This is a genomic window from Collimonas humicola (assembly GCF_018304945.1).
In the GTDB taxonomy this organism is placed as follows: Bacteria; Pseudomonadota; Gammaproteobacteria; order Burkholderiales; family Burkholderiaceae_D; genus Collimonas; species Collimonas humicola.
This window is the reverse complement of sequence record NZ_JAGQEE010000001.1, coordinates 1-115,343: the sequence shown is the minus strand read 5'-3', so window position 1 is coordinate 115,343 and position 115,343 is coordinate 1. Positions and strand designations below refer to the sequence as shown.

The 115,343-nt window shown below is 58.5% G+C and carries 109 protein-coding genes, 2 tRNA genes and 1 pseudogene (1 of these 112 running past the window's edge); 28 read left to right on the top strand and 84 right to left on the bottom strand.

Annotated elements, in window-relative coordinates; translation table 11 throughout:
- On the bottom strand, positions 1–573 hold the 5' portion of the coding sequence (locus KHU30_RS25615) for a YadA-like family protein (RefSeq protein WP_407928030.1). It extends 3,336 nt beyond the left edge of the window; 573 of the gene's 3,909 nt are visible here — the first part of the coding sequence; the start codon lies at positions 571–573; its stop codon lies beyond the left edge, outside the window.
- A 288-nt stretch (positions 574–861) separates the two neighbouring features.
- Positions 862–981: pseudogene (locus KHU30_RS25610) on the bottom strand (ESPR domain-containing protein); the annotation flags it as partial.
- Positions 982–1,715: 734 nt separating this feature from the next.
- Here KHU30_RS25610 and KHU30_RS00550 point away from each other — a divergent pair.
- Positions 1,716–2,819 carry an AraC family transcriptional regulator gene (locus KHU30_RS00550; RefSeq protein ID WP_211440716.1) on the top strand — a complete coding sequence of 368 codons (1,104 nt, stop codon included), beginning with the start codon at positions 1,716–1,718 and terminating at the stop codon, positions 2,817–2,819.
- Positions 2,820–2,836: 17 nt separating this feature from the next.
- Complete coding sequence (locus KHU30_RS00545) at positions 2,837–3,865, top strand: AraC family transcriptional regulator (RefSeq protein ID WP_211440715.1); 1,029 nt, start codon at positions 2,837–2,839, stop codon at positions 3,863–3,865.
- Positions 3,866–4,131: 266 nt separating this feature from the next.
- Here KHU30_RS00545 and KHU30_RS00540 read toward each other — a convergent pair whose 3' ends face one another.
- Complete coding sequence (locus tag KHU30_RS00540; protein WP_211440714.1) at positions 4,132–4,866, bottom strand: response regulator transcription factor; 735 nt, start codon at positions 4,864–4,866, stop codon at positions 4,132–4,134.
- Between the two features lie 203 nt (positions 4,867–5,069).
- On the opposite strand from KHU30_RS00540, the gene KHU30_RS00535 reads away from it, so the two are divergent.
- Entirely contained in the window at positions 5,070–6,260 is a 1,191-nt protein-coding gene (locus tag KHU30_RS00535) for a class I SAM-dependent methyltransferase (protein ID WP_211440713.1), read from the top strand.
- Between the two features lie 193 nt (positions 6,261–6,453).
- On the opposite strand, the gene KHU30_RS00530 is transcribed toward KHU30_RS00535, so the two are convergent.
- The 3 genes from KHU30_RS00530 to KHU30_RS00520 form a co-directional block, all read right to left on the bottom strand.
- Complete coding sequence (locus tag KHU30_RS00530) at positions 6,454–7,836, bottom strand: winged helix-turn-helix domain-containing protein (RefSeq protein ID WP_211440712.1); 1,383 nt, start codon at positions 7,834–7,836, stop codon at positions 6,454–6,456.
- 294 nt (positions 7,837–8,130) lie between these two features.
- A complete protein-coding gene (locus KHU30_RS00525; protein WP_211440711.1) occupies positions 8,131–8,511 on the bottom strand; it encodes a hypothetical protein in 381 nt (126 codons plus the stop codon).
- 174 nt (positions 8,512–8,685) lie between these two features.
- Positions 8,686–9,549: an SDR family oxidoreductase gene (locus KHU30_RS00520; RefSeq protein ID WP_211440710.1), complete on the bottom strand. Its 864-nt coding sequence runs from the start codon at positions 9,547–9,549 to the stop codon at positions 8,686–8,688.
- A gap of 89 nt (positions 9,550–9,638) precedes the next feature.
- Between KHU30_RS00520 and KHU30_RS00515 the strand changes: the two genes are divergently transcribed.
- Entirely contained in the window at positions 9,639–10,049 is a 411-nt protein-coding gene (locus tag KHU30_RS00515; protein WP_211440709.1) for a winged helix-turn-helix transcriptional regulator, read from the top strand.
- A 467-nt stretch (positions 10,050–10,516) separates the two neighbouring features.
- Here the strand turns inward: KHU30_RS00515 and KHU30_RS00510 are convergent, their stop codons facing one another.
- From KHU30_RS00510 to KHU30_RS00490, 5 genes are all read right to left on the bottom strand, one after another.
- Positions 10,517–11,179, bottom strand: a complete 663-nt coding sequence (locus KHU30_RS00510) for a DUF799 domain-containing protein (RefSeq protein WP_211440708.1) — start codon at positions 11,177–11,179, stop codon at positions 10,517–10,519.
- Between the two features lies 1 nt (position 11,180).
- The gene (locus tag KHU30_RS00505; RefSeq protein ID WP_211440707.1) at positions 11,181–11,549 is read right to left on the bottom strand and encodes a DUF4810 domain-containing protein; all 369 of its coding nucleotides are present in this window, start codon (positions 11,547–11,549) and stop codon (positions 11,181–11,183) included.
- 25 nt (positions 11,550–11,574) lie between these two features.
- Complete coding sequence (locus KHU30_RS00500; RefSeq protein WP_211440706.1) at positions 11,575–12,252, bottom strand: CsgG/HfaB family protein; 678 nt, start codon at positions 12,250–12,252, stop codon at positions 11,575–11,577.
- Between the two features lie 67 nt (positions 12,253–12,319).
- On the bottom strand, positions 12,320–13,213 hold the full coding sequence (locus KHU30_RS00495; protein ID WP_211440705.1) for a hypothetical protein: 894 nt from the start codon (positions 13,211–13,213) through the stop codon (positions 12,320–12,322).
- Positions 13,214–13,722: 509 nt separating this feature from the next.
- A complete protein-coding gene (locus KHU30_RS00490) occupies positions 13,723–13,905 on the bottom strand; it encodes a hypothetical protein (protein ID WP_211440704.1) in 183 nt (60 codons plus the stop codon).
- A gap of 557 nt (positions 13,906–14,462) precedes the next feature.
- Here KHU30_RS00490 and KHU30_RS00485 point away from each other — a divergent pair.
- Entirely contained in the window at positions 14,463–14,741 is a 279-nt protein-coding gene (locus tag KHU30_RS00485; RefSeq protein ID WP_211440703.1) for a hypothetical protein, read from the top strand.
- 739 nt (positions 14,742–15,480) lie between these two features.
- Positions 15,481–15,906 carry a hypothetical protein gene (locus KHU30_RS00480; RefSeq protein ID WP_211440702.1) on the top strand — a complete coding sequence of 142 codons (426 nt, stop codon included), beginning with the start codon at positions 15,481–15,483 and terminating at the stop codon, positions 15,904–15,906.
- Here the strand turns inward: KHU30_RS00480 and KHU30_RS25435 are convergent.
- On the bottom strand, positions 15,872–16,078 hold the full coding sequence (locus KHU30_RS25435) for a phage virion morphogenesis protein (protein ID WP_329956624.1): 207 nt from the start codon (positions 16,076–16,078) through the stop codon (positions 15,872–15,874). The two genes, KHU30_RS00480 and KHU30_RS25435, sit on opposite strands and share 35 nt — an antisense overlap.
- Positions 16,079–16,372: 294 nt before the next feature.
- On the opposite strand from KHU30_RS25435, the gene KHU30_RS00470 reads away from it, so the two are divergent.
- Both KHU30_RS00470 and KHU30_RS00465 read left to right on the top strand, forming a co-directional pair.
- On the top strand, positions 16,373–16,789 hold the full coding sequence (locus KHU30_RS00470) for a hypothetical protein (protein WP_211440700.1): 417 nt from the start codon (positions 16,373–16,375) through the stop codon (positions 16,787–16,789).
- 335 nt (positions 16,790–17,124) lie between these two features.
- On the top strand, positions 17,125–19,407 hold the full coding sequence (locus KHU30_RS00465) for a patatin-like phospholipase family protein (RefSeq protein ID WP_211442137.1): 2,283 nt from the start codon (positions 17,125–17,127) through the stop codon (positions 19,405–19,407).
- 639 nt (positions 19,408–20,046) lie between these two features.
- Here the strand turns inward: KHU30_RS00465 and KHU30_RS00460 are convergent.
- From KHU30_RS00460 to KHU30_RS00425, 8 genes are all read right to left on the bottom strand, one after another.
- On the bottom strand, positions 20,047–20,478 hold the full coding sequence (locus tag KHU30_RS00460) for a transposase (RefSeq protein WP_211440699.1): 432 nt from the start codon (positions 20,476–20,478) through the stop codon (positions 20,047–20,049).
- Between the two features lie 141 nt (positions 20,479–20,619).
- Positions 20,620–20,856 carry a hypothetical protein gene (locus KHU30_RS00455; protein WP_211440698.1) on the bottom strand — a complete coding sequence of 79 codons (237 nt, stop codon included), beginning with the start codon at positions 20,854–20,856 and terminating at the stop codon, positions 20,620–20,622.
- Positions 20,857–21,681: 825 nt separating this feature from the next.
- Positions 21,682–21,756 (bottom strand) — tRNA-Val (locus KHU30_RS00450).
- A gap of 92 nt (positions 21,757–21,848) precedes the next feature.
- Positions 21,849–24,116 carry a RelA/SpoT family protein gene (locus KHU30_RS00445; RefSeq protein ID WP_211440697.1) on the bottom strand — a complete coding sequence of 756 codons (2,268 nt, stop codon included), beginning with the start codon at positions 24,114–24,116 and terminating at the stop codon, positions 21,849–21,851.
- Between the two features lie 10 nt (positions 24,117–24,126).
- Positions 24,127–24,477, bottom strand: a complete 351-nt coding sequence (locus KHU30_RS00440; RefSeq protein ID WP_098497937.1) for a RidA family protein — start codon at positions 24,475–24,477, stop codon at positions 24,127–24,129.
- 33 nt (positions 24,478–24,510) lie between these two features.
- A complete protein-coding gene (locus KHU30_RS00435) occupies positions 24,511–25,377 on the bottom strand; it encodes an alpha/beta fold hydrolase (RefSeq protein ID WP_211440696.1) in 867 nt (288 codons plus the stop codon).
- Between the two features lie 223 nt (positions 25,378–25,600).
- Positions 25,601–26,254, bottom strand: a complete 654-nt coding sequence (locus tag KHU30_RS00430) for a 3-oxoacid CoA-transferase subunit B (protein WP_211440695.1) — start codon at positions 26,252–26,254, stop codon at positions 25,601–25,603.
- A 32-nt stretch (positions 26,255–26,286) separates the two neighbouring features.
- The gene (locus tag KHU30_RS00425; protein WP_211440694.1) at positions 26,287–26,988 is read right to left on the bottom strand and encodes a CoA transferase subunit A; all 702 of its coding nucleotides are present in this window, start codon (positions 26,986–26,988) and stop codon (positions 26,287–26,289) included.
- A gap of 115 nt (positions 26,989–27,103) precedes the next feature.
- Between KHU30_RS00425 and KHU30_RS00420 the strand changes: the two genes are divergently transcribed.
- A complete protein-coding gene (locus tag KHU30_RS00420) occupies positions 27,104–27,679 on the top strand; it encodes a LuxR C-terminal-related transcriptional regulator (RefSeq protein WP_407928007.1) in 576 nt (191 codons plus the stop codon).
- Positions 27,680–27,686: 7 nt separating this feature from the next.
- Here the strand turns inward: KHU30_RS00420 and KHU30_RS00415 are convergent, their stop codons facing one another.
- Positions 27,687–28,106, bottom strand: coding sequence for an acyl-CoA thioesterase (locus KHU30_RS00415; protein WP_211440692.1), 420 nt, complete (start codon positions 28,104–28,106; stop codon positions 27,687–27,689).
- Between the two features lie 180 nt (positions 28,107–28,286).
- Between KHU30_RS00415 and KHU30_RS00410 the strand changes: the two genes are divergently transcribed.
- Entirely contained in the window at positions 28,287–29,978 is a 1,692-nt protein-coding gene (locus KHU30_RS00410; protein ID WP_211440691.1) for an electron transfer flavoprotein-ubiquinone oxidoreductase, read from the top strand.
- An 87-nt stretch (positions 29,979–30,065) separates the two neighbouring features.
- A complete protein-coding gene (locus KHU30_RS00405) occupies positions 30,066–30,875 on the top strand; it encodes a metallophosphoesterase (RefSeq protein WP_230427136.1) in 810 nt (269 codons plus the stop codon).
- Between the two features lie 86 nt (positions 30,876–30,961).
- Here the strand turns inward: KHU30_RS00405 and KHU30_RS00400 are convergent, their stop codons facing one another.
- The 36 genes from KHU30_RS00400 to KHU30_RS00225 form a co-directional block, all read right to left on the bottom strand.
- A complete protein-coding gene (locus KHU30_RS00400; RefSeq protein ID WP_211440689.1) occupies positions 30,962–31,519 on the bottom strand; it encodes an NUDIX domain-containing protein in 558 nt (185 codons plus the stop codon).
- 129 nt (positions 31,520–31,648) lie between these two features.
- The gene (locus tag KHU30_RS00395; RefSeq protein WP_211440688.1) at positions 31,649–31,963 is read right to left on the bottom strand and encodes a DUF2818 family protein; all 315 of its coding nucleotides are present in this window, start codon (positions 31,961–31,963) and stop codon (positions 31,649–31,651) included.
- Between the two features lie 4 nt (positions 31,964–31,967).
- Positions 31,968–33,473, bottom strand: coding sequence for an NADH-quinone oxidoreductase subunit NuoN (gene nuoN, locus KHU30_RS00390; protein ID WP_211440687.1), 1,506 nt, complete (start codon positions 33,471–33,473; stop codon positions 31,968–31,970).
- A 33-nt stretch (positions 33,474–33,506) separates the two neighbouring features.
- Positions 33,507–34,994 (bottom strand): NADH-quinone oxidoreductase subunit M, encoded by a 1,488-nt coding sequence (locus tag KHU30_RS00385; protein WP_211440686.1) that lies wholly within the window; start codon positions 34,992–34,994, stop codon positions 33,507–33,509.
- Positions 34,995–35,043: 49 nt separating this feature from the next.
- Positions 35,044–37,101, bottom strand: coding sequence for an NADH-quinone oxidoreductase subunit L (nuoL, locus tag KHU30_RS00380; RefSeq protein WP_211440685.1), 2,058 nt, complete (start codon positions 37,099–37,101; stop codon positions 35,044–35,046).
- Between the two features lie 83 nt (positions 37,102–37,184).
- The gene (gene nuoK / locus KHU30_RS00375; protein WP_098497950.1) at positions 37,185–37,493 is read right to left on the bottom strand and encodes an NADH-quinone oxidoreductase subunit NuoK; all 309 of its coding nucleotides are present in this window, start codon (positions 37,491–37,493) and stop codon (positions 37,185–37,187) included.
- 12 nt (positions 37,494–37,505) lie between these two features.
- On the bottom strand, positions 37,506–38,171 hold the full coding sequence (locus tag KHU30_RS00370) for an NADH-quinone oxidoreductase subunit J (protein WP_211440684.1): 666 nt from the start codon (positions 38,169–38,171) through the stop codon (positions 37,506–37,508).
- A gap of 55 nt (positions 38,172–38,226) precedes the next feature.
- Complete coding sequence (nuoI, locus tag KHU30_RS00365) at positions 38,227–38,715, bottom strand: NADH-quinone oxidoreductase subunit NuoI (RefSeq protein WP_014005585.1); 489 nt, start codon at positions 38,713–38,715, stop codon at positions 38,227–38,229.
- A 17-nt stretch (positions 38,716–38,732) separates the two neighbouring features.
- Complete coding sequence (nuoH, locus tag KHU30_RS00360) at positions 38,733–39,800, bottom strand: NADH-quinone oxidoreductase subunit NuoH (protein WP_211442136.1); 1,068 nt, start codon at positions 39,798–39,800, stop codon at positions 38,733–38,735.
- On the bottom strand, positions 39,800–42,154 hold the full coding sequence (gene nuoG / locus KHU30_RS00355) for an NADH-quinone oxidoreductase subunit NuoG (protein WP_211440683.1): 2,355 nt from the start codon (positions 42,152–42,154) through the stop codon (positions 39,800–39,802). The genes nuoH and nuoG overlap by 1 nt, the downstream gene beginning before the upstream one ends.
- Positions 42,155–42,202: 48 nt before the next feature.
- The gene (gene nuoF / locus KHU30_RS00350; RefSeq protein WP_211440682.1) at positions 42,203–43,498 is read right to left on the bottom strand and encodes an NADH-quinone oxidoreductase subunit NuoF; all 1,296 of its coding nucleotides are present in this window, start codon (positions 43,496–43,498) and stop codon (positions 42,203–42,205) included.
- On the bottom strand, positions 43,495–43,986 hold the full coding sequence (nuoE, locus tag KHU30_RS00345; RefSeq protein ID WP_092414423.1) for an NADH-quinone oxidoreductase subunit NuoE: 492 nt from the start codon (positions 43,984–43,986) through the stop codon (positions 43,495–43,497). Before nuoE ends, nuoF begins: the two co-directional genes overlap by 4 nt.
- 194 nt (positions 43,987–44,180) lie before the next feature.
- A complete protein-coding gene (locus tag KHU30_RS00340; protein ID WP_211440681.1) occupies positions 44,181–45,434 on the bottom strand; it encodes an NADH-quinone oxidoreductase subunit D in 1,254 nt (417 codons plus the stop codon).
- Positions 45,434–46,030 carry an NADH-quinone oxidoreductase subunit C gene (locus tag KHU30_RS00335; protein ID WP_211440680.1) on the bottom strand — a complete coding sequence of 199 codons (597 nt, stop codon included), beginning with the start codon at positions 46,028–46,030 and terminating at the stop codon, positions 45,434–45,436. Before KHU30_RS00335 ends, KHU30_RS00340 begins: the two co-directional genes overlap by 1 nt.
- A 9-nt stretch (positions 46,031–46,039) precedes the next feature.
- Entirely contained in the window at positions 46,040–46,516 is a 477-nt protein-coding gene (locus KHU30_RS00330; protein WP_211440679.1) for a NuoB/complex I 20 kDa subunit family protein, read from the bottom strand.
- A gap of 3 nt (positions 46,517–46,519) precedes the next feature.
- On the bottom strand, positions 46,520–46,879 hold the full coding sequence (locus tag KHU30_RS00325; RefSeq protein WP_061946053.1) for an NADH-quinone oxidoreductase subunit A: 360 nt from the start codon (positions 46,877–46,879) through the stop codon (positions 46,520–46,522).
- 146 nt (positions 46,880–47,025) lie between these two features.
- Positions 47,026–47,110, bottom strand: a tRNA-Leu gene (locus KHU30_RS00320).
- Between the two features lie 151 nt (positions 47,111–47,261).
- On the bottom strand, positions 47,262–47,690 hold the full coding sequence (gene secG, locus KHU30_RS00315; protein ID WP_211440678.1) for a preprotein translocase subunit SecG: 429 nt from the start codon (positions 47,688–47,690) through the stop codon (positions 47,262–47,264).
- Between the two features lie 61 nt (positions 47,691–47,751).
- Positions 47,752–48,501 carry a triose-phosphate isomerase gene (tpiA, locus tag KHU30_RS00310; protein ID WP_211440677.1) on the bottom strand — a complete coding sequence of 250 codons (750 nt, stop codon included), beginning with the start codon at positions 48,499–48,501 and terminating at the stop codon, positions 47,752–47,754.
- 171 nt (positions 48,502–48,672) lie between these two features.
- A complete protein-coding gene (locus KHU30_RS00305; RefSeq protein ID WP_211440676.1) occupies positions 48,673–49,659 on the bottom strand; it encodes a threo-3-hydroxy-L-aspartate ammonia-lyase in 987 nt (328 codons plus the stop codon).
- Positions 49,660–49,704: 45 nt separating this feature from the next.
- Complete coding sequence (gene yaaA, locus KHU30_RS00300) at positions 49,705–50,481, bottom strand: peroxide stress protein YaaA (protein WP_211440675.1); 777 nt, start codon at positions 50,479–50,481, stop codon at positions 49,705–49,707.
- Positions 50,482–50,555: 74 nt separating this feature from the next.
- Positions 50,556–50,810 (bottom strand): transcriptional regulator, encoded by a 255-nt coding sequence (locus tag KHU30_RS00295; protein ID WP_407928005.1) that lies wholly within the window; start codon positions 50,808–50,810, stop codon positions 50,556–50,558.
- A gap of 123 nt (positions 50,811–50,933) precedes the next feature.
- Positions 50,934–51,443, bottom strand: coding sequence for a GNAT family N-acetyltransferase (locus tag KHU30_RS00290; protein WP_211440674.1), 510 nt, complete (start codon positions 51,441–51,443; stop codon positions 50,934–50,936).
- A gap of 74 nt (positions 51,444–51,517) precedes the next feature.
- The gene (locus tag KHU30_RS00285) at positions 51,518–52,375 is read right to left on the bottom strand and encodes a metal-dependent hydrolase (RefSeq protein ID WP_211440673.1); all 858 of its coding nucleotides are present in this window, start codon (positions 52,373–52,375) and stop codon (positions 51,518–51,520) included.
- An 87-nt stretch (positions 52,376–52,462) separates the two neighbouring features.
- On the bottom strand, positions 52,463–53,764 hold the full coding sequence (locus KHU30_RS00280) for a hypothetical protein (protein ID WP_211440672.1): 1,302 nt from the start codon (positions 53,762–53,764) through the stop codon (positions 52,463–52,465).
- Entirely contained in the window at positions 53,761–54,924 is a 1,164-nt protein-coding gene (locus KHU30_RS00275) for an alkane 1-monooxygenase (RefSeq protein WP_211440671.1), read from the bottom strand. The genes KHU30_RS00280 and KHU30_RS00275 overlap by 4 nt, the downstream gene beginning before the upstream one ends.
- A gap of 22 nt (positions 54,925–54,946) precedes the next feature.
- Positions 54,947–55,276 (bottom strand): hypothetical protein, encoded by a 330-nt coding sequence (locus tag KHU30_RS00270; protein WP_211440670.1) that lies wholly within the window; start codon positions 55,274–55,276, stop codon positions 54,947–54,949.
- The gene (locus tag KHU30_RS00265; RefSeq protein WP_211440669.1) at positions 55,260–56,111 is read right to left on the bottom strand and encodes a metal-dependent hydrolase; all 852 of its coding nucleotides are present in this window, start codon (positions 56,109–56,111) and stop codon (positions 55,260–55,262) included. Before KHU30_RS00265 ends, KHU30_RS00270 begins: the two co-directional genes overlap by 17 nt.
- 77 nt (positions 56,112–56,188) lie before the next feature.
- Positions 56,189–57,085, bottom strand: a complete 897-nt coding sequence (locus tag KHU30_RS00260) for an acyl-CoA desaturase (RefSeq protein WP_211440668.1) — start codon at positions 57,083–57,085, stop codon at positions 56,189–56,191.
- A gap of 110 nt (positions 57,086–57,195) precedes the next feature.
- Complete coding sequence (locus KHU30_RS00255) at positions 57,196–59,268, bottom strand: oxidoreductase (protein WP_211440667.1); 2,073 nt, start codon at positions 59,266–59,268, stop codon at positions 57,196–57,198.
- Positions 59,261–60,031: a 3-oxoacyl-ACP reductase FabG gene (gene fabG / locus KHU30_RS00250; protein WP_211440666.1), complete on the bottom strand. Its 771-nt coding sequence runs from the start codon at positions 60,029–60,031 to the stop codon at positions 59,261–59,263. Before fabG ends, KHU30_RS00255 begins: the two co-directional genes overlap by 8 nt.
- Before the next feature lie 95 nt (positions 60,032–60,126).
- A complete protein-coding gene (locus KHU30_RS00245) occupies positions 60,127–61,326 on the bottom strand; it encodes a beta-ketoacyl synthase N-terminal-like domain-containing protein (RefSeq protein WP_211440665.1) in 1,200 nt (399 codons plus the stop codon).
- Positions 61,327–62,559 (bottom strand): beta-ketoacyl-[acyl-carrier-protein] synthase family protein, encoded by a 1,233-nt coding sequence (locus tag KHU30_RS00240; RefSeq protein ID WP_211440664.1) that lies wholly within the window; start codon positions 62,557–62,559, stop codon positions 61,327–61,329.
- 39 nt (positions 62,560–62,598) lie between these two features.
- Positions 62,599–63,030: a 3-hydroxyacyl-ACP dehydratase FabZ family protein gene (locus KHU30_RS00235; RefSeq protein WP_211440663.1), complete on the bottom strand. Its 432-nt coding sequence runs from the start codon at positions 63,028–63,030 to the stop codon at positions 62,599–62,601.
- Positions 63,030–63,359, bottom strand: a complete 330-nt coding sequence (locus KHU30_RS25310; RefSeq protein ID WP_211440662.1) for a phosphopantetheine-binding protein — start codon at positions 63,357–63,359, stop codon at positions 63,030–63,032. Before KHU30_RS25310 ends, KHU30_RS00235 begins: the two co-directional genes overlap by 1 nt.
- Positions 63,360–63,391: 32 nt before the next feature.
- Positions 63,392–64,546, bottom strand: a complete 1,155-nt coding sequence (locus KHU30_RS00225; protein WP_211440661.1) for an SDR family oxidoreductase — start codon at positions 64,544–64,546, stop codon at positions 63,392–63,394.
- Between the two features lie 355 nt (positions 64,547–64,901).
- Here KHU30_RS00225 and KHU30_RS00220 point away from each other — a divergent pair, with 355 nt between their 5' ends.
- The 4 genes from KHU30_RS00220 to KHU30_RS00205 all read left to right on the top strand — a co-directional run bounded on the left by KHU30_RS00220 (position 64,902) and on the right by KHU30_RS00205 (position 68,367).
- Positions 64,902–65,798, top strand: coding sequence for a DJ-1/PfpI family protein (locus KHU30_RS00220; RefSeq protein WP_211440660.1), 897 nt, complete (start codon positions 64,902–64,904; stop codon positions 65,796–65,798).
- 30 nt (positions 65,799–65,828) lie between these two features.
- A complete protein-coding gene (locus tag KHU30_RS00215) occupies positions 65,829–66,323 on the top strand; it encodes a putative toxin-antitoxin system toxin component, PIN family (protein WP_211440659.1) in 495 nt (164 codons plus the stop codon).
- Between the two features lie 109 nt (positions 66,324–66,432).
- The gene (locus KHU30_RS00210) at positions 66,433–67,623 is read left to right on the top strand and encodes a pyridoxal phosphate-dependent aminotransferase (protein WP_211440658.1); all 1,191 of its coding nucleotides are present in this window, start codon (positions 66,433–66,435) and stop codon (positions 67,621–67,623) included.
- 51 nt (positions 67,624–67,674) lie between these two features.
- Positions 67,675–68,367 carry a glutathione binding-like protein gene (locus tag KHU30_RS00205; protein WP_211440657.1) on the top strand — a complete coding sequence of 231 codons (693 nt, stop codon included), beginning with the start codon at positions 67,675–67,677 and terminating at the stop codon, positions 68,365–68,367.
- Positions 68,368–68,515: 148 nt separating this feature from the next.
- On the opposite strand, the gene greB is transcribed toward KHU30_RS00205, so the two are convergent.
- Entirely contained in the window at positions 68,516–69,070 is a 555-nt protein-coding gene (gene greB / locus KHU30_RS00200) for a transcription elongation factor GreB (RefSeq protein ID WP_211442134.1), read from the bottom strand.
- Between the two features lie 128 nt (positions 69,071–69,198).
- Here greB and KHU30_RS00195 point away from each other — a divergent pair, with 128 nt between their 5' ends.
- Complete coding sequence (locus tag KHU30_RS00195) at positions 69,199–70,134, top strand: methylglyoxal synthase (protein ID WP_211440656.1); 936 nt, start codon at positions 69,199–69,201, stop codon at positions 70,132–70,134.
- A gap of 27 nt (positions 70,135–70,161) precedes the next feature.
- Here KHU30_RS00195 and KHU30_RS00190 read toward each other — a convergent pair whose 3' ends face one another.
- The 8 genes from KHU30_RS00190 to KHU30_RS00155 all read right to left on the bottom strand — a co-directional run bounded on the left by KHU30_RS00190 (position 70,162) and on the right by KHU30_RS00155 (position 80,993).
- Complete coding sequence (locus KHU30_RS00190) at positions 70,162–71,187, bottom strand: fimbrial protein (RefSeq protein ID WP_211440655.1); 1,026 nt, start codon at positions 71,185–71,187, stop codon at positions 70,162–70,164.
- A gap of 65 nt (positions 71,188–71,252) precedes the next feature.
- Positions 71,253–72,254: a fimbrial protein gene (locus KHU30_RS00185; RefSeq protein ID WP_211440654.1), complete on the bottom strand. Its 1,002-nt coding sequence runs from the start codon at positions 72,252–72,254 to the stop codon at positions 71,253–71,255.
- Positions 72,255–72,256: 2 nt separating this feature from the next.
- A complete protein-coding gene (locus KHU30_RS00180) occupies positions 72,257–74,827 on the bottom strand; it encodes a fimbria/pilus outer membrane usher protein (RefSeq protein WP_211440653.1) in 2,571 nt (856 codons plus the stop codon).
- Between the two features lie 90 nt (positions 74,828–74,917).
- Positions 74,918–75,688 (bottom strand): fimbrial biogenesis chaperone, encoded by a 771-nt coding sequence (locus tag KHU30_RS00175; RefSeq protein ID WP_211440652.1) that lies wholly within the window; start codon positions 75,686–75,688, stop codon positions 74,918–74,920.
- Positions 75,689–75,927: 239 nt separating this feature from the next.
- Positions 75,928–76,467, bottom strand: coding sequence for a fimbrial protein (locus tag KHU30_RS00170; RefSeq protein ID WP_098497974.1), 540 nt, complete (start codon positions 76,465–76,467; stop codon positions 75,928–75,930).
- 432 nt (positions 76,468–76,899) lie between these two features.
- Positions 76,900–77,493, bottom strand: coding sequence for a nicotinamide riboside transporter PnuC (gene pnuC, locus KHU30_RS00165; RefSeq protein WP_211440651.1), 594 nt, complete (start codon positions 77,491–77,493; stop codon positions 76,900–76,902).
- The gene (locus KHU30_RS00160; RefSeq protein WP_211440650.1) at positions 77,493–78,704 is read right to left on the bottom strand and encodes a phosphotransferase enzyme family protein; all 1,212 of its coding nucleotides are present in this window, start codon (positions 78,702–78,704) and stop codon (positions 77,493–77,495) included. Before KHU30_RS00160 ends, pnuC begins: the two co-directional genes overlap by 1 nt.
- An 18-nt stretch (positions 78,705–78,722) precedes the next feature.
- Positions 78,723–80,993 carry a TonB-dependent siderophore receptor gene (locus tag KHU30_RS00155; protein ID WP_211440649.1) on the bottom strand — a complete coding sequence of 757 codons (2,271 nt, stop codon included), beginning with the start codon at positions 80,991–80,993 and terminating at the stop codon, positions 78,723–78,725.
- 437 nt (positions 80,994–81,430) lie between these two features.
- Between KHU30_RS00155 and msrB the strand changes: the two genes are divergently transcribed.
- Positions 81,431–81,919 (top strand): peptide-methionine (R)-S-oxide reductase MsrB, encoded by a 489-nt coding sequence (gene msrB, locus KHU30_RS00150; RefSeq protein WP_211440648.1) that lies wholly within the window; start codon positions 81,431–81,433, stop codon positions 81,917–81,919.
- Between the two features lie 31 nt (positions 81,920–81,950).
- Here the strand turns inward: msrB and KHU30_RS00145 are convergent, their stop codons facing one another.
- The 5 genes from KHU30_RS00145 to KHU30_RS00125 all read right to left on the bottom strand — a co-directional run bounded on the left by KHU30_RS00145 (position 81,951) and on the right by KHU30_RS00125 (position 86,226).
- Positions 81,951–82,859, bottom strand: coding sequence for a 23S rRNA (adenine(2030)-N(6))-methyltransferase RlmJ (locus KHU30_RS00145; RefSeq protein ID WP_211440647.1), 909 nt, complete (start codon positions 82,857–82,859; stop codon positions 81,951–81,953).
- 248 nt (positions 82,860–83,107) lie between these two features.
- Positions 83,108–83,638, bottom strand: coding sequence for a hypothetical protein (locus tag KHU30_RS00140; protein WP_211440646.1), 531 nt, complete (start codon positions 83,636–83,638; stop codon positions 83,108–83,110).
- Positions 83,638–83,892: a GlsB/YeaQ/YmgE family stress response membrane protein gene (locus KHU30_RS00135; RefSeq protein ID WP_211440645.1), complete on the bottom strand. Its 255-nt coding sequence runs from the start codon at positions 83,890–83,892 to the stop codon at positions 83,638–83,640. Before KHU30_RS00135 ends, KHU30_RS00140 begins: the two co-directional genes overlap by 1 nt.
- Before the next feature lie 155 nt (positions 83,893–84,047).
- A complete protein-coding gene (locus KHU30_RS00130) occupies positions 84,048–85,811 on the bottom strand; it encodes a ClcB-like voltage-gated chloride channel protein (RefSeq protein ID WP_211440644.1) in 1,764 nt (587 codons plus the stop codon).
- Between the two features lie 40 nt (positions 85,812–85,851).
- Positions 85,852–86,226 (bottom strand): winged helix-turn-helix domain-containing protein, encoded by a 375-nt coding sequence (locus KHU30_RS00125; RefSeq protein ID WP_211440643.1) that lies wholly within the window; start codon positions 86,224–86,226, stop codon positions 85,852–85,854.
- Positions 86,227–86,394: 168 nt separating this feature from the next.
- On the opposite strand from KHU30_RS00125, the gene modA reads away from it, so the two are divergent.
- From modA to KHU30_RS00110, 3 genes are all read left to right on the top strand, one after another.
- Positions 86,395–87,156 (top strand): molybdate ABC transporter substrate-binding protein, encoded by a 762-nt coding sequence (gene modA, locus KHU30_RS00120; RefSeq protein ID WP_211440642.1) that lies wholly within the window; start codon positions 86,395–86,397, stop codon positions 87,154–87,156.
- Between the two features lie 94 nt (positions 87,157–87,250).
- Positions 87,251–87,928: a molybdate ABC transporter permease subunit gene (modB, locus tag KHU30_RS00115; RefSeq protein ID WP_211440641.1), complete on the top strand. Its 678-nt coding sequence runs from the start codon at positions 87,251–87,253 to the stop codon at positions 87,926–87,928.
- Positions 87,929–87,938: 10 nt separating this feature from the next.
- Positions 87,939–88,613: an ABC transporter ATP-binding protein gene (locus KHU30_RS00110; protein WP_211440640.1), complete on the top strand. Its 675-nt coding sequence runs from the start codon at positions 87,939–87,941 to the stop codon at positions 88,611–88,613.
- Positions 88,614–88,705: 92 nt separating this feature from the next.
- On the opposite strand, the gene KHU30_RS00105 is transcribed toward KHU30_RS00110, so the two are convergent.
- From KHU30_RS00105 to KHU30_RS00080, 6 genes are all read right to left on the bottom strand, one after another.
- Positions 88,706–89,794, bottom strand: coding sequence for a porin (locus KHU30_RS00105; RefSeq protein WP_211440639.1), 1,089 nt, complete (start codon positions 89,792–89,794; stop codon positions 88,706–88,708).
- 228 nt (positions 89,795–90,022) lie between these two features.
- A complete protein-coding gene (hppD, locus tag KHU30_RS00100) occupies positions 90,023–91,099 on the bottom strand; it encodes a 4-hydroxyphenylpyruvate dioxygenase (RefSeq protein WP_211440638.1) in 1,077 nt (358 codons plus the stop codon).
- Between the two features lie 48 nt (positions 91,100–91,147).
- Positions 91,148–92,410 carry a Glu/Leu/Phe/Val dehydrogenase gene (locus KHU30_RS00095; RefSeq protein ID WP_211440637.1) on the bottom strand — a complete coding sequence of 421 codons (1,263 nt, stop codon included), beginning with the start codon at positions 92,408–92,410 and terminating at the stop codon, positions 91,148–91,150.
- Positions 92,411–92,462: 52 nt separating this feature from the next.
- The gene (locus KHU30_RS00090) at positions 92,463–93,257 is read right to left on the bottom strand and encodes an ABC transporter ATP-binding protein (protein ID WP_211440636.1); all 795 of its coding nucleotides are present in this window, start codon (positions 93,255–93,257) and stop codon (positions 92,463–92,465) included.
- Entirely contained in the window at positions 93,257–94,207 is a 951-nt protein-coding gene (locus KHU30_RS00085; protein ID WP_211440635.1) for an ABC transporter permease, read from the bottom strand. The genes KHU30_RS00090 and KHU30_RS00085 overlap by 1 nt, the downstream gene beginning before the upstream one ends.
- A gap of 157 nt (positions 94,208–94,364) precedes the next feature.
- Entirely contained in the window at positions 94,365–95,336 is a 972-nt protein-coding gene (locus KHU30_RS00080; protein ID WP_211440634.1) for an ABC transporter substrate-binding protein, read from the bottom strand.
- Between the two features lie 214 nt (positions 95,337–95,550).
- On the opposite strand from KHU30_RS00080, the gene KHU30_RS00075 reads away from it, so the two are divergent.
- On the top strand, positions 95,551–96,027 hold the full coding sequence (locus KHU30_RS00075) for an Lrp/AsnC family transcriptional regulator (RefSeq protein WP_211440633.1): 477 nt from the start codon (positions 95,551–95,553) through the stop codon (positions 96,025–96,027).
- An 80-nt stretch (positions 96,028–96,107) separates the two neighbouring features.
- On the opposite strand, the gene KHU30_RS00070 is transcribed toward KHU30_RS00075, so the two are convergent.
- Positions 96,108–97,031, bottom strand: a complete 924-nt coding sequence (locus KHU30_RS00070; protein ID WP_211440632.1) for a LysR family transcriptional regulator — start codon at positions 97,029–97,031, stop codon at positions 96,108–96,110.
- 191 nt (positions 97,032–97,222) lie between these two features.
- On the opposite strand from KHU30_RS00070, the gene KHU30_RS00065 reads away from it, so the two are divergent.
- From KHU30_RS00065 to KHU30_RS00055, 3 genes are all read left to right on the top strand, one after another.
- Positions 97,223–97,645, top strand: a complete 423-nt coding sequence (locus tag KHU30_RS00065) for a VOC family protein (protein WP_211440631.1) — start codon at positions 97,223–97,225, stop codon at positions 97,643–97,645.
- A gap of 201 nt (positions 97,646–97,846) precedes the next feature.
- Positions 97,847–98,545 (top strand): glutamine amidotransferase, encoded by a 699-nt coding sequence (locus KHU30_RS00060; RefSeq protein WP_211442133.1) that lies wholly within the window; start codon positions 97,847–97,849, stop codon positions 98,543–98,545.
- Between the two features lie 353 nt (positions 98,546–98,898).
- The gene (locus KHU30_RS00055; RefSeq protein WP_211440630.1) at positions 98,899–99,915 is read left to right on the top strand and encodes a homoserine dehydrogenase; all 1,017 of its coding nucleotides are present in this window, start codon (positions 98,899–98,901) and stop codon (positions 99,913–99,915) included.
- A gap of 225 nt (positions 99,916–100,140) precedes the next feature.
- Here KHU30_RS00055 and aceA read toward each other — a convergent pair whose 3' ends face one another.
- From aceA to KHU30_RS00040, 3 genes are all read right to left on the bottom strand, one after another.
- On the bottom strand, positions 100,141–101,436 hold the full coding sequence (gene aceA, locus KHU30_RS00050; RefSeq protein WP_038490502.1) for an isocitrate lyase: 1,296 nt from the start codon (positions 101,434–101,436) through the stop codon (positions 100,141–100,143).
- 323 nt (positions 101,437–101,759) lie between these two features.
- Positions 101,760–104,138 carry a TonB-dependent receptor gene (locus KHU30_RS00045; protein ID WP_211440629.1) on the bottom strand — a complete coding sequence of 793 codons (2,379 nt, stop codon included), beginning with the start codon at positions 104,136–104,138 and terminating at the stop codon, positions 101,760–101,762.
- A 133-nt stretch (positions 104,139–104,271) separates the two neighbouring features.
- The gene (locus tag KHU30_RS00040; protein WP_211440628.1) at positions 104,272–104,607 is read right to left on the bottom strand and encodes a hypothetical protein; all 336 of its coding nucleotides are present in this window, start codon (positions 104,605–104,607) and stop codon (positions 104,272–104,274) included.
- Between the two features lie 359 nt (positions 104,608–104,966).
- On the opposite strand from KHU30_RS00040, the gene KHU30_RS00035 reads away from it, so the two are divergent.
- Entirely contained in the window at positions 104,967–106,148 is a 1,182-nt protein-coding gene (locus KHU30_RS00035) for an efflux RND transporter periplasmic adaptor subunit (protein ID WP_211440627.1), read from the top strand.
- A gap of 15 nt (positions 106,149–106,163) precedes the next feature.
- Entirely contained in the window at positions 106,164–109,292 is a 3,129-nt protein-coding gene (locus tag KHU30_RS00030; protein ID WP_211440626.1) for an efflux RND transporter permease subunit, read from the top strand.
- 104 nt (positions 109,293–109,396) lie between these two features.
- Here KHU30_RS00030 and KHU30_RS00025 read toward each other — a convergent pair whose 3' ends face one another.
- A complete protein-coding gene (locus KHU30_RS00025; protein ID WP_211440625.1) occupies positions 109,397–110,353 on the bottom strand; it encodes a lipase secretion chaperone in 957 nt (318 codons plus the stop codon).
- Between the two features lie 8 nt (positions 110,354–110,361).
- Positions 110,362–111,339 (bottom strand): lipase family alpha/beta hydrolase, encoded by a 978-nt coding sequence (locus KHU30_RS00020; protein WP_211440624.1) that lies wholly within the window; start codon positions 111,337–111,339, stop codon positions 110,362–110,364.
- Between the two features lie 196 nt (positions 111,340–111,535).
- Here KHU30_RS00020 and KHU30_RS00015 point away from each other — a divergent pair, with 196 nt between their 5' ends.
- Both KHU30_RS00015 and KHU30_RS00010 read left to right on the top strand, forming a co-directional pair.
- On the top strand, positions 111,536–112,066 hold the full coding sequence (locus KHU30_RS00015; protein WP_211440623.1) for a PaaI family thioesterase: 531 nt from the start codon (positions 111,536–111,538) through the stop codon (positions 112,064–112,066).
- Between the two features lie 370 nt (positions 112,067–112,436).
- The gene (locus tag KHU30_RS00010; protein ID WP_211440622.1) at positions 112,437–113,891 is read left to right on the top strand and encodes a condensation domain-containing protein; all 1,455 of its coding nucleotides are present in this window, start codon (positions 112,437–112,439) and stop codon (positions 113,889–113,891) included.
- Between the two features lie 58 nt (positions 113,892–113,949).
- Here the strand turns inward: KHU30_RS00010 and KHU30_RS00005 are convergent.
- The coding region (locus KHU30_RS00005; RefSeq protein ID WP_230427134.1) for a thioesterase domain-containing protein at positions 113,950–115,343 on the bottom strand (1,394 nt) is incomplete at its 5' end.

The following is a 115,343-nucleotide window of genomic DNA, read 5'->3' as shown; positions in this document are numbered from 1 at the left end:
GTTGGTCGTGCTCAGCCCCGTCGAGGTCGAAGTCGACAACGACGACACGTTACTACTGGTTGTACTCAGACCGGAATACAATTCGGAACCGTTGATTGCATCAGTTGATGTCGCCGTTATCTGCCCCGCCGCCACATTTGTGATTTGCCGCTCACTGCCTGTCGCTCCAACGCTGACGACGCCTGCGGTGGCCGGCGTTGTACCGGCAAAACCGCTGTAGGTTACCCCTCCCACGCTAGCTGTCGTAGTATTCACTCCGGCTGCAACAACGCTTGCACCAGAACCTAGTGCGACACTGTTTGCAATCGAACTCGTAGCATTTGCACCGATGGCCATAGAATTCGTATTAGACGCGGCTGCGTTATTACCGATAGCTAAAGATGAGGAACCACTTGCAGACGTACCGCCCATCCCAACTGCAATCGAATCTGTGCCAGTGGCTGTGCCGGTCGCCAAACTGGTGTTCGCCACAAAGTAAGGAATCGTAAAAGCACCGGTGACCGTCAGATTATTGATCGTCGCATTCTGGAGATGCGCGGCTGTATTCACATACAATGTCCCGCCGATCGTCATGTTGGTAACATTGGACGTACCGTTGTTAGCGTATGCAAGAATTCTATTAGTTTGAGTAGATGCGTCAGTGTGACCACAAATAACACTCGATCCGTAATAACTCAAAGATGTAGAAGTGTCATCTGTGGTTCCACTATTGCCGTAGCCGCTGGCCGCCCCATAAGTTTGGTACTGGGTATCGCTACAAGCGGTACCATTGCCAACGGCAGTGAAGATCCCACCCACATAGGATTGGGCAGCGTACACTTCACTGCCAAACGCCATTCCAAATACGGCAACGGTGACCAGACTCCCCACCACCGTTGCCTTGTGTTCACTCCTTCCTTTGCCGTGATTTTTTGCCTGCTCCCCAACTACGCACCATTGCCCGGAAGCTTTGCTCCAAATAACTCTAAAGATTTTGTTCACGTTTTCACCGCTTTCTAATTGAAGTTGTTTTGTAATTCAGCTAAACGTATTCATTGGTACGTGTTGACATAGGGAGAGCATCAGTTAAATCAAACCGTGTTTTCCTGAGAAAATTTTCTATTTCATTTTCCAACTGATATTTTTCACGTACGTAGCTTTGATTAGCCGGACTCAATGCAAGTTATATCGATATCAAAGATGCATTTTTTCTTAATGGCTCGGAAATTGATCAATAAGGATTTCAAGCCTTGGCAAATGGAAAGGCACGAACACCTTTAAATTTGACTAGAAATGACATCGACTTACGAGTCGGATAGTAGGCGGGAGCAAAACGGGAAATATTGGCAGTAATGGACAATCAATTAGCATTTATGGCCACTAGCTTCCTGCTTGAAAAATTTTTCTGGCTTCCCGCAGTCGATAGATGAAGAGCGATGACTCTCGACGATCACCGAAAACTCAGGAAAAATTTATAAATAATGTCAACTGAAGGATGGAACTCATAGAGGAAATGGCGAAAATTAAGCCAGCGAATTATTTTCGAAACAATCGTTTATATCATTTCATAAAACACACTTATATTCCCGAAGGGAAACATTGGTACTCGCCAAAATCAATCGTAAACAATTGTCAAATTCGGCGAAAAGTAATTGCCTATGAGAAATTTGTTGTATTTTCAATGCGAAAATGAGCGACGATTTGATCGGTACTGATCGCGTCATATAATCCAAATCATGGGAACAACTGAATTAAATACATTTGCGCAGGGCTTTGTATCCAGTGCCTATATGCGTGTGCTTTTTGAGTATTTAAAAAATCAGGGAATTGATGCCTCAAAGCTATTAAATGAGCCGGCACCGGACGAGGTCGACCGAGTTCTAGTTCGCTACCCGCTGCAACGCTGGGTCTCTCACTTGCAATGTGCCGCAGCTCACCTGGGAGACCCCCTATTAGGATTGCACATGGGGAAAACAGTTACGCCGGGGCATTTTGGAGTCATTGGCTACATATTCGCGTCGTGCCCCACTCTTGGCGCATCGCTGTTGCGTCTGCAAGCATACGAGCGCCTTGTGCAGGAGATAGATCAACATCCCATGGAAGCTCCTATTTTTGACGGAAGCGATCTTGTGCTTAAATGGCCTGGGGGAAGTTCCGGGGGACATGGGCGACTGAACCATGAATTTGGCATTGCTACATTTCTGCAATTTTCCAAGTCCATATCCAGTCAGGATGTCAAACTAAAGCAAGTGTGTTTTATTAATCCCGAGCCGTCATCCCTAAATGCCTATAGGGATTTTTTTAATTGTGAAGTGCTTTTTAATCAAGTCGCAACTAGCGTGCGCGTACCACTGCATTCGTTGACTGTTCCCGTAAAGAAGCCAGAGCCCATATTGATAGCTCTGTTAGAGAAGCAAGCAAATGAATTCCTAAATCAGCTACCTACAGCGAACGAGTTCGTGATGTCAGTTCGACATTGCATAACAAGCTTAATTCATGAAGGCGAACCTGAGTTGGACGGTGTCGCGAGTAGACTGAACATAACGCCAAGAACATTACGCCGCCGCCTTGACCAATACGACACGAGTTTCCGAGAGCTGCTTGATGCAATTCGTCAGCACTTGGCACAACAATACTTACTAGATCCGACATTGCAACTGTCTGACGTTGCTCAGTTACTTGGCTATTCCGAGCAAAGCACATTTCAACGTGCTTTTTTGCGCTGGACAGGGTCAACGCCAAACGTATATCGACGAAGTATCCAATGCCAATTTGTCGATTTGCATCCAAAATTGACCCACTTTGGAACTGAACCCCTCGGGCTGAGCCAAGATTTATAGCTTCTTATAATCTAATCATGGAAGCAGTTAAATTAAATATATATGCACAGGGCTTTGTATCCAGCGCTTTTATGCGTGTGCTTTTTGAGTATTTAAAAAATCAGGGAGTTGATGCGTCAAAGCTATTAAATGAGCCAGCGCCTAGCGAGATCGATCGCACTCTATTTCGTTACCCAATGGAGCGCTGGATCTCCCATATGGGATGTGCTGCAGCACACCTGGGAGATCCCCTTCTGGGCTTGCACATGGGGGCAACGATTACACCCGCCCATTTTGGAGTCGTTGGATACATATTCGCGTCGTGTCCAAATCTTGGCGCATCGCTGCAACGTCTGCAGGCATACGAACGTCTTGTGATCGAAGAGAACCAGTACCCCATGGAAGCGGCTGTTGATGGAAGCGATATTGTGCTTAAATGGCCGCCAGGAGTAATTTCTGGGGAACAGAGATGGCGTGAGTTTGGTATTGCAGCACTTCACCAATTTTCCAAGTCCATATCTAGTCAAGATATAGAATGGAAGGAAGTGTGTTTTATCAGCGCGGAGCCGCTTTGTCCAGATGCCTATAGGGACTTCTTTGGATGTGATGTACTTTTTAATCAAGTCGCAACCACCGTACGCGCACCATTGTATTCGATGGCATTCTCCTTAAAGAAACCAGAACCTATATTGGTCACTCTATTAGAGAAGCAAGCAAATGAACTTCTGGATCAACTACCGAAAGCAAACGAATTCGTAATGTCGGTTCGACGTTACATCACAAACCAGATTCATGAAGGCGAGCCAGAGCTGGATAACGTCGCGAGCAAACTTAATATAACGCCTAGAACATTGCGTCGCTATTTGGACCAATACGATACTAGTTTCCGAGCGCTGCTTGAAGAAATTCGTCAGCAATTGGCGAAACAGTATTTGCTAGATCCAACATTGCAACTGTCTGACGTCGCTCAATTACTTGGCTATTCCGAGCAAAGCACATTTCAACGCGCATTTTTGCGCTGGACGGGATTAACGCCCAATACGTATAAACGAAATATTCAATCTTGAATAATAAAATTGCGTTATTTTTCGTCAATCCATTGCAGTGATTTCCACGCCAGCGGCACATAATTCCTGGAGCTGGTATTTTTTTCGAGTTGCGCTAAAAGCTCGTAAAAACACTGTCCCTTTCGGCTCAGGTACAACGCGTGACAGGGGAAATGCATCTGAATAAATCGCTGCTGGAGTTCACAAAAACAAACGAAGAAAGTGCCAATAAGGCGATAGATATTGTGATTGGCGTAGGGCTCGTACTTGGCGACTGCCCTCGTCCTTCATCTTGTCCTTGGGCTAGATGTGATCTGCTTGGATTTGTTGGGCAGCGTATTGAGCCGCTCTAATCGATAACCGTAGCAATAAACCGGCGCAAGACGGTAGCCATTTTCCGGCCGCAATTCCAGCTTGCTGCGAACGCGACAAATATGGGTGTCCAGCGTCCGAGAAGGAATCTCAATATCTCGCGCCCATATTGCCTCGATAATATAGCTTCGCGAGAGTGCTCGCCCCATGTTCTGAAAAAGTAATAATGCAAGGGAAAAATCCTTTGACGTAGTCTCAATCTTCTTTCCCGCCAAAGTCAGACAGCCAGAGTTCGTATCGAATAAATAGTCGTTAAACGCAATCTGCCCGGTTGCTTGATGATGCGGATAGGCTCGGCGCAGCAATGCTCGGACACGCGCCAGCAACTCACTGTGCTGAATTGGATTATGTATATAGTCGTCGGCACCAGCGTCAAGAATTTCAACTAAGCTACTTTCACCTGAACAACTCGAGACAAACAGAACTGGAATGGTCTTAGATAATTTTCTTCGTACCCAATCCAATATTTGGGATCCGCTAAGATCGGGCATATGCCAATTCAAAATCAGCATATCGTAACTCTCGCGCCTTAACTCCTTCAATATCTCATTACAGTTTTGGAATGGAGTGCAGATCAGACCGGTAGCGCGAAGCGCCTGGCAAATTAAATCTGTGTATTCTGGTTCGTCCTCAAGGATGGCGATTTTCATGTTTAGAATTTCCTTATGGAACAGTTTATAAAGAGCATCTATCACCTTAGATCCGCATGCACATTTACTCTAGGACATAATGTAAATTTGTCTAGCAAAATAATTAAGTAATTGGCAATTTATGCAACATCCCTGAGATTGATGTGCTTCTATTCAGCCCTTGTACCTCGCAAACCGTATGATCACGAGATAGGAGTTATGTTATGGCTGCCAGTGAAAACATGCGCGAAACCAGTACCGGTATTGGATCTGATTATGAGCAGTTGCCGTTTTTCGGTGCGGACGATCAATCGGATCCGATGCTCAAGCCAGTAACGATAGCGAGCTGTTCCATTGCGTATGGTGGTCAGGGTCGGTGTGCGCGAACACTCGACCTCGGCTGTGGAAGCGGCGCACTTCTGGAGCGAATTGGCCAGTGTTGCGAATCGGCCGAGTTAGTAGGAATCGACATCTCGTTCACTGCTTGCACGGAGGCACGTCGACGACTTGAATTGTTTGGCAATCGAGTTCAGATCATTTGTGCCGATCTGCTCGAGCTTGATCCAGCATCACTCGGTCAATTTGACATGATCTATGCAGTTGGCCTGGCGTACTGTGTCCCGTTAGCAGTTGCCGATCGCGTCTACGCCTTCATCCGGAGCTGTCTGAAGCCCGGTGGCGTCGTGGTGATAGGTCATTACACCGGATCGCGAGCAATAGCGGAGGAATCACTATTCGCGATGGTCCGAGAGAAAGTCCCATGCGATCTACCACCACACGAAGCAATCCACCAGGCGCGCCTGGTGCTGTCGGAGCTCGAGGCACGTTACCAATCAAACGCAACATCCAATATTGAAAAATATGCGTTCGAACTCGCGATGGGCCGTCACGCGGTGCTGATCTATCACGAAATCCTGAACCCTAACTGGCGGCCGCTGAAAACTGCATATCTGGAGCAGGTGCTTGCTCCTGCAGGAATAGGATTCGCATGCTCTCTTGCTCCAGAACTTATTCAGTCGGCGGCGACATCGACTGCACGAATCGCCGCTACTGAAGTACACGACGACCTTGGCGGCGGCCACAGATATTCACTATTCGTCAGATGGCAAGATCGCCAACGCCCCGACTTGTGGTCCCCTTCCCTGCAGTGGCAAACGTTCCTGTCGCCTGCGCCAACAGCTGAGGCGCCGAACAGGTATAAGCATCCAGATGTAAAGACCGGATTCGACCTCAACAATGAGATCACTCGATGCTTCGCTGAAGTAACGCGCGTTGCCCCAACTTCTCTTCTGACAATTCGTGAACTCGTGAATTTAAGCCAAATTGATCGTGAAACACTCACGAGCGATGTATTGAAATTGATTGGGTATGGGGCGATCAGACCATCTCTTCGCGCTGACACGCAAACAACATAAGTAACTCAGAAAATTCGGGCAGCAGGTCAAATAGCAGCTTTGCTTCACAAGCTTGGCCGAGAGCCAGGATCCGTTCATCAGCGACGATCTTGGCAACGTTGGGTAGATTCCAAATTGAGCCGTACGGATCTCGAGGGAGCAGGTCAATAATAATTGAACCATAGGAAATTCCATACTTAAGCTGCGACTAAGTTTATTTTTTGGGAATACGGGAAAATACTTTCTCATGCACCCAAGGATAGTCTGGGTGTTGTTGCAACTCAGAGCATTCTGGAAAACTGAGTGTCAGAGGCAAGATGCCAAATCCGGTTTCAGCCGCGGCCTTCACTTCCTTCATCGCCTCGTCAAGCATTCCCATGGCAATTAAAGCCGGCAGATATATCGCGCCGATGCTGCTATGTTTTTCGATGATTTCCAACGCTCCTGCACGATCACCACACCGCGCAAGTATGTATGCTACGACCCTCGGCTCGTTGGCGTGCGTGTAGCGGCTTTTTTGTACAAAATGACGCGCGGCATGACCGATCTCCGGTTGCGGATCCACCCAAGCTAGCGTGTAGAGTAGAGTCATATAAGACGAAGGACTATTTGGATGAGATGAGTACGCGCTTCGTGCTTGAGCAAGTACTTCAGCCGGATTTATATTTGCGCAAGCATAGGCGCGTGCTAATGCGACGGCCATATGTGGCGAGAATGGGTTGAGTTGAATGGCTGTACGGAAAGCGCTGATGGCTTCGGACGGGGAATTACTGATCAATAAATGAAAACCATAGCAATAATAGGCGACATCATCGTCAGGAGATATTTGCAATGCTTGCTCGTGCATGCCCCTAACCTCATCAAAATGCCACTTGCAATCGAGGAGATAGCCCATCTGCGATTGCAGGCCTTGCAGACACGGCTCGGCATCTTGAACGATTTTTAGTTGGTCAAGAGCGTCCTCGATTTGTGAGCGCTGTATATTCCCGTCAAAAATAGCTCTGTCGGCCACATATTGGGCGAGCAGCAGTTTGGCCACCATATATTCGGGAGCCTTGGCGATGACATTTTTGAGTATCGATTCAGCCTGGGAAAAGGCATCCAGAGAACGACGGTCAAGTAATTGCCGGGCGTGGATGCAAGCCTCGACTAATGCGGCATGGGGCTTTGCCGCATCGGATTTGTGGGAGGAATGATTCATCGCCGGCACAACCGATAATCGCTGTACCTTACCCGACAAGATCGTCAGACGATAGCCCTGGCCATAAAAGGCATCAATCTCCACCACGCCAAGATTGGAGAGAGCCCGGCGCAGTTGCGTAATGCAGCGGGCCAAACTTTCATCCGACATGCGCCCAGCCCAGACATTTTTTGAAAAATCTTCCTTTGAAACGACTTTCGGCCATGCATTGAGCAACAAACGAAAGGCCCCGCGTTCCTTTGGGGGCAAAAAGAGAAGTGAATTTTTGTAAGAAACAAAACCATCCCGGTCTATATCGAACCCCGCAGAGACTGGATCCATATCGGCAAATGCGCCTGATGAGTTATGCATTTCAGCGATCCCAAAAAAACATACGTTTTTTGCAATCAACGACAATCAAATTTGCATCACTTATATTTTGTCGGCTATTCAATTGTAGTAGTTTCGACTTGATCGGACATTCCCCATGTTTGACGTGTGCAGTTGTCAGGTCAAGTTTGAGTCGTTCCAAATAATGGATAGCGACTATCGCCCGTTGCCGCTTTTGCACGGAAATCGGCAATCGTCGAACGGCGCTCTACAAACCGCTTGGCCTTACACCCGGCTCGCAGGCAAGTTCCACCCAAAAAAATGTGCAGCGAATGACCGGAATTGGTCGACCACAACCAACTTGCCAGCTTTCCTAATAGATTACCCTCGGCCGGGATCAGATTTCACGTTCATCAGAACGTTTGCGGTGAACGCTGCCAGGCCAATAGTAACGCAGCCTGCAGAGATGGATACGATGGGAACAGCAGCTGCATGACCGGTAAGCACCAAGCCGAGACCGAGCATGAAAAATGGCAGACCGATGTTGTGCAACCAAAAATGAATTCGCGCGAGGAGCGTCAATGCTGCCGCCGGGTAAAGATGATAAATCAAACCCGCAAGCGCGAGCGAAGCCCAGCCAAGCAAAGCGAGATGTGCATGGACTGGAGCCAAAACGAAGTTGTCGGTCGCCCCCATATAGCCGCCAAGTAACGCGCCGGCGAATAGATAGATCACCGCGATCTTGAGAAATCGAATACCCATTGAAACCTCCTGTGAAAACAAACAACTATCGTTAGCGGTGTCAGCTAAATCAATCAATTGATCAGCGACCAAGCCTCGACGCTGCAGAGGCTTGGCGCAACCAACAGCTCAGCACAATGCTGACGCGTCACCTTGCTTGACAACGCCTTGATTTGGCGACAATGTCGCCAACAATTATCTATGTGTTAGTTCCGCTGCGATCGTCTCAGCCATCGGCGTTGTTGGTCGGCCGATCAATGCACTGAGCTGGCGCTTATCGTCGAAAAGGCCACCTTGCGAAGCGCCACTGTCAGAATCTGCGAGCAGATCCGCGACTGGTTCGGGCAGACCAAAGCCCACGAGCGCCGATTTGTATTCCTCACGCGGCAGGTTCATGTAGTTGACCGTCTTGCCGGACTGCCGCGAGATTTCGGCCGCGAACTCCGACAAGGTATAGGCAGTATCCCCTGCCAGTTCGTAGACCCGTCCGGCTTGATCGGGAAACGTCATCGCCAATGCAGCCGCGGCGGCATAGTCAGCCCGCGAAGCCGAAGCAATTCGTCCGTCGCCAGCGCTACCCATCAGCACACCGTGAGCCAGCGCCGTTGAAATTGAAATCGTGTAATTTTCGGTGTACCAACCATTGCGCAACACAACGAACGGGATGGCTGAAGCTTTAAGCATCGCCTCGGTTTGAACGTGGTCAGCCGCCAACCCCAACGGAGATGTGCTGGCGTGTAGAACGCTCGTGTATCCGATCAGCTTGACTTCACAATCAACCGCCGCGTCAATCACGGCGCGGTGGTGAGAGGCGCGCTGTCCGGACTCGAGCTCGCTCGACGATATCAGCAGTAGCTTATCCGCGCCAGCAAGCGCTGTCCTAAGCGACGCTGGCTGCGTGTAATCAGCCTGACGGACTTGAACGCCTAGAATCGATAGATCGGCCGCCTTCGCAGGATCGCGAACTACAGCGACGATGCTTGACGCGGGTTCCGTGCGTAAAAGGTTTTCAATGACCAGACGACCGAGCTGCCCTGTGGCCCCTGTAACAACTATCATGACAAATTCCTTGGTTTGGTTGAGTAAGGCACCTACAATAATGTATTAGCTTACTTTCCGTAAGTACGCACCGATAGGTTAGTGTAGAGATGGCCACGCAAAACAAACTGATCGCATCTGAGTCCTTTTCCGCACAAGTCAAACGCCTGGGGCTCCCATCGACTGAATGCCCATGTCGTGAGATGCTTAAAGACGTCACGAGTCCTTGGGGCATATTGCTGCTTATCGTACTGATGGGCGAAGTTCGACGTTTCAGCGAGCTGCGCAGAATGGTCGGTGGGGTGAGCGAAAAAATGTTATCGCAAACCTTGAGGCGCCTGGAAGCACACGGGTTGGTTCATCGGAAGTCTTATGGGACCGTACCGCCCCACGTGGAATATTCCTTGACTCCACGAGGAAGAATTCTGGGAGAGAGAGTTGAAGCGTTGGCCGATTGCATCGATACCATGCTTCCCGACAGTTTAGATGTACGGCGCCCCCCTTCGCCAAAACTCGTCTAAGTAATTAACGGATAGCTGACATCAGGGAGCCTTATTGGAATCCAACCTTGAAATTACCAGGCATACGCCGTCGGCGCCTGTATTGCACCAGGGCGGCATATGCAAAGGTGGGATTGATGGCGGGCGCGCGACCTGCATACATGGCGGCACAGCTTGGGCATATGGGGCGATCAGACCATCTCTTCGCGCTGACACGCAAACAACATAAGTAATTCAGAAAAATTCGGGCAGTAGGTTAGGAGCTTCAGGAATCGAGCCTATGCCTTGAGGACGACCTTCAAATGCGGAACTGGCCTTTCGGTCACTGCATTTTGCGCTGCCTCGACAGGTTTCATGGCGGCGATAATAGAGCCATCGCCAACGAGGAAATACAGGAGTTTTCCTGTTCAAAAAATAAAAAGCCCGCTCACCGTTTGGAGCGGGCATTGGCCATCTAATTAAACTTCCACTTTGTCAATTAGGTTAGATCAGTCGGTGCCGTATCTCGGTGAGTGCGGGCCATACAGTATGCCATTTGGTTGATGGGCAGACAGCAAGCGTTGACTAGTTACTCCGGCAATAACATGGCTTTTATCAGAAAGATTGTTTGCAATTTGATTTACCGCCGCAGTAACCAGCATACCTATCAACCCGCCACCACTATTTCTTCCTTCATTACTCGACGCGCTAGCCGTCCCGGACCATAGCGTTCCACCTGTTTTTAGGTCTACAAGCTTGGCATCGGCAGTCACGACCACGGCGCTGCTGAGAACCGCATAAATTGAACCGTACTTGCTAACGGTCACATACAACGCCGCATCGGCTCCGAAGATCTCATTTAGCTTGGCTGGCGCTATCGCTTGAATATCTGTGGCGTTAGTCATGCCATTTTGCTTGAGCGTTTCATCAACCAACGCGACCGGCAATACATAATAACCAGCCTCACCCAAAGGGTACGTCATTTGCGACAACATGCCATATGTCGCATTGACGTCAGGAGAGGTATTCACTGGCGGTAAAACCAGAATTGATTTAGGACGGCTTTGTTTGAACGCCGTATAGTCAACAACATGCTTAGCGCGTGTCGCACAACCAGCGGCAAGAAGGAGCAAAGATAAACAAAGAAGCGATCTAGAAATTTTCTTTAGCATATTATTTCTCTTGTTTTTTTGATTTTTTCGTCAGGAAATCCATGTAAGTGGATGACTCCGGGAACAGAGTTTTCTCAGTCTCGAATTCCTGTATTACTTGATCGTTTTTTCCAATGCTCGCATATAGCATCCCAAGATGAGCATGATACCCAGGAGGAGCCATATTTCCCGTCGCCCGGATTTTCTGTAAATCCTGTTCGAGTGCACTGATTTGTTCCTCCACGCCTTTTTGACCTTTGAAGTACTCGTATACCTGTGGCTGATAGCTCTCCCATTGATAGAGCTGCTTTGGCGCTGTATGACAACCGGTAAGCGCAATGCAACTCAATAGCGTCAATGCGCCAATATTCCCTAGCTCTAGCTTCTTCATGTTCGCTCGCCCCTCTTAGTTATTCTTATTTTCCAGGTTGCCAAGCGCCCGAATCAATAGCAGACACCAGATTGTTAATTGCTTCCCGCATCGCCAAATCAAGTACTTTTCCGTTCAGCGTGGAATCGTAATTGGCCGTACCGCCGAAACCGATGATCTCGCGATTGGATAGGTTATATTCGCCGGCCCCTTGGGTGGAAAACACCACTTCGGACGTCTTGACATTGACAATATTCAAACTCACCTTTGCATAGGCGGTCTGGATTTTTCCACGCCCCAGAATGCCGAACAGCTGTTGGTCGCCAACTTCCTTGCGACCGAACTCGGTAACATCGCCAGTCACAACATAATCAGCACCCTTAAGGCTCTGAGCTTGTTTTTGGATTGCCGCTTCCTGTTTCATCTCTTCCATATTGTCCCGGTCCAAAACATTGAAACGGTTAGTTTGTTGAAGATGACTGATCAGAATAGTCTTGGCTTGCCCACCAAGACGATCCACACCGTCAGAAAAGATACCGCGCATATAGCTGGAACGATTATCGAACTTGCCAACCGCAATTTGAGTGCGCGCGCCAGTGTATGGTTTGCCAGCGCTTTCCACTTTTTGCACTGGCAGAGAATTTGATGTTTCGGTCGCACAGCCTCCGAAAGTGCACAACAATGCGGCCATAGCCAACACTGGAATTGTTCTAGTTTTTTCCATGAGTTAATCCCAAAAAACAAAATTTTTATCGAGAAAATATTCAATAATTTTGCAGAGTGATGCAAATTTATTGCTTATTTAGCTGCCCCACTAAAGTCCCTGTATTGCCATCTGATTTAAGCAAGAACGGAATCGAACGTATGTAGCCATTATTCCCAATCAACGGCACAAACGTAATTCCTGTATTCCCTGTAAACCGAAGTCCAGCGGGAATCTGACATGCATTGGTATTACCTGCGGCGGCGGTCAAAATCATTTGATAGAGATTTTTGCTGGTGCCTGGCGATGCGAGTAACAACGTACCGCTGACATTGCAGTTTAAAAACGTACCAGTAAAAGTCCCATCGCTCCCAATCACCAACGAATCACCTGATTTCGACCACGTTCCTCCCACGCTGCTTTGATTTACGGAAAGTGCGTTGGCCGGATCGTAGGTCCAGGAAAAATTGTTAGGGTTAGCGGATGCCGTCATATAGCTACCCGCAAAGGTTTGCTTAGCAGTGTATGTGCCACTGCCAGAAGTTGTGGGACTGAACAAAAAGTTTGATGTCTCAAGACCGGATATGAGAGACCAGCCGGAAGAAGTCGTGGAAATCACTCCGAACAGATGTTTTGGCACTGCGGACGAGTTTATGTTTATTGCAGACAGATTATTCTGCGAATCAATGAAACCAATTTCAGGGAAGAAGCTACTGGCATTACTCCAGATACCCTCAACCCCATTTCCCACAGCAGCAGTTGAGCCTGGTTGGGGACTAGCGAGACTAGGCAACGCTTCTCCAATAACAGGCTTCGGCGGTGGCGTAGTTGCGGGCGGCGGTGAGGTAGCAGGTGTCGTTACGGCAGTAGGAGGCGTATTAGTCGCAGGTGGCGTATTTGTCGCAGCGTTGTCACTTCCTCCCCCACCACCGCAAGCTGCTAGCGTAAACAATGTAATTGTTAGTGCAAATTTTGTTTTCATAATCTGGTAATTGAATTATTTTTAAAGTAGGGCTAATTTCTAAATGGGGATTGACCATCTAAAAATCGTCGCATGGACTAACCAGATTCAGCAAAGGAAATACCTGAAATCCAAGGAGCCCTTTGTTCCATTTTTATGCGCTCTATGGCAGCCCGACTCTAACCAAAAACAAATTGTTAATGATTGTCATGTCATTCAAAATGGCTGGATTTTGCAATTGTTTTCTTTTCCGTTAGACAATTCATTGAGCGAGGTTGTGCCATAACAACGCCCTGCTTTGCCGTAACTTCAAAAGCGCAGGTTGAAGCCGTCGAGGAAACAGACTAGATCGCGCGACTTTCACCAATAACTTAGCTGTGCCGAGAAAATTGCACCTTAGGCTGTGGCAAACGCATCCTCCGCAACCCGTCGCGTCGCATCTAGTTCGCAATAACGGGAGTCATAGTCAGCAGATACTATGTAGTGCGCGTTCTCCAGAAAGGCCGCGCAGACTGGATCCCCCTCTTCTTTCATTTTGTCTTGGGCTCGATGTGATACCTGCCTTTCTCATCGAAGAAATAGGGAAACTTGGACGCCTGGTCTAGCAGGTCTTGGACTTGCCGATTGGAGAACGTGATGCGGGCATCCTTGACAGCCTCGGCGGCCAGCACAGAGCACTGGGCACGCAGATTGAAGAAGCGATCGTCGCTCACGCCCGCGGCTTCGTCGACAATGATCAGCTACGCCCAGCGGTGCTTACCGGCGATGCCAACCGACTGTCCTTTAGCGAGCGCGACGCGCTCCACAAACCACTGCTCCTCGAAGCTAGGCCCTATGCAATATTGTTTAGAGCCGCAACCATGCACTACAAATCAATGCGCGATCGGTAGTGCTAAAACCAGGTAAAGACCTGGCCGAATAGTGATATGCCGGCCCATTTTTGCGACCTTGTCAGTCAATCCCTCTTGGCACACGCGGACAATCCGTACCGCATCTCCAAAGAAGCCGCCCGGTTAAGCACATCTGATTTGCAATCGCGAATTGCCACGACACAAACTGCCTCGATATTTACGGGGGCTAGTTGGGGTGAGTCAGACGTAAAATTCTCGGGCGGAGCTATGAAACCAGATAGGCCCTTTCGCTAGGCTTTTTCTGCATGACGCATTCCCGATAAGGATTGGTCTCACCCTTGCGTTCCCGACAGATCCAAGTAATGTCGTTGACCATGATTTTTATAGGATTCGGCTTATCTATCGCCCGGAGATAAGTATTGGCCACCTTGATCGCCTATGGACATGCGTGCTTTTTCGGCTGCGTCGTTTTTATCTCGACGCCAAGTCCGTCCTTGATCGCCTATGGACATGCGTGCTTTTTCGGCTGCGTCGTTTTTATCTCGACGCCAAGTCCGTTCGAGGCCGATCCGCAACTGATAGTGATAGATCGGGGTTGGGCGTTCGCTGTCGTCGCAACGGAAAACGCGATGCCTGCGATGCCGATTCTAATAAGAAGAAAGAAAAAATCAGTGCTTCGCATCAGCGTCAACTTCTGAGCAGATTGACCGTGGACTATTCATTTTTTTGTTTCCAGTTAAAACTTGGTAAAGAAAATTCTGATTAAGTAAAGATATGCCCGAACTAGAATACGGATCTACGGCGCATGCCGTCAGCAGCCCCAGAACAAGCGCAGCGCTCGCAAATTTGATTGTCACAATTTCTTCAAAAAAAATGCCCGTAACCTTTCGGTTACAGGCACGTTAAAGTCCATCAGGGATTAGGAGACTTACTGTCATGATGAATGACGAAGCAAATATAAAGCGAAATCAATGCAACAATATTAAGATACCATTAAGACAACGTTAGAATCGCATTAAGGCAGTAATGGATAGCTACCATCGTCCGTTGCCGCTTTCACGCGAAATTTCGCAATCATCGACCGGCGCTCTACAAACTGCTTGGCCTTACACGCGGCGTCGCCGGCGCCCCCCCCCCTGCGCTCACCAGGATTGAACCGGCCGGGCATCGTTCTGAAACGTCTCATTCTCGCGGCACATCTTGTCGTACGCTTCCTGCAGCTGGCTGATTCGCGGGTCAAGCTATCCAGGTGCGACCGCGATAGCCTCACCTCTGCGGCGCTCTTGAGCAAGACAGTGACCATCGCGGCGACGTTCTGCCCCACTGCTCCCTGCGTCGAATGCATCGTCGGCAAGATACGCTTCATCTAATATTCATAATAGCTATATAAAATAACAATTTGTCATGCAGATTTGGCGTTTTATTTTTCGGACTGTTATGAAAAACCACTTATATCGATTTTCCCGTATCGCTTCATGGCTTGTTGTAGCAGGGAGTTTGGGGAATACCACGCTGCACGCTCAAACGAGCTCACACAACAAAGATGAAGAAAATCAATCTTCTGCAACACAGTATTTCAATCGCTTGCTGCCTGCGGAACGAAAGAAAATTCTCTTAACAGACACTGAAAAAAGAATCCCGAATATCAACGAGGACAACGCGCTGAATAAGGGGGCGGGGAAATCATTCTCTTTGGCGAAGGAGCGTTTTAAATGCGGAACGCATGAAGAGTCGAACACCGCTAGGAACAATTACAATAATCAGTACCGTGGAGGGCAAGATCCATCTCCACAACAGTCCGCAGATATGTTCAACTCGCCAAAGAGTGTTACATCAAGTGGCTGCAGGATGTCGACCGACTAAAGTCGTCGGTATTCGGCTCACGTTCCCTGGGGGACGGCAAATGTCGCAACAGCGAATCATTAATCAATGCTTGATCGGTCACACTAAAACCAAGTAAAGGCCGAGCCGGATAGTGATATGTCGGCCCTTTTTTGTGACCTTGGCGTGCTACAACGTGGAGACACAATGCCATTGTCTCTGTAGAACAAAGACCGATCATTAAATGACATGAGACGCACGTATCACGCTGGCCGGGAAACTTGCTCATTTTTCAGACGAGCCCGGACCTTCATTCTTCCTTCATATATGTTGACTATACTGCCCTAGCCTAGAAGGCAGTCAATTCGGGTTCAATCGGGAAGTCCTTGCTTACGTTGATAGCTGAAAGTTTTTTACTTTTGCATTTGATTAAATAACGCTATTTGCACCATCACTAGGTAGCTATTAGCCATTGCCCTGTAATTCGTAATTTGTCGCGAAAGATCTGATGAGAAATTCATTTCCCCTGCATGCCCCGTTAATTGTTATATGTGTACTTGTCGCCGCGCCAGCAACGGCTGTTAGCAACGATACGGACATAGATGCTGCAATTAAAGCGGTATCGCGTGATTACAGCAAATCGTTAAAAAGTAACGTAGTAAAAAATGGCAGTAACGACATATCATCAGACGTGGCAAGCTCGAATATAGCAAGGAAAAACACAAAATCGCCCGATGGGAGCAAGACCTGCCCCCCGGCCCCAAGCGGCTTGACCACCTTTGCAACAAGCATGGGAATTGGATTGCTCACTGGAAAATTTTATCCGCCATTAAGTCCCGAGCAAAGATGCGACATAATGACTTCGACCGTCAAGGATCCAAGTCCTGCTTTTCAACACAATATGCCTTTTGTGATTGTTAAGTAAGCCGGGATGGAGAGTGCCTCCAGTTCATTTTCCTAGCCTGAACTTCACCTAAAAAATAGTGCGACCCCGACTTTTCTTGCGGTTATATACTGCCACGCGGCGACGCGAGCAGTGCCTCCCACACTGTTCACGTCGCCATATTTTTTCCGTCCCCACTGAGTAAAAAACCGGTCTCTTGCTTCGAGTAATTCGTTGTGATCGTTCCGTCGACACTGCCGTTAAAGCTCAAGCGAATGTCAATATCCCTAACATTCTTCAGCGTATAAAAAGGGCAGAACAATTTGAATAAGTCGATGCTTCCTCACATCCTGCTCTGGTTAATTCGCGGTGTAAGCATGTATGCATTGCTGGGGCTAGCCCAAGTACATGCCGTGTCGCCAGCACCCAATGCCACAATCGAAGTCAGCAATACAAAGACCGACGTGCAGATTCGCCCCCGCATCGGCCTGGTCCTGTCGGGCGGCGGTGCGCGCGGTTATGCACATTTGGGAGTGTTGCAAGCGCTTGAGAAAATGCATATCCCGATTGACTATGTTGCCGCCACCAGCATGGGCGCCGTGGTCGGAGGGCTGTATGCGAGCGGCTTGTCGGTCGATGAACTGGACCGCATCCTGACCGAGACCAGTTTGAGCGATATCGCTTTCGACCGCAACGACCGGGCAGAATTGCCGCAGTCCCAGCGCGAAGACGATTATCAATATCCGATTGGCTTATCCGCGGGCTATGGCGACGGCAAGTTGAAACTACCGAAGGGCCTGGTGCAGGGTAATAATCTGCTGACCTTGCTGCAGAACTGGACGCCGCAGTTGCCGGCGAATATTTCCTTTGACAAGCTGCCGACGCCTTTCCGCGCGGTGGCGACCGATCTCGGCACCGGCGCCGAAGTCATATTGAACCAAGGCTCGTTGCCGCGCGCCATCCGCGCCAGCATGGCCGTGCCTGGCCTGTTCGCACCGCTCAAGCTGGATGGACGCACTCTGGTGGACGGCGGCCTGGTGCAGAATCTGCCGGTGTCGCTGGCGCGCAGCATGGGCGCTGACATCATTATCGCGGTCAATATTGCTACCGACCTGCAGGATCCCGCCACCCTCGATTCGCCGACGGCGGTAGCACAACAGATGGTGACTATCCTGATTCAGCAGAACGTCAAGAGACAGCTCGATTCGCTCAAGAAGGACGATATATTGATCGAGCCTGATATGGGTGATCTGGGCTTCGCCGATTTTTCCCGCGGCAAAGACGGTGTCAAGGCCGGTTACGAGGCGACTGAGCGCCAGCGCGACAAATTGGCGGCGCTGGTGCTGCCGCAGCAGCAATGGAAAGAATATCTTGCGACACGCAGCGGCGGCCCGATGCTCGCGCAGGATACCCATATCGATGAGATTCAGATCAACAACAATGGCCAGGTGCCGGCAGCGGTGGTGCGCCGTGCGTTGGACGTCAAGGAAAACGATTTCTACAATCCGGTAGCCTTGAACAAGGATGTAGCGCGGCTAGCGACCAACGGCGATTTCAAAAGCGTGACGCAGGAGCTGGTGACGGAGAACGGCCACAACGTGCTGAAGGTGGATGCAGATGAAAAATCCTGGGGCCCGAATTTTCTGCTGTTCGGCCTGGGCGTATCGAATACATTCAATGGCCGCGGAAATTTCAACTTGCAGTTGGGGCACCGTTTGCCATGGTTGACCGCAAGCGGTTTGGAGTGGCGCAACGACATCGTACTGGGCAGCGCACAAACCAGCCTGCGTAGCGAATTGCGGCAGCCGTTATGGAATACCGTCGGTCTGTATGTGGCGCCCTATGCAGAATACCAGCGCCGCCATGCTGATTTTTATGGCGGTGGCGACGATGCCAGCTCAAAAACCCTTCCACTCCTAGGCATTCAGAGCGACACGACCAAGGTCGGCATAGACATCGGCATCCCGCTGTGGCGGATCGGAGAGTTGCGTGTCGGCGCCAATTATCAGTGGCAGACAATTGCGCCGTCCTACTTGTCACCGATCGTTATCTACCCGGACGGCGCATTTTTTATGTTTGAGCGCACTCGGCAAAACCAACCCATCATTCGCTCGCAAATAACCGTCGATCAGCTCGACGATCCTTTGTTTCCGCGCAAAGGCTACTATCTTTCTGCCGTCAATAACATCGCGTTTGGCGCCACCGGAAATCGTTACAACGATGTGCAAGGCAAGGCACTGTGGGCGGTCAGCAAGGGTCCCCATACACTCAACCTGGCGTTGGAGGCCGCCGGCACCTATGCGAATGCGGGTGATGCCGCGGGCAATGGCGGCCTCGGGTTTACCTTGGGAGGTTTCCAGCACCTGTCGGCTTACAGCACGGACCAATTTAACGGGAGCTACTTGTTGTATGGTCGTGCCAGTTATCTGCGGGACATGCCAGATTTGAATTTACCTGGCTTACGCAATGTGGTGCTGGGCAGCAGCCTTGAGATTGGAGATGTCTGGTATACGCGGACTGAGTTTGGCCGCGGTCCTTACAAAAAGAACGCAAGCTTGTTTGTAGGGGGAAATAGTTTGCTCGGTCCGCTGTACTTTGGTGCAGCTGTTGCTCCACGCGGCGTCTGGAATCTGTATCTGCAGTTGGGACGGGTGTTCTGAACGGCGTTGTGGCTACACAAGCGAAAGGCTTGCTTTTTGCCGGAAAGTTGACGAACTGGACGGGTTCTTCAATCACGTCGATGAACGTCTGCTTGCAGTCATCTGCGCACCCGCCCCTCAGATACATCACTTTCTTTCGCAAATAATGGATAGCTGCCATCATTTGTCGCCGCCTTCGCGCGGAAATCGGCGATCATCGACCGGCGCTCCACAAACTGCTTTGCCTTACACGCAGCGGCGCCGGCGGCGCCCACTGTGCCCTCCAGGATCGGTCCTGCCAGGACATCGTTCTGAAATACCTCGTTTTTGCAGCATAGCTCCAATATCTGAAAGGCTCACGGCATGTGGGCCCTTTTCTTTTGCTACGCAAATTTCAATTTTCAGATGTACTTTCGTCGAAAATGAAAAGCTATTATTTTGCGAATGTTGGAAGCTGGTAAATATTACTGTTGTCCCGCTCTTCTATCTGAACTCCCCCGCCTTTCCAGCATCAGCGTAAGTTCGAAATGCGTGATGTCTTCATGTAAAACTTCCTCAAAATCGCATTTAAGAAAATTCTACTTTTAGCCGATACTTTTTTGCGGGGGGGATTACCCAGGTCAAGTTTAAGTCACTACAAATAATGGATAGCTGTTGACCTTATCCCTCCGCTCCATTTAAATTTCGGTACTCCTTGGCCTTGATAAAAAGATCAGCGCGCTCAACAACCGAGCCGAACAACGCTTTCAGCTCATTGTCATCACCGAACTTTAACGCTAAGGAATGCCAGATTTCCTCTTCACTCCAGCGACAAAAGCGAGAGTAAATAGAAGTTTTACTACCGTATTTTTCGGGCAGATAGTTCCATGCTGTGTTATTCCCTGTAACCCACAATACAGCGTCGATAAAAAGACGGACATTATGGCGGCGATAATTTTTTTTAAAGATTTCGGGGAAGGTATGTTCCAATTTTTCCCATTGATCATTCCGAAGTGTTTTTTCGAATTTAAAATTTCTACGCATGATGAAAAAATTATTTTTCTGTTTCCAATTAAAACTTCGAAATGCCCGCAACCTCTCGGTTGCAGGCACATGACAGCCCATCAGGGATTAGGAGACTTACTGTCATGATGAATGACAGAGCAAATATAAAGTGAAATCAATGCAATAGAATTAAGACATTATTAAGACAACATTAAGCTGACATTAAGGCCGGCCGAAGCAGATATCAGGTCAAGTTTGAGCCAACAAAAATAATGGGGAGCTACCATCGTCCGTTGCCGCTTTCACGCGAAATTCAGCAATCATTGATCGACGTTCTACAAACTGCTTTGCCTTACACGCAGCGTCGCCGGCGGCATCAACAGCGCTCTCCAGAATCGAACCTGCCAGAACATCATTCTGGAACACCTCATTCTTGCGGCATACCTTATCGTACGCTTCCCGCAACTGGCTGATTCGCTGGGTCAACCGACGCATCCTGCATAGATCATCCCCACGCGCGAATTGCCCGACACTCTTTCTCTTGCGGCACATTGCACATGCCATACTCAGTAGCGCCCTCAACCTTGCTGTGGCCGATGGCTTAATAACCAGTAATCCCTGCAACGCCATTGCAAGTGCCTCATGGCAGAGGAAAAAGCCCGACCCATTCAGTCTGATCGAGGCAAATAAAATCATTGCTAGTTTGTCTGAGACTGTCCGCAACAGGTCCACAATTTCTATGATTTTATGTTTTTCGGTGGTCTGCGAACGGGCGAAGGTATTGGGCTTGAATAGAAGGATGTCGACTTCAGCAATAGAACCGTCGTCGTCAAGCAGGCATTTGTCCGTGGTGAAATGGTGGATACTAAGACGTCCAGAGAGCGGACTGTCAATTTAACGACTCGTGCCTTCCAAGCCCTGAAGCGTCAAAAGGCATAGACCTACCTGGATGAAAGCGGTCGAGTCTTCCATAACCCGAACACCAATAAGCCCTGGGCCAAGGAACAAAACATCAGGGAGCCTTAGTGGAATCCAACCTTGAAATTACTAGGCATACGCCGTCGGCACCCATATAGCACGAGAGCGACATATGCAACGGTGGGATTGATGGCGGGCGCGCAACCTGCATACATGGCGGCCCAGCTTGGACATAGCCTAGACGTGTTTTACCGGGACTATGCAAAGTGGATTAGTCACCAAGACGATGACAGGGAAATGATCAAAATCGAAGCCCAGATTAATGAAAACATCCCTGAACTATCCCTGGGATTTTCACGACCGGCTTAACTTATTGATTTAAAACAGGAATCTTGGTGGGAAGTACAAGTTTCGAACTTGTGACCTATCGCGTGTGAGGCGATCGCTCTACCCCTGAGCTAACCTCCCGGAGAGGCCGCTATTATGACACAAAGTTTCTGGGAAATAAAGCAGGCGCGAAGACAAAGCTGACAGCCCTCCCCGCGCCTGCTGAGCCAGGCTTATTGGCGCTTGGCTTCCAGCACCCCTTTCACCTCGCGAATCACCGTCAGCGCCTTCTGCAGCTGGGCGGTAGAGGCGATTTCGGCGGTGAACGCCATGCGCGCATGGGCCTTCGCGCTTTGCGTGCTGACGCCGATGACGTTGATTTTCTCACGCAGGAATACTTCCGAGATATCGCGCAGCAAGCCCTGGCGGTCGCTGGCCAGCACGAAGATGTCCACCGGGTAGACGGTTTCCGCTTCCTGTGCACCCCAGGTCGTCTGGATCACCCGCTCCGGCGCCTTGATGCGCATCTCGGCGAAGTTCTTGCAGTTTTCGCGATGGATCGAGACACCCTTCCCACGCGTGATGAAGCCGACCACGGGATCAGGCGGCGCCGGCTTGCAGCACTTGGCCAGCTGCGTCATCAGGCCGTCGGTGCCGACCACCAGCACGCCGGATTTACCGCCATGCACCACACTGGAGGCGCGGCTCTTGCGGGTGATAGCGGCTTCTTCGAACTCGCTGCCGTGCTCGATCGGCTTGATGCCGTGGTCGTCGTGCAGCGCCTGCTCGACGTGGCGCAGGCTGAACTCATCCTTGCCTAACGCCAGCAGCAGATCTTCCAGCTTGGCGAATTCCAGCTTGCGCGCCAGCTCTTCCAGGTTGACCGCGGTCTTGCCTTCGCGCTGCAGGGTCTTGTCCAGCAGGCTGCGGCCGGTGGCCAGGGTCTCCTGCTGTTCGATGGCGTTGAACCAGGCGCGCACCTTGGAACGGGTGCGGGCGCTGGCGGCGTAGCCCGGCGTGAGCCAGTCGCGCGAGGGGCCGGAGCCGCCGGGGGCGTTCTTGGCCGTGATGATTTCCACCGTCTGGCCGTTCTTCAGCGGCGTGTTCAGCGGCACCATGCTGCCGTCCACCCGCGCGCCGCGGCAGCGGTGGCCGACGTCGGTGTGCAGGTAGTAGGCGAAATCGATGGGCGTGGCGCCGCTCGGCAATTCGATCACGCGCGCCTGCGGCGTCAGCACATAGATGTGGTCGTTGAGGGTAGCCTGCTTAAGTTTTTCCAGCCACTCGCGGCGGCTGTCTTCATGCTCCACCACCGCATCCACCACTTCGCTTTTCCAGGCCAGCAGCTGACGCAGCCAGGCGATCTTCTCGTCGTATTTCTGCGCCGAGAAATTGGAGCCGCCGGATTCCTTGTAGCGCCAGTGCGCCGCCACCCCGTATTCGGCGAAATGGTGCATTTCATTGGTGCGGATCTGCACTTCCAGGGCGCGATCGTCATCGGCCAGCACCACCGTATGCAGCGACTGATAGCCGTTCTGTTTCGGGCGCGAGATGTAGTCGTCGAACTCTTTCGGGATCGGCACCCAGATGTTGTGCACGATGCCCAGCACCGTGTAGCAAGTCTTGACATCGTCGACGATCACGCGGAAAGCGCGGACGTCGTACAGCTCGGAAAAATCCAGGTCCTTGCCTTGCATCTTGTTCCAGATGCTGAAGATATGCTTGGGCCGCCCCGACACTTCGGCCTTGATGTCCGCCGCCGCCAGCTCGCTGCGCAAACGCGTGATGGCGGCATCGACAAAGCCTTCACGCTCGATGCGGCGCTCTTCCAGCATCTTGGCGATGCGCTTGTAGGTGACCGGATCGATGAAACGGAACGACAGGTCTTCCAGCTCCCACTTGAGCTGCCAGATGCCGAGCCGGTTGGCTAGCGGCGCATACAGGTCCAGCGTTTCGCGCGCATACTGGCTGGTGCGCTCGTTTTCCATCTTTTGCTCGGAAAAATAGCGCAGCGCGGTGACGCGCGAAGCCAGCCGCACCAGCACCACCCGCATGTCGGTGGCCATCGCCAGCAGCATCTTGCGCAGGGTTTCGACCTGGCTGGCGGCCTGTTGCGCAGCGTTCTTGCCGCGCATGACTTCCTGCGGCAAGCCGAAGGTAAAGCCGTGCAGGCGCATCAGCTGGCGGATGCCGCTGACCAGGTCGGAGATTTCCTTGCCGAAGCGCTGCTCGATGGTGTCGGCGTAGCTGGCGTCCAGCAAGGGCAGTTCGAACAGCAAGGCGGCGATGCGGGTTTCGACATCGGTATCGAGCAAGGCCAGGATGCTGGCCACGCCTTGTGAAAAATCGAGCGTGCTCTGGCCGGTAGTGATGACGTTATCGGCGTACAGCGGCTCGACGAACGCCAGCGCGTCCAGCACGCGCGCGCTGTCCGCCGCACTCAGGCCGGCGGTGCACAGCTGGATTTGCGTAGCGCGTTGTGTTGCAGTGAGCGAAACCATGCTTGCATCTTTATTTTTGCGCGGCGACCACGATAATTTCTATCAGGATTTCAGGACGCGCGAGTTTAGCTTCTACCGTGGCCCGCGGCGGCGCATTGCCGGCGGCGACCCACTCATCCCAGACCAGGTTCATGCCATCGAAATCCTTGACGTCGGCCAGGTAGATCTGGCAAGACAGGATGTGATGCTTGTCGCTGCCGGCTTCGGCCAGCAGGCGGTCGATATGGCCGAGCGTCTCGCGCGTCTGGCCTTCGATGTTCTGGGTGGTGTCTTCGGCCAGTTGTCCGGCCAGGTACACGGTACCGTTATGGATGGCGACTTCCGAAAGTCTCTTGCCGACATGCAGGCGCTGGATAGTCATGAATCATCTCCTATAAGAATAAATGAAAGCAAATCAGCCGATCAGAAAATCGGCGACAATTTCAATCTGGTCGGTATGCAGCAAGGTAGGCGCATGGCCGACGCCGGCCAGCTCCACCAGCTTGGCCTTGGGGCCGCATTGCGTCATCAGCTGCGCCGTCTCAGGCGACAGCAAATCGGACTCGGCGCCGCGAAGCAGCAAGGTCGGGCAGCTGATCGCCTTGTAGGCGTTCCACAGCAGCGCTTCCGACAGCTTGAAGGTTTCCGGCGTGGTCGACTTGAAAGGCTCAGCCAGTTTCAGGTCGTAGTGGCGGGTCCATTCGCCACCGGCGTTCTGGTGCAGGACATCGGCCGCCAGCTTGCGCCATTCAGCATCGGTGTGCGGGCCGAACGATGCCGAGATGGCGCGCACGTAGGCCGCAGCTTCGTCAAATGTAGGGAAGCGCATGTCGGCGCCGATGTATTCGCCGATGCGTCCCATGGCATCCGCATTCAGGGTCGGACCGACATCGTTCAAGACCAGCCTGCGCAGGGGATTCTCCGGCAGCGAGGCCAGCCCGATGCCGATCAGGCCGCCCATTGAGGTGCCGACCAGGTCGACGGTTTCGGCGTTGAGCCGGGCCAGCAAGGTGACCACGTCGTTCAGGTATTGCGGCAGCACATAGTATTTCGGATCGCGCAGCCAGCCGGAACGGCCGCGCCCCACCACGTCCGGACAGACCACCCGGTAGGTATCGCACAGGGCGCGCGCCAGCTGGTCGAAATCGTCGGAGACGCGGGTGACGCCATGCAGGCACAGCAATACATTCGGATTATGCGGATCGCCCCATTCCTGGTAGGCCATTTTATGCAGGCCGGCGGGAGAAATGCATTGAACAGACTTGTGCGCGGCGATGGTCATCGATACCCCGTTTCGGTTAAGGCTTGCTGGACGGCGGCAAACAGCTGCGAGCAGCGCGTTTGCTTTGCGGATATACAACATCTTATCGCATATGGCCCTTCCCTTGCACCTTCCCTTAAACATTAGGGATGCATCCGGGACAGCACAATGAAAAAGCGGCGCCTGACAAATGTGTCAGGCGCCGCTTTTTTGGAACGCCGGCCGGGCCGGCATCTTCCCGGTCTTAGTGCAATGCGCTCAGATCCAGCGCCGTTCCGGTTTGCGCGACGATATCTTCGCGGCTGACGCCCGGCGCCAGCTCGATCACCTTCAGGCCCTGCGGCGTCACGTCCAGCACGCCCAGGTCGGTGATGATGCGGTTGACCACGCCGACGCCTGTCAGCGGCAGGTTGCAGGCTTCCAGGATCTTGTGCGAGGTCGTGCCGTCCTTGGCCTTGGCCACGTGCTCCATCAGCACCACCACGCGGCCGACGCCGGCCACCAGGTCCATCGCGCCGCCCATGCCCTTGACCAGCTTGCCCGGAATCATCCAGTTGGCCAGATCGCCATTCCTGGACACCTGCATGGCGCCCAGGATTGCGATATTGATCTTACCGCCGCGTATCATGGCGAAGGAATCGGCAGAACTGAAATAAGCCGATCCCGGCAAAGAAGTCACGGTCTGCTTGCCGGCGTTGATCAGGTCGGCGTCGACCTTGTCTTCGGTCGGAAACGGGCCGATGCCGAGCAAGCCGTTTTCCGACTGCAGCCAGACTTCGATTTCCTTAGGTACATGGTTGGCAACCAGGGTCGGCAGGCCGATGCCGAGGTTGACGTAAAAACCATCTTGCAATTCCTTTGCCGCGCGCGCGGCCATTTCATCACGTGTCCATGCCATTTTGTTCTCCTGGTCTGGGTTCTGTTTTCTGTTTATTCTGCAGGGCGAACGGTACGCTGTTCGATACGCTTTTCCGGGTTCGCATTGACTACGATGCGGTGCACAAAAATACCCGGCGTATGAACCTGGTCCGGATCGATCTCGCCCACCTCGACCAGGTGTTCGACTTCCACCACGGTGATTTTCCCGGCCATGGCGACGTTCGGGTTGAAGTTGCGGGCGGTCTTGTTGAACACCAGGTTGCCGCTGCGGTCAGCCTTGTAAGCCTTGACCAGGGATACGTCAGCCACGAGCGAACGCTCCATCACATACTTGGCGCCGTCGAAGTCGCGGATTTCCTTGCCTTCCGCGACCAGCGTACCGACCCCGGTCTTGGTGAAGAAAGCCGGGATGCCGGCGCCGCCGGCGCGCAGCTTTTCCGCCAGCGTGCCCTGCGGAGTGAATTCCAACTCAAGTTCGCCAGCCAGGTATTGCCGCTCGAATTCCTTGTTCTCGCCGACATACGAAGCGATCATTTTTTTGATCTGGCGGGTAGTCAGCAATTGCCCGAGGCCAAAGCCGTCGACGCCGGCGTTGTTGGAAATCGCCGTCAGCTCTTTCACGCCGGAATCGCGCAACGCCAGGATCAGCGCCTCAGGGATGCCGCACAGGCCGAAACCGCCCACGGCGATGGTCTGGCCATCTTTGACTATGCCGGCCAACGCGCTTGCCGCGTCAGGATAAACTTTGTTCATGCCTTGCCTCCTGTTTGTGTAAACTAGCTATTATTTCCTTGCTCTTGGTCTATTAGCATATGATGAAGTAACACATCCAACAATACCGTAAAACTACGAACTCAAGCTGCAGCCAGTGCCATTGCCCAATTCCGCTATCGATTACCAGACCATTTTCGCCCATGCGCCGATAGGCATGTGCGTTTCCGAACGCCGCATCATGCAGGTGTGCAACCTGGCGCTGACCCGCATGTTCGGCTACCAGCCGGAAGAATTGAACGGTCAGTCGTTCCAGCTGCTGTACCCGACCCAGGACGAGTTTGAGCGCACCGGCGCGCGCATCGTGCCGATCATGAACGCCAAAGGAATCTATTCCGACGAGCGCATCATGCGGCGCGCCAGCGGCGAGTTGTTCTGGTGCCATGTCACCGGCCATGCGCTGGTGCCGGCGGACACCCACGCGGCAGGAATCTGGACCTTTGAGGATTTGAGTGAAAAACGCCGGGCTTCGGCCGTGCTGTCGCCGCGCGAACGCGAGATCGCAGCCTTGCTGGTGGAGGGCAAGACCAGCAAGCTGATCGGCAAGCAGATCGGCCTCAGCCCGCGCACGGTGGAAATGCACAGGGCCAACCTGATGAAGAAATTTGCCGCATCGACGTCCAGCGAACTGGTGCACCGCCTGCTCGGCATTACGCAGGCGGAGCGGGTGTAGCGAACGTTCAGGCCGGCGCTGCAGGGTTAGTCAGCAATTGGCGCAGGTCATCCGGCAAAGGCATGGATTTTTCCAGGTCGAAATCGACCCAGACGATTTTCGCGCCACCTTCGGCGAACACGACATCGGGCATGTCGGCGCGGCGGATTTCGTAGCTGGCCTCGAAACTGGAGCGGCCGACGGCGCCGACATAGGATTTGACTTCGACTTCGCAGGGGTATTTCAATTGACGCAAGAAACTGCACTGCGCATTGACCAGCACCGGCCCGTGGCGGGAATCGAAATCGCTGCCGAGCTCTTGCAGCCATTCGATGCGCGCCTGCTCCATATAACGGAAATAGATCGTATTGTTGACGTGGCCAAGCGCATCCATATCGCCCCAGCGCATCGCGATCCGCGTGGTGTGGACGTGTTTTCTGGTTTCCATTATTTCAACTTTCGTGAATACTCTTGTGATCTGCCTCAGCCGGCTGCAAGCAGCATCGGCCCGTTGCGTTGCTCAACATGCGAGGAACAACACTAACCGCAGACGAAGCCTAGCATTCTGCCGCAAAATCCCCGACAATTAGCACATCCGTTCGAAAAATTAATGATAGGTAAAGAGACAATGACTCCAACCCCAGGGCAGAACCAGCAGAATCTCCTAGAACAATACGGTCCGCGCGAAGCGATGGAATACGATGTGGTGGTGGTCGGCGGCGGCCCCGCCGGCCTGGCCGCTGCGATCCGCCTCAAGCAGCAAGCCGCCGAGCAAGGACGCGAAGTGTCCGTCTGCGTATTGGAAAAAGGCAGCGAAATCGGCGCCCACATCCTGTCCGGCGCGGTGATGGACCCGCAGGCGCTGACCGAACTGCTGCCAAACTGGAAAGAACTGGGCGCGCCACTGACGACCGAAGTCAGCGAAGACCGCTTCCTGTTCCTGACCGAGAAAAAAGCCTACAAGACACCGAACTGGCTGCTGCCGGCCTGCTTCCAGAACCATGGCAATTACGTCATCTCGCTGGCCAATGTGGTGCGCTGGCTGGGCCAGCAGGCGGAACTGCTGGGCGTGGAAATATTCCCCGGCTTCCCGGCCGCCGAAGTCCTCTACAACGAGGATGGCTCGGTCAAGGGCGTCGCCACCGGCAACATGGGCGTGGACCGCCACGGCCAGCCTACCGACGCCTTCCAGCTGGGCATGGAACTGCACGCCAAGTACACCCTGTTCGCCGAAGGCGCGCGTGGCCATCTCGGCAAGCAACTGATGGCGAAATTCGATCTCAACAAAGGCAAGGATCCGCAGACCTACGCGATCGGCATCAAGGAACTGTGGGAAATCGATCCTAAGCTGCATCAACCAGGCCTGGTGGTGCATACCGCCGGCTGGCCGCTGGATACCCAGACCTATGGCGGCTCCTTCCTGTACCACCTGGAAAACAACCAGGTCGCAGTCGGCTACGTGGTCGGCCTGGCTTATGAAAACCCCTACCTGTCGCCTTACGAAGAATTCCAGCGCTACAAGACGCATCCGGAAATCAGCAAATTCTTCCAGGGCGGCAAGCGCATTTCCTACGGCGCCCGCGCGATTACCGCCGGCGGCCTGCAATCGCTGCCCAAGCTGACCTTCCCTGGCGGCGCGCTGATCGGCTGCGATGCCGGCTTTCTCAACGCCAGCCGCATCAAGGGCAGCCACGCCGCCATCAAGACCGGCATGCTGGCCGCCAATGCTGCATTCGAAGCCCTCGGCAACAACCGCCAGTTCGACGAGCTGACCGCCTACAGCCAAGCATTCGAGCAGTCCTGGCTGCATGCAGAACTGCACAAGGCGCGCAATTTCAAGCCATGGATGAGCAAGGGCCTGTACCTGGGCACCCTGATGGTCGGCATCGACCAGGTCGTGTTCGGCGGCAAGGCGCCGTGGACCCTGCGCCACTCCCACGCCGATCATGAATGCCTGAAACCGGCCGCCAACTACACGCCGATCAAGTATCCGAAGCCGGATGGCAAGCTGACTTTCGACCGCCTGTCGTCGGTGTTCATTTCCAACACCAACCACGCCGAAGACCAGCCCATCCACCTGACCCTGAAAGATCCGGGCGTGCCGGTCAACGTCAACCTGCGCGACTATGCCGGACCGGAAGCACGCTACTGCCCTGCCGGCGTGTATGAGTTCGTCACCAATGAAGACAATACCGAACGCTTGCAGATCAATGCGCAGAACTGCGTGCACTGCAAGACTTGCGACATCAAGGATCCGACGCAGAATATCGTGTGGGTGACGCCGGAAGGCGGCGGCGGGCCGAACTATCCGAATATGTAATTCCATCCCAAAGGCTGCGCATGCAGCCTTTTTCATAGCTATCCAATGACAAGCTGGCGCGGCAGACACAATTACCCGGCACGCAGGTTGAGCGAACGCACGCTCAACCTGCTGCTGCTCAATGGCCTCTTCGCCAAGTTGAGCTATCGGCTTGGCTTGCACGGCAAGCTAGGCGTATCGCACTACGCCGTGGAACTGGAACCGGGCAAAAGACTAACCACGCCGCTGCGCATAGGATTTGCATCTGATTTCCACGCTGGCCCGACTACCAGCCCGCAGATATTTGCAGATCTCTTCGATGAAATCGATCGCCAGCAGCCAGACGTACTGCTGCTAGGCGGGGATTTTGTTTCCGGGCACGCGCATTATGCGCAGGCGCTCACAGCTGGATTGGCTGCCATCCAGCCCCGCTACGGAAAATATGCGGTCATGGGGAACCACGATCTGTGGACGAACGATGCGCAGCTGTCTGCGATTCTGGACGAAGCTGGCGTAGAGGTTTTGATCAACCGTAATCGTCCGCTGCCGGCCCCCTATGAAGCCGTCTCGATCTGCGGCCTGGACGACCCCTGGACCGGTACGCCGGATATACATCAAACGGTCGGCAATGCAGGGAAAATACGCATACTGCTGATGCACGCCCCCGACGGCTTGCTGCTGCTCGACGGCCAGCGCTTCGATCTCAGCTTCGCCGGACATACGCATGGCGGCCAGGTCGCCTTCGCGGACGGCACGCCCGTCCTCGTGCCGCACGGACCGCTTTGCCGGAAGTACCACTTTGGCCATCACCAGATAGAGCACAACGGCAGCCTGATCGTGAGCCGGGGCGTAGGATGCAGCACTTTGCCGATCCGCCTGAATGCGAATCCGGAGCTGGTGATCTGTACGGCGTATTAAAGGAGACCAATGTAGGGTGAACACCTGTGCCCACGCGGATGCGGTCCGCTACCGCGTGGGCAAAAAACCTGCCCACCCTACGGTGCTTAAGGAAGCTTCCAATCGCCGGCGACGATCTTTTCAAGCCAGAAAGTGCCGATCACGGTTTTGACGTCGGTGACCTTGCCTTCCCTCACCCAGCCCAGCATATCAGCCAGCGGCGCCTTGAAGACGTCCAGGAATTCGCCGTCGTCCAGCTTGCGCTCGCCGGCCACCAGGCCGCGCGCAAGGAACAGCTCCAGGTGCTCGTCGGAATAGGCGATGGCGTTGTGGATGGTGCAGACGTGCTGCCATTCGCTGGCGGTATAGCCGGTTTCTTCCAGCAGTTCGCGCTTGGCACAGCTCAGGTGATCTTCACCTTCATCGATTTTTCCGGCGGGGTATTCAATGAACACTCGTTCCAGCGGATAGCGGTATTGCCGCTCCAGCAGCACCGTGCCGTCTTCGAACAAGGGCAGGATGACAACCGCGCCGGGATGCTTGATGTATTCGCGGGTGGTGGCTTTGCCGTCCGGCAGTTCTACCTTGTCGCGCTGTACTTTGAGGAAATCGCCGTCGTAGGCGACGGCGCTGGCGATCTGGGTTTCTTTCAAGTGACTATCCATGCAAACGCTCCGGCGAAATGGTGGCAGATGAGACAAACGGACTGATATGGGATTGTAATGCCTGAGCGCGCAGGCTGTGCCGCGCACCGGATAAGACGATGCAAGGGGAAGATGCTCCCCCGCCTTGCTTCAGCGATGCTTCTTCAGATAGCGCAGCACGTAGCCGGGATAGGCCAGCACCAGGAACATGCAGCCGGTGACCGCATAGAATTCCCAGCCTTGCGTGAAGGCGTTGCCGATATTCGCTTCCAGCACATGGGCGAGCAAGCCGACCAGCGCATACAGGGCGAGCAGCTCCAGCAGGCGCACCCAGATCGGCTTGGCTGCCGCCTGGCCGCCAGACTTGAGCGGCACCAGCGCGAACAAGCGTTCGTTAAAGAACGGCAGGTTCGCCGCCAGCAGCGCGAGCAGGATGACGAACAGGCTGGAGAGCGAAACGTTCACGCTGTTACGAGGTGACGCGGGCGATAAAACCGGCCAGTGTTCGGACGATAGCCAGGTTGCTGGCATCCATCAGCAAGCCGGGCCACAGACCCAGCACCAGCACCGCAATGCCGTTCAGGCTGAGCAGTACGCGCACATCGGCATGGGCCACGATAGGCGCGCGGTCTTGCGGCTCGTCGAAGTACATCATCTTGATCACGCGCAGGTAGTAAAAGGCGCCGACCAGCGAGAACAGCACAGCCACCACTGCCAGCCAGATCTGCTGGGTGCCGATCACGGCCTGCAACACCGACAGCTTGGCGTAGAAACCCATCAACGGCGGAATACCCGCCAGCGACAGCATCAGTACCAGCATCACGCCGGCGAACCAAGGGCTGCGCTGGTTCAGGCCTTTGAAGTCGTCCATGTTTTCCGCTTCAAAGCCGGCACGCGACAGCAGCATGATGACGCCGAAGGTGCCAACCGTGGTCATGACATAGGTGATCGCATAAAACAAGGCCGAGCTGTAGGCATTGGAGGTCGAGAACAGGTTGTTGTCGACGATGCCGCTCAACAGGCCCAGCAGCATGAAGCCCATGTGCGAGATGGTCGAGTAAGCCAGCATGCGCTTGATGTTGGTCTGGGCAATCGCGGTAATATTACCGATCGCCATCGACAGCACTGCCAGCACGGTCAGCATCTGCTGCCAGTCGACTGCCAGCGGCAGCAGCGCTTCTACCAGCAGGCGGAAGCAGATCGCAAAAGCCGCCAGCTTGGGAGCGCCGCCCAGCAGCAGGGTAACCGCGGTCGGCGCGCCTTGGTAAACGTCCGGCACCCACATATGGAATGGCACCGCGCCGAGCTTGAACGCCAGGCCGCAGACGATGAACACCACGCCGAATACCAGCACGGTATGGTTGATGTTGCCGGAATCCGCGGCGCGCGCCACTTCCACCAGGTCGAGCGAACCGGTGGCGCCGTACAGCATCGACATCCCGTACAGCAGGAAGCCGGAAGCCATCGCACCCAGCACGAAATATTTCATTGCAGCTTCAGTCGCCGAGGTGTTTTCACGACGCAGGGCCACCATCGCGTAGAGCGACAGCGACATCAGTTCCAGGCCCAGATAGATGCTCAGGAAGTTGCTGCCGGAAATCATCACCATCTGGCCCAGCAAGGTGAACAAGGCCAAAGGATAAAATTCGCCGCCCAGATGGCCGCCCACCATGGCGCGCGCGCTCACATAGCTGCGCGAGTACACCAGGGTCATCGCCACCGCCACATAGGAAACCAGTTTCAGCAGGCTGCTCAGCGGATCGGAAACGAACATGTTGTGGAAGGTATAAACCGTCTCCCCGCTTTCGAATGCGCCCAGCGTCAATACAAAGCACACGGCCAGCACGGCCAGCGTCAGGTAATAGGTGATGTGGCGCTTGGCATCCGAAACGAACATATCGATCAGCAGCACGACCGAGGTCGCGATCAGCAGAAAGATTTCCGGATAAACAGGGATCAGATTCATGTTATTCATTTATTTGCCGCTTATTTTTGTGCACTACGTAGTTCAGTTTAACTTGGTGATCGCGACATGTTTCAGCAGATCGGCCACCGATACCTGCATGGCATCGGTGAACGGCGCCGGATACAGGCCCATCGCGATGACGGCAATCGCCAGGACACCCAGCATGGCGAACTCACGCTTGTTCAGGTCCAACATTTCTTTCACATGCGAATTGGTGACAGCGCCAAACACCACGCGCTTGACCAGCCACAGCGAATAGGCTGCGCCCAGGATCAGCGCGGTCGCTGCCAGCAGGCCGATCCAGAAATTGAACTTGACCGCGCCCAGGATCACCATGAACTCGCCGACGAAGCCGGAAGTGCCTGGCAAGCCGGAATTGGCCAGCGAGAACAGCACGAACAGCGCAGCAAAACGCGGCATGACGTTGACGACGCCGCCGTAGGCCGAAATTTCACGAGTATGCATGCGGTCGTACAGCACGCCGATGCACAGGAACATGGCGCCGGAGACGAAGCCGTGAGAAATCATTTGCACGATGCCGCCCTGCACGCCGATATCGTTGAAGATAAAGAAGCCGAGCGTGACAAAGCCCATGTGCGCAATCGACGAATAGGCGATCAGCTTCTTCATGTCTTTCTGCACCAGCGCCACCAGGCCGATATAGATCACGGCGATCAGCGACAAGGTAATGACGAAGCCGGCCAGGTAGTGGCTGGCGTCAGGCGTGATCGGCAGCGAGAAACGCAGGAAGCCGTAGCCGCCCAGCTTCAGCATGATGGCCGCCAGCACCACCGAGCCGCCGGTCGGCGCTTCCACGTGGGCGTCAGGCAACCAGGTATGCACCGGCCACATCGGCACCTTGACGGCAAACGCGATCAGGAAGGCCAGGAAGATCAGGATCTGTTCCGACATATCCAGCGGCAGCTGGTGCCAGGTCAGGATTTCGAAAGTGCCGGAATGGAAGTACAGGTACAGCAAAGCCACCAGCATCAGCAGCGAGCCCATCAGCGTGTACAAGAAGAACTTGATCGCAGCATATACCCGGTTGCTGCCGCCCCAGACGCCGACGATGATGAACATCGGGATCAGGGTCGCTTCGAAGAATACATAGAACAGCATGCCGTCCAGTGTGCAGAAGACACCGATCATCAGGCCCGACAGGATCAGGAAAGCGCCCATGTACTGCGCGACTTTCTTCTCGATTACCTGCCATGCCGAGATCACCACCAGCACCGTGATGAAAGCGGTCAGCGGGATGAACCACAGCGAGATGCCGTCGATACCGAGGAAATAATTGATGTTGAAGCGGTCGATCCATACCGACTTTTCAACAAACTGCATGCCCTGGAAACCGTTGTCGAACTGGCGCACGATCGGCAAGGTGACGACGAAACTGACCGCTGCACCCAGCAGCGAAAGCCAGCGCACCAGGGTTGGATTGTCGTCGCGGCCCACTGCCAGGACGAGGATACCAAACGCGACCGGACACCAGATCGCGAGGCTGAGAAGAGGGAAAGTTGACTGCATCATATGTATTATTTATCTACCTTGCTGAGTTTGCCGAGTTAGCTTTAGCAGCTTATTTGAACGGATACGGCATGAACCAAACCAGGAAACCCAGCACGCCGATGATCATCACGAACGCATAGTGATAGATATAGCCGGATTGCCAGAGACGGGTGATCTTCGAGAACCAGTTGACCGCCTTGGCGCTGCCGTTGACGATCAGGCCGTCGATCAGGCCGCGGTCGCCGGCGTTCCACAAGCCACGACCCAGCATGCGGGCGCCGCCGGCAAAGACGATGTCGTTGAACTTGTCCATATAGTATTTGTTGTCGAGCAGCGCGAAGATCGGACCGCTCTTCTGCTTGATCGCCGCAGGCAGGCGCGGGTTGACCATATAGCAGTAGTAGGCGGCGGCGACGCCGGCTATCGCCAGCCACAGCGGGGCCGAGCTGAAAGCGTGTGCAACCATGCCGATCGGTCCGTGGAAATCGGTACGCAGCTCTTCCATCGCATGGTGGGCTTCGTTGACGAAAATCACGTCCTTGAAGAAGCTGCCGAACAGCATCGGCTCGATCGCGAAGAAACCAATGACGGCGGATGGAATCGCCAGCAAGACCAGCGGCAGGGTCACCACCCAAGGCGACTCGTGCGGCTTCTGGCCTGGCTCCAGACCGTGATGCGCATGTCCGTCTTCCGAGTCTTCATGATGATCGGCATTGGCGTCATGTGCATGATGTGCATCATGTGCCTTGCCAAAGCGCTCTTCGCCATGGAACACCATGAAGTACATGCGGAAGGAATAGAAGGCGGTCACGAAGACGCTGGCCAGTACGGCGAAATAGGCGAAACCGGAGCCGAACAGGGTCGATGCATGCGCCGCTTCGATGATGCTGTCCTTGGAATAGAAGCCGGAGAAGAACGGCGTGCCGATCAGAGCCAGCGAACCGACCAGCGAAGTGATCCAGGTGATCGGCATGTATTTGCGCAGGCCGCCCATGTTGCGCATGTCCTGGTCATGGTGCAGGCCGATGATCACGGAGCCGGCGCCGAGGAACAGCAAAGCCTTGAAGAAGGCGTGCGTCATCAGGTGGAACACCGCTACCGAGTAGGCCGAAGCGCCCAGCGCCACGGTCATGTAGCCCAGCTGCGACAAGGTCGAGTATGCAACCACGCGCTTGATGTCAGTCTGGATCACGCCGAGGAAACCCATGAACAGTGCTGTGATCGAGCCGATGATCAGGATGAAGGACAAGGCGGTATCGGACAGCTCGAACAGCGGCGACATGCGGGTCACCATGAAAATGCCGGCGGTCACCATGGTGGCCGCGTGGATCAGTGCGGAAATCGGGGTCGGGCCTTCCATCGAATCGGGCAGCCAGACGTGCAGCGGGAACTGCGCCGATTTACCCATGGCGCCGATGAACAGGCAGATGCAGGCCACGGTCAGCAGCATCCAGTCGCTGCCCGGCAGGGTCAGCTGCGCCAGGATGCCCTTTTGCGCGAACACTTCGGTGTAGTTCATCGAACCGGAATACGCCAGCAGCAAGCCGATGCCGAGGATGAAGCCGAAGTCGCCGACGCGGTTCACCAGGAAAGCTTTCATGTTGGCGAAGATCGCCGTCGGACGGGTGTACCAGAAACCGATCAGCAGATACGACACCAGGCCCACCGCTTCCCAGCCGAAGAACAGCTGCAGGAAGTTGTTGCTCATGACCAGCATCAGCATCGAGAAGGTAAACAGGGAAATGTAGGAGAAGAAGCGGTTATAGCCTTCGTCGTCCTGCATGTAGCCGATGGTGTAGATATGCACCATCAGCGAAACAAAGGTCACCACGCACATCATCATGGCGGTCAGGCTGTCGATCAGGAAACCGACCTCCAGCTTGACGCCGCCGACCGTCATCCAGGTGTACAGGGTGCCGTTGAACGTGGCGCCGTCGATCACCGCCAGCAAGGTCTGCACGGAAATGATCAGGGCGATCAGGACGCCCAGGATCGTGACCGTATGCGAGGTCTTGCGACCGACCAGGTTGCCGAAGAATTTGGTACCGAATAAGCCCGCGATCGCGGCACCAGCCAGGGGTGCCAACGGTACGGCAAGAAGTAATTGTGGGTTAAGTTGCCCCGCCATGATGAACCTTATCTTTATTCGTTATTTGTTGTCTGCGTACTCTTTACATGCCGCGCCGACTCTCGCCGGCGAGGCAAACCTCGTCAACCCTTCAGGCTATCGAGGTCCTCCACGTTGATGGTGTCCAGGTTACGGAACAACGCCACCAGAATGGCCAGGCCGATTGCCGCTTCAGCGGCCGCCACCGTGAGGATGAAGAAAACGAAAATCTGCCCTGCCGCATCACCCAGGTAATACGAAAAGGCGATGAAGTTCATGTTCACCGCCAGCAGCATCAATTCGATTGCCATCAGCAATACGATGAGGTTCTTGCGATTCAGAAAAATGCCGACGACGCCGATCGAGAACAGGATCGCGCCGAGGATCAGATAGTGAGCGAGCGAAAGTACCATGTTGCGTCCTTGTTATTTTTGTGGGGCTGGCGGCGCAGCCGGAGTGGCCGGAGCAACAGGCACGGCCGGCGCGACCGGATCCATCTTGGCTTCCGATTTCATCTTGACGATGCGCACGCGGTCAGCGCTCTTGACCTTGACCGCAGCCGAAGGCGCGAAGTACTTGCTGTCCTTGCGGCGACGCAGGGTCAGCGCAACCGCAGCCACGATCGCCACCAGCAGAATCACCGCGGCGATTTCAAAGGCGTACACGTATTCGGTGTAGATCAGCTTGCCCAGTTCCTTGGTGTTGCCGATGTTGGCGGAGATCGCCGGCACGTCGGCGTCGCCGCCCTGGAAACCGTGGAATATGACGCCGGCCATTTCCAGCACGATGATGGTGCCGACGGTGGCCCCAAGCGGGAAGTAACCCCAGAATCCCTCTCGCATCTTCTCGATATTGACATCCAGCATCATCACCACGAACAGGAACAGCACCATCACGGCGCCGACATACACCAGCACCAGCACGATAGAAAGGAATTCGGCTTTGAGCAGCATCCAGATACCGGCTGCCGAGAAGAATGCCAGCACCAGGAACAGCGCGGAGTGCACCGGATTGCGGGCGGTGATAACGCGCAAGGCGGCCAGCACCAGCACCACCGAAAACGCGTAGAACAAGAAGGTCTTAAATTCCATAATGGCCCAGAAAGTCGGCTAAAAAAGCTTCGCTAATCATCAAACACTAGCGTTGTTATCGGTATGCGGCATCCGCGGCACGCGCCGCAGCAATTTCAGGTTCGTAACGATCGCCCACCGCCAGCAGCATTTCCTTGGTGTAGTACAGATCGCCGCGTTTTTCACCGTGGTATTCCAGGATGTGAGTCTCGACGATCGAATCGACCGGGCAAGACTCTTCGCAGAAACCGCAGAAAATGCATTTGGTCAGATCGATGTCGTAGCGCGTGGTACGGCGCGAACCGTCAGCGCGCTGTTCCGATTCGATCGTGATGGCCATCGCCGGGCACACCGCTTCACACAGTTTGCAGGCGATGCAGCGCTCTTCGCCGTTCGGGTAGCGGCGCAGCGCGTGCAGGCCGCGGAAACGCGGCGACTGCGGCGTCTTCTCTTCCGGGAACAGTACCGTAATCTTGCGTGCAAACAGGTAGCGCCCGGTCAGGCGCAATCCCTTGAGCAGCTCCAGCAGCATCAGACTGCCGAAAAAATCCTTGATGGCTTCCATTTACTCTATACCTTCCATTACTTCCAGATATTCCATGGACTTTGAATCCAGGCTGCGACGATCACCAGATACACGAGAATCAGCGGGATGAATACTTTCCAGCCCAGGCGCATGATCTGGTCATAGCGATAACGCGGGAACGAGGCACGCACCCAGATGAACACCGACAGCATGAAGAAGGTCTTCGCGCCGAGCCAGATCCAGCCCGGGACCCAGTCCAGCAGCGCCAGCGGCGAGGCCCAGCCGCCCATGAACAGCAGCGCTGTCAGGATCGACACCAGGATCATGTTGGCGTATTCGGCCAGGAAGAACATCGCAAACGACATGCCCGAGTATTCGATCATGTGCCCGGCCACGATTTCCGATTCGCCTTCCACCACGTCAAACGGGTGACGGTTGGTTTCGGCGATGCCGGAGATGAAATAGATCAGGAACACGGGCAGCAGCGACAGCCAGTTCCAGGACAGGAAACCGACGCCGTGATCGAAGAAATAACCCTTGCTCTGCGCATTGACGATATCGATCAGGTTCAGGCTGCCCGACACCATCAGCAAGATCACGAGGGCGAAGCCCATCGAGATTTCGTAGGACACCATCTGCGCCGAAGCACGCATCGCGCCGAGGAAAGCGTACTTGGAGTTGGAAGCCCAGCCGGCGATGATCACGCCGTAGACTTCCATCGAAGTGATTGCCATCACGAACAGCAGGCCGGCGTTGACGTTGGCCAGCACGGTTTCCGGACCGAAAGGCACCACCGCCCAGGCCGCCAGCGCCGGCATGATGGTCATGATCGGGGCGATGAAGAACAATATCTTATTGGCGCGCGTCGGCACCGTGACTTCCTTCAGCAGCAGCTTGACGGCGTCGGCGATCGGCTGCAGCAAGCCCGCCGGACCAACCCGGTTAGGACCGACGCGGATATGCATCCAGCCGATCAGCTTGCGTTCCCAGTAAGTCATGTAAGCCACGCACAGCAGCAGCGGCACCAGCACGACGATGATCTTGACCAGGTTCCAGACCAGGGGCCAGAGGCCGCCGAGCACGTCGGCGCCGGTGGCGTTGATGGCGGCGATGAAGTGATCCATCATGCTTTCTCCACTACGATAGAACCAAACATCGCACCCAAGGCTGCGGTCGAGGCATGCGAAGCGGCTACCCGCACCACATTTTCCGGCAAGGATGCGTCAATCGCTGCCAGCAGCGAAGCGCTACCCTGCCCTTGCTTGACAGTCACGCGGTCGCCGCCGGCGATGCCCAGCTTGGCCGCCAGCGCTGCCGGCAACCATGCTTGCGGCGCCTGGCCGTCCACGGTTTCCTGCAACGATGCCGCACGCCGGACTACGGCGTCGCCAAAATAGATAGGCACATCGGCGATGCGTTCCAGCGCACCGTTGACGTCTTGCGCTGCAGCTTGCGGCTGCAGGTCGCTGATATTGTTCAGGCCGGCTGCCAGCTTGGCCGCGGCGACTTCGCCGGTGCCCAGTACTTCGTCGCGGATCGCTTCCGAAGTGTCGTAGTCGAAACCAGCCAGGCCCAGCAGGTTGCCCAGCACGCGCAACACCTTCCAGGCCGGACGGGCGTCGCCTGCAGGACGCACGGTGCCGTTGAAGCTTTGGGCGCGGCCTTCGCAGTTGACGAAGGTGCCGGAAGTTTCGGTGAACGGTGCGATCGGCAGCAGTACGTCGGCGTAATCGGCGCCATGCTTGTAAGCCGACAGCGTAACGACCATTTCAGCTTGCTTCAGAGCGGCGACGGCGACTTGCGGGTCGAAGCTGTCCAGCTCCGGCTCGGCGTTCAGCAGCACATAAGCTTTGTGCGGCTGCGCGAAAATCTGTTGCGCGTTGCGGCCGCTTTTTCCACCATTAACTGGCGCGGGCAAAGCCTTGGCCCAATAGCCGCCGACAGTGTTGCCGGCTTCAGTCATGTAACCGAACTTGGCGTCGGTCTGCTGCGCGATCCATTGCGCCACAGCGTGCAATTGCGAAGCTTGCGGATGCTGCGCCGCTGCGTTGCCCAGCAAGACAGCCTTGGCGTCGCCCGACAACAGGCTGGCCGCAGTCTGCTTGGCCTCAGCCGACGGTTCGACATTCTCGAAACCGGCCGGCGCTGCCACGCCCTTGGCTTGCGCCACGGCGACGGCGACCTGGCCCAGCGCCGCCAGCCAGGCTGACGGTGCGACGATGATCTTGTTGGCGACCGGCATCAGCAGGTCGTCGTCGGTAGCGTGCAGGATGCTCAGCTTGGCGCCGCGCTTGACGCTCAAACGCATGCGGGCCGACAGCAAAGGATGATCCTTGCGGAAGAAAGAACCGATGATGAAGGCACGGTTCAGCTGTGCGAATTCATTGATCGACATGCCCAGCCATGGCGTGACCTTGCCGTCCAGCGCGAAATCGGACTGGCGCAGGCGGAAATCGATGTTTTCGGAACCCAGGCCGCGCACCACTTTTTGCAGCAGCGACAGTTCTTCCAGCGTCGAATACGGTGTGCCGACAGCAGCGATCGCATCGGCGCCATGTTCGTGGCGGATGTTGCGCAAGCCGTGCGCGACATATTCCAGCGCGGTCTGCCATTCGACTTCCTGCCACTTGCCATCTTGCTTGAGCATCGGCTTGGTCAGGCGCTCGGCGCTATTCAAGCCTTCATAGGCGAAGCGGTCCTTGTCCGACAGCCAGCATTCGTTGACGTCGTTGTTTTCCAGCGGCAGCACGCGCATCACCTTGCCGGACTTGACTTGCACCACCAGGTTGGCGCCCAGGCCATCATGCGGGCTGACCGATTTGCGGCGCGACAACTCCCAGGTACGGGCGCTGTAGCGGAACGGCTTCGATGTCAGCGCGCCGACCGGGCACAGGTCGATCATGTTGCCGGACAATTCGGAATTGACGGTCTTGCCGACGAAAGTAGTGATTTCGGAATGCTCGCCGCGGCCGACCATGCCGAACTCCATCACGCCGGCGATTTCCTGGCCGAAGCGGACGCAGCGGGTGCACTGGATGCAACGGCTCATTTCCTGCATCGAGATCAGCGGACCGGCGTCTTTCGGCGCCACCACACGCTTTTCTTCTTCGTAGCGGGACGACGATTTGCCGTAGCCGACCGCCAGGTCCTGCAGCTGGCACTCGCCGCCCTGGTCGCAGATCGGGCAATCCAGCGGGTGGTTGATCAGCAGGAATTCCATCACGCTCTTTTGCGCGGTAGTGGCCTTGTCGCTGGCGGTGCGCACAATCATGCCGGCAGTCACCGGCGTGGCGCAAGCCGGCAGGGCCTTCGGCGCCTTTTCCACCTCGACCAGGCACATGCGGCAGTTGGCCGCGATGGAGAGTTTTTTGTGATAGCAGAAATGAGGAATGTAGGTGCCAATCTTGTTGGCAGCATCCATTACCATGCTGCCCTCTTGGACTTCCACTTTCTTGCCGTCTATTTCGATTTCAACCATGGCTTTTGCTTTTCTTGCCTAAGTGTTTTGCACGCTGCTTGCGCAGGATTAAACGTATGCCGGCACCAAGCAATGCTTATGCTCGATGTGATATTCAAATTCTTCGCGGTAGTTCTTGAGGAAACCGCGCACTGGCATCGCTGCCGCATCGCCGAGCGCGCAGATAGTGCGACCCATGATGTTGCCCGCCACCGTATCCAGCAGATCCATGTCTTCCGGACGGCCGTGCCCTGTTTCGATGCGGTGCACCAGGCGGTACAGCCAGCCGGTGCCTTCACGACATGGCGTGCACTGGCCGCAGGATTCTTCAAAGTAGAAGTACGACAGGCGCAGCAGCGATTTCACCATGCAGCGCGTTTCATCCATCACGATCACTGCGCCCGAACCCAGCATCGAGCCGGCCTTGGCGATCGAATCGTAATCGAGATCGGTGTCCATCATGACCTCGCCGCGAATCACCGGAGCGGACGAACCGCCAGGGATCACAGCCTTGATCTTCTTGCCGCCGCGCATGCCGCCGGCCAGTTCCATCAGCTTGGCGAACGGCGTGCCCAGCGGTACTTCGTAATTGCCCGGCTTTTCAACGTCGCCCGAGATCGAGAAGATCTTGGTGCCGCCATTGTTCGGCTTGCCCAGTGCAGCATAGGCTTCGCCGCCCATGTTCAGCAGGAACGGCACGGCTGCGAAGGTTTCGGTATTGTTGATCGTGGTCGGCTTGCCGTACAGGCCGAAGCTCGCAGGGAAAGGCGGCTTGAAGCGCGGCTGCCCCTTCTTGCCTTCGAGCGATTCCAGCAATGCGGTTTCTTCGCCGCAGATGTAAGCGCCGTAACCGTGGAACGCATGCAGCTGGAAGTTGAATTCGCTGCCGAAAATCTTGTCGCCCAACGCACCGGCGGCGCGCGCCTCTTCCAGCGCTTCTTCAAAGCGCTCGTAGCCGGACCAGATTTCGCCGTGGATGTAGTTGTAACCGACCGAAATGCCCATGGCGTAAGCGCCGATGGCCATGCCTTCGATCAGCGAATGCGGATTGTAGCGGATGATGTCGCGGTCTTTGAATGTGCCCGGCTCGCCTTCGTCGGTGTTGCAGACCAGGTACTTCTGGCCCGGAAACTGGCGCGGCATGAAGCTCCACTTCAGGCCGGTCGGGAAACCTGCGCCGCCGCGGCCGCGCAGCGAACCGGCTTTGAGTTCGGCGATGACTTGTTCCGGCGTGATTTTTTCAGACAGGATGCGCTTGAGGGCGGTATAGCCGCCGCGCTTGACGTAATCGGCGTAGTGCCAGTTGTTGCCGTCCAGGTCAGCCAGGATCAGCGGGTTGATGTGACGATTGTGCAGACTGGTCATTTCGGGGTTACCTCACTGAGTTCCGCTAACAAGCCGTCAATCTTTTCGTTCGACATCCAGCTACACATGCGTTTGTTATTCACCAGCAGCACCGGCGCATCGCCGCAGGCGCCCATGCATTCGCCTTCCACCAACGTGAACTGGCCATCGGCCGTGGTTTCACGGAAACCGATGCCGAGCTTGTGCTTCAGATGCTCTGCCGCACGATCGCCGCCGGACAGCTGGCATGGCAGGTTGGTGCAGATGCTGATCTTGTGCTTGCCGACCGGCTTGGTGTTGTACATATTGTAAAAGGTCGCGACTTCCTGCACCGCGATCGCCGGCATGCCCAGATAGTCTGCGACATCCTGCATGGTTTCCGGCGCCAGCCAGCCCTTTTCGTCTTGCGCGATCGCCAGCGCGGCCATCACCGCCGACTGTTTCTGGTCGGCAGGGAATTTCGCGACTTCGCGATCGATCTTTTTGTATGTATCTTGACTTAACAACATGTGTTGGCCATTCGTGCGCGGTATGTTGCGCGAGTAGTTAGTAACAAATTCCGTAGCTCTCAGCAGCTGCCATCAGGAGGCTCTGAGAACCGTAGCGAGCGGCTCAAGGTCTGGTCGAGAAGCGCAGCTGTACGAAAGTACAGTGAGCATCGCAGGCCAGAGATTGAGCCGCGCAGTAGGTTATCAGAGCCTCCTTAGCGGTCAATTTCACCGAAAACGATATCCTGCGTACCGATGATGGTGACGGCATCGGCAATCATGTGGCCCTTGGCCATTTCGTTCAAACCTTGCAGATGCGGGAAGCCAGGTGCGCGGATTTTCAGGCGGTACGGCTTGTTGGCGCCGTCGGAAACGATGTAGACGCCGAACTCGCCCTTCGGATGCTCGACTGCGGCATACGCTTCGCCCGGCGGCACGTGGAAACCTTCGGTGAAGAGCTTGAAGTGATGGATCAGCTCTTCCATGTTCGATTTCATGTCGACCCGCGGCGATGGCGCAACCTTGTGGTTGCTGGTCATCACCGGACCGCTGTTGTTGCGCAGCCATTCCACGCATTGCTTGATGATCCGGTTGGACTGGCGCATTTCTTCCATGCGCACCAGGTAGCGGTCATAGCAGTCGCCGTTCTTGCCGACCGGGATATCGAAGTCCAGCAGGTCGTACACTTCGTACGGCTGCTTCTTGCGCAGATCCCACTCCACGCCGGAACCGCGCAGCATGGCGCCGGTGAAGCCCATGGCCTTGGCGCGCTCAGGCGAGACCACGCCGATGCCGACCAGGCGCTGCTTCCAGATGCGGTTATCGGTCAGCAGCGTTTCGTATTCGTCGACGTATTTCGGGAACCGCACAGTAAAGTCTTCGATGAAATCCAGCAGGGAACCCTGGCGGTTTTCATTGAGGGCGCTGATCGCCTTGGCGTTGCGCACCAGCGACGCCTTGTGCTGCGGCATGGTGTCCGGCAGGTCGCGATAGACGCCGCCCGGACGGTAGTAAGCCGCATGCATGCGGGCGCCGGAAACGGCCTCGTAGCAATCCATCAGGTCTTCGCGTTCGCGGAATGCGTACAACAGCACCGCCATCGCGCCGACGTCCAGCGCATGCGCGCCGATCCACATCAGGTGGTTCAGCAGGCGCGTGATTTCATCGAACATGACGCGGATGTACTGGGCGCGCAGCGGCACTTCCAGGCCCAGCAGGCGTTCGATCGCCATCACGTAACCGTGCTCGTTGCACATCATCGACACGTAGTCGAGGCGGTCCATGTACGGTACGGATTGCAGGTAGGTCTTTTGTTCCGCCAGCTTTTCGGTGCCGCGGTGCAGCAGGCCGATATGCGGGTCGGCACGCTGGATCACCTCGCCGTCCAGTTCCAGCACCAGGCGTAAAACGCCGTGCGCGGCCGGATGCTGCGGACCGAAGTTCAGCGTATAGTTCTTGATTTCTGCCATTATTTGATCCCGTAGTGTTCTTCACGAATCACCCGCGGCGTGATTTCGCGCGGATCGATCGTTACGGGTTGATAAATTACGCGTTTCTGATCGGCGTCGTAACGCATTTCGACATAGCCCGATATCGGGAAGTCCTTGCGGAAAGGATGGCCGATGAAGCCGTAGTCGGTCAGGATGCGGCGCAAGTCGTTGTGGCCCTCGAACAGGATGCCGAAGAAGTCGAATGCTTCGCGCTCGTACCAGTTGGCCGAAGCCCAGATATCGGTCAGCGAGGCCAGCACCGGCATCTCGTCGTCCGGCGCGAACACACGCACCCGCAGGCGCCAGTTGTGCTCGATCGACAGCAGATGGGATACCGCGGCAAAACGCGCGCCATCCCAGGCGCCGTCGCCGTAGGTCGAATAATCGACGCCGCACAGGTCGATCAGCTCTTCAAAACGGGTATCGGCGTGATCGCGCAGGACGCGCATCGCCGACAGGTAGTTCGCCGCCTTGACGATGATGGTGATCTCGCCGAAGGCCACGGTCAGACTTTGCAGGTCGTCGCCAAGCGCATTGCGCACGGCGGCTTCCAGGGTTTCCAGTTTGGTCGTCATGGTGTTCTCTCAGCGCGCAATCGTATTGGTGCGGCGAATCTTGTTTTGCAACTGGATGATGCCGTACAACAGTGCTTCAGCAGTCGGCGGGCAGCCCGGGACATAGATATCCACCGGCACGATGCGGTCGCAGCCGCGCACCACCGAATACGAGTAATGGTAATAGCCGCCGCCGTTGGCGCAGGACCCCATCGAAATCACCCAGCGCGGTTCCGGCATCTGGTCGTAAACCTTGCGCAGTGCCGGCGCCATCTTGTTGCATAAGGTACCAGCCACGATCATCACATCGGACTGACGTGGCGACGGACGGAAAATCACACCGAAACGATCGAGATCATAACGCGAGGCGCCGGCGTGGATCATTTCGACAGCACAGCAGGCCAGACCAAACGTCATCGGCCACAGCGAGCCGGTACGGGTCCAGTTGATCAGCTTGTCAGCAGTAGTGGTGACAAAGCCTTCGTTCAATACGCCTTCAATAGACATGACTTACTCCCAATCCAGAGCGCCGCGTTTCCAGATGTACCAGAAGCCAACCGCGAATTCGGCGATAAACACCATCATCGTGACAAAGCCCTGCCATCCGAGGTCGCGCATGGCAACCCCCCACGGGAAGAAAAAAGCGGTTTCCAGATCGAACAAAATGAACAAAATGGCGACAAGGTAGTAACGCACATCGAACTTCATGCGCGCGTCTTCGAATGCCTCAAAGCCGCATTCGTAAGGAGATGTTTTTTGGGAATCGGGCCGATGCGGCCCCAGTATCCGACCCAGCAATTGCGGTGCTACACCTACCGCGATACCGATCAGAATAAACAGCAGGACGGGAAAGTAATTTTCGAGGTTCACGATTATGCGCCAGTAGTTCAAACGATTAGCAGAATGATTTGCGGATCTGACTCATCAGACCTGACGCCCCCAATCCAGCAAACCACACTACAAGTTCCTCGACAAAAAGCCAGCGCAGGGGCAACCGTTGCTGGCCTCGTATTCTTTGGTGCCGACGGCGAGACTCGAACTCGCACAGCTTTCGCCACTACCCCCTCAAGATAGCGTGTCTACCAGTTTCACCACGTCGGCATAAGAGCGTATTTTAACCTGATTTAGTACTTTTGTTCAATGCACAATCAGATTAAAAGTCAGCAATTTCACTCTAGAACAGCTACTAATTTACTGCGGGATGAAGATTTCGCCGCAATGCGGCAAAACCCACCCTTTTTCCGGCAAATATTTACTTCGGAATCTGGTTGGACTGGGCGCTGCCGGCCGCTGGCGCAGGAACCGAAGCGGCCGCGCTGGCGGAGCCGGAAGCAGCGGCAGCTGCAGGAGCCGAAGTTGCAGGAATCGCCGCCGGAGCAGATGCCGCCGCCGGCGCGGTAGCCGCCGGCAGATTATCCATCAGGCCGCCGGTAGCGGCCGAACGGTGATTGCCCAGATACACCAGGGCCAGGGTGGCAATGAAGAACAGCGCTGCTGCCGCGCCGGTCGACTTCGACAGGAAATTCGAAGAACCAGTAGCGCCGAACAGGCTGCCGGAAGCGCCGGAGCCGAAAGCGGCGCCCATATCGGCGCCCTTGCCATGCTGCAGCAGCACCAGGCCGATAATCGTCAACGCCGACAACACCTGAACGATGACAATGATATTGAATACTGTGTTCATTTAATGATTTCCAAGGAGAGTTGATTCTTTATTTACTAGATTACCGGAGACAAAATCGGCACTACCGGGCGGCCGCTGCAATCGCCAGAAAATCGGCTGCCTTCAAGGCTGCGCCGCCGATCAGGCCGCCATCGATATCCGGCATGGCCAGCAGTTCGACAGCATTGTCCGGCTTCATGCTGCCGCCATACAAAATCTTTACTTCAACCGCGGCTACCGGATTCTTCCCGGCCAGCTTGGCGCGCAAGGCCAGATGCACATCTTGCGCCATTTGCGGCGTTGCCGTCTTGCCGGTGCCGATCGCCCATACCGGCTCGTAAGCCACCACAATCTTGCCAACCTGCGCGGCATCCAGCACGTTCAGCACTGCCTGCAGCTGGCGGCCAACCACTGCATCGGTCTGGCTGGCTTCGCGCTCACCCAAGGTTTCGCCGACGCAGACAATCGGCGTAACGCCTGCCTGCAGCGCGCGCAAGGCCTTCTGCGCCACCAGCTCATCGGTCTCGCCATGATAGGCGCGCCGCTCGGAATGGCCGACGATCGCATAGCGGCAAGCAAAATCCTGCAACATGCCGACCGCGACTTCACCAGTATACGCGCCTGCCGCATGGGCCGACACGTCCTGGCTGCCCAAGGCGATTGCCGTTCCGGCAAGTTCAGCCTGGCATTGCGCAAAGTAAGGCGCCGGCACGCACACAGCCACATCGCAGGCCGCGAGCGCCATGCCAGCCTTGATTTCCGCCAGTAAAGCAGCGTTGGCAACCAGACTGCCATTCATTTTCCAGTTACCGGCTACAAGTTTACGACGCATATTTGGCAAGGCCCAGGTTTTCAATAACCCGGCATTCTAACGCGCCGGGGGGAAAGCGGTCAAACCGGCAAGAAATGTTTACCGGCTGACGCCACCCCGGCCGGTGCCGCAATGAGGGGTCTATCCGCGCCCTCGACATTACTCATCGACAACAATCCAGGGGCGAAGATATCAGGAAAATGCTTTCGCAGCAGCAACAGATTGCGAAAAAAGCGTCATATCGACATTGCCGCCGCTCACGATCACCCCTACTTTTGCCCCGGAGAATTCGATTGCCTTGTGCATTACGGCGGCAGCGGCCAGGCATCCAGCCGGTTCGACCACAATCTTCATGCGCTCGGCAAAGAAGCGCATCTGGGTGCGCAACTGATCGTCGCTGACGGTCAGGATATCCTTGACATGGGCTTGCAGAATCGGCAGGACCAGCTTGCCGATGTGTTGCGTCTGAGCACCATCGGCGATGGTATCGGGCACCGGGATGTGCACGATATTGCCACTTCGCAAAGATTGCTGAGCATCATTGCCGGTTTCCGGCTCGACCCCATACACGACGCAGCCTGGGGACAAGTGCGCGGCCGCGATGGCGCAGCCGGAGAGCAGACCGCCGCCGCCGGTGCATACGAACAGGTAATCGAGCGGGCCGACGGCGTCGAACAACTCTTTCGCAGCCGTGCCCTGCCCGGCGATCACGTCGCGATGGTCGTAGGCGGGAATCACGGCGCAACCGCGCTCCTCCGACAGGCGCGCGGCGATCCCCTCGCGGTCCTCGCGCTCACGATCGTACAAAATGATTTCGGCGCCGTATTCGCGGGTTGCAGCCAGCTTCATCGCCGGCGCATTGCTCGGCATGACGATGGTGGCATGCACGCCGAGCATGCGCGCCGCCAGCGCCATCCCTTGCGCATGATTGCCGGATGAAAAAGCCACCACGCCCTGCTGCTTCTGCTCTTCGCTCAGGCAGCTGATGGCGTTATAGGCGCCGCGGAACTTGAAGGCGCCGACGCGCTGGAAATTTTCGCACTTGAAGAAGATGCTGGCGTCCGCCTGGCTGTCGGCCTGGCTGGAAGTCAGCACCGGCGTCTTGTAGGCGACGCCCTCAAGGCGCTTGGCCGCAGCGGCGATATCCTGGTAAGCGACAGCGAGTTCGGTAGCAGCCATTTTTCATCCTTTTAATGTATGTGACACGCGCCGGGTGGCTGTCGCTTACTCTGCAAGACGGCGCCGGAACATCCAGCGGCCGCTGTCGGAATCCTGTGGAATGTATTGGTAGCCGCCGAGGTCGAAGGCTTTCAGCTGCTCTGCGTCGGTGATCTTGTTCAAGGCCGCATAACGCGCCATCAGGCCGCGTGCGCGCTTGGCGTAGAAAGAAATGATCTTGTACTTGCCGTTCTTCCAGTCCTCGAACACCGGCGTCACGATGCCGGCTTCCAGCACCGCCGGCCGCACCACCTTGAAATATTCTTCCGACGCCAGGTTGACCAGTGTCCTGGCCTTTTGCCGGCCCATCTGCCGGTTGAGCGCCTGGGTCACGGTATCGCCCCAGAACGCGTACAGATTCTTGCCGCGCGGATTGGCCAGGCTGGTGCCCATTTCCAGCCGGTAGGGCTGCATCCGGTCCAGCGGCCGCAGCACGCCATACAGCCCGGACAAGATCCGGATGCGGCTCTGCGCGTAGTTCAGCTGGGCGCTGTTCAGGGAAGGCGCATCCAACCCTTCGTAGACATCGCCGTTGAAAGCCATGACGGCTTGCTTGGAATTGGCGCTGGTGAACTGCTTCGACCACGAAGCGAAACGGGCGGTATTGAGCTGCGCCAGCGGATCGGAGATTTTCATCATGCTGCCGATCTGGTCCGGCGACAGCTTTTGCAGGACGCTGATCAGCTCGGCGGAATGGTCGATGAAATCAGGGGTGGTGTGGGTTTCTGTCGTGCTGGGGGTGCTGTAATCGAGGGATTTTGCAGGCGACAAAACAATCAGCATTGTGGAGATCCGAAATAAGCAGAAGAATGTCCGCAATGATACCGAAACAATGGCAACGCTGCTGGCGCCGCCCGTCAGTCGAAAGCGCCCCGCATCAGATCGCGCTCGAATTCGGCCACCCAGGTAGAACCGTCGCCGATGGGGTACTGCGTTTTCCGCCCGCTCGATTTTCTGCTGACGGTCACAAACCCCGTCAGCCCCAGGATCTCGTCGGTCTTGGGATCGGTGGTATCCACTTCATGCAGCTCGAAGTCGTCTGCGGCAAGATGCCGCGCCTGCAAAACCGCGTGGAAATCCTTTTTTTCGCCTGGTTCGATCAGCTTCATCATGCCTCCTGAAGTACCGTCGTCGGATTCCCACCTTAGCACAGCTAGGCGCAGTGAAAATACTCCATCAAAATTATTTGCTTATTGATAAGCATCCGCAAAAATATCTGTAATATCGCCGCGCAATTAAAATTGATAGGCAAACAGCTTGGTGTCGGAACCGTCGCCCTTCAGCTGCAGCATTTTTTCAAACTGCAAACCCATCTTTTCCAGCAGCCTGATCGAAGCATGGTTGTCCGGCGCAGTAATCGCCACCACCCGCTGCAGGCCGCAAACGCGGTTGGCATGCTGCAGCACCGCGGAGGCGGCTTCGTAGGCATAGCCCTTGCCCCAGAACTCCGGCAGGAAGGCATAGCCGATATCGACGTCCTCCAGGGTTTCCCGCTTCACCAGGCCGCAGATGCCGATCGGCAGTCCGCCCTCTTTCAACTCCGTCATGTAGAAGCTGAAGCCGTCCCGCGCCTGCGCCGCTACCGGGCCGCTCAGGATCGCGGCCTGCGCGGCCTCCACCGTCCGGATGCCGCGATCGCCGATAAACTGCAGCCAGGCAGGCTGCGTCACTAGCCGCAGGTAAAACTCGGCATCGCCGCCGTTCAAGGTCCGCAAGATGAGCCGCTCGGTTTCAAGAATTTTCATCGCAATGATTTTCCATGAATTTGACTACCCCGAAGCTTATGGACAGAATCGCCGGATGTCTAGGGCCTGTTAACTCACGATCCTCGCGCGTCGGGAAATTTATCGGCGTCCCTGAAGCTGGCGGCATTGTCGGCGAGCCATGCCCTGGCGATCTGGTCGCCAAGGTCGTCCCTGTGATGGTATGTCGGATTCAAAAACTTGACAGACGCGGCCGAGATGGTCCAGAACATGCCGCCCGGCCAGAAATTGAAGCGCAGCGCCTGGCCCAAGGTCGACCATTTGAATAGCTGCCGCGAATCGCGCAGATTCAAGAAAACCTGGATGTGCAAGTCCAGCATGAAAGTCGACAAGGCCCACACGTACCACAGCAGGCGCCGCACATAGCCACCGCCCGCCGCCTCATACAGGTCCAGCACGAAATGCCTGTGCTCAAGCTCTTCCGCTGAATGCCAGCGCCACACATTTGCCAGCCGCGCGTCGGCGCCTTCGAGCAGCCGCGGCGTGCACAGCAGCGAGGAGGACAGGTTGGCTGTCAGGTATTCATAGGCCACCGACGACGCCAGCTGGTTGATCGGCGTACCCTTGCCGCCCCACTCCATGCGTCGCTTGGCGCGCAGTTCCAGCCAGTTGCGCAGCCCCTGATGCTTGAGGTGATCATTGTATTTGCGATGCACCGAACTGTGTATCGACTCTTGCGCGATGAAATCCCTCGTGCTGCCGGCCCAGGCTGCCTTTTCTGCCGCAGGAAGGATATCGACCACTCGTCGCACGGTATCGATAATCCATTTTTCGCCAACCGGGAACAACATCGATACCGCGTTGAACAGCTGGCTTCGATAGGCATCGCCACCATTCCAGTTGATATCGAAGCCGTCGTCGATGCGTAGTTCGATACGCCTGGGGATCATTTTTTTTGCGCTGTCTGGGTTCATAAAAATCAATATCAATGCTCAATAAATACGCAATATTCGGCAAGAAATCCATTGCCGCGCAAGCACCGCGGCAGCTACCCGCCTGGCTCAGGCCGTGCCGGCCAGCGCGCCGCGCTCGGCGTGGTCCGGCGGCAAGCCTTGCTCGAATCCGAAGAAGCGCAGCATCAGCGCGCGGATCTTTTGCCGGTCGAAAATATTATCCGGAAAAACAACTTCAAAAGCCGTCCACTCGCCGATCCGGGTCGCCGACACATAGACAGACGGCATCGAGGTGCGCAGCGACGTGGCCGCCAGCCATAAGCAGGTGTGCGGCCCTTCGATGTTGCCCATGTTGGAGACGGTGAACAGCGGGTCCATCATGAGTTCGCCGGCATCTTCCAGCGCGCTGCGGCATTGCCCCCGGAACCAGCGCACCAGCTTCAGGCGATTCGGCATTACCTGTGCGAACAGCTTGCTGAAGCCGGGCGCAGCACCGCCTCGTATCCGCTTGAACAAGGCCGCCGTTTGTTCCAGCGCTGGCAACCGCCGCTCTATGTAGCCGGTTATCAGGCCGGTAAAATTGCCGACCTCGTAAAGATCGATCCCGCAATGGCGATGCAAGTCCGCGGCTACCTGCACGCCGACGCCACGCAAGGCGGGGTAATCGGCAAGGACCTGCTCGGAGAGACGCCGCGTCAACGTCTGCGTATAGCTTTCTCCCGCGGCACGGTGACGCAGAAACGCCGCGCTGACCTCTCGATCCGATAGGACAAATCTTTCTGCATGAAAGCTGAAGAGCGGTGAACGCGACTGCCGCAACAGCGGCAGCCGCATATCACTGCTTCCCCGCAGGATCCGCTTGCGGCGAAACAATGATGCGGCGGCATGCAGCAAGGCCAGGCGCAATGGCGCATCGTCGGCGATCTCTGCCTGGCCGGCGGGCGCTGGTTCGGGCGCCGCCAGCCCCTGGCTTGCCGACAGCAAGGAGAAATACCGTTCCAGCCATGCGTAGCTGCCGCGGCCGTTGGCAAAAGTATGCTCCACCCGGAACACCAGTTTCAGTTCGCTGCATTCGAACAGACGGAACGGCAGCCTGCAAGCTGGATGAAGCGCGGCCGGCGCAATGCCGGTCTCCAGCAACTCGTTCCGGATAAGCTCCCAGTCCTGCCGCCACGCCTGCTCCGGCGCAGCCAGCCATTCCCAGCTTGCCGCAGCGGGCGCCCGCGAGCGCAGCCGCTGCAGCGCCTCATGCCCGGCCAGCAATTCCTGGAACGCCTTGACAGCCGTTTCAACCGGTACAGCCCGCTTGAGATCGCAGGTGACGACGATATCGGTATTGCTCCCCAGGCTGTCCATCGCCATGAAATAGGCATTGCCTACATAGCTGCAGTAATCTTTGGCGCTTCTCATGCCTCGTCTCCATAGCTGCGGGCCAGCAGGGCGTTGCGCTTGCGCGGATCGAGATGCGCAACGGTCAGATCGCCGCGATAGTGCTGAAAGACCCGATGATCCATCAGCCGGAACCATAGCGGCGGCAGATAGGCGACCAGCATCAGCGTCACATAGCTGGCCGGCAGCTGCGGCGTTCCTTCATGATGATGCAAGGTTTGATAGCTGCGGGAAGGATGGATGTGATGGTCGGCATGCCTTTGCAGCTGGTACAGGAACAAGGTGCAAACGACATGATTGCTGACCCAGGCATGGGCCGGCGAACAGCGCTCATAGCTTCCGTCCGCCAGCTTTTTCCGCAGCAAGCCGTAGTGTTCTATATAGTTGGTCACTTCCAGCAAGACAATGCCGTAGAACGCCTGCAGCATCAGGAATACCAGCACTCCCGGTCCCAGCCACACGCTCAGTGCCGCAAACATCACGGCAGTCATGGCCCATGAATGCAGGTTTTCATTGGACCAGCTCCACACGCTGCGCCCTTCCCGCGCCAGCCGCTCGCGCTCGATGCGCCAGGCTGAGGCGACGCCGGAAACAATTGCGCGCAACAGATAGCTCCAGAACGTCTCGCCCATCATGGAACTGGTCGGATCGCCCGGCGTCGCCACATTCTTGTGGTGCCCTCGTACATGCTCCGCAAAAAAATGGCCATAAACGGTGGGCGCCAGGACCAGCTTGGCAAGCCAGCGCTCAACGGGCTGCTTCTTGTGCAGCAGGTCGTGGGCTGCAATGAACGCCAGGCCGTTGACCGTGCCGACGCTCAGCGCCATTCCCGCAACTTCCCAGGCAGCCAACGGCGTGCTGGCGTAGATCCATGCTCCGAGCACCACCACCGCTATCTGGATCGGTACAAAGGCGTACACGATGATGCGATAGAAGGCGTCGCGATCCATCCTTTCCATCTCGCCGGCTTGCGGATTGCTGGTGTCCAGGCCGCCCAGCCAGTCGCCCAGCGGCACCACGACATAGATCGCTATCAACAAGGCCCAGTACCAGATGCCATGCCCGCTATGGTGGCCGGCCCATAGATAAAACAGCGCCGTCAGCGGCACCAGCGGGCTGAGCAGCCACAATAGACGCCGGAGATTCTTGTGAGACTGAACCATCGTGATTTGAGTTGTCATGTGCGTATCTGCTGATTGAAAGTTAGCGACAAGGTTGCATGATCTGATGCCCGGCCGGCGCCTGATCGACCCACGAGACAGTTAGCGCTCCGGGCCGGTGGCTCAGCAGCGCGCGAACCGGCGCGCTGCACACCACCTCGATCGAATCGAAGGCGCGGTGCGAGGCCACGCACGCGCTCTGCTCCGCGGCGCCTGGCAGATCGGCGATCCACACCGCGCCGTAGCCGGTGTCGACACGGGTCGCCGCGGTCAGAGCGCCCTGCGGCAGGCGCAAGCCATCCAGCGGCACGCTCATGAACAGGACAGGATGCAGCACAATGCCGGCCGCCCCGCCGCTAATCCGCGGCGCCATGGCTTGCCACAGGTGGACCAACAACTTTCAGGCGCGTCTTCAGCTGCTCCAGCGCGAACGCACTCAGGGCACGGTTGTCGACATCGCCGGGATGAAAGCGCGGATGCATGAATGCCAGCCAGCGCGGAAACGCAAACCAGAACAAGCCCTGCCGTCCAAAAAAATAGCGCAGGCAGCCCAGCCAGACCCTCGGATCGAACAGGCGGCCGTCGCGATACATATTGTGCGCGGTCTGTGTTGCAAAATCGGTCACGAACAGGGCCGTGCCGTAAAGCAGCCAGCCGATCTTCAAGGGATAGCCCCCCGCAGTGCCGATATACAGATCGTGCGCCAGGCATTTATGCTCCAGTTCTTCGGCGCTATGCCAGGTCCATAGCGCGCAGAACGGATCTTCGGCGTCCTTGAAAATATCGAAGCGGGACAAGGTGTGTTCGCAAATGATCGCGGTGATGTGTTCCCAGCATGCTGTCAGCGCCAGTCCGCTCAGGCGGCTCAGCCAATGCGCCTTGGACAGGCGCCATTCGCAATAGCGATGCAGGAAAAAGCGATAGCCCTGCCGTTCCAGCTCAGCATTGCATTTCGCATGTAAAAAGCTGTGCGTCGATTCCTGGCCGATGAAAGCGCGGGCTTCCGCCTTCAGGGTCTCTTCCTGCACCAGCGGCAAGCTGTCCTTGATGCAGGAGATCGCAAACCGTTCGGCCGGAACAATGCCGAACGACAGCGCGTTGAACCAATGCGTCTCAAAAGGCCGGTTCTTGAACCAGTAGCGATTGGATTTGGCCGCAAAATCGATGCTCAGCTTGCGTACCGGGTATGTGCCTTCTGATGCTGACATGGTGAAACCTCCTTCAATTCAAGATGCATGGACCACAGCTCCGGGGCGATCGCGGGGCAAGATCCCGCGCGCCGCAATCAGGGCCGCGGCTCGCGCTGTTCTTTTATGTAACTCAGCACCGCGCGCGGGATCGTCACCTTGTGCACGATGCCCAGCCTGTGCAAGACCCTGATGACCAGATAGGTGATGTCGAATTCGCCGGGCTTCAGCCCCAGGCGCGCGGAACCGGGAAACCGATGGTGATTGTTATGAAAGCCGCCGCCGCTGCTGACAAGGCCCATCAGCAGATGATTGACTGATTCGTCGTCTGTCTCAAATGAACGATAGGCTCCCGGCAAGCGCGGCGCGGCATGCGCAAACGTTGCCTGGCAGCTGATCACGTGCTGGCAAATGAATACCGGCATCACGTACAGCCATATCAGCGTCTGCCAGCCAGACGTTCCCGCCAGCCCGCTCGCCCCCAGGGAATAGCAGATTGCGGCGAGGGCAATGCTGATCAGGTAATGCCAGTTCCCAAGCCAGCGCAGCTCCGGATAAGCAAGCAGGTCGGGAATGCCGCGCTGATCGACTTCGGCGTTGCGCTTGACGACGGCCCACACCAGATGCGCATGCCAGTAGCCGCCGGCATTTTCGGCATACGGGCTGTGCGGGTCGTTGGGGGTATCGGAAAAGCGGTGATGCAGCCGATGCATGCTGGCCCACCAAAGCACGTCGCGCTGGAACGCCGCGGTCGCCCAGACCCCCAGCACGAACTGGAACACCCGGCCGGTGCGGAAGCTGCGATGTGAGAAATAACGATGGTGCCCAAGCTCCACCCCAAGAATCAGCAAAAAACCCAATATGACACAGGGCGCCAGCAGCGACAGCTGGAACGGGACGGCAAAAATGCCCAGCCACAGCCATTGGTGGACAAACAGCGCAGTAACCTTGAACGCGCGCCGCACGCGGGGAAAAGGAAGAATGGGCAGCATCATGGACAGGACGGAATCAGTCGGTCATCGACACATCGAACACACGCATATGCAGCGCCGCCGGCGATATCCGGTCGGCGGCCAAGGATCGATTGCACGGTCTCCATGGCGCCTCACCTGTCCGCATAAGAAAGCGCCATCTGATAGGCGTCGCCCAGCGCCGAGCTGATGTTGGTGCGCCTGGCTACGTCGCCTTCTGTCGCCGCCGAACCCACCACGGAGTGCCTGATCTTGGCTTTTTCAAGCAGTTCAAGCAGCTGCAGCCTGGGCTCATGGCCGACCGCCAGCACCACTGTCCTGGCCGGCACGATTTCGCTGACCTTGGTGGCGCGGTTGAATATCTCAACGCCGTCACGGGTTATGGCGATGATGTCCACCTTGTTGCGCATGCTGACATTCAGGCGTTCCATATCGGCCATCTGGATCCAGCGCGTGGTGCGGCCAAGCCTGAATGCGAACTTGCGGCTCGAACGCTGCAGCAGGGTCACCGATGCCGCGCTGCTGGTATCGGCTGCCAGATATTTGGACAGGCTGTCGTCGGCCACCTTCAAGTTCAGATAGGAATGCGCCGCGCTGCGCAGGCTATTCTTGGTTTTCATCAGATATTTCGCCACGTCGCAGGCGACTCCGCCGCCGCCGATAATCACCACCGGATGTTCGACCGGGCAGCTGTTTTCCAGCACGTCGCTGTACTGGATCACATGCGGCAGATCCGCGCCCGGCAGATTCCCGGGATGACGCGTGGCGCATCCGGTGGCGATGACGACATGATCGTAGCCCTGCGCCAGCTGCGCCGCACCGAACTCCGTACCCAGATGCAGCTTCACCCCGGCCTCGATAACGGCTTGCGTGTAATAGCGCACGGTTCCCAGAAATTCATCCTTTTCCGGAATCCTGGCCGCCAGCCTCAGCTGCCCGCCGAGCGAACTGCCGGCTTCGAAAAGATCGACGGCCGCACCGCGCCGCGCCAGGAATAGCGCCGAGCCCATGCCGGCGATGCCGCCGCCGACCACGGCGACCTTTTGCTTGCGCGGCAGAGCGGCGTAAACGCCCTCATCTGGCTGCACTGCTTCGGGATTGACACTGCAACCGACCGGCTGGCCGGAAAACACATAGTCGAGGCAGTTCTGGTTGCAGGCAATGCACGGATTGATCTGGTCGAAAGCATTCCGCCTGGCTTTGCTGACCAACGCCGCATCGGCCAGGAACGGCCTGGCCATGGCGATCACATCGGCGCCGCCGTCTATCAGCAGCGACTCCGCCACGCGCGGGTCGTTGATACGATTGCTGATGCAAATCTTCAGGTCGGGAAAGTTGTCGCGCACCAGCCGCGTCGCCGACGCAAAGCCGGCACGCGGCACCACCATCGCAATCGTCGGCACATCGGAATTGTGCCAGCCGATGCTCACGCTCAGCAGATCGACGCCGAATGGCAGCAGGCGGCGGATCAGTTCGATCGACTCGTCTTCGGTGATGCCGCCGGTCAGCAGATCCATGCAGGGAACGCGGAAAATGATGGGGTAATCCGGGCCGACCCTGGCCCGCACGCGCCTTGCAATTTCCGTGGCCAGGCGGCTGCGGTTGTCGAAACTTCCACCCCAGGCGTCTGTGCGGTTGTTGCAGGCCGGCGCCAGGAACTGATGCACCAGGAAGCCCTGCGAAAAAATCAGTTCTATCGCGTCGTAGCCGGCATCCACGGCGCGCTGCGCGCAAGCGGCAAAGGCGTCGATGATGGCAAGGATCTCAGGCTCTTCCAAGGCTTTCGGCGTAAACAGACTCGACGCCAGCTTGCGATTGGACGACGACACGATATTGCCGTGCACCGCCTCGCGGCCGAAATGCATGATCTGCAATGCGATCTTGCCGCCTTTCTGGTGCACGGCATCAGTGATGATGCGATGCGAGGCGATCTCCGCATCCTCTTTCAGGGAAAAACCCTTGACCGCGAACATGCCCGGCACATCCGGCGAGCAGCCCGAGGTGACAATCAGGCCAACGCCTTCGGCGGCGCGCTTTGCGTAAAAGTAGGCCATGCGTTCGAACTGGTCTTCGAAATCTTCCAGGTTCAAATGAATGGAGCTCATCAAGGAGCGGTTTTCCATTTCCATGCCGTTGATGCGGATCGGCGAAAAGAAACGGTTCAGCAGCGGCTTGGTATTTTTATCAACGATGCTCAGATCAGACACTTAGGCCTCCATCAACTGTAATCACCTGTCCTGTGACATAGCTCGCCGCCTTGGAACACAGGAAGCGCACCACCGAGGCGATTTCCTCAGGTTGGCCGAGCCGCCCCAAAGGAATTGCGGCCGCCGCGGTCTGCTGCAGGAATTCCTCGCCTTTTTCGCTGCTGCGCAAATCGGACAGCATTTCGGTCTCGATGAAGCCCGGCGCAACCGCATTGACCCGCACGCCATAGCGTCCAAGCTCGCGCGCCAGGCCACGGGTGAGCGCCATTACCCCGGCTTTCGAGGCAGCGTAGTTGACCTGGCCGGGCTGCGCCTTGATGCCGCTCACCGAAGCAATGTTGACGATGCGCCCGCTCTTGCGGGCAGACATGGTCGATAGCGCGGTCCGGATGCAGAAAAAGCTGCCGTCCAGGTTGGTAGCCAGGACCGAACGCCATTGCTCTATCGACATCGACGCCGCGATCGTATCGGCGACAATGCCGGCATTGTTGATCAGCGTATGCACCCAGTAACCTTGCTCCCGGATGGACAGGAACATCCGCTGCACCTGCTCATGATCCGAGACATCTGCCTGGACGGCAAATGCCTTGCCGCCGGCCGCCGCCACCACGGCGCAGGTTTCCTCTGCGGCTTGCGGGTTGCGCGCATAGTTGACGAAAACGGGCATGGCCGGATCGGCCATGGCGGCGCAGATGGCGCGGCCTATGCCGCGGCTTCCGCCGGTAACGAGGACCGCCTTTTGAGGGCGTGCAGCGATATTCATAGAAGATCTTTTTCTCGATGTTTTTTAGTTTTCCGGCAACCGCAGAACCCGGGTTCCTGCCACCGCCATCCCGGGCGCCCCAGCTGCCAGCCGTCTTACGGACGCGACAGGTGGATGGAACAGAAATTTCCGCCTGAACCGACGCCCGAGACCAAGGCGCTGCGATGCGAAATATCGTCGTCATGCAAGCGCTTGTGGAATTGCGCCGGCACGTCTTCCGCCACATTGCGCGTAGCCGGACTGCGTCCATGCTTCAAGATGAACGCCGCCATCGCCACCTGCAGCGCCGAGGCCCACGATTCACCTTCGCCGACCAGTGACCTTGGCGTATGCACCTGCGCCGCCGCGCCTGGATTTTTCTCGAAAAAGGCGTTCAGGGCGCTGCGCTCGGCCAGCTCATGCGTACGGTTGGCTCCACCCGAAGCAGCGCTGATCAGCCCCAGGCTTGCCGGCGTATTGCCGGCCCGCGCCAGCGCACGCGCCCAGCTGTCTTCGAGCGCCTGGCCGGCGGAAAAATCGGCGCCGAAGCGGCCTGCATCCCAGGCATCGACCGAGCAATACGCCGCGGCGCCGCGTGCTTCGGCATGCGCTGCCGATTCCAGCACCAGCATGCATGATCCTTCGGAAGGCACCAGATAGCCCGGCTGTGTGCCAAAAAACTGCGGCTTGCCGGCGGCAAGGTGGGACGCATACAGGCGCCGCAAAAAGTACAGCGAAAACTTGGACAAGGACTCGTAGCCGCCGACCAGCGCCACCTTGGAACGGCCGACCCGGATGTAATGGGCGGCGCGCGCCAGCGCCTCGACGGAAGCCAGCGATCCCGAGGCAAGGACGGTGCTGGGACCTTGCATGCGATAGCGGATCGCTACCTGGCCGCAGGCGACATTCCTTGCAATCTTGGGAAAATCGGCGGCATTGAGCTGCGTTTTCTGCTGCCCCAGCTGGGGCTGGATGAACTGATAGCAGGAAGGCAATTCGGCCCGCGCGGTCCCAAGGAATGTGCACGCTTCAAGGCGTTCGGCGTCGCTCAGGCCGGCGTTTTCGATCGCCAGCCCGGCAGCGGTGGATGAAAGCGCCATGGCGCGGTCCATCAACCGTATCTGGCGTTCGGTAAAAAAGCGCTTCACCGGATAGTCGGTGACCTGGGCGATCCTGGCCTGCCGGTGCGGCGGATCGATGGCTTCCGGCCAAGGTGCGAATGGCAGCGCCAGGTCGCCGGGATGATTGAAAATCGGTTCGAGTCCGGTACCATGCGGCCCGACCACGCCGATTCCTGTGATGACAACGCGCTCCATTCAGACTCCCCTATATTCCGGCTTGCTAAACACCACGCATGAACAGGCGCCGCCGAATCCGAACGATTGTGAAATGGCGTGCACCAGCTTGGCTGGCCTTGGCTGATTCTTGACAAGATCGAATGAAAGCTCAGACTCGTCTCCCGACGTAAACGGCGTCGCCGGCACTATCTGCGTTTCCAGCGCCATCACCGTGCTGATCGCCTCCATGATGCCGGCCGCCCCCATGCAATGTCCGATCAGCGGCTTGTTGGAGCTGGCCATGATGCGTTGCGCGTGCTCTCCGAAAACCTTGTTGATCGCTTTCATTTCGGAGCGGTCGTTGTGGACCGTGGCGGTGCCATGGGTATTGATATAGTCGACCTGGTGCGGCGCCAAGCCGGCGTCGTCAAGCGCGCGTTCGATCGCCAGGGCTTCGCCAACGCCGTCGTTGGACGTCGCGGTCAGGTGGAACGCCGTATTGCTCAAGCCGTAGCCGGAGATTTCTGCGTAGATCCTGGCCTGGCGCCGGGTTGCGCTCTCCAGCGATTCCAGGTACAGGATGCCGCCGCCCTCGCCGATGGCAAAGCCGTCGCGCCGGGTATCGAAGGGCCGCGGGGTGGAATTGGTGATCGAGTAAAGCGCGTTGAAGCCGGCATGGATCAGCTCTGCCAGGATATCGCCGCCGCCGACAATGACGGCATCGCATTCCTGGTGGCGGATCAGGTCCATGCCATAGCCGATAGCATCGGTAGTCGATGCGCACGCGGTCGAGACTATGCTGGTCGGTCCGGTCAGATTATGTTTCCTGGAAAGATATTCAAGCTGATAGTTGACCAGCGCTGCGTCGTACGGGAAATCGGCGGCCAGTTCCTGGCCTTCGTGGTAAGACTCTGCGACCATGATCAGGTTGTCAATCCCGGCGCACAGGGATCCCAGCACGCAGCCGACCCGCTGCTCGCTGCCAAATACAGGGCCGACGCCAGCCATGCGCAGCGCCTCGTCGACGGCAAACGAGGCGAATAGCGCGCCTTTGTCGAAAGGCTTGTTGTCCACCGCCAGCGCCGCCAGGCCTTGCACCGCCGCCGCAGGCACCTGGGCGCCAAGTACGCTGCGAAAGCGGTCGGCGGAGAATGTCGGCACCACGCCGATTTCAGTCTCGCCTTGCAGCAGGCCATTCCAATAGGCCTCAAGCCCGACGCCAAATGGGGAAACCACTCCGATGCCCGTTACTACAACGCGATTACTTGTCATGTATGTTCCTCCGAGAAGCCATCGGGCTCTCAGTGCCGATTAGGTAAGAACTGCAATGGTGATACGAAGCGTGATGGCCTTTGCGCCATCCGCGAACACGGCGACGCCGGCGGCGTCGAAGAAATTCGCGGAAACATGGCTGACCGTCAGTTCGAAACTGAGGCGGTCGCCGGGGACTACCGGTTTGTGAATCAAAACGCGCTTGACGCCGGCCAGCATGCCAAGCCCGGCCTGCTGGCGATTGCCCGCGGCAATCCAGACCCCTGCCAGCTGCGCGCCTGCCTCGATGAGGAAGACGCCCGGCACAATCGGATTTCCTGGAAAATGCCCGCTCAGATGCGGATGCGAAACCTCCCAGCCGGCGTGGCCGCTCACCTGCGCCCCATCCACCACGGCATCGGCGATGAACAGCGCATGCGAGCGGTGCGGCAATAGCGCTTCAATCTCCGCGCGGTCGAAACTCTCTGCCATTACAGCTCGTCGTCGGAGAGGGAAAGATCGAGCTCGTCGACGTTCACCGCCAGCAATTTGGCGACGCCTGCTTCGCCGAACTGCTGGATCACGTATTCGCTCAGCAGGCCAATCGAATTGCTGATCTTCGGATTGAAGGTATTCGGGATAGCCTCGCCGATAATCTCGTGCAAGGTGGCGACGGCATCAAACGCCTCGATCGAGTCCAGCCCGATCTGCTGCACCAGGTCGGCATTCACATCGAGCACGATATCGTCTTCAATCGACAGCATCTTGCGCAGGATTGCAGCAACCTTTTGTTCCACCTGTGTCTTGTTGGTAAGGCTCACTGGCTTTCTCTCTTTCTGTGTAATGAAGGGTTTTATTGGACTGATGCCGGGGTCGTGCCGCGCGTCTTTCTGGTTCGAAAGGACAGCGCATACTGCGTCGTTACCTTGATCACGCTTTCCATGCATGGAATCGAGATGCCGGCGGCTTGCAACAGCTGCTGGGTCGCGCCGCAATCGAAATCGCGCTCATAGGCCAGGTACGGCTGGTAGGTCCTAAGCAGGAGTTTTTGCGCGCTGGCGTTGTAGCGCGCCAGTTGCAGGGCTGTGGTGTCGGTTTCCAGGCGCTCAAGAGGGATGATTCTTGGGCGAGCGACGGCGACGCTTTCGTTGGCCGCACGCATGACCCCGAGGACGGCGTCGACTACCTGGTCGACCGTGATGCTGTGCCGCAGTCCGGCGACCAGATGATAAGTCTGGCCGATCGCCGCGCTCTGACGGGAAAAATGCCGTATCGCGGAACATACGTAATCCAGCGGCACCATGTCGGCGCGCATGCCGGGATCGGCCACCAGGATATCCGAACGTCCGCGCGCGGCCAGTCCGATGAATTCATAGAAACCGAAGAACTTGTTGATCTTGCCGCTGCCCGAATCTCCGACGATCTGGCTTGGACGATAGATGGTGATCGCGGTTTGCGCCTTTGCCAGCTCGACCAGTTGCTCAGCTTCCAGCTTGCTTTGCTCGTAACTATTCCAGAATTCCTGGCCGAGCCCCAGCTCGGATTCCTTGAGAAGGCCGTCGCGTTTGCCGCAGACATAGGCGGTCGAGACATAGTTGAGGCGGAATTGCGCGGCCGAGTGATATCTGCATCGGCGGGAAAAATCGAGGATTTGGATCGCGCTGTCGACGTTGGCCTGGCGCGAGACGGACAAGGGAAGATCGAAATCGACACTGGCGGCGAGATGGTAAATCTGCTCGACGCTGGATAGAATTTCGCTGTATGCCTGTGGCGCCAGCCCGAGTTGCGGGGCCGAGACGTCGCCGTGCAGCAGCTTCACCCTTGCACAGCTGTCTGCTGTCAATCCGGCGTTCGAGAGGATTGCCGCCAGTCGTTGCCGGGCGTCTTCGGCAGAATTGCCACGGACCAGGCAATATATATCGTGCTGATCGAAATCAGACAGCAGCTCTGGCAGCAGAGCGCTGCCAAGCGCACCTGTTGCTCCGGTTAAAAGAATCGATGGGCGCATAGCTTGTTTTTCTAGCTTCTTCTGATTAGGACCATAAAAATTAGGGACCCAAGCTCTCATGCGCCGTTCAGCTTGTCCCTCCCCGGAATTTCACTTGCCACTGGAAAAACTGCTTATTATTTAATTTTTCGGAGTCTAGAACCAAAAAATACAGCTGTCATCCTACTAATGTTTGTAGTTGTCCCATATGAAAATCCATGTCAGAAGATGCGCTTCCGATACTATCCATGCCTGCCTGAAGCACCGGCAGGCAAGCATTCCTGGCGATGCGGCGGAATCGCAGATGAGCGTCGCATCGCGCAGCACCGCTCCTTCAACAACCGATAGGCCATGACATTCGGCTATGATCTGAGCGATGAATCCCTCTCAAAAAACCGTGCTGATCCCGGTTCCCAATCTGGACTTCGATCCAAGCGAAGTAGCGGCCTCCTGGCGCATCCTTAGCGCGCGGGGACACCGCGTGATCTTTGCCACGCCCGACGGCCGCGCCGCCGCAGCCGATCCGCTGATGCTGTCCGGCGAAGGCCTCGACATGTGGGGCTGCATTCCCTTGCTGAAAAAGCTGAAGCTGCTCGGATTGGCGCTGCGTGCCAACGCCGCCGCCCGCGCCGACTATGCGGCGCTGCAAAGCGAGCGCGCATTTCTGGCGCCGCTGAGTTACGTCGAACTGCGGCAGGCCGACTACGATGGTCTGCTGCTGCCCGGCGGCCATCGCGCGCGCGGCATGCTGGCTTACCTGGAAAGCCAGCCGCTGCAGGATTTCGTCGGCGCCTTTTTCGACAGCGGCAAGCCGGTCGCCGCCATCTGCCACGGCGTCGTGCTGGCCGCCCGCAGCCGCTCGCCGCGCAGCGGCAAATCAGCGCTGTTCGGACGCAAGACCACTGCGCTCACATGGAAGCTGGAACGGACTGCCTGGAATCTGATGAGATTTTGCGGCCGCTGCTGGGACCCGGCCTACTACCGCACCTATGTTGAGCAAAGCGGCGAGGCGGCCGGCTACCGCAGCGTACAGGCCGAGGTCAGCCGCGCCCTGGCGCAGCCCGGCGACTTCCTCGACGCCAGCCCGGCGGCGCCGGATTTCTTCCGCAAGAGCAGCGGCCTGTTCCGCGACAGCGGCGGCGACAGCCGGCCGGCATTCGTGGTCACGGATGGCAATTACGTTTCGGCCCGCTGGCCGGGCGACGTCCACCTGTTCGCCAAGACCTTCGCCGATTTGCTGGAAGCCGCTTCAGGACGGCAGGACGCAGGGTAAAATGCGCGCAACCGATTGATGGAAACCCGCATGCACCCAGATTCACCGACCCAGACGCCCGCCTCGCAACAGCAGCCGCCGCGGCCGCGGCCGCGCATTGTCATCGACACCAATGTCTGCCTCGACCTGTTCGTCTTCCGCGACCCGCGCTGGCAAGGCTTGATGGACGCCTTGCAAAGCGGCGCAGTGGAAGCTGTGACGCGCGCCGACTGCCGCCTGGAGTGGCAGATGGTTTTGCATTACAGCCACTTGCCGATTACCGACCAGACCCGGCCCGGCTTCAACGCCGAATATGACGCCCTGATCACCTGCCTGGCGGCGGAAGAACTGACGCCACGCACCGACATCCGCCTGCCGCTGTGCACCGACCGCGACGACCAGAAGTTCCTGGAACTAGCGCTGGGCGCCCATGCCGCCATCCTGATCACCAAGGACAAGGCGCTGCTGAAGCTGGCGCGCAAGACCGCCAAGATCGGACTGTTCGCCATCATCCCGCCGCAAGCCTGGGCGCCAGCCGCCTCGTAGGCCGGATCAGCCTGCCTTATTGCGCCAACAACAGTTTGGCGCGGCGCTGTGCGGTCTGCGACAAAACGCTAAAATGCGGAATCCAGACACAAGCCCAGATAGCCAGCAAATGAAACGTGATTCAATAGATTCGACCGGCAAGGCGGCAGCACGCCGCCTCAACTCCAAACTGCCGCGCGTCGGCACCACCATTTTCACGGTGATGTCGGCCCTGGCCAGCGAAAAATCGGCGGTCAACCTGGGCCAGGGCTTCCCCGATTTCGATTGCGACCCGGCTTTGGTGGACGCCGTCAGCGGGGCCATGAAAAGCGGCTTCAACCAGTATCCGCCCATGCCCGGCGTGCCGGCCCTGCGCCAGGCCATCGCCAGCAATATAGAAACCATCTACGGCCACCGCTACGATGCCGCCAGCGACATCACGGTCACCGCTGGCGCCACCCAGGGCCTGCTGACCGCGATCATGTGCGCCGTCCATCCCGGCGACGAAGTGATCGTGATCGAGCCGGCCTACGACAGCTACGTGCCGGCCATCGAACTGGCGGGCGGCAAGCCGGTGCTGGTGCAGATGGCGGTGGGCGCGGACGGCTTCAGCATCCCCTGGGAGCGGATCGCCGCCGCGGTGACCGCGCGCACCCGCATGATCATGATCAATTCGCCGCACAACCCGACCGGCAGCGTGCTCAGCCTGGCCGACATCGAAGCGCTGAAAAACATCGTGCGCGGCACCGACATCCTGATATTGTCGGATGAAGTGTATGAACACATGGTGTTCGACGGCGCCCGCCACGAGTCGGTCTGCCGCCATCCTGAACTGGCCGAGCGCGCCTTCGTGGTCTCCAGCTTCGGCAAGACCTACCACGTCACCGGCTGGAAAATCGGCTATGTAGCGGCGCCTGCGGCGCTGTCGGCGGAGTTCCGCAAGGTCCATCAATACAATATTTTTACCGTCAACACCCCGGTACAGCACGGGATCGCGCAGTACATGCAGAATCCGGCGCCCTACCTGGAGCTGCCGGCCTTCTACCAGCGCAAGCGCGACCTGTTCCGCACCGGCCTGGAAAACACCCGCTTCAAGCTGCTGCCGGCGGACGGCACCTATTTCCTCTGCGTCGACTACTCGGCCATTTCATCGCTGAGCGAAGCCGACTTCGCCATCTGGCTGACCTCGGAAATCGGCGTCGCCGCCATCCCGGTTTCGGCTTTCTACCAGTCGCCGCGCGAATCGGGCATCGTCCGTTTCTGCTTCGCCAAACAGGACCAGACGCTGCAGCTGGCGCTGGAGCGGCTGGCCAGGATCTGAGCAAAACCCGCTTCCATTACAAGTCCTCACTCTCAACAAAAGGGAATAATCATGATCGATGTCTATAGCTGGGCCACGCCGAACGGGCACAAGATTCACATCATGCTGGAAGAGCTAGGCCTGCCGTATCGCGCGCACGCCGTCGATATCGGCGCCGGCGACCAGTTCAAGCCGGATTTCCTGTCGATTTCGCCCAACAACAAGATTCCTGCCATCGTTGACGCCGACGGTCCGGACGGCAAGCCGATTTCACTATTTGAATCGGGCGCGATCCTGGTCTACCTGGCCGGCAAGAGCGGCAAGTTCCTCGGTAATACCGAGCGCGAGAAATTCAACACCCTGCAGTGGCTGATGTTCCAGATGGGCGCCGTCGGACCGATGCTGGGCCAGACCCACCATTTCCGCATCTACGCGCCGGAAAAGATCGAATACGCCATCAACCGCTACAGCAACGAAGCCAAGCGCATCTACGGCGTGATCGACAAGCAGCTGTCGCAGCATCCGTACCTGGCCGGCAACGAATACACCATCGCCGACATCGCTACCTTCCCATGGATACGTTCATGGAAAAACCAGGGCATCGAACTGAGCGACTATCCGCATCTGCAAGCCTGGTTCGACACCATCAGCGAACGGCCGGCGGTCAAGCGCGGCGTCGAGGTACTGGCATCGCACCGCAAGCCGCTGACGGACGACAAGGCGCGCGATATCTTGTTCGGCAGCCAGCAATACCAGAGACGGTAGGATCAGTCTGGGCGCCCCCGACTACGCGTCCCGGTCATTTCCGCGAACGCGGGAATCTATGTTGTTTGCGCATAAAAACGGATTCCCCGCGTTCGCGGGGATGATGCGGCAAATAATATTGGCAGGTATTGACAGGGCAAGGAAAAATCTACGTTTCCGGGTAGCTGACCGCCAGTATTTCCAGCTCATCCAGCCCGGCCGGGGTCATGAAGGTCACCGTTTCACCTTCGTGCGCCTTGGTCAGGGCGCGCGCGACCGGTGAAATCCAGCTGATTTTTCCATGCAAGGGGTCCAGCTCGTCGATGCCGACGATGGTCACGGTGTGTTCCTCGCCGGCGGAATTCTGGTAAGTCACCGTGGCGCCGAAGAACACCTGGTCGCGGCCATGGTGGACGCTGGGGTTTACCACTTCCGCCAGATCAAGCCGCTTGGTCAGAAAGCGGATGCGGCGGTCGATTTCGCGCAGCCGGCGCTTGCCATAAATGTAATCGCCGTTTTCCGAACGGTCGCCGTTGGAGGCGGCCCAGGAAACGATGCGCACCACCTCCGGCCGGTCGACGTCGATCAGGCGCAGGAGCTCGTCTTTCATGCGCTGATAGCCGGCCGGCGTCATGTAGTTTTTTGTGCCAGGCGGGATCGGCGGCAATCCGAATTCCAGATCGTCGTCGTCGCCTTCCGATTCTTTAACAAATGCCTTGTTCATAGCAGACATTGTAATTCCAATTGCGCGCCGGCTGACGATTTTGCCCAAAACCCGGGCTTAGCCGCCATGGCGGTATGGTAAAGTCAGGCAGGTGCAATGTTGCCCGTGCTGACTCACTATCCCGCCCTATGCCTGCCAATTCCTCCCGCCCTGCCCGCTCAGATTCCGCCACGCCGTTCCGGATTGGCCTTGCCACCAGCCGCAGCCATCAGCACGGCCAGGAATCGGCGCTGGCGCAGCTGCTCAACGGCAGCCGCAAGATCATCGAACAGCAGTTGCAGCCGCAGCTGATCGTGGTGGGACGCACCCTGGACGCCATGCAGCAGCTCGGCCTGTTGCCAGACTATCCACATATCGAACGCTTTCCCTACGGCCGCCACGGCGGCCTGATGAAGCTGGTGTCGCGGGTGGTGGACGCCGACCCGGCGCGCACCCTGGACGCGGTGATCTACCTGATGGATCCGGTCGATCCATCCTCGACTTTTCCGGAAGCGGTGGCCCTGAAGCGGCAATGCGTGATCCATGGCAAGCCATTCCTGTCGACCCTGGCCGGTGCGCTTGAATGGCTGGAACTGGAAGCGGTGGCGGCCGGCGCCGCGCCGAATCCGCTGCTCGATCCGAGTTTCGACCTGGGACAGGAGGGCATCGCGCTGATCGCCCACGATGCCATGAAAGAACGCATGCTGGATATCGCGGAACGCCATTTCGCCCTGCTCGACCAGTTCGCCTTCCGCTGCGCCACCGGCACCACCGGCAGCCTGCTCAACAAGCTGGCGCAGAAAATCAAGGGAGAAGAAGCCGGCCGCAACTGGGTCAAGCCCTTCCTCAGCGGCCCGCTCGGCGGCGACGCCCAGATCGCCGAACTGATCCTCGATCGCCAGCAATGCCGGCGCGTGCTGTTCCTGGAAGACCCGCACGTGGCGCGCCAGCATGAGGCCGATATCCAGCTATTGGAGCGCGCCGCCCGCACCGTCACCGACTACGCGCTCTGCATCAGCGATGCCGAATGCGGCGAACGCTGGCTGAGTCTGCTGCAGCAGCGCGCGGCATTGGCCAGCTCCTAGGACCTGCCCTGTCGGCAGGGCTTGCCGTCATTGATATTCAATCGTGAAAGTTGCGGTGCCGTTGGCCGGCCCGGTAGTGATATTGGGTGCGGTCTGGTAGTAGCGCGCCGTGAACGGCACCACGTATTGGATGTCTGCCGATGGACCGACCGTCGCCGCGGTGCCGAACACCACCGGGTTGCTGTTCTTGTCCAGGATCTGGATGCCGACACCGGTCGCCACGCCTGTCCCTTGCGTCAACTGTGTAACTCCGGGAATCTTCGACAGGTCTGCCGTCGCCTGCATGTTCAGCAGGATAGTATTCTGGGCATTCTCGCCGCGCTGGCAATTGAGCTTGATATTGAAGGGACGGGCTCCGGCTGTCGAACCGACGCCTTTGAAGCTGCCCCTGGAAATCGAGCCGAAATTCACCACCACATTCTGCGAGCCGGTATCGACCGTGCATGAGGGCGTGATGATGGTGATGCCATTGCCCGACAGGATCGATGTGATGGCGGATTTGTTGTCGCCATTGCCGACATAAGTGGTGTAAGTGCCGGCAGCGAGCGGACCGTTGCCGGTCTTGGTGGCGATCTTGACCAGTTCGACCGTGAAATAAGACGGACTATAAAAAGCCACCGTAGTGGAAACCGACCAGCTCAGCACATGCGGGTAAAAAGTCTGGCCGATCCCGGTAATCTGGCGCGACAGGCGGATGCCTACGCCGGTAACGGCTGTGGTGTAGACATTCGGCATGCCCGGCACTGCGCTGCCCTGCAGCATGCTGCCGGTCGCCGTGCCGCCGCCGTTGCAGTTCCAGGCGGTTTCAGAAGCCCCCGAAATCGGAATCGGAAAGCTCTTGGTGGCGAATACCGCGCCGACGGCGGCGCTGTTCGGAATAACCACCGTGCCCATATCCATCTGGATGATTTTTTCGGTAGCGCCGGCCGGACGGACGCAAGCGGCCTGCGCATCGCCCATAAAGAACAAGGACAGCAGCGCCAATAGTCCCAGCGCCGCCAGCCATGCCAGGGTGTCGTTGATCTTTTCTGTAGTTGCTCGTGTTCTTTTCATGCCATTCCTCGTTTGCCGGGCTTCAGGCCGGTGCATCGGCCGGAACCGTACCGGCAGGCCGATGGCTATTGATATTCAATCGTGAAAGTTGCGGTGCCGTTGGCCGGCCCGGTAGTGATATTGGATGCGGTCTGGTAGTAGCGCGCCGTGAACGGCACCACGTATTGGATGTCTGCGGATGGACCGACCGTCGCCGCGGTGCCGAACACCACCGGGTTGCTGTTCTTGTCCAGGATCTGGATGCCGACCCCGGTCGCCACGCCTGTCCCCTGCGTCAACTGTGTAACTCCGGGAATCTTCGACAGGTCTGCCGTCGCCTGCATGTTCAGCAGGATAGTATTCTGGGCATTCTCGCCGCGCTGGCAATTGAGCTTGATATTGAAGGAACGGGCTCCGGCAGTCGAACCGACGCCTTTGAAGCTGCCCCTGGAAATCGAGCCGAAATTCACCACCACGTTCTGCGAGCCGGTATCGACCGTGCATGAGGGCGTGATGATGGTGATGCCATTGCCCGACAGGATCGATGTGATGGCGGATTTGTTGTCGCCATTGCCGACATAAGTGGTGTAAGTGCCGGCAGCGAGCGGGCCGTTGCCGGTCTTGGTCGCGGTCTTGATCAGCTCGACCGTAAAATACGACGGGCTCAGAAATACCGCGGTGCCGCTGGTGATATTGATGACGTGGGGATAATAGGTCTGCCCTATGCCGGTAATCTGACGCGACAGCCTGATTCCCACACCGGTCACGGCCGTGGTGTAAACATTCGGCATGCCGGGCACCGGCGAACCTTGCAGGATGCTGCCCGTCACATAGCCGCCGCCGGTGCAGATCCAGGACGTTTCCGACGCGCCGGCAATCGGGATGGTGAAGCTCTTGGTGGCAAAAACGGCGCCGACGGCGGCGCTGTTTGGGATAACCACCGTGCCCATATCCATCTGGATGATTTTCTCGGTAGCGCCCGCAGGCCGCACGCATGCCGCCTGCGCGCTGGCAGCGCTCAGCAAGGCAGCCGCCGCAAGCGCCGTCCATGCCAGGCAGCGCGCGATCTTGTCCCGCAGTGATTTCATGATCATTCGCATTGTCCGTTCAACTCACGGATCGGCGCCGGATTCTTATCCGCCGGGACATGGTATTTGACGCTGCACTGTTCCGTCGCGCCCTGCCCCCACTTGACGTTCAGCACGCCGCTTTCCTTCGCGCCGCTGATAAAAGTCTGGCCTTCGCTGCCGACGATCCCCATCTCCTGCCCTTGCTCGTTCTCGACCTTGGCGCCGAACGGCAGCGGCTTGCCGCTCTTGTCGCTCAGGTTCAGCATGATGCGCAGGCCGATCGAGGTTTCGAATTTCGCCAGCACCACCGCGCCGCGCGTCGGCACCACATCCAGCGCTGCATTCTTGACCTCGACGTTGTCGCCCAGGTCTTCGGTGCGCACCGCCAGGCGGTTGACGCGATATGGACTCAGGTTGGCCAGCACCGCATTGCCGCGGCTGTCGGTACGCACCCCCGGATAGACTTCAAAGCCGACATTGGCGGCATCCGGCGCTTCCACCAGCGCCATGGTTTCGCCCAGAGGCTGCGACAAGGTCACGCCGCCGCCGTGCGCCACCAGGCCGCCGGCCATGCCCAGCGTGGTCTGGCCGTAGCCGGAGCCTTGCGCGCGGCCGAAATCGACGCGGCCGTATTGCGACAGGTAGCTGGCGGAGGCGCTGCCGCTGTTGTCGTTCTGGTTCGAATGCGCAGCCGTGACGTTGTACGTCAGGCGTCCATCGTCCAGCGCTGAGCCGTAGACGCTGGCTTGCTGCGTCACTTCGCCGTTATTGCCCTTGGCCACGGTGTAGCGCGCATAGGAGCGGCTGTCGCCCAGCGGTATCGACAGGGTCGCCATCAGCTGGCGGTTCGACGGGCCGTTCAGATTGGTGCTGTAGTTATAAAAAATGCTGTAGCTGAACTGCTTGTAGAAATTCGAATAGCCGACCTGCATCAGGCGGTCTTTCTGATCGGTGCCCCAATAGCTTTGCTGCTGGATCGAAGCGTAGGCTGTGCCGCCCTTGCTGCCCAGCTGCTGCGCCAGCTCCAGCCGCACCTGGTTGCGCCGGTTGTTGAGCACCTGGCCGTTCTGCAGGTCTTGCATCTGCGCCGCTTCCTGGAAGGTGCGGAAGCCGCCGGTGGAATAACGGTAACCGGCCATGCGCACGCTGGTGCCGTAATTCTCGAACGATTTGGCGTACAGGAAGCGCAGCGACTGGCCGTCATAGTTCTGGTTGAACGGCCCCTTGGTATGCGCCTGCGAGACGTCGGCCGAAATCGCGCCGAAATCGCGCAGGTTCTTGCCGACCCCGAACAATGCCGACTGATAGATTTCAGAGCCGATCACGCCGCCGTACACCGAGTATTCCTTGCCCAAGCCGCGCGCCACCGTGCCTTGCACGAAATTCGGCTTGGCGTTGCTGGAGCCGGCGTTGATGGTGGAATAGCCGTTGCGATACTGGCCGCCCGTCACGCTGTAGCGCCAGACGCCTTCGCGCAGCAGGGTCGGCACGGCCGAAAAAGCCTGGCGGAACTTGGTTTCACGGCCATCGGCTTCGGTGATCGTCACTTCCAGGTCGCCGCTGGTGGAAGTCGGGTACAAGTCGTCCAGCACAAACGGACCGGGCGCGACATAGGTGCTGTACACCACGAAGCCGTTCTGGCGCACCGTGACGCGCGCATTGGTCTGCGCCACGCCGCGGATGGTCGGCGCATAGCCCTGCTGGCTGTCAGGCAGCATGCCGTCGTCGGATGACAGCTGCACGCCGCGGAACTGGAAAGCGTCGAAGAAATTGCCGGGAGTGGTGCTGTCGCCGATCACCAGCTGGCCGCCGAGCGAGGCGATATCGCGCTGCAGGTAGGAAGTCACCGATTGCCAATGGCCTTCGCCGTCGACGCCGCGGTTGTAGGTCGAGAAATTGCGGAAGCGCCAGTCGCCCAGGTTGAAGCCGCCGCGCAGGCCGGCGTACAAGGTATTGCGGGCTTGCGTGGTGGCGCTGGGATTGGCGTTGAATTCGGTAATGCTGCTGTTCATGGTGCTGGCGGCATTATTGCCGCCGTCATAGCGCGCCGCTGAAATCTGGTAGTCCAGCATGGCGACATTGATGCCCTTGTCCCATTTGTCTGGGCTGATGGCGCCGCGCGCCTGGCGCTTCATGGCTGCCTGCGGGATGCTCAGGGTCAGGCGCAGCTTCTCGCCGTCGTAGGAAACGCTGGAACCGGGGATGGCCTGCGCCAGGTCGACGCATTGGTCGCCGGCCGCCATCAGGACGGGAAACACTTCTACCTTGACGCCCCAGCCTTCCAGCATGGCGCGGGTGATGCAAGCCTGGGCATTCTTGCCCTCGCCCTGGTCAGTAAACACCACCTGGCTCTGGCCGACGCTGCTTTCGTTGAGGCTGACATCGACCAGGTAGCTGCCGGGCATGACCCGATTGCCGAACGCGAACAGCGACAAGTCGGCGCGGCTTTGTTCGCCGCCGATATCCAGGAACTGCTCGTTGAATACCGAGCCGCCCTGGCCTTGCGCCTGAGCCAGCTGCGACAGCACGGCCAGCGTGATCGCTGACAGCGCCAGGCGTACCGGTTTGCGTTGATGCGACAATCTGATCACAGCTTTCCCTTCCTTTGTTTCTGCCTTGCGCGGCAGACTGAATTGCCCTGACAGGATCTGGTGCTTGCTACCTGGGAGATGACGACGGCGTTACTTTCCGGTGCTGCCGGTTGCAGCCGCGGCGGCAGGCTGCACTGCAACTGCGGCGCCAACCGCCACTTTGGCCGCGACTTCCGGCGTTTCGCCGCCGTAGTCATTGATCGTGGTGTAGCTGACGTCGATCGGTTGCGGCGTGCTGATCGCGGTCAGCGGAAAATCGCTGGAACTGAACGGCAGCACCATGCCGGCCTTGGTTTGCTCTTTGTCGCCGTTGATTTTGAAACCGGTGAAGGTCAGGTTGTAGGCGCTCGGATTGCTGACCCGCAGCGCTGCGCCCTTGCCGTCCTGGCCCGGCACCACCGACAGCGCCACCAGGCTGCGCGCTTCGTCAGGCTTGCCGGCCAGCCCCGCCGGTCGGTAGAAAATCTTGATGCGGGTGCGCACGGCGACCTGCAGCACGTTGACCTGGTCCGACTTTTCTGGAATCTCTTTGACGTTGAGCCAGAACACCGTTTCGCGGTCGCTCGGCAGGTCGCCGGAAATGCGGACGATGCGCAAGATGTTTTCGGCGCCGGGATCGAGCCGCGACAAAGGCGGCGTCACCAGCAGCGGCGCCTTGTTCTTGCCTTCGCCGGCATCGACCCAGGTTTGCACCACGTACGGCGAGGTGCCGGTGTTCTTCAGCGGAATCGACGCTTGCCGGTCTTTCTCGCCAAGGATCACGCGAGTGCCGCCCAGCATGACGCTGGCGTTCGCCGCCAGCGCGCTCATCATCAGCACGCTGCCGAGAATTGCGGAAGTGATGATTCGTTTGTTCAACATGAAAAACCTCGTCTGTCAAAATGTCCTATGCACAAATTTCTAAGCAAGCACAGGCCGCTGGCGCGTGCTCACAAATTGATGCATGGGTGATGCTGGAAAATGATGGCCGGCTTGCCGCTACCGTTGCGGCTTGCCAGCCCATCCTTAAAACCTGGCCGCAGCAAGCGCCAGGCTGCCCGTCCCGCCGCAGGCGGCGCAACGAGGTAATGCCGTTTCAGGATTTTTGCGAAGCGCGCCGATTACAGGTAAGTAACGACGAACTGTGCAGTGGAGTTAGCTGGGCCGACGGTGACTGCAGGACCAGTCGAAACGTAGGTAGCCTGGAAGTTCAGAGGGTTGTTGCCCAGACCCAGAACGTAAGTGCCCGATGCCGAACCGACAGGGATCTTGGTGCCGGCAGAGTCGCCCAGCTCGATCGCCACGCCGGTTGCTGTAGTCACGCCAACCTGGCCAGCGTTAGCCAGAGCCAGATCGTCGGTGACGTTAGCATCGGTCGTGCCGGTGAAAGTCACGGTTGCGCCTTTGGCGGTTGCGCCGCAGTTGGTCAACAGGATCTGAAACTTCGATGGCGTTGCCTTCTTGCCGGCGGCGCCGTTCAGTACTGCGCGCGACACTGTGCCCATAGGAACAGTGATGTTTTGGCTGGAAGGATCGATCGAGCAAGGCGAATCAACGATCTGGCCGTTGAAATTCACGGTGCCGCCGTCAGCGAAGGCCGCTTGGGACAACAGACCTGCAGCAGCAACAGCAACCAACTTAGCGATAGTCATTTGTTTCATTTTTACCCTCAGATATAAAAGTAGATGTTCGATTCAAATTAATGAATTGCCAACACGGCGAAACAAATTGTAGGGGCAAAAGTTCACAAAATGTCATTACTGACAATGTTTAACAATTACTAACAACCACTAATTTTCCATTGGAAATAAAAGGCGCTGCCAATCTTGATTGTTAGCAAATATATAATCATTGATGACATTTAACTAAATGCAAGAAACCCGCGCCTGGCTTGCCTTTGCGGCGAGCGTTGCGCAGCGCCATCAATCTGAAAAGCAAGAGAATTGAATCCGGGAAATCCTTGAAATTCCGCCTGGAAATATGATATTTGTCGTGAGATTGCAACAAATCTTTACGAATCTTTACACGCGCGCGGCGTTGTGCCAGCAGCTTCGCATTATCTGCTTGCGCATGGGCATGGCATGCCGCCCTGCCTAAAGTGCTGCGGCAGCCGCTGGCGGATGATTCGCAGGCAGCTGCCGCCGCCAGTTGCGCAAGCCGACAAGGGCCAGCACGATGAACCCCGCATACAAGCCCGCGGTCAGGTTCAGGTCTTTATAGATGTACACGCCGACATAGATAATGTCGACCGCAATCCACAGCCACCAGTTGGCGACATATTTGCGCGCCATCCAGAATTGGGCCACCAGGCTGAAGCTGGTCAGCGCCGAATCCAGCCATGGAATATGGGCGTCGGTGAAGCTGGCCATGGCATAGCCCAACACGACGCTGCCCGCGGCGCCGGCCAGCAGGCCGGTCAGCAAACCGCGTTTCGGCAGGCGCTGCGGCTGGATATGCTGGCTATCCTGTTCCGATGCCCCGCTCTTCCATTGCCACCAGCCGTACAGCTGCATGACGGCGAAGATCAGTTGCAGCAGCAGGTCCGAATACAGCTTCGCCACCAGGAAGATGCGCGCATACAGCAGCACGGATACCAGGCCTATCGGCCAGCACCACAAATGACGGCGCGCGGTCAGCCAGACTGCCAGGGCGCTCACGATGACTGCAACGATTTCCAGGCCTGACATCAAGACTCCTGTGGTTCGGTTTTACGCTCGCAGCGGCGCTGCAGATGGTCGAGCAGATAGCGGCCGGCATCGCTGTCGAACCATACCGCATGGCCGAGAAAATAAGTGTCGTAGGCCAGCGCCGCATTGTCGGCGGAATGCTGCACGCCATGAAAATACGCCAGCTCGGACAGCGCGAACTCGATATGCACCAAGGGCAGCATGGCCGGCAATGCCGCAGCTTCCAGGGCCGACAAGGGCGTCACGGTTTCATAGGCGTCCAGCATGGCGTCCAGCTGGTCGATATGCACCAGATGGCGCTGGTCGCCGCTGGCCGAAGGCAAGGCCAGCCATTCGATCAGGTTGCGTTCAATCGCGTTGGCCAGGTCGTAGACCGCGCAAGTGCGGTCGGCCAGGCCGAAATCCAGCACTGTTTCGACGGCAGCCGGCGCCGGGGCGGCCTGCCACAGCAGATTGGAAGCGTGCCAGTCATTATGCGTCCACAACGGCGCCAAGCCATGCAGCAAGGGGCTGAGGCGGGCGTGGAACGGCAGCAGCACCCGCGCCACGTCGGCGCGCCAGTCGCGCGAGGCCAGATAATCGCTTAATGCCGGACGCTGCTGAATATAAAGCTGGATGCGCTCCAGCACTGCTTGCGGCTGTTCTGCACTCAACAAGGTAAAGCCGGAGGCGAGCAGCCTGGTGCTGCGCGCCGGCGCGTCATAGCCGCGCGCGGCCAGGTGCAGCCGGGCCAGTTCGCGGCCGGCAGCGGCGGCGTCGGCGCAACTGAGGAAAGGCGTCCATGAGGTGGCGTCGCGGTAGCGGTCGACGCCCTGCCCGACGCGCTGCACTTCGTAAGTCCAGTCGCCGTCGGCATAGGCCGTATTGCCGTCGCCGGTGCTCAGCACTTCACTGACGGCCAGTCCGTTGGCCCGCAGATGGGCCATGAAGCGGTGCTCGTCCATCAGCTCGTCGACAGTCCGTATCTCACGCAGCAAGCGTTTGATGAACAGAGGGCCGGAAACGGTGTCCGCCACGCAGGCGCTGGAAAACGGCCGCGGGCTGTGCCAGTCCAGGCGCGTCACCGCGCCCGCCTGCGGGTAGTGGCGCAGCAGGCCGGCCACTTCATCCAGCGTCAATGTGGGCCAGCTCGGCGGCACCGCGTCCATGCCCATGCCGTGGCTGAGCACGGCAGGCAGGCCGCTGACGTCGTCTGGTTTTGCATCCTTCATGCCGCTTCCATCCCGCCCTTAAAAGTCGTACTGGAGCGACAGCCGCGCGGTGCGCGGCGCCCCCAGGTGCAGGTAGCTGTCGCCGAAATATTCGCCGACGTCTTTCCAGTAGCGCTTGTCGAACAAATTATCCACGCTCAGGCGCAGCACCGCAGCATGCCCGGCCAGGCTGGTCTTGTAGCGCAGGCCGGCATCGAACACGCTATAGGCGGCGACGTTGACGTCGCCTCCACGCGTAGCCGCCTTGCTGGCGCTGTACTGCCAGCCGCCGAGCAGGCTCAGGCCGCTGACCTGCGGCAGCGCATACGACGCATACAGCGCCGTGCGCAAGCGCGGCACGTTGATGGCCTGGTGGCCGTCGTAGGCAGGCGTGCCAGTGTCGTCGGCACGCGCCTGAATCAGGGCCAGGCTGGCGGTCAGCCGCAGCTGCCGGGTGACCTGGCCGGCGGCGCTCAGCTCCAGGCCGCGGTGCGTTTCCGTACCTTGCTGGGTGTAGGTATAGCCATTCTCATCCGGCTTCGGATATTCGTAGGGCTTGGTCATCTGGAACAGCGCCGCGCTCAGGCTGAGCTGGCCGCGCCAGTCGTACTTGACGCCGGCTTCGACCTGGCGCGATACGGTCGGCGCCAGGAAGGCATAGGCATTCTCGGCCCAGAACGGCGCCTGACCGCCCATGGTCAAGCCTTTGCTGTAGCTGGTGTAGAGCGAGAGATCGGCCAGCGGCTTGTAGACCAGCGCGACTTGCGGCAGGAACAGGGACTTCTCGGTAGTGCGGGTCACAGCGCCGGTGGCGTCCAGGGCCCGTTCATTGAGCCACACCTGGCGGCCGCCGGCAATCACCTGCCATTGCGGCGTCAGGCTGATGCGGTCGACCGCAAACAGCGCCTTTTGCCGGCTGTCGAGGCGCAGAGTGGAGGCATCCGGCGACAACGGCGAAGGCGCGTAGACGATCGGATTGGGGTTATAAATATTATCGCTGCCGATCGGATCATTGACGCCATCGCTCTGCGACACGGTACGCCGGAACATGCTGGCGCCAAAAGTCAGGTCGTGGCCAATCTTGCCGGTATCCAGTTTTCCCTGCAGCACCGCTTGTAGCTGATCGTTGCGGCGGGTGTCGTCAGGAAAGCGGTAATCGTAGATATCGAAATCGCCGTTCGCGCTGAAATAGCGCTGCGGCGTTCCATCATCAACGCAGGTGCTGGGGATAGCACAATGCCCATAGGGAAACGCGGAATTGTCGTCGATCACCACACGGCTGCGGCTGGCCGCGACATAAGCGCGCCAGTCCGGCGCCAGGTCGAGATCCAGGCGCAGGTTCAGATTGACAGAGTTAATGGTGACCGGCTTGGCCCACGGCTGCGCGCCCAGCAAGGTCGAGGGCGACACATTGCTCGGGACGACAGTGCCGCCCAGCAGCTGGTAGCCCGGGGCGGAGCGCTGCTCGCGGTGCTGGTACTCGGCGTCGAACTGCAGGCGCGCCTGCGGGCTGATCACCCAGTCGGCCGCCAGCGCGGCGAAATTGCGCTCGCCGTCCGCGTTGTTGACATAGGAATGCAGACTCTCATGGGCGGCATTGATACGCAGGCCGAACTGCTTTTGCGCGCCGAACAGGGCGCCGATGTCGGTGGCCAGGTAGCGCGAGCCGCGCGAATCTGTTTCCAGCGTAATCGAACGCACATCGGCCGGCCGCTTGGTGACATAGTTGATCAGGCCGCCGGGCGGCGTCATCCCGCTTTGCAGGCCGGCCAGGCCCTTCAGGATCTCGACGCTTTCCTTGTTTTCCAGCGCGACATTCTGTTCGCCGGCGATGCTCATGCCATTGATCTGCAGGCTCGTCGCCAGGTCCAGCGGAAAGCCGCGGATGCTGAAATTTTCGTAGTAGCCGACCGGCGTGTAATTGTCGCCGACGGCAGCATCGTTGCGCACGACGTCGCTCAGCAGGCGCGCCTGCTGGTCGTCCAGCTGGGTGCGGGTAACCACGGACACCGAGGCTGGCGTATCGAGCAGCGAGGCGGCGCCGAAGCTGGCGACCGAGGCCGAGGTCTTGCGATAGCTGTCGGCGGCGGGACCGGCGCCGGTCACTGTTACGGTCGGCAGCGCGGTTTCATTCTGCGGCTGGGCGCCCTGCCCGGCGCCGGCAGCCGGCTTGCCATTTTGTTCGGGATCGCTTTGCGCATGCGCCATGCCGGCAGTCGCTGCTGCAATCAGGGTAATCAGCAATTTTCTTTTAGTCTGCAGCGCTACCCGGCCTCCGGCCGCTGGATAGGTTCTTTTCGTAGTTGTCATTGTTGTGCCGACGCCATATTAAATAGATAACGCACCCGCATTTTGCGTCTGGAAATCCGGGCGTGATTAAAACAGGATCCGCATTATCCGTCCAATTTCCAGCCGATACTTAAAAACTGCGCAATACACCTATATGGCTGACGGGCATTGACAACAGGCGGATGCTGCAAACGCCCATAAAATTCCCGAAAAGAAACATTATTTGACAATTTGCCTCTGCCTGGCTTTCGGGGCGCCTTCAGGGTGCCAGCGACCAGCAGACTGGCGCAATTCGGCGCAAACTGGGGGAAGACGCGCTGTTTGCATCCGTACGCTGGATTTCTTCGTATATTGATTACACGGAATCACGCAATACAGGCAACACGAAACTGCAGGCTGCATATGCATAGCGCAAGAACGGCCTGCGCCGGCCATCGACGAGACAAGGAGAGATTGCCATGCCAACCCGACGCACCTTGATGTTCAGGACCGGCGGCGGCCTGCTGCTGGGGAGCGTGCTGGCGACGCTGGGCTGGCGCGCCAGCGCGGCGGAGAAGTACGAAATCATGCATACAGACGCCGAATGGAAGCAGCGCCTGAACCCGACCCAGTATGCGATTTTGCGGCAGGAAGCGACCGAGCGGCCGTTTTCCAGTCCGCTGGACCATGAAAAACACGCCGGCACCTATTCTTGCGCCGGCTGCGACCTGGCGCTCTACTCCTCCAAGACCAAGTTCGACAGCGGCACCGGCTGGCCCAGCTTCTGGCAGCCGCTGCCGAACGCCGTCGCCACCCGCATCGACAGCACGCTCGGCATGAGCCGCACCGAAGTGCACTGCCGCCGCTGCGGCGGCCACCTCGGCCATGTCTTCGAGGACGGCCCGAAACCCACCGGCCTGCGTTATTGCATGAATGGCGCCGCGTTGAAATTCATGCCGGAAATCTGAGCGCAGTATCGAGACCGGTCCCGCCGGCCGCTCAGACCCGCCGGGTGCCGGTATCGACCGCCTTGGTCTGCCCCGATTCCAGCGTAAAGCCCGCCCCGGAATCGGTGCCCATCACCTTCACCAGATAGGGCATCAGTTCCTTCAGCATCGGTTCCAGCGTCCATGGCGGGTTGATCACGAACATGCCGCTGCTGTGCAAGCCGAAGCCATCCGGCGACGGTGTCTTCACCGTCAGCGTGACGTTCAGCCAGCCATTGGCTTTCATGCGCTTGAGCTTGTCCGGCAACTGGCGCGATTCCATGCGGTTCAGCAAGGGATACCAGACCGCGTAAGTGCCGGTGGAAAAACGCGTGAGCGCATCTTCGATGGTGTTCTTGACGTGACGGTAGTCCTCTTTCACTTCATACGGCGGATCGATCAGCACCAGGCCGCGGCGCGACGGCGGCGGCAGCAAGGCTTTCAGGCCGAGGAAGCCGTCGCCCAGCTGGATCATGACGCGCTTGCCGCGGCCGCTGCCGCGCGGGTTGCGCTCGGCCTCCAGGCGGCGGAAATTGTCGGTCAGGATCTTGCCGTCGCTCGGATGCAGTTCAAACAGGCGCAGGCGATCCTGCTCGCGCATGACGGCATCGGCGCAGTACGGCGAACCCGGGTAATAGCGCAGCTTGCCGTCCGGATTCAGTTGCCTGACGACGTCCACATATTCGGCTGCCGCCGGCGGCAGGTCCTTGCGGTCCCACAGGCGGCTGATGCCGGACTCGTACTCGGCATTTTTCGAGGCATAGCCGCCGTCCAGCGCGTACACGCCGGCGCCGGCGTGGGTATCGATGACCATGTAGGACGTGTCCTTCTGGCCCAGGTAGCGCAACAGCTGGATGGTGACCAAGTGCTTCAGCACATCGGCATGATTGCCCGCATGGAAGGCATGGCGGTAACTCAACATAGGGAACTCTATCGTGGTGAAGTGTGTTGCCACACTCTACATCAAAGCGCCGGCCGCGCAATGTGGTAACGCGATGGCGGGCCGGGCTGGCGTGCAGAAGTGCGGTAAAGTCGCGCGGGAGCAGCAGTTTTCCAGTATCCCGCAGCGCAAACGACCCGCATTCTAACATTGCGGCGCGGGATGGCGGAGATGGATGCGCCAGCTGTACGGCAACAGCCGGCAAACAACACCGATGCCAGACAAACAACTCACTCGCCGGCGGCTTGCATTTTCAGCATCTGCCCAGCCACTTCGACGCAAGCTTCGATATGCTTGTTGCCGATCGCCCGGAAGGCGGAAAAGCCGATCGCCGCCGACACCATCTGGCCGGCGATGGGCACCAGCCGGGTGGCGTTCTTGGAAACCACCTTGACGCCGCTGCGGGTCAGGATTTTCAGCAGCAGCTCGCGCGTCACCACCCTTCCCACCAGCGTGCTGCCAAGGCCGACGATGGTGCTGTAGGTGGCTACCCGCAGCTTGGGCTGGAGCTTTTCAATCTGCTGCGGCGTCAGGCCGAAGGCTGCATTGATGTCTTCGATCAGGCGCGACAGCAAATGGATATCGACGGCGATATCGACCCCCATGATCGGCAAGGCGGACGCGCCGGCCGACAGCAGCGCCCGCTTGGCCACCATCTGGCGGCAGCGCAGGCGCACCGCCTGCAGCGCCGTTTCGGACGCCGGCAGCAGTACGCCCGCGCTCCGCCTGGCGGGCTTGCGCCATGGCAGGCGATCCAGCATCAGCTGGCCGCCTTGCCTTTGACAAAGCCGTAGATCACCAGCAGGACGAAGGCGCCGACGATGGAGCCGATGAATCCTGCGCCCTGGCCGGCGTGATACCAGCCCAGCGCCTGGCCGACGTAGCCGGCCAGGAATGAGCCGGCGATGCCCAGCAGGGTGGTGACGATAAAGCCCATGTTCTCGCGTCCGGGATGGATCAGCTTAGCGATCACGCCGACGATGAAACCCACGATGATGGTCCCCAGAATTTCCATAGATGCTCCTCATGGTTGAGTTTGGCTGCGCAATGGCAGCACCGGTACCAAGCGCCGGTGCGGGATCCAATATAGAGCAAAGTGCGGCCATCTGCAGCGCTTGCAAGGTGAACTTATGTGAAATGTTGGCTGAACGGCATCCCGGCAACATTCAATCATGCGCGCAGCTCGTGCGAACGATCCAGCCGGAAATAGGCATCCAGCAAGGAGGTCTTGTAGACCGCGCCCAGCAGTTCCGGATCTTCATGGCTGCGCACCACCGGCAGCCGTTCGCCCTGGTGATCGAGGAAGGATTGCAAGGCATCGCCGAGCGACATGTCTGGCGTCACCACGTGCAGGAATTCGCGCCGCACGAAATCCTCGGCCACCTTGGCCTGGGTATCGGCCTTCTCCAGCAGGCAGGAAGTGATGTCTTGCAGCGCCACCACGCCGCAATAGCGGTTGCGCTGGTCGACCACATAGATGTATTTCACCGGATACTTGAGGAACAGGCCGCTGATTTCCGCAAACGATGCGTTCAGCGGCAACACCGTGTCGGCCGGCCGGATCAGCTCGCTCATATGGATGCCGCGCAGCCGCACCCGCTCCTGCGCATCGCGGTTGCGCTTGATGGTGATGTCGTACATGGAAGCGCCGTTGATGCTGCGCGCCACGAAGTAAGCCACCACGCAGGACAGCATCAGCGGCAGCACCACCTGGTAGCTCAGGGTCATCTCGAAAATCATCAGGATCGCCATCAGCGGCGCGCTGGTGGCCGCCGCCAGGAAAGCGCCCATGCCCACCATGGCATAGGCGAACGGCGCCGAAGTCATGCCCGGCAGCAGCGTGTGCAGCACCTCGCCGAACAGATAGCCGATGGCGGCGCCGACAAACAGCGTCGGCGTGAAGATGCCGCCGACCGCCCCTGAACCGGTGGTGATGCTGGTCGCCAGGACCTTGAGCACCAGCACCAGCAGCACGCTCCACCACAGCCATGGCGTGTGCAGCAGGGAATTGACCACGCTGTAGCCGTTGCCCCAGACCTCCGGCATCCAGATCGAAATCAGGCCCACCAGCAGGCCTCCCACGCCCAGCCGCAGCGGCAGCGGCATGCCGGTCTTGCTGAACGCATGCTTGGAAAGCGTCAGCAGGCGCAAAAATTGCGGCGCGGCGACGCCGGCCATGATCCCCAGCAGCACGAACCACACGATCTCAATGCCGGCCAGCGGCGGGAAGGACGGCATCTCGTAGGCCGGATGGTAGCCGGGCAGCCCGCGCATGGTGATGTTGGCAACCACAGAAGCCACCACCACCGGGCCGAAGCTTTCCATGACGATCGCGCCCAGCACGATCTCGGTGACAAAAAAAGCGCCGGCGATCGGCGCGTTGTAGGCCGAAGTAATCCCCGCCGCCGCGCCGCACGCCACCAGCAGGCGCAGCCGTGCAGGACTGAAATAGGTGAGGCGGCCGACCAGCGACGCCGCCAGCGCCGCCAGCTGCACCATCGGCCCTTCGCGCCCGATCGAACCGCCCGTCACCACCGTCGCCAGCGAAGACAGGCTGCGCAGCAGGCTTTGCCGCACCGGGATATGGCCGTCGCCGATTGCTACCGCTTCCATGTAATCCGAGGTGGCGCTGGCCGGCACCCGCTTGGCCAGCATCAGGATGGCGCCGGCGACCAGGCCGCCGGCCGCCGGCAGCAGCAGCCGCATCCACCATGGCAAGCTCTTGGCCATGGCGACGAAACTGCCGCTTTGCCCGGTCAGCAGCTGCTGCAAGCCGTACATGCATTCGCGGAACAGGATCGTCGCCAGCGCGCCGAGGAAGCCGACCACGGCCGCCCACAGCAGCATCGAATGGCTTTCAGAGAAATGAAACAAGCGCTGCAGGCGGACGCGGTAAGCAAGGAGTGTGCTGCGAAGTGTGCTGCTTGAGGGCATGGTCGGTGTCGGCAAGTTGATCGTGGGAGAAGTACGGTGCTTAAATTTGCAGGTCAGCACCGCTGCCGGCCGCCGTCATCAGCCCCGCAAAATACGCCATGTCGGCCGCCACCGCCGCTTCCGCCCGGTCCTGCATGGCTTGATAGCGCGCCAGGACTTCCTGCCCCAGCGCCGTCACCTGCGCCCCGCCGCCCTTGGCGCCGCCGGTGGCGGTCGCCACCAAGGGCTGCCGGAAGCACTGGTTCATGGCTTCCACCAGCAGCCAGGCGCGCCGGTAAGACATGCCGATCGCGCGTGCCGCCGCGGAAATCGAACCGCTTTGCTGTATCGCCAGCAGCAGCGCCGCCTTGCCGGGACCGAAGGCGATGGTCTCGCCTTGCAACACTCTGAGCCGTATCGATTTGGAATTTGCCATAGGCGCGATTGTAACAAGGAGGTCGGCAGATTACAGGCATTTTGTTGGCAACCCCCGGATTGCGCCAGCCGCAGCGCGTCCTCCAGGCCGCTTTTCAGGTTGACTCACGCTGTATCCTGCCATATATTTCGCTTTCCATTTTGTTACTTCCTGCCAGGAGATACCGCGATGTTGTGCCGCTTGAAACGCCTTGCTATTGCCAGCGCCCTCCCCCTTTTCCTGTTGACGCCGGCCGCCCATGCCGCCGACCTGGTAGTGTCGGCCGCGGCCAGCCTGACCAACGCCTTCAAGGAACTGGGACAGTCGTTTGAAGCGCAGAATCCGGACACCAAGGTGCTGCTCAACTTCGCCGCCTCCGATGTCTTGCTGCAGCAGATCATCAAGGGTGCGCCAGCCGACGTGTTTGCCTCGGCCGACCAGGAAGCCATGAACAAGGCGGAAGCGGAAAAGGCGGTGCAGCCCGCCAGCCGCAAGAATTTCGCCAGCAACCAGATCGTGCTGATCGTGCCAGCCGACAGCACGCTGCACATCGCGCAACTGCAAGACCTGACGCAGGCGGCGGTGAAGCGCGTCGCCTACGGCAATCCGGCTTCGGTGCCGGTCGGCCGCTACACCAAGGCTGCGCTGGAACACGCTAACCTGTGGGATGCTGTGGCAGCCAAGGGCGTACCGGCGCAGAACGTGCGCCAGAGCCTGGACTACGTCGCGCGCGGCGAAGTCGAAGCCGGCTTCGTTTTCTCCACCGATGCGGCGATCATGCCGGACAAGGTGAAGGTCGCCCTGCGCGTGCCGTCGCAAACGCCGGTGAGCTATCCGATCGCGGTCACCGCAAATACCAAGCAAGCCGAGATGGCTGCCAAGTTCGTCGCCTATGTACTCTCGCCTGTCGGCCAGGCGACGCTGGCGCGCTATGGTTTCTTGAAACCCTGAGCACCTGGTGGGCTGTAACAAGCGCATCAATAGTGTTATCGTCAAGTTCTTCCGCACAGGGCCAAGGGTCAGCAGTGAATAGAAAGCAGAAGTCATGAACAGCGGAGTCTGGGTTGCCCTCACGCTGTCGCTGAAAGTCGCAGGCTGGGCCACCCTACTCAACATGCTTTTCGGCGTTGCAGCCGCCTACGGCTTATCGCGCTGGCGCTCGCCGGCGCGCGATCTGGTCGACGCCGTGCTGACCTTGCCGCTGGTGCTGCCGCCGACCGTGCTCGGCTACTATCTTCTGGTGCTGCTGGGACGCCGCGGCGTGTTCGGCGCCTGGCTGGAAAAATGGGGCATCGAGCTGGTCTTTACCTGGCAAGGCGCAGTGATCGCCGCCACCATCGTCGCCTTTCCGCTGGTTCTCAAATCCGCCCGCGCGGCCTTTGAAAACGTCGATGCGCAGCTGGAAAATGCCGCCCGCGTGCTTGGCGTGTCGGAAGCCGGGGTCTTCTTCCGCGTCACCTTGCCGCTGGCCTCCAAGGGCATTGCCGCCGGCGTGCTGCTGGCTTTCGCCCGCGCCCTGGGCGAGTTCGGCGCCACCCTGATGATCGCCGGCAACCTGCCGGGCCGAACCCAGACCTTGTCGGTGGCGATCTATGAAGCGGTACAGGCCGGAGACGACCAGAGCGCCAACCTGCTGGTGCTGATCACCTCCGCCACCTGCATCGCGGTGCTGCTGATCGCCGGCCGCCTGCTGCCGAAAAGCCAGCGCCGCAGGAACTGGTGAGGACGAGGCCATGACGATTGAGATCAGCATCCGCAAGCACATGCAAGCCGACGACCGCGGCTTCAATCTGGATATCTCCCTGCGCGCCGAGAGCAACCGGGTCATGTTGTACGGTCCGTCCGGCGCCGGCAAGAGCCTGACCTTGCGCGCGATTGCCGGCCTGCTGACGCCCGACGAGGGTGTGATACGCCTCAAACACAATATCCTGTTCGACAGCACCGCGGCGATCTGCCTGCCGCCGCAGCAGCGCAAGGTGGCCTACCTGTTCCAGGACTACGCGCTGTTTCCGCACCTCACGGTGGCGCAGAACGTGGCTTTCGGCCTGCGTTCGGGCTGCACCAACATGCGTCGTCCGCACGAGCATCCGGCGGTGCGGAAATGGCTGGCTTCGTTCGAGTTGAGCGCCACCGCCAACAGCTATCCGCACCAGCTGTCGGGCGGCCAGCGCCAGCGCGTGGCCCTGGCCAGGGCGCTGGTGCTGGAACCGGACATCCTGCTGCTGGACGAACCGTTTTCCGCGCTCGACCTCCACTTGCGCGACAAAATGCGCTACGAACTGTCGGAACTGCAACGCCGGCTGAACGTGCCGATGATGGTGATCACGCACGACCCCGCCGACCTCGCCCTGCTCGGCGATGAAATCTTCGAAATCCGCGACGGCAGCATCTTTAAGACAGCCAACTGAAAACCGCAAAAAAAAGCGCGGAACCGAACCGGCCCCGCGCTTTTCATCGACTTGCCTGCAGCCGCCGCTGGCGACTGCAGCGATTCCGCTATTTAGAAAATGTGACGGATGCCAACTGCAACGCCAGTCACGCTATCCTTGCCGACCAGTTCCGACAAGGCTGCATCTTTAGCCTTGTTGTAGTCGACCGTACCGTACACCTGGGTACGCTTGGACAAAGCATATTCCGCTACGCCGACCAGCGCGTAACGGGTGCCGTCGCCCAGGTTGCCGATAGTGGCAACGGTGACGTTCTTGCTCTTGTCGTAGTAGCCGGCGGCCGACAGCGACCAGGCTGGCGTTGCCTGGAAAGTCGCGCCCAGGAAGTAAGCATTGTCCTGGCGCTCAACGCCGGCGATGCCGCCGTTGGTCGCAGCTGCGCTTCCGGAGACGCCAAAATACGCAGGCGTGGTGCCGGTGCTGTCCTTGATGCGGTAGTAGCCGCCGAACAGCTTGGCTGCGCCGATTGCGTAGGAAAGGCTCAGGTTATAGGCAGTGTCTTTCCAGTCGGTGTTGACCGAGCTGACAGTCTGCTGATAGCCGCCGCCGATGGAAAACGGACCGACCGTGTACTGGCCGGTGGCGCCGACCTGGCTGCCCGACTTGACCGATCCGGCCTTTTCGCCCGCAGCATAGCTCAGGGCGCCGGCGAAGCCGCCGAATGTGCCGGAGTACTTGATCATGTTGGAATTGCGGACCAAGGTGGCGCCGGCAGGCATCCATGCGTTCTGGTCGTAATTGCCGACGGTCAGCGGATCGAAATGATCAGCCATCAGGTCGAACAGCGGCGTTTGCTGACGGCCCAGGGTGACTTGGCCGAAGCTGCCGCTCAGGCCGACATACGACTGGCGGCTGAACAATGTGCCGGCGCTGGACAGGCTGCCGTTATCGGAATTGAAGCCGTTTTCCAAGCGGAAAATGGCTTTCAGGCCGCCGCCCAGGTCTTCAGTGCCCTTGAAACCCAGGCGGCTGTTCGAGATGGCGCCGTTGGTGACGACAAAGTTCTTTTGTCCGGCAGCGTTGTCGCTGCTGATATAACGGATGCTGGTATCGACGATACCGTAGATCGTGACCGAGGTCTGCGCCATCGCGCCGCTACTGGCCAAGCCCGCCGCTACCAGCAACAAGGAATATTTTTTCATGCACGTCTCCATAGGATTAATATTTTTTAGATTTTGTACGACAGGCTGGGAACGGCGTCATCAAATCTCCACCACGCTGCCCCCACCGTCGCTTTACCGCTACTGCCACAACGCCGCCATTCCGGCGCTGTCGCGGGCTGTAACAACCCGCTAGGGGTAAAGCTGAGCTGCCATCATAGCAGGCTAACTTTCCCCCAAGACAAGCTGTTGTGAAAACACAACTTGAATTTATTCCGCCTTCAGCACGCCGCGGCGGATCTGGTCGCGTTCGATCGATTCGAACAGGGCCTTGAAATTGCCTTCGCCAAAGCCTTCGTCGCCCTTGCGCTGGATGAATTCGAAAAATACCGGGCCCAGCGTGTTGGCCGAAAAGATTTGCAGCAGCAGGCGCTGGCCCTGGTCGTTGGAGACGCCGTCCAGCAGGATGCCGCGCATCTGCAGCTGGTCGGTCGGCTCGCCATGGCCTGGCAGGCGCCCTTCCAGCATTTCGTAGTAAGTCGCCGGCGGCGCCACCATGAATTTGGTGCCCATTTTCTTCAGCGCATCCCAGGTTTGCACCAGGTTGTCGGTCGCCAGCGCGATGTGCTGGATGCCTTCGCCGCTGAACTGCATCAGGAATTCCTCGATCTGGCCCGAGCCCTTGGACGATTCTTCGTTCAAGGGGATGCGGATCATGCCGTCCGGCGCACTCATCGCCTTCGAAGTCAGGCCGGTGTATTCGCCCTTGATGTCGAAATAGCGGATTTCGCGGAAATTGAACAGTCGCTCGTAGAACGCCGCCCAGTGCGCCATGCGGCCGCGGTAGACGTTGTGGGTCAGATGGTCGATGGTCTTGAGGCCGGCGCCGACCGGGTTGCGATCGACGCCTTCGATGAATTCGAAATCGATGTCATAGATCGACTTGCCCGGCGTGAAACGATCGATCAGGTACAGCGGCGCGCCGCCGATGCCCTTGATCGCCGGCAACCGCAGCTCCATCACGCCGGTCGCCATGTCCATCGGCTCGGCGCCCAGTTCCAGCGCACGCTGGTAAGCCTTGTGCGCATCCTTGACGCGGAACGCCATGCCGCAGGCAGACGGTCCGTGTTCGGCCGCAAAGTAATGCGCCGGGCTTTTCGGCTCATGGTTGATGATGAAATTGATATCGCCCTGGCGATACAGCGACACGTTCTTGGAGCGGTGGCGGGCAACCTTGACAAAGCCCATGGCCTCGAAGGCCGGCTCGATCACGTTGGGGATTGGCGATGCGTACTCGACGAATTCAAAGCCGCACAGGCCCATAGGGTTATCAAATAAATCAGTCATGCGCTACTCCTGGTATAGATAAAGTCTGGTGGACTGCATAAAAACGGATCAGCCGCGGGTAGCGGCGCTCTCCGATATTTCTGGCTTGATCAGCTGCTGCAAAGCGATTTCAAATGCGACCTTGGCAATCCCGGTATGGCTGGCCGAATGGCCGTGGCATTTTTCCAGCGCCGCACCGACGGTGGCGGAGACGTCGCCGAAGATCGCTTCGTCGGATACTTCGACCTGGCTCTGCATGAGGAAGGCGAAAGCGCGCGCCATGCCGCAGTTGGCGATGAAGTCAGGGATCACGGCGACGCGGTTGTCCGCATGTTCATAGATCGGACCGTAGAAGATATCGCTGTCGGCAAACGGCACGTTGGCGCCGCTGGACACCACTTGCAGGCCGTTGGCGATGAGCTGGTCGACCTGTTCCTGCTTGACCAGGCGCGAACCGGCGCATGGCAGGAAGATATCGGCGCCGACGCTCCAGATGGCGGCGTTGCACTCGTCGAAAGAGAGCATGTCGTCCGCGATCAGCTGGTTGCCCTGCTTGGCCAGGAACAAGGCATGCACTTCTTCGTAGCTGTAGCCGTCGGCCTTGATCAGGCCGCCGTTGCGGTCGATGATGCCGACCACGCGGGCGCCGGCCTTGGCCAGGTAGTAAGCCGCGGTCGAGCCGACATTGCCCCAGCCTTGCACGATCACGCGCTTGCCTTCAAGGCTGCCGCCATACAAGCGGTAGTAATGGCGCACCGATTCCGCCACGCCCCAGCCTGTGATCAGGTCCGCCACCAGGTATTTGCGGCTGGCTTGCGGCGTGTAGCGCGCATCTTCCACCACTTTCGCCACGCCCATGCGCAGCTGGCCGACCTTCTGGATGCGCTCGTTGTCGCTAGGCTCGAAATGGCCGTTGACGATGCCTTCCTGCGGATGCCACAGGCCGTAGCGCTCGGTCATCGGAATCACTTCATGCACTTCGTCGACGTTGAGGTCGCCGCCGGTGCCGTAGTAAGTCTTCAGCAAAGGCGTGACCGCCTTGTACCAGCGGCTAAGCACACCGGCCTTGCGCGGATCGGCAGGGTCGAAATCGATGCCGGACTTGGCGCCGCCGATGGCGGGCCCGGACACGGTGAACTTGACTTCCATGGTCTTCGCCAGCGACTCCACTTCGCGCCGGTCCAGCCCGCTGCGCATGCGCGTGCCGCCGCCCGCTGCGCCGCCGCGCAGCGAATTGATCACGATCCAGCCGCGCGCCGGGGTCTCGGCGTCATGCCATTCAAAGACGATTTCCGGCGCCTTGCTTTCAAACGCATTGAGTAAAGCCTTCATACTGCTCCTTCAGATTTCCATGGTTGCAACGACCCTGCTTCTGCCGGTCTGGTCAGCCCAGCAACAGCTTGTCGTCATCGATTTTTTCGCCGCGGGTGGTTTCAAACATCCGCAGCAGATCCGGCACATCCAGGCCTTGGCGCTGCTCGCCGTGCACATCCAGGATGACTTTGCCTTCGTGCAGCATCACGGTGCGCGTCCCGTAGTCCAGCGCCTGGCGCATGCTGTGGGTGACCATCATCGCCGTCAGCTTGCTGGATTCGACGATCTTTGCGGTCAGCGACAGGATAAAGGCCGCGGTCTTGGGATCCAGCGCCGCGGTATGCTCGTCCAGCAGCAGGATGCGCGAGGGCTGCAGCGAAGCCATCAGCAGGCTGACCGCCTGGCGCTGGCCGCCGGACAGCAGGCCCATGCGGTCCGACAAGCGGTTTTCCAGCCCCAGGTTGAGGATGCTGAGCTTTTCGCGGAACAGTTCGCGCAGGTTGCGGTTCAGGGAAAAACGCAGGCCGCGCTTGCTGCCGCGCTTCCAGGCCAGCGCCATGTTTTCTTCAATCGTCAGGCTTTCGCAGGTGCCCGCCATCGGGTCCTGGAACACGCGCGCCACCAGGTCGGCGCGCTGCCAGCTGGAACGCCGCGTGGCGTCGGTGCCGTCGATGGTGATGCTGCCGCTGTCGACCATCAGGTCGCCGCAGACCGCATTGAGCATGGTCGATTTGCCGGCGCCGTTGGAACCGATCACGGTGACGAACTGGCCGGAGGGAATTTCCAGCGACAGGCCGCGCAAGACCTTGTTTTCGATCGGCGTATCGGGATTGAAAGTGATTTCAAGGTTATCGAGTTTCAACATCAGTTTTCCCCTTTGCGTGCTGCCAGGCCACTGCTGATGCTGGCGGAAGGCTTGGTTTTTCCGTTGCCACGCATGCGCTTGTAACTGCGCTTGAAATTGGGAATCAGCAGCGCCAGGCCGACCAGCGCCGCCGTCACCAGATTCAGATCCTGCGCCTTGAGGCCGATGAAATCCATGTCCAGCGCCAGTGCAATGAAGAAGCGGTACAGCACCGCGCCGAAAATACAGGCCGCAGTGGTCACCACCAGGCTGCGCGCCGGCACCACGGTTTCGCCGATGATCACCGCCGCCAGGCCGATCACGATGGTGCCGATGCCCATAGAGATATCGGCGCCGCCCTGGGTCTGTACGAACAGGGCGCCGGCCAGCGCGACCAGCGCATTGGAAATCGCCAGGCCCCACACCGTTTGCCGGCTGGTGGAAATGCCCTGGGCCCGCGCCATGCGTGCATTGGCGCCGGTGGCGCGCATCGACAGGCCGGTCTCGGAAGCGAAAAAAGCGTCCAGTAAGAGCTTGGCGATCAGCACGATCACCAGCATCACCAGCGGCTGCACCCAGTAGTCCGGCAAGTCGCCGATGTTGATCATGCTGAACACTGTCGGCTCGCTGATCAGCGCCACGTTAGGTTTGCCCATGATGCGCAGGTTGACCGAATAGAGGGCAATCATCACCAGGATACTGGCCAGCAATTGCATGATCTTCAGGTAGACATTGAGGCAGGCGGTGATACAGCCGGCCAGGCCGCCGGCCAGCAGCGCGATGAAGGTCGCCAGGAAGGGATTCCAGCCAGAGACGATCAGGGTTGCGGCAACGGCGCCGCCGAGAGGGAAACTGCCGTCGACCGTGAGGTCGGGAAAATTGACGACGCGGAAAGACAAGAACACGCCAAGCGCGACCAGGCCGAAAATCAGGCCGATCTCAATAGCGCCAAGTGAAGCGATGAGCGACATATACATCCTTAAATTACGGAGCCGCGGCTAGCCGGAACAGCAGACCGAGCGCGGTTCATCAGCAAAATGCGCGGCAAAAAACACGCCAAATCAGGCAAACCAGAATCTACGAAGCAAAAGCTGGCGGATGAAGGCATGCGTCATCCGCCAGCCCTGTTTATTGTTCGACGACTTTGGCGGACTTGACCAGATCAGCCGGCAAGGTCAGGCCTTGCTTGAGCGCTGCCTTAGGATTCACGTAGAGCTCGAATGTGGTGCTGGTTTGCGAAGCAATCTTGCCTGGCGCTTCGCCCTTCAGGATGCGAACGACGATCTTGCCGGTCTGGCGGCCCAGGTCGTAGTAGTTGAGGCCGATCGCAGCAGCAGCGCCGCGCTTGACCGCGCCGGTATCGGCGGCGACCACCGGCAGCTTGGCTTGCTCGGCCACTTTGATGATGCCTTCAAGCGCTGACATGACATTGTTGTCGGTCGGCGCGTAGATGACGTCGGCCTTGCCGATCAGGCTTTGCGCGGCGCTCGGCACGTCGATGGTGCGGGCGGCGGCGGCTTCAACCAGGGTCAGGTCGGTGCCGGCCAGCAGTTTCTTGAGCGATTCGACGATGGATACCGAATTGGCCTCGCCCGGGCTGTAGATGACGCCGATGCGCTTGGCTTTCGGCGCCACCTTGCGGATCAGTTCGATCTGCTTATCCAGAGGCGACATGTCGGACACGCCGGTGACATTGGTGCCGGAAGCATCCCAGCTCTTGACCAGCTTGGCGGCGACCGGATCGGTCACGGCAGCGTAGACGATAGGCACGGTCTTGGTGGCCGACACCAGCGCCTGGGCGGAAGGGGTGGCGATCGCCACGGCGACGTCCGGCTGGCTGCCGGCATATTTGCGGGCGATCTGCGCCGCGGTGCCGGTATTGCCTTGCGCGCTTTGATATTCGAATTTCAGGTTCTTGCCAGCTTCGTAGCCGTCGGCCTTCAACTCGTCCTTGACGCCGTCGCGCACGGCATCCAGCGCCGGGTGTTCAACGATGGCAGTGACCACCACGGTTTTGTCCGCAGCATAGGCAGCGGATACGCCCGCCAGGCTCAACAGCACGACAGATGCAATAGCGGTACGCAAGAAAGGAAATTTCATGACTTTGTCTCCAAATGAGTCAGTTTGGTTGCCGGAAATCGGCTGCTTTATTATATTGCAACAAAGGATTATTCTGGCTTGCGCCCCTGCTGCTCTATATATTATTTTGAAAAAAGTATAGCTTTGAACGCTGAAAATTGGTTTGCGAGTTGCGGCCGATTTTTATACGGTTATGAAATATAATTTCGTCACAAATCCAGAAATCGAGAATAAATTGCACAAAATTGATATCGATCAAATCGACCGCAAAATGTTGACCTTCCTGCAGCAGAACGGCCGTGCATCCAATCTGGAACTGGCGGAAGCCGTCAGCCTGTCCGCCCCGCAATGCCACCGCCGCCATCGCCGGCTGGAAGAAGCCGGCTTCATCGTCGGCTATGAAACCAGGCTGAGCCCGGCCAGCCTGGGGCTGAACGTGATCGCCTTTGTCCATGTATCGATGGAGAAAGGACATATTAACGACTTATCGGGATTCAAGGCGGCCATCAACGAATGGCCGCAAATCCTGGAGTGCTACTCGATCACCGGCGATTTCGACTATGTATTGAAAGTGACCGCGCACGATCTGAAAGAACTGTCGGACTTCCTGATGGAAAAGCTGATGCGCATGCGCGGCGTCAGCGGCGTCCGCTCCAGCGTCTGCCTGGATGAAATCAAGGCGACCAATATGTTGCCGCTGCCGCCGGTCTAGTTCACATCATAAATACGCATACACGCTCAGTTTTCGCCAGGATGCTTGCTTTGTTAACGCGGCATCGATCATGCCATCGCTCAACGCATCCCTTTTGCGATATCGGATTTCAGATTTTCTGTACTAACGATTTGCTTTGCACTCGCAGCTTTTGCAATGCAGTCCAGCAATTTTTCAACAGCGACATTCGAGACGGGAGAGATATGTTGCAAAACGCCAATTTCCCGAAAAAACCCCGCATCCCCTAACGGTAAGACACGCAGCTTTTTGCTCGATGCGCTTACAGTGAGATCATAAGGGATGATGGCGACTCCGAGTCCTTTTCTGACCATCTCCATGATCACCATCGGTTCGTCCAGCTCCATCGTATCGTTCACGCCGAGGCGAGTACGCTTGAGGTAGCGCTCAACCAGCTGACCGCCGTAAGACCTTCTGCTGTAGCGCAGAAACGGATGCGCCAACAACAGGTCCTTGACCGTTGCCTGGCGCGCCGACAGCGGTGCAATTGCCACGTAGGTTTCGCGCAACATGGTGGTCCATTGCAAGCTCTTGGTCATTTTCAGATTGGGGCGAATCATGACCGCGAGCGATAAATCGTTACTGTCGATTTGCGACATGAGCTGGACCGATGTTCCTGGCACTACGTTGACCACAACCAATGGGAAGCACTTGCGAAATTCCGCCAGCGCTGCCGGCAGCAAGCCCAGCTGGACGGTGGAGATGGCGCCGATATCGATTTTTCCACGCGTGGCAGCGACTTCGGTCTGCCCCTTCATGGATTCGAAAAGCCTGATGATTTCCTCCGCGGTATGTAGCAACTGCCTGCCGTGATCACTGACAGCGACGGACTTTCCCGCGCGCGTGAAGAGTTCGCAATTCAGCTCATCCTCCAGGCGCTTGATTTGCATGCTCACCGCAGATTGCGTTAAGCCAAGCCTGGCGCCGGCGGTCGAAAACGATCCCAGTTGCGCCGCGGCTGCAAAGGTCTTCAGGTAACGTATCATGCTTATGAAATATTTGAATTAGAAGCATCAAAAACCATCATTTTACATCACAAATATATGTATATAGACTTGCTTCAAAGCTCAGCACGCACAGGAATGGCAATCACAGGCGATTCTGCTTCCCAGCCTCCTTGCGTGCTGCATAGCCGACTTACCCATCACCAATAAAGCGTTAGGAAAGAGAATCCAAGATGACACCGACACCGTTGTTCCATTTGGCATTTCCCGTCAACGACATTGCCCAGGCGCGCGCCTTTTATGGCGATCTATTGGGCTGCCATGAAGGCCGCAGCGCCGAAAAATGGGTGGACTTCAATTTCTATGGGCATCAACTTGTGGCGCACCTGGCGCCGGGCGAAACCGGTCTCAGCGCCACCAATCCAGTGGATGAGCACGATGTGCCGTCACGTCATTTCGGGGTGATCTTGTCCTTGCCAGAATGGGAGGCGCTGGCTGCGAAGCTGAAAGCCGCCGGCATCAAATTCATCATTGAACCGCATATTCGTTTCAAGGGAGAAGTCGGTGAGCAGGCCACGATGTTTTTCCTGGATCCGTCCGGCAACGCCCTCGAATTCAAATCGTTTGCGAACATGGATTACATCTTCGCCAAATAATCATTGCAATCATCATGGCGGCCAATTCTTGCCGGCGCTGTGCCACATCAGCGCTCAAGCCGCGCCATCGGGTCATGCCGAAGAGCTGAACCGGACGCTAACAGCCTGCGCATGTCTGGCGGCCATCCATGGTTCTGGTTGAATATTTTCAAGCTAGTCCGGCCAGAATATCGGCATAGAGGAAAATGAATGAAGGAAAACATGAAGCAAGCGATTGCCATTTCGCACGTCGACTTCGAGGGTCTCGGGACCTTGCGCGCATCCCTTGAGGAACGCGGTTTCGAGATTCGGCAGGTGGATGGACCGACCGCCGATTGGAATGCATTGGCGCAAGCTCCTGCCGATCTTGTCGTCATTCTCGGGGGACCGTTGGGAGTCGCCGACGAGGCCGCGTATCCCTTCCTGTCGAAGGAGCTGGCTTTCATCAAACGATGCCTTGCCGACAAGATACCGCTCATTGGTATTTGCCTTGGGGCGCAACTTATCGCCACGAGCCTGGGTGCGAGTGTTGCGCCCATGGGCGCAAAGGAAATCGGCTTCGGCCCAATCGAACTCACGCAGGCTGGGACGGCGTCAGCGCTGGCGGCGCTGACGGCTACGCCAGTTCTACATTGGCATGGCGATGCGTTCGATATCCCGCCTGGAGCATCCAATCTGGCACAGACAGCCATTGGCAAGCACCAGGCATTCGCCCTGGGAAAGCACGTGCTCGGACTGCAGTTCCACCTAGAGGTAGACGCACGATTTATCGAGCGATGGCTGGTCGGAAACGCGGGCGAGTTGGCGCAAGCGGGCATCGATCCGAAAACTCTGCGGGCAGATGCGCAACGCTACGGAGAAGAATTGGCTACGATGGCGCAGATAGTTTTCGATACCTGGCTCGATACGGCCGGCCTCTAGCAGCCTGTCGGACTTAGGGGATCGAAGCGAAAAAATAGCTGAGCGAGGACAGATTTTGCCGGATTTGCAGTGTCAATAGCTTAGGCCGGTGAAATATGGCCCGGTCCGGAGGGACCGCTCAGGTATTTTTGCAGCCGATCATCCTAAGTCCGACAGGCTGCTAGGGCATGTACTTGACGTTTGCCAAGCAGTTTCCCCGATATATTGATCGACGCCGTGCCGGGTAGACGCCAGCATGCTTGCGCGCCGGCATGGCTTGAGCGGCCGACCGCTCCTTCTTTCACGGTTTCACGGTTTCACGGTTGGCAGGATGGGGGATTCGATTGATGCAAAGCACCCACGGAAGGAATCTTATGCGCAATTTAAACGTAGCAATAACCGGGTTCGGGGGAATCGGGCGCAAGGTGGCGCATCTATTGCACGAGCGGCGGGCCGACTATAAAAAACGATATGGCTTCGACCTACGTATAGTGGGTGTTTGCACCGGGTCTGCCGGAATTATCCATGAGGATGGCCTCGACCAGGCCGCCCTGGAGGACAAGGAAGCTTATTTCAAAGGATTGTCAGGCGCAGCCTTTATCGATCATGTGCCAGCCGATGTCCTGGTCGAAGCCAGCCCAACGGACTTCCGGACCGGCGGTGCGGCACTGGCCTACATCAGGTCGGCCTTGGCCCGCAGGATGCACATTATTGCGATCTCGAAAGGCGCCCTCGCTGTCGACTACGCGGGCATCCGCGAAGAGGCGAGCCGGCAAAGGGTCGCACTCAAGCTGAGTGGCGCAGTGGGTTCTGCAATACCGACCATAGATCTGATTCAATACAATTTGGCCGGGTGTCGAGTATCGTCCGTATCGGCCATCGTCACCGGAACGACAAACGTCATCTTATCGGAGATGATGGACAAAGAGTGCTCATTTGCAGATGCGCTTGCCGCAGCACAGCGCCTAGGCATTGCGGAGTCGGATCCAACGCTCGATACGGATGGATGGGACACCGCATGCAAGATCGCCATCCTGTCCAACGCAGCGTTTGGCACTGCCATCGAGGTCGAGAAGATGTTCAGGCAAGGGATCAGCGGCGTGACCCTGGCGGATGTGCGTCAATGGCGCGCCGCTGGCCTAATGCCGCGTTTGGTAGGCCATATCGACTATATTGACGAAACATATCAGGCCTGCGTCCGCCTCGACCTGTGCGACCAGGCACACCCTTTTGCGCAGGTGCACGGCAGCACTAAGGCGGTCCGTATCACGACCGACCTCATCGGCGACTTTACGATCGTTGGCGGCGGATCTCATCCATACGGAACGGCTGCTGCCGCGCTCAAGGACCTTGAGCATATTCTCTTTATGCTTCAGCGTCCGGTGCTGTGAAAGAGGCGTTGAATAGCCTTGTACTGCTGGACTTTTTCTCGCCAGTCACCATGCGCCAGTCCTGAGCCACATTCAACGCGACGGATTCACAGTCCACCGTATTTCTAGGTAAAAAAGCCGCACCCTTGTGGGATGCGGCTTTCTGGAGCGCCGGCGAGATAACACCGGCGCCCTGCCGGCGAGCCGGCGTTCAATAAACCTGGTCGTTCTACTGAATCAATCTAATCAAGCTACCTTGGCTTCGAAGAACTGTTCATCTTCGGTCGAGCCGTGCAGCGCGGTCGTCGAGGACTGGCCTTGCTGGATGGCCTGGGTCACGGCATCGAAGTAACCGGTGCCGACTTCGCGCTGGTGCTTGACCGCGGTGAAGCCCTTGTCGGCGGCAGCGAATTCGGCTTCCTGCAGTTCGACGAATGCCGACATCTGGTTGCGTGCATAGCCGTGCGCCAGGTTGAACATCGAATAGTTCAAGGCGTGGAAGCCGGCCAACGTGATGAACTGGAACTTGTAGCCCATGGCGCCCAGTTCTTTCTGGAACTTGGCGATGGTGGCGTCGTCCAGGTTCTTTTTCCAGTTGAACGATGGCGAGCAGTTGTAGGCCAGCATCTTGCCTGGGAACTTGGCGTGCACCGCTTCTGCGAATTTCTTGGCGAACGCCAGGTCCGGCTTGCCGGTTTCGCACCACACCAGGTCGGCGTACGGCGAGTAAGCCAGCGCGCGCGAGATGGCCTGGTCGATGCCTGGGCGGGTCTTGTAGAAGCCTTCCACGGTGCGCTCGCCAGTCAGGAACGGCTTGTCGTTTTCATCGACATCGGAAGTCAGCAAGTCAGCCGCTTCAGCATCGGTACGGGCGATCACCAGCGTCGAAGTGCCGGAAACGTCGGCCGCCAGGCGCGCCGCGTTCAGCTTTTCAACCGCTTCGCGGCTTGGCACCAGCACTTTGCCGCCCATGTGGCCGCACTTCTTGACCGAAGCCAGTTGGTCTTCGAAGTGAACGCCCGCGGCGCCGGCGTCGATCATCGACTTCATCAGCTCGTAGGCATTCAGCACGCCGCCGAAACCGGCTTCGGCATCGGCCACGATAGGCGCGAAGAAATCGATGTCGTTCTTGCCTTCCGACCATTGGATCTGGTCGGCGCGCTGGAAGGTGTTGTTGATGCGCTTGACGACCAGCGGCACCGAGTTGGCAGGATACAGCGACTGGTCGGGATACATTTCACCGGCCAGGTTGGCGTCGCCGGCGACTTGCCAGCCCGACAGGTAGATCGCTTTCAGGCCAGCCTTGACTTGCTGCATTGCCTGGTTGCCGGTCAGTGCGCCGAGGGCGTTGACGAATGGCTCTTCGTGCAGCAGTGTCCACAGCTTGTCGGCGCCGCGCTTTGCCAGCGTGTGTTCGATCTGGACCGAACCGCGCAGACGCACTACGTCTTCTGCCGAGTAATTGCGGGTAACGCCCTTCCAGCGTGGATTCTCGGCCCAGTCCTTGGCCAGTGCTGCAACTTGCTGTTCACGTGTAGTCATCGTCGTTCTCCTGTTAAAAACAAAAAGTGAAATCAAATCCGATGACTAAATAGTAGGCTTATCTGTGCGCGGCAACAATGTCTTATATAAGACATATAAGTTTTTTTATTTCGTTTAAATTCAAAGACTTAATTTTAATTTTTCGCGATGTGGAATAAAATTTCTGAGAATGAAATTTTGAAATGGTGCTGTGCATTTGCATTTTTCACATTATGAAATGCAAATTGCGTATCCTGAAAAACAAAAAAAAAGCGAGGAGCAAGCTCCCCGCCTTAGCCTTGCAGCTTGAATCGCTCATCCCACCGGCATGCAGCCGGCCTCGGCTAGAACGATTTTGTCATCGACAGATAGAAACCGCGCCGCTGTCCGAACTGCGGCGCGCCGACGCCGATGCCGGAGCCGTCGCGGATTTCATACACCTTGTCGAACAGGTTGATCACGCTCAAGCGGGTCGTGACCTTGCCGATCGGGCTTTCGCTGAACACGTGGCTGGCGCCGAGGTTGACTTCGGTATACGCCGCCAGGTGGTCGGTATTGGCGAAACCGCTACGCAGGCCGCTGCCGAACAAGGCGTCGGCAGTCAAGGTGGTGCCGTGCCACACGTAGGAAACGCCGGTTGAAGCGGTGATTGCCTGGTCGTGGTCCAGATGCACCCAGTTGCTGGCGATGTAGTCGAGTTTGTCCTGCGAGAAGTTGTACTGGCCGGACACGATATTCTTGCCCAGAGCCGTCGCGCGCGCCAGGTTCAGATACGCCCCCAGGTCGCCATTACGATAGTTCAAGGTCAGCTCCAGCCCATAGACCTTGCCCTGCGCGTAGTTGAACGGCGTATACAGTAAAGCCGATCCGAACTGCCCCTCGTCCAGCAGGTTCTCCACTTTCTTGTAGTAGCCGTCCAGCCCCAGGGTCAGGTGCTGCGTCAGCTGATGATTGACGCCCAGGTCGAAATAATGCGAGCGCTCCGCCTGCACCGGGTCGTTCTGGCTGCTGGCGGACGCATTGGTGGTGCCGTTGAAGCTGGCGATGGTGCTGGAGCCGATCAGCTCGCTGGCAGGCGGCGTGAAGTACCTGGCGTAACCGGCATGGAAGGTGGTGCGCGGCGTCATCTGGTAGACCACCCCGATGCGCGGACTGAACTGGCTGGCGGTGACATAGGCGTTCACCCAGTCGGCGCGAGCGCCGTAATTGACGGTCACCTTGTCGCTGATCTTCCACTCATCCTGCAGATACAAGCCGGTCTGGTTGGTGATCTTGCGATTGCTGTCGGACAGCGCGATCGGCTGTCCGGATAATTGGGCGCCGGTGTCGTCCGCCGGGAAAGTCAGGGAATCGCTGCTGTTTTTCAGGTTCTCGCGGGTGTAGTTGATGCCGGCCCGTATCGTGTGATTGGCGTTCAGGCGATAACTGCCGTCCGCCTGCAGGCCATTCGCCAGGCCGGTGCGCAATACCCGCGAAGCGACGCCGGTATATAGCAGGTCGCCGACCTGGTCCGGCTCGAACAGCACTTTGGAATAACGGCTGAAGGCAGCCACCTGGTAGTCGATATCGGCACCGATCTTCCCTTGCAAGGCGAGGATGCCGTAGCGGTTGGTTTCATGCTGCCGTTCATTGACGCTGGCGGACGGATAGTCGGTCACGCCGTCGAGCTGGAAGCCAGGCGTCTGCCCCGGCAGGTTCGGGATCTGGAAACGGCTGTCCGAATTGCCCAGGATCAGGCTGACGCGGGTGTCCGGATCGAGCAGATAGGAAAAATAACCGAAAGCCTTGTTTTGCAAGGTGCGGTCATGCAAGGCGCTGGAAGCGCCGGTAGGATTCTCGATGCCGAGGTTGTTGGCTTCGAACGAACCGTTGATGTAATAGCTGAAGGAATCGGTGCTGCCGCTGACGTCGCCGCTGACCTGGCGCGTATTGTTGCTGCCGACCTGCACGCCGATGTTGCCGCCATTGGCCAGCTCGCCGGTCTTGGTGTGGATATCGACCACGCCGGCGGTGCGGTAGCCGTATTGCGCCGGCAAGGCGCCGGTGAGCACGCTGACGCTGTCGACAAAGCGGGTGTCCAGGGTCTGGCCGAAGCCGGAAATGCTTTCCGGCAGGATGATGCCGTTCAGGCGGTATTGCAGGTTGGCGTGATCGCCGCGCACGTGCAGCTGGCCGAAGGAATCCTGGGCGACGCCGGGCGCGCGCAGCAGCACGTCATTGAAGGCCGTATCTTCGCCTTGCGGCATGGCGGCGATTTCCTTGCGGCCGATGCGGTAGATGCTGCTGCCGGTCTCCACCTGGATGCCGTTGCGGGCGCGGTCGAGGCGGTCGGCGGTGACCACTATCGAATTGCTCGCATCGACGCTGCCGGCCTGGCTGGCTTTCAGGGTCACGTCCGCCGTCGCGCCGCTTTCGTCGGCCACGGTGACGGTGCCGTTCTCAGACTGGAAAGAAGGCTTGCCGACGCTGATGGCGTAGCTGCCGGGGGCGATGTCGCTGAACGTGAAGCGGCCTTGCTGGTCGCTCCTGGTGGTGCCTACCGCTTTGCCGGCAGCATCTTTCAGGGCAACCGTAGCGTCCGGCAAAGGATGGCCGAGGGCATCGTGGATGGCGCCGCTGATCTGTTTAGGCGCGGACTGCGCATAGGCGGCAGGAAGCGCGAAGCCATAAGCCAGCGCAATCAGGGCGCTTAATTGTAGTCGGCGCAACAAGCGTGTTTTCATACTCAAACTCCGGTAAGACGAATAACCCGGCCGGCATCTCCCGCATCGCCCCCATTAAAGATCGGGGCGCACGGAAAATCGCTATAGGCTGCTTGGTCTCAAGCAGCCTCGGGCCGAAAGAAAGAACAGAACGTCAGACCAGGGAGGATGGCGGAGCTTGGGAATGCGGCGTCAGATAGTGTTTCTGCGCCGGGGTAAAGGAATATGCCGGTTCGGCGGCGCTGCTGTAGACGAATACCAGTACCGGCGTCAGCACCGGCACCGGGGTGGACGGGGCCGGCGCCGGGAAATCGGCCGCCAGATCGCAGCTGATACAGTCGGAAGATACTTCCGCCAGGCTGTGCTTGTGGAAAGCCATCCCGACCAGTTGCAGCACCAGGATCGCCAGCGCCAGCCACAGTGCGCACTGCTGCAAACGCAGCTTGAAGCGGCGCCGCGCATGGAAATGGGATTCGACGATCAGGCGCATGGCGGCGCCCCGCGCTCGACCGGCATCTCGCCCGGCCCGGCCGCACACGCCTCCAGCGCGCGTGCTGGACGCGGCGCTGGCTGGGTTGGGCTGGTGTGAGGGCGCATGCGGTGCAAACCTGTTTTTATTAGCGGGAATTCGCGGGAAATCGGAACGTCAAGCAGAGAGTGTAATCGCGAACCGGCATTGCTTGCAAGCCAATTGCAACACAGTTGCAGGGATTATCATGCGTTTCCAGGCCATCTGCGGATCGTCGCAGCCCGCCCCAAGCCATCAAAAATGTTTCTACACGGCCATGCAAGTTCCTCCATAATATGCCACAACTTTTTTCCTGACCTGTCACATTTACCAGGGCAATCATGACAAATCCTTCCCCGTCGTCGCGTTCACGTATCGGCTGGCGCAAGCCGCTTGCCCTGTTGCTGGCCATGGCGCTTGGCGGCGGCGGCTGGCTCGTCCTGCATGGCAAGAACAGCGACGCCAGACAGGCCGGCAATGGCCAGGCGGAACAGGCGAAGGCGCATGCGTTCGAGCTGGCCGCCAGCGACGTCGCGCTGATCGGCGCCAGGGAGCTGCGCATCACCCTGCCCTTGTCGGGATCGCTGATGCCGCTGGTGCAGGCCACGGTCAAATCCAAGGTCGCCGCCGAAGTCCGTGAAACCCTGGTGCGCGAAGGGATGCAGGTCAGGCGCGGCCAGGTCATGGCCCAGCTGGACACGGCGGACCTGAAGGCGCGCTACGCCAGCCAGCAGGCGACGCTGGACGAAGCCAGGGCCAAGCTGGCGCTGGCCAACAAGAACCACGACATCAACCAGATGCTGCTGAAGCAGAAATACATCTCGCAAAATGCCTTCGATACCGCCCACAACAGCGTCGAGGTAGCGGAAGCGGCGGTCAAGTCAGCCTCGTCGCAGCTGGAAATCGCACAGCGGGCGATGGATGACGCCACGATCCATGCGCCGATCGCCGGCATCGTCAGCAAGCGCGAAATCCAGCAAGGCGACAAGGTCTCGCCCGACTCGCCGCTGTTTTCCATCATGGACCTGAGCCAGATGACGCTGGAAGCCCAGGTGCCGGCCAGCGAGATCCCGCGGGTCAAGCTGGGGCAAGACGTGACGTTTGCTGTGGACGGTTTCCAGGAGCGCCGCTTCGCCGGCAAGGTGACGCGCGTCAATCCCGCTACCGAAACCGGCTCGCGCGCCATCAAGGTGTATATCGCCGTCGACAACAACGATGGCGCGCTGAAAGGCGGCATGTTCGCCAAGGGCGCCATCACCCTGCAAAAATCCGAAGTGCGGCCGTTGCTGCCGCTGGGCGCACTGCGCCGCGAAAATGGCGTCGACCTGGTCTACACGGTGCAAAACAACCTGATCGTGGCGCAGCCGGTGACGCTGGGCTTGCGCAACGACGATGAAAACCTGGCCGAAGTGACTTCCGGCCTGGCGGCAGGGGCGCATGTGATCGTGACCAGGCTGGACGGCGTCAAGCCCGGCAGCGCGGTCAAGATGGCGGAAAGCGCCGGCGCCAAGCGCAACAGCTAAGGGACACGACGCGTCATGTGGATAACCAAAATCAGTATCAACCACCCGGTGTTCGCCACCATGGTGATGGTGGCCTTGCTGGTGCTCGGCCTGTTCTCCTACCAGGAACTGGGGCTGGAACAGATGCCGGACATACAGACGCCCGGCCTGCTGATCGAGATGCGCTATCCGGGCGCATCGCCGGAAGCGGTCGAGAACGACATCACCAAGCCGATCGAAGACACCATCAATTCAGTCAGCGGCATCAAGTCCATCCTCTCCAGTTCGTATGAAGGCCGCAACTCGACCTGGGTGACCTTCGAGCTGAGCGTCAACATGGACCGCGCGGTGCAGGAAGTGCGCGACAAGATCGCCCAGATCCGCCCCGGCATGCCGAAAGAGGCCAAGGATCCTTTCATCGTCCGCGGCGACACCCTCAATACCCAGCCGCTGGCTTCGCTCAGCGTGACCTCCAGCACGCGGAGCCTGCGCGACCTCTCGACCCTGACCGAACAGATCATCGTCAAACGCCTGCAAGCGGTGGCCGGCGTCGCCAAGATCGATGTCGGCGGCAACGTCAGCCGCCAGGTGCTGGTCAATCTCAAGCCGGAGCAGATGGCAGCGCAGAAAGTCGGCGTCGACGAAGTCTTGAATGCGATCCAGAGCACCAACCAGGACATGCCGGCCGGCCTCATCACCCGCGGCGCCTCCGAGCAGCTGGTGCGGCTGGAGGGCAAGATGAAAGATCCGCGCGCCTTCGGCCAGATCATCGTCGCCCGCCGCGCCGGCACCCCGGTCTACCTGGACCAGGTGGCGCAGATCGTCGACGGCGAGCGCGAAGAAACCTCGATCTCGCGCTTCAACGGCCAGCGCGCCATCAACCTGGACATCACCAAGATCCAGGACGCCAACATCGTCGCGGTAGGCGACGGCGTGCGCAACGAAGTGGAAGTCCTAAAGACGCAGCTGCCGAAGGATGTCGAGATCAAGATCGTCCATGCCAACTCGGACAACGTCAAAAGCTCGCTCGACCGGGTCAAGGAAACCATCCTCGAAGGCGCGGTGCTGACGATCCTGATCGTGTTCCTGTTCCTGCACTCCTGGCGCAGCACCATCATTACCGGCCTGACCCTGCCGATTTCCGTGATCGCCAGCTTCATCGCCCTGCACGCCTTCGGCTTTACCCTGAACTTCATGACCCTGATGGCGCTGTCGCTGTGCATCGGCTTGCTGATCGACGACGCCATCGTGGTGCGCGAAAACATCGTGCGCCACCTGGACATGGGCAAGAGCCACGTCGCCGCGGCGCGCGACGGCACCCAGGAAATCGGCCTGGCGGTGATGGCCACCACCTTTGCAATCGTTGCCGTATTTGTGCCGGTGGCCTTCATGAAGGGCATCATCGGCCGCTTCTTCCTGCAGTTCGGCGTCACCGTCACGGTGGCGGTGCTGGTGTCCTTGTTCGTCAGCTTTACGCTGGACCCGATGCTGTCCTCGATCTGGCCCGATCCGCCGGAAAACCGCTTCCGGCGCCTGCCCTGGCTGGCGCGCCTGATGGCCGGCATCGAGCACTTGATAGAGCGCATCCACGGCGTCTACGGCCGCATCCTGCAGCGCGCCCTGGCATGGCGCAAGACCACGCTCACACTGGCGCTGGCGCTGTTCGTCGGCAGCCTGTTCCTGGCGCCGCTGGTCGGCACCGAATTCATTCCGGATACCGACCAGGGCTTCATCGCCCTCAAGCTCAAGACCCCGGTCGGCTCCAGCCTGGCGTACACCGACAGCAAGATGCGCCAGGTCGAAGACGCGCTGCGCCAGATGCCGCAGATCGAGACCATCAGCACCACCGTCGGCACCGACGACGGCCGCAATGCAGCCGACATGAACCTGACTTTGACCAACCGCAACACCAGCCATCGCATCGCGCAGAAGGAAGTGGAAAAGAATATCCGCGAACGCCTGAAATCGATTCCCGGGATTGAGCTGTCGGTCGGCTGGGACAAGCCTATCTATGTGGCGATCCTCGGCCCCGAGACCGACAAGCTGAGCGCCATCGCCGACCAGGTGATGCTGAAGATCGGCAAGATCAAGGGCATCACCGACCTCGAAAACAGCCTGACCGCGGCCAACCCGGCGGTCACCATCAAGGTCAACAACACCCTGGCCAGCGACCTCGGCCTGAGCGTGCAGCAGATCGGCGCCGCCCTGCGGCCGTTCGTCTCCGGCGACGCCAACGGCCATTGGCTGGCGGCGGACGGGCAAAACTATGAAGTCAATGTGCAGCTGCCGAAATCCGGCCGGCAGAAGATCGCCGACCTCGGCGACCTGTCGGTCGCCAGCAGCAACCTCGACAGCGACGGCAAGCCGATCATGGTGCCGCTGCGGCAGGTGGTCGAATTCGTCCACACCTCCAGCCCGCGCGTGATCAAGCGCCAGGACCTGCAGCGCCGCATCGGCATCTACGCCAACGTCGAAGGCCGTCCTTCGGGCGACGTCGGCACCGAGGTGCAGGCTGTGATCAAGCAGATCGAACTGCCGCCCGGCTATCGTTTCGATGTCGGCGGCCGCACCAAGGACATGCAGGAAGCCTTCGGCTCGGCGCTGGCGGCGCTGGGCATCGCCGTGATCTTCATCTACCTGATCCTGGCTTCGCAGTTCGGCAGCTTCCTGCAGCCGATCGCCATCATGGCCTCGCTGCCGTTTTCCCTGATCGGCGTGTTCCTGGCCTTGCTGATCACCGGCAGCACCCTGAACATCTTTTCCATCATCGGTTTCATCATGCTGATGGGGCTGGTCACCAAGAATGCGATCCTGCTGGTCGATTTCAGCAACCGCGAACAGCGCGGCGGCCGCTCGCAATACGAGGCCATCCTGGCGGCCGGCCAGGTGCGCCTGCGCCCTATCCTGATGACCACGCTGGCGATGCTGTTCGGCATGCTGCCGATGGCGCTGGGCCTGGGCGACGGCGGCGAAACCCAGGCGCCGATGGGACGCGCGGTGATCGGCGGCATCATCACCTCGACCCTGCTGACCCTGGTGGTGGTGCCGGTAGCCTATAGCTACCTGGACAGCTGGGGCAAACGGGCGCTGCGCTATTTCAAGGGCGGCCATGCCAAGGAAGCGGAGACGGCAGCGCTGCCCGACGTACAAATGCCCTTCAGTTGAATTCTCACATCCTCGGCCATGCCCCGGTCTTGGCGACCCCGTCTAGGCGACCCCGTCATTCCCGCGAACGCGGGAATGACGGCCTAAAGGGATTTTCTCCTGGCTCAGCGGCGGTCCAGCCCCTGCGCTCGCATGCGTTCGGCGGGATCGCTAAAGGTCTGGTTGCGCAAAGCCTCGATCTGCCGGTTGCGGTCTTCTTCGGCGCTGCCGCTCTGCTGGCCGATCAGGTCGGCGGCCTGGCGGTATCGGGCGTAGCGCTCCTGCCAGGCTTGCTCTTCCCGGCCAAGCTGGTCAAAGCGCTGCGCCGCCGCCGGACCGAACTGCTGCGCCATCATGTCGCGCTGCGCCTGCTGGCTGGCGCCCTGTTGCCGCAACTGGCGCAGATCGTCAAAACTCTTTTGCACAGGATCGGCCGCACTTAAGCCACTCTTGACGCCGCTGCGCAAAGCCGCCAGCATGCGTTGCGATTCCGCTTCCTCCTCGCCAAACCAGATCCTCGCCACCTCCATGCCCAGCATGTCCTGACGCAAGCGCGACAACTGCGCCAGCCAGCTTGCAACGCGTTCCACATCCAGCGGCGCCATCTTGCTGTCCGCCGTCAGCGCCGGCGGAGTTTGCCGCTCCAGCAGCGCGTCATGCGCCGCCAGGTACGCGACATAGGCGCGCGCCAGCCGTTCGCCGTCGGCGTAGGCCGGCGCCGGCAGGTTGCTCTTCAGGTAAGCCAGCAGCTGCGCCATGTGTTCGCCGCGGGAACCGGGCAAGCCGCCCAGCAGGTAATAATCGAACACATCGCGCAAGGCGCGGCTGACCAGCAGATGCTGGTCAGCGCCCACAGCCAGGCCGGGCGGCGGACTGGTGTCTCTGGCGGCCGGCGCACCGATGCCGGCGGCGTCGCTCACCCGGCCGGGGCCGATGCGACCTGCCGCGCTTGTTTGCATAACGGCTGGCGTGCCGGCGGCTGGCGCTGCCGGTTCCGCGGAACGGAACCAGAACAGCGCTGCGGCAAGCAAACCAAGCACGGCAACCGTCAGCCCCAGGCCAAAGCGGTGTCTGGTCTGCATCGCGGCCCTTACAGACCGGCGGTCTTGAGACGATTGGCCTGGGTGCGGATGGTCACCACAGGATCGGCGCTGAACAGGCCGCGCAGGCCGAACAGCTGGTTGACCTCGTCCAGGTGGTTCCAACCGTATACGCCCAGCTCACGGCCGAAGCGCGCGCTGCATACCGGCACCAGCCCATCGTTGGCGCCGCCGCCGGCAGTCTTGATGATCACGCTGCCGAGCACCATGATCGGGTCGGTGACATCGAGGACATTGGTGCCGGCCTGGTTGCCGGTCCAGGAATACAGCAGCTGGGTATTGCCGCTGCGGACCTCGGACGCGGCGCCATTCACGCCGCAGTTGGCGGGCACGCCGGCGCTGGGATAAAGACGGTTGAAGTTCGCCGCACCGGCCGTGGTCAGGCCGCTCAAGGCAGCCAGCGGATCTTGCGGCTGCGGATTGCCGACAAACAGGCTGAGCAATTGCCCGAGCACCGAGGTGCCGTCAGCCAGCAGGTTTTTCAGGGCCTGGGGCGTCATGTTGACCGTATCGGCTACCGGAGTTCCTGCATGCGGCGTGGCGATGGTGGTGACCGAGGCGATCCATTGCGGCTTGACCGCGGCAGCGTAGCGTGAAGTGGTGCCGCCCTGGCTATGCGAAATCAGGTTGACCTTGCTGGCGCCGGTAGCAGCCAGCACGCTGCTGATCTGCTTCAGCAATTCCTCGCCGCGCTGTTCGTCGCTGTTGAAGGCGGCGACATCGGCGACATACACTGTGGCGCCGTTGGCGCGCAGGTCGCTGGGAATCTGCCACCAGTAATCGACGACGCCGAAGTACTTGGAAGTGCCGGCCAGCCCGTGCACCAGCACGATCGGATACTTGGTTTGCGCGTAGGCGCTGGACGCTGAGGTCCCGAACAGGCTGAACACGGAAGCCTGGGCCTGCCCCAACGGCAGGCAACAGCAAAAGACAGAAGCAACTGCGATTCGGCGTAGCGATTTCATCATCACATCTCCTTAAATAAACGCACGGTCGTGCTCTTTTGTTATCTCAATGGTACACATATACAGACCTGTCTACAATCAATACCCATCGTGCAGAGCAGCATTCCAAAACGACCGCCCGCAGCGGTCGGCAGCAACGTTCGAGCCGGCAAGGCATAATGGCGCGGCCCGTCAAATCACCAGATCAACAGGAGAGAACATGCCCACCCGTGAAGAAACCCTGGCCCAATGGCTGGCGCAGGAAAGCGCCGTGCGCGCCAAACTGGCCGCGCCCGGCGTCGCCTCGCTGGAGCAGCTGAAGCAATGCAGCGGTGTCGAGTTTTTACAACGCATCCTGGCCGGCGAACTGCCGATACCGCCGATTGCGCAGACGCTGGATTTCACCCTGCTGGAAGCGGAGCCGGGCTGCGTGACGTTCCAAGGCACGCCGGGCATGCAGCACTACAACCCGATCGGCAGCGTGCATGGCGGCTACTTTTGCACCTTGCTGGATTCGGCGCTGGGCTGCGCGGTGCAATCCACCCTGCCGAAAGGAAGCGGCTACACCACGCTGGAACTGAAGGTCAACCTGATCCGCGCGCTGACCGACAAGACCGGCCCGGTGCGTGCCATCGGCAAGGTGATACAGGTCGGCGGCAGGGTCGGCGTGGCGGAAGCCAATATCGTCGACATCGATGGAAAAATTTATGCGCACGCCACTACCACTTGCCTGGTGTTTGCGCTACCATAGCGGTGCCGCTCCAGTGCCTGGCCCAGCGACATGCAGCAAGCGCGCCAGGCGCATCCCATGCACCGCGACACAACGTGGCTCTCCCGCAATCAGCTGGAAGCAATTCTCCCCGCCTTCGCAAAAACCGCCTAACACCGATTGCCGCTTTAAACCAGCTGTCACTTTTTATAGCTAGCAAAACGGAAAACCAGCAGCTATATTCTTTTGCGCTTGGAAACGGCAGACGCCCCGCACGCCACCCATCGCATGCAATAAATTTAACTCGTAAAGCTATCTGTTTTACGCATGCCCCAATGCAGACCGCCGAGTCATGCTGTCAGCGCACAGGCACGCAGATCATTCCCGTTTCATTCATGACATGGAGAACTGCTTGGAAATCGTCGCCCCCCCGGCCGCCGCAGCTGCGCTGACCTCTGCTCAAGCGGCAGTGTGGCTTGACATCAAATGCGCCGCGCCTGGCTACAACTTCAACCTCGCCGAAGCCGTCGACATCTTCGGCGAGATCGACCTTGCGCGGTTCCTGGCAGCCATGCAGACCGTGGCGGATGAAAGCGAACCGGCGCGCCTGCGGCTGCTCGATACCGAACACGGACCGCGCCAGATCGTGGAGCCAGGCTTCAGCGGCGAGCTGCCCTATCTCGACTTCAGCCGCGAGCGTGATCCGAAAGCCGCTGCGCAAGCCTGGATGCGCGCTGATTTCAGCCGCGCCGTCGATCTGACGCGCGGCCGGCCCTGGCTGTCGGCATTGCTGCGCACCGCCCGCGACCACTATGTCTGGTATCACCGCAGCCATCGCATCTTGCTCGACGGCTCGGACGGCGGCACGATGGCGCGCCGTCTGGCCGATGTCTATAGCGCGCTGGTCAAGAACCAGACGCTGCCGGCTGCAGCTGCCTTGCCGTCCATTGCGCAACTGCTGCAAGAAGAAAACGACTACCGCGGATCGGAGCGCTACGCGAGCGACCGCCAATACTGGATGCAACGCTTCGGCGATGCGCCGCCGCCATTGACCCTGGCGGCTCAGCCCTCGGCCGATGGCGCCGGCTTGCTGCGCCAGAGCGCCCGTTTTCCGGCTGCCGGCGTGCATGCCTTGCGCGGCATCGCGCGCAAGCTGGAGATTCCCATGCCGCAGCTGCTGATTGCGGTCACTACCGCTTTCCTGTATCGCGCTACCGGCATGGCGGACATGGTGATCGGCGTGGCGGTGCAGGCGCCTGAAATCCTGCCGCTGCGGCTGGCGCTGAGCGCGCAGCTGTCCATCGAAGAATTGATGCGAGACGTCAGCCGGCAGATGCGGCAAATCCTGCGGCACCAATCCTATCCGTACGAACAGCTGCGTAATGATTTGCACATGCTGCCCGAGAAACGGCAGCTGTTCAGCACCGTGGTCAAGGTCGAGTCTTGCCACAGCGATCTGCATTTCGGCAGCCATCCGGCCAGGCTGCGCCAGCTGTGCGGCGGCAGCGCCCAGGACCTGGCGATCTCCCTCTACGAACGCGGCGCCGGCCAGGACTTGTACATCGAGTTCGACGCCAATCCTGCGCTGCATGACGCACAGATGCTGGCCGAACATCAGCGCCGGCTGCTCACTTTCCTGGCGGCGGCGACGCATAGCCCGGCGCAGAAGATCGGCCAGCTGGAGCTGTCCGATGCGACCGGGCGCAAGCATCTGCCGGCAAACCGCAACGATGCCGAACCTGCAGCCGCGGACAGCAATCTGGCGCGCCTGATAGAAGAACAGCTCGCGCGCAACGAACACGCCGCCGTGCTGCATTTCGACGGCGAGCCGCTGCCGCGGCGCAGCGCCGAAAACACCCCTGGTTGACGATCGCCGCGGCAGCCCAGGCAAATTCTGCCTGAGCCGCCGCGCGGCATGACCCCGCTCAAAGCTGCAGAGTCGCCACCTTCCCTTCCAGCCTTGCCGGTTGCAGCGCTATATTCAGCACCTGGGCAAAGACCTCGATATGCGGCGAAATCATCATCGTCTGATGCGTTCCCGGCACCGGGAACAGCCGCAGCTGCAGCTCTGACAGCACCTCGCCCCAGCCGCGCAGCGGTTCGTTGACGGTATCGCCCACGGCGCTGTAATAGTGCACGGGAATGGCGATCGGCTGTGTTTTATATTCGCCGTAGGCGCGGATGATGGTGCGGCTGTTTTCCATCAGCTGCAGCAGGCCTTGCAGGGAAAAGCCGGCCGGGAACAGGCCGGCTCGTCTTGCCGTCTGCAGCAGGGTCTGGATATCGACCTCGTCGGCGATCGCTTTCAGCTTGTCCATCGCCGCCAGCAGCAGCGGATCATTGCCGGCGGCGGCTTCCAGCAGCTTCAGCATCAGCTGCTTGTCGCCCAGCTTCTCTTCGCGTTCATCGTCGTCGCCGAGAGTGCAATGCGTATCGAACAGGCCGACAAACTCCACCTGCTCGCCTTCCTTGAGGAACTGCTGCGCCGTCTCATAGGCCAGCATGCCGCCAAAAGACCAGCCGGCAAGGCGATACGGCCCGCTCGGCTGCACCGCGCGTATCAGCCCCAGCATGCGCGTCGCCATGCTCTCCACGCTCAGCAGCGGCGCCTCTTCCGGCGGCACCGGCGGCAAGCCGTAGACCGGGATGCCGGGATCAACGTGCTGCGCCAGCATGTGCGCATAAATCAGCAGCCCGGAACCCTCGTGCATCAGGAACAAGGGACGCTGGCGCCCGCCGGCGCGCACCAGCACCGCCGCATTCTCAGTCTTCAGCGGATTCAGCTGCGCTATATGGGCAGCCAGCGCGGCTACGGTCGGATAGGTAAACACATCGCTGGCTGAAATCCGCACGCCCTTTTTCTTCAGCAGGGTCACCACTTGCAGTATCGACAGCGAATGGCCGCCGAGCGAGAAGAAATTGTCGTGGCGGCCGATGCGGGCAACCTGCAGCAGCTCCGACCAGATCTCGGCCAGGACAACTTCGATTTCCCCCTCCGGCGCCGCGTAGCCGCCAACCGCATAAGCATCCGCTTCCGGCGCCGGCAGCTTCTTGCGGTCCACCTTGCCATTGGCCGTCAGCGGCAGCTCTGCCAGCGCAACATAAGCTGCCGGCACCATGTACTCCGGCATGCCGGCGCTCAGGTAGGCGCGCAGCGCTGCCGCGTCGATCTCTTCATTGACGACGATATAAGCCGCCAGGCGCTTGTCGCCAGGATTGTCCTCGCGCGCAATCACCACTGCCTCGCGGATCGCCGGATGCAAGGCCAGCCGCGCTTCAATCTCGCCCAATTCAATGCGGAAGCCGCGGATCTTGACCT

Bases quoted from the DNA above. Each gene is read 5' to 3' on its own strand.
- KHU30_RS00550 (WP_211440716.1), top strand. From the start codon at position 1,716: ATGGGAACAACTGAATTAAATACATTTGCGCAGGGCTTTGTATCCAGT.
- KHU30_RS00545 (WP_211440715.1), top strand. From the start codon at position 2,837: ATGGAAGCAGTTAAATTAAATATATATGCACAGGGCTTTGTATCCAGC.
- KHU30_RS00540 (WP_211440714.1), bottom strand. From the start codon at position 4,866: ATGAAAATCGCCATCCTTGAGGACGAACCAGAATACACAGATTTAATT.
- KHU30_RS00535 (WP_211440713.1), top strand. From the start codon at position 5,070: ATGGCTGCCAGTGAAAACATGCGCGAAACCAGTACCGGTATTGGATCT.
- KHU30_RS00525 (WP_211440711.1), bottom strand. From the start codon at position 8,511: ATGGGTATTCGATTTCTCAAGATCGCGGTGATCTATCTATTCGCCGGC.
- KHU30_RS00520 (WP_211440710.1), bottom strand. From the start codon at position 9,549: ATGATAGTTGTTACAGGGGCCACAGGGCAGCTCGGTCGTCTGGTCATT.
- KHU30_RS00515 (WP_211440709.1), top strand. From the start codon at position 9,639: ATGGCCACGCAAAACAAACTGATCGCATCTGAGTCCTTTTCCGCACAA.
- KHU30_RS00510 (WP_211440708.1), bottom strand. From the start codon at position 11,179: ATGCTAAAGAAAATTTCTAGATCGCTTCTTTGTTTATCTTTGCTCCTT.
- KHU30_RS00505 (WP_211440707.1), bottom strand. From the start codon at position 11,549: ATGAAGAAGCTAGAGCTAGGGAATATTGGCGCATTGACGCTATTGAGT.
- KHU30_RS00500 (WP_211440706.1), bottom strand. From the start codon at position 12,252: ATGGAAAAAACTAGAACAATTCCAGTGTTGGCTATGGCCGCATTGTTG.
- KHU30_RS00495 (WP_211440705.1), bottom strand. From the start codon at position 13,213: ATGAAAACAAAATTTGCACTAACAATTACATTGTTTACGCTAGCAGCT.
- KHU30_RS00480 (WP_211440702.1), top strand. From the start codon at position 15,481: ATGAAAAACCACTTATATCGATTTTCCCGTATCGCTTCATGGCTTGTT.
- KHU30_RS25435 (WP_329956624.1), bottom strand. From the start codon at position 16,078: ATGGCATTGTGTCTCCACGTTGTAGCACGCCAAGGTCACAAAAAAGGG.
- KHU30_RS00470 (WP_211440700.1), top strand. From the start codon at position 16,373: ATGAGAAATTCATTTCCCCTGCATGCCCCGTTAATTGTTATATGTGTA.
- KHU30_RS00465 (WP_211442137.1), top strand. From the start codon at position 17,125: ATGTATGCATTGCTGGGGCTAGCCCAAGTACATGCCGTGTCGCCAGCA.
- KHU30_RS00445 (WP_211440697.1), bottom strand. From the start codon at position 24,116: ATGGTTTCGCTCACTGCAACACAACGCGCTACGCAAATCCAGCTGTGC.
- KHU30_RS00440 (WP_098497937.1), bottom strand. From the start codon at position 24,477: ATGACTATCCAGCGCCTGCATGTCGGCAAGAGACTTTCGGAAGTCGCC.
- KHU30_RS00435 (WP_211440696.1), bottom strand. From the start codon at position 25,377: ATGACCATCGCCGCGCACAAGTCTGTTCAATGCATTTCTCCCGCCGGC.
- KHU30_RS00430 (WP_211440695.1), bottom strand. From the start codon at position 26,254: ATGGCATGGACACGTGATGAAATGGCCGCGCGCGCGGCAAAGGAATTG.
- KHU30_RS00425 (WP_211440694.1), bottom strand. From the start codon at position 26,988: ATGAACAAAGTTTATCCTGACGCGGCAAGCGCGTTGGCCGGCATAGTC.
- KHU30_RS00415 (WP_211440692.1), bottom strand. From the start codon at position 28,106: ATGGAAACCAGAAAACACGTCCACACCACGCGGATCGCGATGCGCTGG.
- KHU30_RS00410 (WP_211440691.1), top strand. From the start codon at position 28,287: ATGACTCCAACCCCAGGGCAGAACCAGCAGAATCTCCTAGAACAATAC.
- KHU30_RS00400 (WP_211440689.1), bottom strand. From the start codon at position 31,519: ATGGATAGTCACTTGAAAGAAACCCAGATCGCCAGCGCCGTCGCCTAC.
- nuoN (WP_211440687.1), bottom strand. From the start codon at position 33,473: ATGAATAACATGAATCTGATCCCTGTTTATCCGGAAATCTTTCTGCTG.
- KHU30_RS00385 (WP_211440686.1), bottom strand. From the start codon at position 34,994: ATGATGCAGTCAACTTTCCCTCTTCTCAGCCTCGCGATCTGGTGTCCG.
- nuoL (WP_211440685.1), bottom strand. From the start codon at position 37,101: ATGGCGGGGCAACTTAACCCACAATTACTTCTTGCCGTACCGTTGGCA.
- nuoK (WP_098497950.1), bottom strand. From the start codon at position 37,493: ATGGTACTTTCGCTCGCTCACTATCTGATCCTCGGCGCGATCCTGTTC.
- KHU30_RS00370 (WP_211440684.1), bottom strand. From the start codon at position 38,171: ATGGAATTTAAGACCTTCTTGTTCTACGCGTTTTCGGTGGTGCTGGTG.
- nuoI (WP_014005585.1), bottom strand. From the start codon at position 38,715: ATGGAAGCCATCAAGGATTTTTTCGGCAGTCTGATGCTGCTGGAGCTG.
- nuoH (WP_211442136.1), bottom strand. From the start codon at position 39,800: ATGGATCACTTCATCGCCGCCATCAACGCCACCGGCGCCGACGTGCTC.
- nuoG (WP_211440683.1), bottom strand. From the start codon at position 42,154: ATGGTTGAAATCGAAATAGACGGCAAGAAAGTGGAAGTCCAAGAGGGC.
- nuoF (WP_211440682.1), bottom strand. From the start codon at position 43,498: ATGACCAGTCTGCACAATCGTCACATCAACCCGCTGATCCTGGCTGAC.
- nuoE (WP_092414423.1), bottom strand. From the start codon at position 43,986: ATGTTGTTAAGTCAAGATACATACAAAAAGATCGATCGCGAAGTCGCG.
- KHU30_RS00340 (WP_211440681.1), bottom strand. From the start codon at position 45,434: ATGGCAGAAATCAAGAACTATACGCTGAACTTCGGTCCGCAGCATCCG.
- KHU30_RS00335 (WP_211440680.1), bottom strand. From the start codon at position 46,030: ATGACGACCAAACTGGAAACCCTGGAAGCCGCCGTGCGCAATGCGCTT.
- KHU30_RS00330 (WP_211440679.1), bottom strand. From the start codon at position 46,516: ATGTCTATTGAAGGCGTATTGAACGAAGGCTTTGTCACCACTACTGCT.
- secG (WP_211440678.1), bottom strand. From the start codon at position 47,690: ATGAACACAGTATTCAATATCATTGTCATCGTTCAGGTGTTGTCGGCG.
- tpiA (WP_211440677.1), bottom strand. From the start codon at position 48,501: ATGCGTCGTAAACTTGTAGCCGGTAACTGGAAAATGAATGGCAGTCTG.
- KHU30_RS00305 (WP_211440676.1), bottom strand. From the start codon at position 49,659: ATGGCTGCTACCGAACTCGCTGTCGCTTACCAGGATATCGCCGCTGCG.
- yaaA (WP_211440675.1), bottom strand. From the start codon at position 50,481: ATGCTGATTGTTTTGTCGCCTGCAAAATCCCTCGATTACAGCACCCCC.
- KHU30_RS00295 (WP_407928005.1), bottom strand. From the start codon at position 50,810: ATGATGAAGCTGATCGAACCAGGCGAAAAAAAGGATTTCCACGCGGTT.
- KHU30_RS00290 (WP_211440674.1), bottom strand. From the start codon at position 51,443: ATGAAAATTCTTGAAACCGAGCGGCTCATCTTGCGGACCTTGAACGGC.
- KHU30_RS00285 (WP_211440673.1), bottom strand. From the start codon at position 52,375: ATGAACCCAGACAGCGCAAAAAAAATGATCCCCAGGCGTATCGAACTA.
- KHU30_RS00280 (WP_211440672.1), bottom strand. From the start codon at position 53,764: ATGAGAAGCGCCAAAGATTACTGCAGCTATGTAGGCAATGCCTATTTC.
- KHU30_RS00275 (WP_211440671.1), bottom strand. From the start codon at position 54,924: ATGACAACTCAAATCACGATGGTTCAGTCTCACAAGAATCTCCGGCGT.
- KHU30_RS00270 (WP_211440670.1), bottom strand. From the start codon at position 55,276: ATGGCGCCGCGGATTAGCGGCGGGGCGGCCGGCATTGTGCTGCATCCT.
- KHU30_RS00265 (WP_211440669.1), bottom strand. From the start codon at position 56,111: ATGTCAGCATCAGAAGGCACATACCCGGTACGCAAGCTGAGCATCGAT.
- KHU30_RS00260 (WP_211440668.1), bottom strand. From the start codon at position 57,085: ATGATGCTGCCCATTCTTCCTTTTCCCCGCGTGCGGCGCGCGTTCAAG.
- fabG (WP_211440666.1), bottom strand. From the start codon at position 60,031: ATGAATATCGCTGCACGCCCTCAAAAGGCGGTCCTCGTTACCGGCGGA.
- KHU30_RS00245 (WP_211440665.1), bottom strand. From the start codon at position 61,326: ATGGAGCGCGTTGTCATCACAGGAATCGGCGTGGTCGGGCCGCATGGT.
- KHU30_RS00240 (WP_211440664.1), bottom strand. From the start codon at position 62,559: ATGACAAGTAATCGCGTTGTAGTAACGGGCATCGGAGTGGTTTCCCCA.
- KHU30_RS00235 (WP_211440663.1), bottom strand. From the start codon at position 63,030: ATGGCAGAGAGTTTCGACCGCGCGGAGATTGAAGCGCTATTGCCGCAC.
- KHU30_RS00225 (WP_211440661.1), bottom strand. From the start codon at position 64,546: ATGCGCCCATCGATTCTTTTAACCGGAGCAACAGGTGCGCTTGGCAGC.
- KHU30_RS00220 (WP_211440660.1), top strand. From the start codon at position 64,902: ATGAATCCCTCTCAAAAAACCGTGCTGATCCCGGTTCCCAATCTGGAC.
- KHU30_RS00215 (WP_211440659.1), top strand. From the start codon at position 65,829: ATGCACCCAGATTCACCGACCCAGACGCCCGCCTCGCAACAGCAGCCG.
- KHU30_RS00210 (WP_211440658.1), top strand. From the start codon at position 66,433: ATGAAACGTGATTCAATAGATTCGACCGGCAAGGCGGCAGCACGCCGC.
- KHU30_RS00205 (WP_211440657.1), top strand. From the start codon at position 67,675: ATGATCGATGTCTATAGCTGGGCCACGCCGAACGGGCACAAGATTCAC.
- greB (WP_211442134.1), bottom strand. From the start codon at position 69,070: ATGAACAAGGCATTTGTTAAAGAATCGGAAGGCGACGACGACGATCTG.
- KHU30_RS00195 (WP_211440656.1), top strand. From the start codon at position 69,199: ATGCCTGCCAATTCCTCCCGCCCTGCCCGCTCAGATTCCGCCACGCCG.
- KHU30_RS00190 (WP_211440655.1), bottom strand. From the start codon at position 71,187: ATGAAAAGAACACGAGCAACTACAGAAAAGATCAACGACACCCTGGCA.
- KHU30_RS00185 (WP_211440654.1), bottom strand. From the start codon at position 72,254: ATGAAATCACTGCGGGACAAGATCGCGCGCTGCCTGGCATGGACGGCG.
- KHU30_RS00175 (WP_211440652.1), bottom strand. From the start codon at position 75,688: ATGTTGAACAAACGAATCATCACTTCCGCAATTCTCGGCAGCGTGCTG.
- KHU30_RS00170 (WP_098497974.1), bottom strand. From the start codon at position 76,467: ATGAAACAAATGACTATCGCTAAGTTGGTTGCTGTTGCTGCTGCAGGT.
- pnuC (WP_211440651.1), bottom strand. From the start codon at position 77,493: ATGTCAGGCCTGGAAATCGTTGCAGTCATCGTGAGCGCCCTGGCAGTC.
- KHU30_RS00160 (WP_211440650.1), bottom strand. From the start codon at position 78,704: ATGAAGGATGCAAAACCAGACGACGTCAGCGGCCTGCCTGCCGTGCTC.
- KHU30_RS00155 (WP_211440649.1), bottom strand. From the start codon at position 80,993: ATGACAACTACGAAAAGAACCTATCCAGCGGCCGGAGGCCGGGTAGCG.
- msrB (WP_211440648.1), top strand. From the start codon at position 81,431: ATGCCAACCCGACGCACCTTGATGTTCAGGACCGGCGGCGGCCTGCTG.
- KHU30_RS00145 (WP_211440647.1), bottom strand. From the start codon at position 82,859: ATGTTGAGTTACCGCCATGCCTTCCATGCGGGCAATCATGCCGATGTG.
- KHU30_RS00140 (WP_211440646.1), bottom strand. From the start codon at position 83,638: ATGCTGGATCGCCTGCCATGGCGCAAGCCCGCCAGGCGGAGCGCGGGC.
- KHU30_RS00135 (WP_211440645.1), bottom strand. From the start codon at position 83,892: ATGGAAATTCTGGGGACCATCATCGTGGGTTTCATCGTCGGCGTGATC.
- KHU30_RS00130 (WP_211440644.1), bottom strand. From the start codon at position 85,811: ATGCCCTCAAGCAGCACACTTCGCAGCACACTCCTTGCTTACCGCGTC.
- KHU30_RS00125 (WP_211440643.1), bottom strand. From the start codon at position 86,226: ATGGCAAATTCCAAATCGATACGGCTCAGAGTGTTGCAAGGCGAGACC.
- modA (WP_211440642.1), top strand. From the start codon at position 86,395: ATGTTGTGCCGCTTGAAACGCCTTGCTATTGCCAGCGCCCTCCCCCTT.
- modB (WP_211440641.1), top strand. From the start codon at position 87,251: ATGAACAGCGGAGTCTGGGTTGCCCTCACGCTGTCGCTGAAAGTCGCA.
- KHU30_RS00110 (WP_211440640.1), top strand. From the start codon at position 87,939: ATGACGATTGAGATCAGCATCCGCAAGCACATGCAAGCCGACGACCGC.
- KHU30_RS00105 (WP_211440639.1), bottom strand. From the start codon at position 89,794: ATGAAAAAATATTCCTTGTTGCTGGTAGCGGCGGGCTTGGCCAGTAGC.
- hppD (WP_211440638.1), bottom strand. From the start codon at position 91,099: ATGACTGATTTATTTGATAACCCTATGGGCCTGTGCGGCTTTGAATTC.
- KHU30_RS00095 (WP_211440637.1), bottom strand. From the start codon at position 92,410: ATGAAGGCTTTACTCAATGCGTTTGAAAGCAAGGCGCCGGAAATCGTC.
- KHU30_RS00090 (WP_211440636.1), bottom strand. From the start codon at position 93,257: ATGTTGAAACTCGATAACCTTGAAATCACTTTCAATCCCGATACGCCG.
- KHU30_RS00085 (WP_211440635.1), bottom strand. From the start codon at position 94,207: ATGTCGCTCATCGCTTCACTTGGCGCTATTGAGATCGGCCTGATTTTC.
- KHU30_RS00080 (WP_211440634.1), bottom strand. From the start codon at position 95,336: ATGAAATTTCCTTTCTTGCGTACCGCTATTGCATCTGTCGTGCTGTTG.
- KHU30_RS00070 (WP_211440632.1), bottom strand. From the start codon at position 97,031: ATGATACGTTACCTGAAGACCTTTGCAGCCGCGGCGCAACTGGGATCG.
- KHU30_RS00065 (WP_211440631.1), top strand. From the start codon at position 97,223: ATGACACCGACACCGTTGTTCCATTTGGCATTTCCCGTCAACGACATT.
- KHU30_RS00060 (WP_211442133.1), top strand. From the start codon at position 97,847: ATGAAGCAAGCGATTGCCATTTCGCACGTCGACTTCGAGGGTCTCGGG.
- KHU30_RS00055 (WP_211440630.1), top strand. From the start codon at position 98,899: ATGCGCAATTTAAACGTAGCAATAACCGGGTTCGGGGGAATCGGGCGC.
- aceA (WP_038490502.1), bottom strand. From the start codon at position 101,436: ATGACTACACGTGAACAGCAAGTTGCAGCACTGGCCAAGGACTGGGCC.
- KHU30_RS00045 (WP_211440629.1), bottom strand. From the start codon at position 104,138: ATGAAAACACGCTTGTTGCGCCGACTACAATTAAGCGCCCTGATTGCG.
- KHU30_RS00040 (WP_211440628.1), bottom strand. From the start codon at position 104,607: ATGCGCCTGATCGTCGAATCCCATTTCCATGCGCGGCGCCGCTTCAAG.
- KHU30_RS00035 (WP_211440627.1), top strand. From the start codon at position 104,967: ATGACAAATCCTTCCCCGTCGTCGCGTTCACGTATCGGCTGGCGCAAG.
- KHU30_RS00030 (WP_211440626.1), top strand. From the start codon at position 106,164: ATGTGGATAACCAAAATCAGTATCAACCACCCGGTGTTCGCCACCATG.
- KHU30_RS00025 (WP_211440625.1), bottom strand. From the start codon at position 110,353: ATGCAGACCAGACACCGCTTTGGCCTGGGGCTGACGGTTGCCGTGCTT.
- KHU30_RS00020 (WP_211440624.1), bottom strand. From the start codon at position 111,339: ATGATGAAATCGCTACGCCGAATCGCAGTTGCTTCTGTCTTTTGCTGT.
- KHU30_RS00015 (WP_211440623.1), top strand. From the start codon at position 111,536: ATGCCCACCCGTGAAGAAACCCTGGCCCAATGGCTGGCGCAGGAAAGC.